This is a genomic window from Bradyrhizobium sp. Ce-3 (genome assembly GCF_022835695.1).
In the GTDB taxonomy this organism is placed as follows: Bacteria; Pseudomonadota; Alphaproteobacteria; order Rhizobiales; family Xanthobacteraceae; genus Bradyrhizobium.
On the sequence record NZ_BQUV01000003.1, the window covers coordinates 559,740 to 666,612 of the forward strand.

116 protein-coding genes, 1 tRNA gene and 1 other RNA gene (2 of these 118 only partly in view) are annotated in these 106,873 nt (G+C 65.7%); 75 read left to right on the plus strand and 43 right to left on the minus strand.

Going from position 1 to position 106,873, the window contains the following annotated elements:
• The 3 genes from BRSPCE3_RS13680 to BRSPCE3_RS13690 form a co-directional block, all read left to right on the plus strand.
• Positions 1-546: the 3' portion of a CaiB/BaiF CoA-transferase family protein gene (locus tag BRSPCE3_RS13680; protein WP_244066336.1), read on the plus strand. It extends 681 nt beyond the left edge of the window; only the last 546 of its 1,227 coding nucleotides appear in the window; the start codon falls outside the window, past its left edge; its stop codon occupies positions 544-546.
• 10 nt (positions 547-556) lie between these two features.
• Positions 557-1,807 (plus strand): fumarylacetoacetase, encoded by a 1,251-nt coding sequence (gene fahA, locus BRSPCE3_RS13685; protein WP_244066337.1) that lies wholly within the window; start codon positions 557-559, stop codon positions 1,805-1,807.
• Positions 1,808-1,951: 144 nt separating this feature from the next.
• Entirely contained in the window at positions 1,952-2,389 is a 438-nt protein-coding gene (locus tag BRSPCE3_RS13690; protein ID WP_244066338.1) for a helix-turn-helix domain-containing protein, read from the plus strand.
• A gap of 133 nt (positions 2,390-2,522) precedes the next feature.
• Here the strand turns inward: BRSPCE3_RS13690 and BRSPCE3_RS13695 are convergent.
• Positions 2,523-2,607 (minus strand) — tRNA-Leu (locus BRSPCE3_RS13695).
• A gap of 162 nt (positions 2,608-2,769) precedes the next feature.
• On the opposite strand from BRSPCE3_RS13695, the gene BRSPCE3_RS13700 reads away from it, so the two are divergent.
• Positions 2,770-3,342, plus strand: a complete 573-nt coding sequence (locus BRSPCE3_RS13700) for a disulfide bond formation protein B (RefSeq protein ID WP_244066339.1) — start codon at positions 2,770-2,772, stop codon at positions 3,340-3,342.
• 136 nt (positions 3,343-3,478) lie between these two features.
• Here the strand turns inward: BRSPCE3_RS13700 and BRSPCE3_RS13705 are convergent, their stop codons facing one another.
• Together BRSPCE3_RS13705 and BRSPCE3_RS13710 are read right to left on the minus strand one after the other, a co-directional pair.
• Positions 3,479-4,564 (minus strand): AbrB family transcriptional regulator, encoded by a 1,086-nt coding sequence (locus BRSPCE3_RS13705; protein ID WP_375709904.1) that lies wholly within the window; start codon positions 4,562-4,564, stop codon positions 3,479-3,481.
• 317 nt (positions 4,565-4,881) lie between these two features.
• The gene (locus BRSPCE3_RS13710; RefSeq protein ID WP_244066340.1) at positions 4,882-5,166 is read right to left on the minus strand and encodes a PsiF family protein; all 285 of its coding nucleotides are present in this window, start codon (positions 5,164-5,166) and stop codon (positions 4,882-4,884) included.
• 179 nt (positions 5,167-5,345) lie between these two features.
• On the opposite strand from BRSPCE3_RS13710, the gene BRSPCE3_RS13715 reads away from it, so the two are divergent.
• On the plus strand, positions 5,346-5,840 hold the full coding sequence (locus BRSPCE3_RS13715; RefSeq protein ID WP_244066341.1) for a hypothetical protein: 495 nt from the start codon (positions 5,346-5,348) through the stop codon (positions 5,838-5,840).
• A gap of 51 nt (positions 5,841-5,891) precedes the next feature.
• Here the strand turns inward: BRSPCE3_RS13715 and BRSPCE3_RS13720 are convergent, their stop codons facing one another.
• The gene (locus BRSPCE3_RS13720) at positions 5,892-6,449 is read right to left on the minus strand and encodes a TetR/AcrR family transcriptional regulator (protein ID WP_244066342.1); all 558 of its coding nucleotides are present in this window, start codon (positions 6,447-6,449) and stop codon (positions 5,892-5,894) included.
• Between the two features lie 94 nt (positions 6,450-6,543).
• On the opposite strand from BRSPCE3_RS13720, the gene BRSPCE3_RS13725 reads away from it, so the two are divergent.
• The 6 genes from BRSPCE3_RS13725 to BRSPCE3_RS13750 all read left to right on the plus strand — a co-directional run bounded on the left by BRSPCE3_RS13725 (position 6,544) and on the right by BRSPCE3_RS13750 (position 10,458).
• On the plus strand, positions 6,544-6,978 hold the full coding sequence (locus BRSPCE3_RS13725; RefSeq protein ID WP_244066343.1) for a thioesterase family protein: 435 nt from the start codon (positions 6,544-6,546) through the stop codon (positions 6,976-6,978).
• Positions 6,979-6,983: 5 nt separating this feature from the next.
• Positions 6,984-7,427 carry a PaaI family thioesterase gene (locus BRSPCE3_RS13730; RefSeq protein ID WP_244066344.1) on the plus strand — a complete coding sequence of 148 codons (444 nt, stop codon included), beginning with the start codon at positions 6,984-6,986 and terminating at the stop codon, positions 7,425-7,427.
• Positions 7,428-7,707: 280 nt separating this feature from the next.
• Positions 7,708-8,094, plus strand: a complete 387-nt coding sequence (locus BRSPCE3_RS13735; protein WP_244066345.1) for a CidA/LrgA family protein — start codon at positions 7,708-7,710, stop codon at positions 8,092-8,094.
• Positions 8,091-8,813: an LrgB family protein gene (locus BRSPCE3_RS13740; RefSeq protein ID WP_244066346.1), complete on the plus strand. Its 723-nt coding sequence runs from the start codon at positions 8,091-8,093 to the stop codon at positions 8,811-8,813. Before BRSPCE3_RS13735 ends, BRSPCE3_RS13740 begins: the two co-directional genes overlap by 4 nt.
• A gap of 193 nt (positions 8,814-9,006) precedes the next feature.
• The gene (locus tag BRSPCE3_RS13745) at positions 9,007-9,744 is read left to right on the plus strand and encodes a sulfite exporter TauE/SafE family protein (RefSeq protein WP_244066541.1); all 738 of its coding nucleotides are present in this window, start codon (positions 9,007-9,009) and stop codon (positions 9,742-9,744) included.
• Positions 9,745-9,780: 36 nt separating this feature from the next.
• Entirely contained in the window at positions 9,781-10,458 is a 678-nt protein-coding gene (locus BRSPCE3_RS13750) for a DsbA family protein (protein ID WP_244066347.1), read from the plus strand.
• Positions 10,459-10,465: 7 nt separating this feature from the next.
• On the opposite strand, the gene BRSPCE3_RS13755 is transcribed toward BRSPCE3_RS13750, so the two are convergent.
• A complete protein-coding gene (locus tag BRSPCE3_RS13755) occupies positions 10,466-11,068 on the minus strand; it encodes an ABATE domain-containing protein (protein WP_244066348.1) in 603 nt (200 codons plus the stop codon).
• 74 nt (positions 11,069-11,142) lie between these two features.
• Between BRSPCE3_RS13755 and BRSPCE3_RS13760 the strand changes: the two genes are divergently transcribed.
• Both BRSPCE3_RS13760 and BRSPCE3_RS13765 read left to right on the plus strand, forming a co-directional pair.
• Complete coding sequence (locus tag BRSPCE3_RS13760; RefSeq protein ID WP_244066349.1) at positions 11,143-11,820, plus strand: AzlC family ABC transporter permease; 678 nt, start codon at positions 11,143-11,145, stop codon at positions 11,818-11,820.
• Entirely contained in the window at positions 11,813-12,115 is a 303-nt protein-coding gene (locus BRSPCE3_RS13765; RefSeq protein ID WP_244066350.1) for an AzlD domain-containing protein, read from the plus strand. The genes BRSPCE3_RS13760 and BRSPCE3_RS13765 overlap by 8 nt, the downstream gene beginning before the upstream one ends.
• A gap of 9 nt (positions 12,116-12,124) precedes the next feature.
• Here the strand turns inward: BRSPCE3_RS13765 and BRSPCE3_RS13770 are convergent, their stop codons facing one another.
• A complete protein-coding gene (locus BRSPCE3_RS13770; protein ID WP_176533628.1) occupies positions 12,125-12,331 on the minus strand; it encodes a hypothetical protein in 207 nt (68 codons plus the stop codon).
• Positions 12,332-12,475: 144 nt separating this feature from the next.
• Here BRSPCE3_RS13770 and BRSPCE3_RS13775 point away from each other — a divergent pair, with 144 nt between their 5' ends.
• Together BRSPCE3_RS13775 and BRSPCE3_RS13780 are read left to right on the plus strand one after the other, a co-directional pair.
• Positions 12,476-12,790 carry a hypothetical protein gene (locus BRSPCE3_RS13775; protein ID WP_244066351.1) on the plus strand — a complete coding sequence of 105 codons (315 nt, stop codon included), beginning with the start codon at positions 12,476-12,478 and terminating at the stop codon, positions 12,788-12,790.
• Between the two features lie 54 nt (positions 12,791-12,844).
• Positions 12,845-13,783: a hypothetical protein gene (locus BRSPCE3_RS13780; protein WP_244066352.1), complete on the plus strand. Its 939-nt coding sequence runs from the start codon at positions 12,845-12,847 to the stop codon at positions 13,781-13,783.
• Positions 13,784-13,903: 120 nt separating this feature from the next.
• Here the strand turns inward: BRSPCE3_RS13780 and BRSPCE3_RS13785 are convergent, their stop codons facing one another.
• The gene (locus BRSPCE3_RS13785) at positions 13,904-14,791 is read right to left on the minus strand and encodes a LysR family transcriptional regulator (RefSeq protein WP_244066353.1); all 888 of its coding nucleotides are present in this window, start codon (positions 14,789-14,791) and stop codon (positions 13,904-13,906) included.
• Positions 14,792-14,910: 119 nt separating this feature from the next.
• Between BRSPCE3_RS13785 and BRSPCE3_RS13790 the strand changes: the two genes are divergently transcribed.
• The gene (locus BRSPCE3_RS13790; RefSeq protein ID WP_244066354.1) at positions 14,911-15,651 is read left to right on the plus strand and encodes an SDR family oxidoreductase; all 741 of its coding nucleotides are present in this window, start codon (positions 14,911-14,913) and stop codon (positions 15,649-15,651) included.
• Between the two features lie 55 nt (positions 15,652-15,706).
• Positions 15,707-16,606, plus strand: a complete 900-nt coding sequence (locus tag BRSPCE3_RS13795) for an SDR family oxidoreductase (RefSeq protein ID WP_244066355.1) — start codon at positions 15,707-15,709, stop codon at positions 16,604-16,606.
• Between the two features lie 139 nt (positions 16,607-16,745).
• Here the strand turns inward: BRSPCE3_RS13795 and BRSPCE3_RS13800 are convergent, their stop codons facing one another.
• The 3 genes from BRSPCE3_RS13800 to BRSPCE3_RS13810 all read right to left on the minus strand — a co-directional run bounded on the left by BRSPCE3_RS13800 (position 16,746) and on the right by BRSPCE3_RS13810 (position 20,485).
• The gene (locus tag BRSPCE3_RS13800) at positions 16,746-17,828 is read right to left on the minus strand and encodes a phospholipase (protein ID WP_244066356.1); all 1,083 of its coding nucleotides are present in this window, start codon (positions 17,826-17,828) and stop codon (positions 16,746-16,748) included.
• 24 nt (positions 17,829-17,852) lie between these two features.
• Positions 17,853-18,824 carry a S1C family serine protease gene (locus tag BRSPCE3_RS13805; protein WP_244066357.1) on the minus strand — a complete coding sequence of 324 codons (972 nt, stop codon included), beginning with the start codon at positions 18,822-18,824 and terminating at the stop codon, positions 17,853-17,855.
• Between the two features lie 143 nt (positions 18,825-18,967).
• Positions 18,968-20,485 carry an AMP-binding protein gene (locus tag BRSPCE3_RS13810; RefSeq protein ID WP_244066358.1) on the minus strand — a complete coding sequence of 506 codons (1,518 nt, stop codon included), beginning with the start codon at positions 20,483-20,485 and terminating at the stop codon, positions 18,968-18,970.
• Between the two features lie 336 nt (positions 20,486-20,821).
• Here BRSPCE3_RS13810 and BRSPCE3_RS13815 point away from each other — a divergent pair, with 336 nt between their 5' ends.
• Entirely contained in the window at positions 20,822-21,142 is a 321-nt protein-coding gene (locus BRSPCE3_RS13815) for a PilZ domain-containing protein (RefSeq protein ID WP_244066359.1), read from the plus strand.
• Between the two features lie 24 nt (positions 21,143-21,166).
• On the opposite strand, the gene BRSPCE3_RS13820 is transcribed toward BRSPCE3_RS13815, so the two are convergent.
• Together BRSPCE3_RS13820 and BRSPCE3_RS13825 are read right to left on the minus strand one after the other, a co-directional pair.
• Complete coding sequence (locus tag BRSPCE3_RS13820; RefSeq protein ID WP_244066360.1) at positions 21,167-22,648, minus strand: hypothetical protein; 1,482 nt, start codon at positions 22,646-22,648, stop codon at positions 21,167-21,169.
• A gap of 211 nt (positions 22,649-22,859) precedes the next feature.
• The gene (locus BRSPCE3_RS13825) at positions 22,860-23,753 is read right to left on the minus strand and encodes a LysR family transcriptional regulator (protein WP_244066361.1); all 894 of its coding nucleotides are present in this window, start codon (positions 23,751-23,753) and stop codon (positions 22,860-22,862) included.
• Between the two features lie 109 nt (positions 23,754-23,862).
• On the opposite strand from BRSPCE3_RS13825, the gene BRSPCE3_RS13830 reads away from it, so the two are divergent.
• A complete protein-coding gene (locus tag BRSPCE3_RS13830) occupies positions 23,863-24,855 on the plus strand; it encodes an aldo/keto reductase (RefSeq protein WP_244066362.1) in 993 nt (330 codons plus the stop codon).
• Positions 24,856-25,068: 213 nt separating this feature from the next.
• On the opposite strand, the gene BRSPCE3_RS13835 is transcribed toward BRSPCE3_RS13830, so the two are convergent.
• On the minus strand, positions 25,069-26,097 hold the full coding sequence (locus BRSPCE3_RS13835) for a peptidoglycan -binding protein (protein WP_244066363.1): 1,029 nt from the start codon (positions 26,095-26,097) through the stop codon (positions 25,069-25,071).
• 15 nt (positions 26,098-26,112) lie between these two features.
• The gene (locus BRSPCE3_RS13840) at positions 26,113-27,111 is read right to left on the minus strand and encodes a flagellar motor protein MotA (protein WP_244066364.1); all 999 of its coding nucleotides are present in this window, start codon (positions 27,109-27,111) and stop codon (positions 26,113-26,115) included.
• Positions 27,112-27,658: 547 nt separating this feature from the next.
• On the opposite strand from BRSPCE3_RS13840, the gene BRSPCE3_RS13845 reads away from it, so the two are divergent.
• The 3 genes from BRSPCE3_RS13845 to BRSPCE3_RS13855 all read left to right on the plus strand — a co-directional run bounded on the left by BRSPCE3_RS13845 (position 27,659) and on the right by BRSPCE3_RS13855 (position 33,296).
• Positions 27,659-28,861: an efflux RND transporter periplasmic adaptor subunit gene (locus BRSPCE3_RS13845; protein WP_244066365.1), complete on the plus strand. Its 1,203-nt coding sequence runs from the start codon at positions 27,659-27,661 to the stop codon at positions 28,859-28,861.
• Between the two features lie 6 nt (positions 28,862-28,867).
• A complete protein-coding gene (locus tag BRSPCE3_RS13850) occupies positions 28,868-32,023 on the plus strand; it encodes a multidrug efflux RND transporter permease subunit (RefSeq protein WP_244066366.1) in 3,156 nt (1,051 codons plus the stop codon).
• Positions 32,024-32,156: 133 nt separating this feature from the next.
• On the plus strand, positions 32,157-33,296 hold the full coding sequence (locus BRSPCE3_RS13855; RefSeq protein ID WP_244066367.1) for an AAA family ATPase: 1,140 nt from the start codon (positions 32,157-32,159) through the stop codon (positions 33,294-33,296).
• Positions 33,297-33,310: 14 nt separating this feature from the next.
• Here BRSPCE3_RS13855 and BRSPCE3_RS13860 read toward each other — a convergent pair whose 3' ends face one another.
• The 8 genes from BRSPCE3_RS13860 to tkt form a co-directional block, all read right to left on the minus strand.
• Positions 33,311-34,105, minus strand: a complete 795-nt coding sequence (locus tag BRSPCE3_RS13860; RefSeq protein WP_244066368.1) for an inositol monophosphatase family protein — start codon at positions 34,103-34,105, stop codon at positions 33,311-33,313.
• Positions 34,106-34,335: 230 nt separating this feature from the next.
• Complete coding sequence (locus tag BRSPCE3_RS13865; protein WP_244066369.1) at positions 34,336-35,403, minus strand: tetratricopeptide repeat protein; 1,068 nt, start codon at positions 35,401-35,403, stop codon at positions 34,336-34,338.
• Positions 35,404-35,410: 7 nt separating this feature from the next.
• Complete coding sequence (locus tag BRSPCE3_RS13870; RefSeq protein ID WP_244066370.1) at positions 35,411-36,073, minus strand: thiamine phosphate synthase; 663 nt, start codon at positions 36,071-36,073, stop codon at positions 35,411-35,413.
• Positions 36,074-37,114 (minus strand): class I fructose-bisphosphate aldolase, encoded by a 1,041-nt coding sequence (locus BRSPCE3_RS13875; protein WP_244066371.1) that lies wholly within the window; start codon positions 37,112-37,114, stop codon positions 36,074-36,076.
• A gap of 269 nt (positions 37,115-37,383) precedes the next feature.
• Positions 37,384-38,451 carry a class II fructose-bisphosphate aldolase gene (fba, locus tag BRSPCE3_RS13880; RefSeq protein ID WP_229183491.1) on the minus strand — a complete coding sequence of 356 codons (1,068 nt, stop codon included), beginning with the start codon at positions 38,449-38,451 and terminating at the stop codon, positions 37,384-37,386.
• A gap of 138 nt (positions 38,452-38,589) precedes the next feature.
• Positions 38,590-39,786: a phosphoglycerate kinase gene (locus BRSPCE3_RS13885; protein ID WP_244066372.1), complete on the minus strand. Its 1,197-nt coding sequence runs from the start codon at positions 39,784-39,786 to the stop codon at positions 38,590-38,592.
• A gap of 142 nt (positions 39,787-39,928) precedes the next feature.
• On the minus strand, positions 39,929-40,936 hold the full coding sequence (gene gap, locus BRSPCE3_RS13890; protein ID WP_244066373.1) for a type I glyceraldehyde-3-phosphate dehydrogenase: 1,008 nt from the start codon (positions 40,934-40,936) through the stop codon (positions 39,929-39,931).
• A 160-nt stretch (positions 40,937-41,096) separates the two neighbouring features.
• A complete protein-coding gene (gene tkt, locus BRSPCE3_RS13895) occupies positions 41,097-43,079 on the minus strand; it encodes a transketolase (RefSeq protein ID WP_244066374.1) in 1,983 nt (660 codons plus the stop codon).
• A 336-nt stretch (positions 43,080-43,415) separates the two neighbouring features.
• Between tkt and BRSPCE3_RS13900 the strand changes: the two genes are divergently transcribed.
• From BRSPCE3_RS13900 to BRSPCE3_RS13920, 5 genes are all read left to right on the plus strand, one after another.
• Complete coding sequence (locus BRSPCE3_RS13900; RefSeq protein ID WP_194458387.1) at positions 43,416-43,736, plus strand: DUF4164 domain-containing protein; 321 nt, start codon at positions 43,416-43,418, stop codon at positions 43,734-43,736.
• Entirely contained in the window at positions 43,733-44,116 is a 384-nt protein-coding gene (locus BRSPCE3_RS13905) for a cell division protein ZapA (protein WP_021076488.1), read from the plus strand. The genes BRSPCE3_RS13900 and BRSPCE3_RS13905 overlap by 4 nt, the downstream gene beginning before the upstream one ends.
• 267 nt (positions 44,117-44,383) lie before the next feature.
• A non-coding RNA gene (gene ssrS, locus BRSPCE3_RS13910) (6S RNA) lies at positions 44,384-44,544 on the plus strand.
• A gap of 168 nt (positions 44,545-44,712) precedes the next feature.
• Positions 44,713-45,291, plus strand: a complete 579-nt coding sequence (locus BRSPCE3_RS13915; RefSeq protein WP_244066375.1) for a 5-formyltetrahydrofolate cyclo-ligase — start codon at positions 44,713-44,715, stop codon at positions 45,289-45,291.
• Between the two features lie 2 nt (positions 45,292-45,293).
• Complete coding sequence (locus BRSPCE3_RS13920; RefSeq protein WP_244066376.1) at positions 45,294-46,121, plus strand: TIGR00282 family metallophosphoesterase; 828 nt, start codon at positions 45,294-45,296, stop codon at positions 46,119-46,121.
• 229 nt (positions 46,122-46,350) lie between these two features.
• On the opposite strand, the gene BRSPCE3_RS13925 is transcribed toward BRSPCE3_RS13920, so the two are convergent.
• Both BRSPCE3_RS13925 and BRSPCE3_RS13930 read right to left on the minus strand, forming a co-directional pair.
• Positions 46,351-47,775, minus strand: coding sequence for a methyl-accepting chemotaxis protein (locus tag BRSPCE3_RS13925; RefSeq protein ID WP_244066377.1), 1,425 nt, complete (start codon positions 47,773-47,775; stop codon positions 46,351-46,353).
• A gap of 198 nt (positions 47,776-47,973) precedes the next feature.
• Positions 47,974-49,740 carry a methyl-accepting chemotaxis protein gene (locus BRSPCE3_RS13930; RefSeq protein WP_244066378.1) on the minus strand — a complete coding sequence of 589 codons (1,767 nt, stop codon included), beginning with the start codon at positions 49,738-49,740 and terminating at the stop codon, positions 47,974-47,976.
• A 224-nt stretch (positions 49,741-49,964) separates the two neighbouring features.
• Between BRSPCE3_RS13930 and BRSPCE3_RS13935 the strand changes: the two genes are divergently transcribed.
• From BRSPCE3_RS13935 to BRSPCE3_RS13970, 8 genes are all read left to right on the plus strand, one after another.
• Positions 49,965-50,711: a YebC/PmpR family DNA-binding transcriptional regulator gene (locus BRSPCE3_RS13935; RefSeq protein ID WP_244066379.1), complete on the plus strand. Its 747-nt coding sequence runs from the start codon at positions 49,965-49,967 to the stop codon at positions 50,709-50,711.
• Positions 50,712-50,926: 215 nt separating this feature from the next.
• Complete coding sequence (gene ruvC, locus BRSPCE3_RS13940) at positions 50,927-51,454, plus strand: crossover junction endodeoxyribonuclease RuvC (protein ID WP_244066380.1); 528 nt, start codon at positions 50,927-50,929, stop codon at positions 51,452-51,454.
• A gap of 295 nt (positions 51,455-51,749) precedes the next feature.
• Entirely contained in the window at positions 51,750-52,367 is a 618-nt protein-coding gene (gene ruvA, locus BRSPCE3_RS13945) for a Holliday junction branch migration protein RuvA (RefSeq protein ID WP_244066381.1), read from the plus strand.
• Positions 52,364-53,413 carry a Holliday junction branch migration DNA helicase RuvB gene (gene ruvB / locus BRSPCE3_RS13950; RefSeq protein ID WP_283843119.1) on the plus strand — a complete coding sequence of 350 codons (1,050 nt, stop codon included), beginning with the start codon at positions 52,364-52,366 and terminating at the stop codon, positions 53,411-53,413. Before ruvA ends, ruvB begins: the two co-directional genes overlap by 4 nt.
• 170 nt (positions 53,414-53,583) lie before the next feature.
• On the plus strand, positions 53,584-54,501 hold the full coding sequence (locus BRSPCE3_RS13955) for a metallophosphoesterase (protein ID WP_244066382.1): 918 nt from the start codon (positions 53,584-53,586) through the stop codon (positions 54,499-54,501).
• Between the two features lie 122 nt (positions 54,502-54,623).
• On the plus strand, positions 54,624-55,073 hold the full coding sequence (gene ybgC / locus BRSPCE3_RS13960; protein WP_021076499.1) for a tol-pal system-associated acyl-CoA thioesterase: 450 nt from the start codon (positions 54,624-54,626) through the stop codon (positions 55,071-55,073).
• A gap of 80 nt (positions 55,074-55,153) precedes the next feature.
• The gene (locus tag BRSPCE3_RS13965; RefSeq protein WP_244066383.1) at positions 55,154-55,621 is read left to right on the plus strand and encodes a nuclear transport factor 2 family protein; all 468 of its coding nucleotides are present in this window, start codon (positions 55,154-55,156) and stop codon (positions 55,619-55,621) included.
• A gap of 401 nt (positions 55,622-56,022) precedes the next feature.
• A complete protein-coding gene (locus tag BRSPCE3_RS13970) occupies positions 56,023-56,307 on the plus strand; it encodes a hypothetical protein (protein WP_244066384.1) in 285 nt (94 codons plus the stop codon).
• A 53-nt stretch (positions 56,308-56,360) separates the two neighbouring features.
• On the opposite strand, the gene BRSPCE3_RS13975 is transcribed toward BRSPCE3_RS13970, so the two are convergent.
• A complete protein-coding gene (locus BRSPCE3_RS13975; RefSeq protein WP_244066385.1) occupies positions 56,361-57,005 on the minus strand; it encodes a glutathione binding-like protein in 645 nt (214 codons plus the stop codon).
• Between the two features lie 97 nt (positions 57,006-57,102).
• On the opposite strand from BRSPCE3_RS13975, the gene BRSPCE3_RS13980 reads away from it, so the two are divergent.
• From BRSPCE3_RS13980 to BRSPCE3_RS13995, 4 genes are all read left to right on the plus strand, one after another.
• Positions 57,103-57,762, plus strand: a complete 660-nt coding sequence (locus BRSPCE3_RS13980; protein WP_244066386.1) for a TetR/AcrR family transcriptional regulator — start codon at positions 57,103-57,105, stop codon at positions 57,760-57,762.
• A gap of 90 nt (positions 57,763-57,852) precedes the next feature.
• Positions 57,853-58,503, plus strand: coding sequence for a dihydrofolate reductase family protein (locus tag BRSPCE3_RS13985; protein ID WP_244066387.1), 651 nt, complete (start codon positions 57,853-57,855; stop codon positions 58,501-58,503).
• Positions 58,504-58,601: 98 nt separating this feature from the next.
• On the plus strand, positions 58,602-59,006 hold the full coding sequence (locus BRSPCE3_RS13990; protein WP_244066388.1) for a metalloregulator ArsR/SmtB family transcription factor: 405 nt from the start codon (positions 58,602-58,604) through the stop codon (positions 59,004-59,006).
• Positions 58,999-59,478 (plus strand): SRPBCC domain-containing protein, encoded by a 480-nt coding sequence (locus BRSPCE3_RS13995; protein ID WP_244066389.1) that lies wholly within the window; start codon positions 58,999-59,001, stop codon positions 59,476-59,478. Before BRSPCE3_RS13990 ends, BRSPCE3_RS13995 begins: the two co-directional genes overlap by 8 nt.
• A 248-nt stretch (positions 59,479-59,726) precedes the next feature.
• Here the strand turns inward: BRSPCE3_RS13995 and BRSPCE3_RS14000 are convergent, their stop codons facing one another.
• Positions 59,727-60,692, minus strand: a complete 966-nt coding sequence (locus tag BRSPCE3_RS14000) for a glyoxylate/hydroxypyruvate reductase A (RefSeq protein WP_244066390.1) — start codon at positions 60,690-60,692, stop codon at positions 59,727-59,729.
• Positions 60,693-60,781: 89 nt separating this feature from the next.
• On the opposite strand from BRSPCE3_RS14000, the gene BRSPCE3_RS14005 reads away from it, so the two are divergent.
• Entirely contained in the window at positions 60,782-61,069 is a 288-nt protein-coding gene (locus BRSPCE3_RS14005) for a hypothetical protein (protein WP_244066391.1), read from the plus strand.
• On the opposite strand, the gene BRSPCE3_RS14010 is transcribed toward BRSPCE3_RS14005, so the two are convergent.
• Positions 61,060-61,269 (minus strand): hypothetical protein, encoded by a 210-nt coding sequence (locus BRSPCE3_RS14010; RefSeq protein ID WP_244066392.1) that lies wholly within the window; start codon positions 61,267-61,269, stop codon positions 61,060-61,062. The two genes, BRSPCE3_RS14005 and BRSPCE3_RS14010, sit on opposite strands and share 10 nt — an antisense overlap.
• Between BRSPCE3_RS14010 and BRSPCE3_RS14015 the strand changes: the two genes are divergently transcribed.
• The 5 genes from BRSPCE3_RS14015 to BRSPCE3_RS14035 all read left to right on the plus strand — a co-directional run bounded on the left by BRSPCE3_RS14015 (position 61,256) and on the right by BRSPCE3_RS14035 (position 64,760).
• Positions 61,256-61,624 carry a YciI family protein gene (locus BRSPCE3_RS14015; protein ID WP_244066393.1) on the plus strand — a complete coding sequence of 123 codons (369 nt, stop codon included), beginning with the start codon at positions 61,256-61,258 and terminating at the stop codon, positions 61,622-61,624. The genes BRSPCE3_RS14010 and BRSPCE3_RS14015 overlap by 14 nt on opposite strands.
• Complete coding sequence (locus tag BRSPCE3_RS14020; RefSeq protein WP_244066394.1) at positions 61,621-62,895, plus strand: RNA polymerase sigma factor; 1,275 nt, start codon at positions 61,621-61,623, stop codon at positions 62,893-62,895. The genes BRSPCE3_RS14015 and BRSPCE3_RS14020 overlap by 4 nt, the downstream gene beginning before the upstream one ends.
• A gap of 374 nt (positions 62,896-63,269) precedes the next feature.
• Positions 63,270-63,680 carry a DoxX family protein gene (locus BRSPCE3_RS14025; protein ID WP_244066395.1) on the plus strand — a complete coding sequence of 137 codons (411 nt, stop codon included), beginning with the start codon at positions 63,270-63,272 and terminating at the stop codon, positions 63,678-63,680.
• A gap of 49 nt (positions 63,681-63,729) precedes the next feature.
• Positions 63,730-64,266 (plus strand): SRPBCC family protein, encoded by a 537-nt coding sequence (locus tag BRSPCE3_RS14030; protein WP_244066396.1) that lies wholly within the window; start codon positions 63,730-63,732, stop codon positions 64,264-64,266.
• An 83-nt stretch (positions 64,267-64,349) separates the two neighbouring features.
• Positions 64,350-64,760, plus strand: coding sequence for a VOC family protein (locus tag BRSPCE3_RS14035; protein ID WP_244066397.1), 411 nt, complete (start codon positions 64,350-64,352; stop codon positions 64,758-64,760).
• Between the two features lie 169 nt (positions 64,761-64,929).
• On the opposite strand, the gene BRSPCE3_RS14040 is transcribed toward BRSPCE3_RS14035, so the two are convergent.
• The 3 genes from BRSPCE3_RS14040 to cobT all read right to left on the minus strand — a co-directional run bounded on the left by BRSPCE3_RS14040 (position 64,930) and on the right by cobT (position 66,979).
• Complete coding sequence (locus tag BRSPCE3_RS14040) at positions 64,930-65,352, minus strand: hypothetical protein (protein WP_244066398.1); 423 nt, start codon at positions 65,350-65,352, stop codon at positions 64,930-64,932.
• 147 nt (positions 65,353-65,499) lie between these two features.
• A complete protein-coding gene (locus BRSPCE3_RS14045; protein WP_097676695.1) occupies positions 65,500-65,790 on the minus strand; it encodes a hypothetical protein in 291 nt (96 codons plus the stop codon).
• A gap of 175 nt (positions 65,791-65,965) precedes the next feature.
• Positions 65,966-66,979: a nicotinate-nucleotide--dimethylbenzimidazole phosphoribosyltransferase gene (cobT, locus tag BRSPCE3_RS14050; protein ID WP_244066399.1), complete on the minus strand. Its 1,014-nt coding sequence runs from the start codon at positions 66,977-66,979 to the stop codon at positions 65,966-65,968.
• Between the two features lie 53 nt (positions 66,980-67,032).
• Between cobT and cobS the strand changes: the two genes are divergently transcribed.
• Complete coding sequence (cobS, locus tag BRSPCE3_RS14055; protein ID WP_244066400.1) at positions 67,033-67,785, plus strand: adenosylcobinamide-GDP ribazoletransferase; 753 nt, start codon at positions 67,033-67,035, stop codon at positions 67,783-67,785.
• A gap of 3 nt (positions 67,786-67,788) precedes the next feature.
• Positions 67,789-68,358, plus strand: coding sequence for a histidine phosphatase family protein (locus BRSPCE3_RS14060; RefSeq protein ID WP_244066401.1), 570 nt, complete (start codon positions 67,789-67,791; stop codon positions 68,356-68,358).
• A 283-nt stretch (positions 68,359-68,641) separates the two neighbouring features.
• Here the strand turns inward: BRSPCE3_RS14060 and BRSPCE3_RS14065 are convergent, their stop codons facing one another.
• Both BRSPCE3_RS14065 and BRSPCE3_RS14070 read right to left on the minus strand, forming a co-directional pair.
• Entirely contained in the window at positions 68,642-69,430 is a 789-nt protein-coding gene (locus BRSPCE3_RS14065) for an SDR family NAD(P)-dependent oxidoreductase (RefSeq protein WP_244066402.1), read from the minus strand.
• Between the two features lie 207 nt (positions 69,431-69,637).
• Positions 69,638-71,308 (minus strand): PAS domain-containing methyl-accepting chemotaxis protein, encoded by a 1,671-nt coding sequence (locus tag BRSPCE3_RS14070; protein WP_244066403.1) that lies wholly within the window; start codon positions 71,306-71,308, stop codon positions 69,638-69,640.
• A 490-nt stretch (positions 71,309-71,798) separates the two neighbouring features.
• Here BRSPCE3_RS14070 and BRSPCE3_RS14075 point away from each other — a divergent pair, with 490 nt between their 5' ends.
• From BRSPCE3_RS14075 to BRSPCE3_RS14120, 10 genes are all read left to right on the plus strand, one after another.
• The gene (locus BRSPCE3_RS14075; protein ID WP_244066404.1) at positions 71,799-72,452 is read left to right on the plus strand and encodes a glutathione S-transferase family protein; all 654 of its coding nucleotides are present in this window, start codon (positions 71,799-71,801) and stop codon (positions 72,450-72,452) included.
• A gap of 143 nt (positions 72,453-72,595) precedes the next feature.
• On the plus strand, positions 72,596-72,967 hold the full coding sequence (locus BRSPCE3_RS14080) for a nuclear transport factor 2 family protein (RefSeq protein WP_244066405.1): 372 nt from the start codon (positions 72,596-72,598) through the stop codon (positions 72,965-72,967).
• Between the two features lie 65 nt (positions 72,968-73,032).
• Positions 73,033-74,241, plus strand: coding sequence for a serine hydrolase (locus BRSPCE3_RS14085; protein ID WP_244066406.1), 1,209 nt, complete (start codon positions 73,033-73,035; stop codon positions 74,239-74,241).
• A 227-nt stretch (positions 74,242-74,468) separates the two neighbouring features.
• A complete protein-coding gene (locus BRSPCE3_RS14090; protein ID WP_244066407.1) occupies positions 74,469-74,885 on the plus strand; it encodes a YciI family protein in 417 nt (138 codons plus the stop codon).
• Between the two features lie 155 nt (positions 74,886-75,040).
• Positions 75,041-75,466 carry a YciI family protein gene (locus BRSPCE3_RS14095; protein WP_244066408.1) on the plus strand — a complete coding sequence of 142 codons (426 nt, stop codon included), beginning with the start codon at positions 75,041-75,043 and terminating at the stop codon, positions 75,464-75,466.
• A 91-nt stretch (positions 75,467-75,557) separates the two neighbouring features.
• A complete protein-coding gene (locus BRSPCE3_RS14100) occupies positions 75,558-75,923 on the plus strand; it encodes a hypothetical protein (protein WP_244066409.1) in 366 nt (121 codons plus the stop codon).
• Positions 75,924-76,133: 210 nt separating this feature from the next.
• Positions 76,134-76,667, plus strand: coding sequence for a dihydrofolate reductase family protein (locus BRSPCE3_RS14105; protein WP_244066410.1), 534 nt, complete (start codon positions 76,134-76,136; stop codon positions 76,665-76,667).
• 104 nt (positions 76,668-76,771) lie between these two features.
• Positions 76,772-77,485, plus strand: coding sequence for a TetR/AcrR family transcriptional regulator (locus BRSPCE3_RS14110; RefSeq protein ID WP_244066411.1), 714 nt, complete (start codon positions 76,772-76,774; stop codon positions 77,483-77,485).
• A gap of 131 nt (positions 77,486-77,616) precedes the next feature.
• Positions 77,617-78,108 carry a DUF2852 domain-containing protein gene (locus tag BRSPCE3_RS14115; protein WP_244066412.1) on the plus strand — a complete coding sequence of 164 codons (492 nt, stop codon included), beginning with the start codon at positions 77,617-77,619 and terminating at the stop codon, positions 78,106-78,108.
• 167 nt (positions 78,109-78,275) lie between these two features.
• Complete coding sequence (locus tag BRSPCE3_RS14120) at positions 78,276-79,046, plus strand: serine acetyltransferase (RefSeq protein WP_244066413.1); 771 nt, start codon at positions 78,276-78,278, stop codon at positions 79,044-79,046.
• A 130-nt stretch (positions 79,047-79,176) separates the two neighbouring features.
• Here BRSPCE3_RS14120 and BRSPCE3_RS14125 read toward each other — a convergent pair whose 3' ends face one another.
• Positions 79,177-80,250: a tartrate dehydrogenase gene (locus tag BRSPCE3_RS14125; protein ID WP_244066414.1), complete on the minus strand. Its 1,074-nt coding sequence runs from the start codon at positions 80,248-80,250 to the stop codon at positions 79,177-79,179.
• Between the two features lie 20 nt (positions 80,251-80,270).
• On the minus strand, positions 80,271-81,584 hold the full coding sequence (locus BRSPCE3_RS14130) for an MFS transporter (protein WP_244066415.1): 1,314 nt from the start codon (positions 81,582-81,584) through the stop codon (positions 80,271-80,273).
• Between the two features lie 244 nt (positions 81,585-81,828).
• On the opposite strand from BRSPCE3_RS14130, the gene BRSPCE3_RS14135 reads away from it, so the two are divergent.
• The 10 genes from BRSPCE3_RS14135 (at position 81,829) to BRSPCE3_RS14180 (ending at position 90,497) form a co-directional block, all read left to right on the plus strand.
• A complete protein-coding gene (locus tag BRSPCE3_RS14135) occupies positions 81,829-82,746 on the plus strand; it encodes a LysR family transcriptional regulator (protein WP_244066416.1) in 918 nt (305 codons plus the stop codon).
• 782 nt (positions 82,747-83,528) lie between these two features.
• Positions 83,529-83,723: a hypothetical protein gene (locus BRSPCE3_RS14140; RefSeq protein WP_244066417.1), complete on the plus strand. Its 195-nt coding sequence runs from the start codon at positions 83,529-83,531 to the stop codon at positions 83,721-83,723.
• Between the two features lie 4 nt (positions 83,724-83,727).
• Complete coding sequence (locus BRSPCE3_RS14145; protein ID WP_244066418.1) at positions 83,728-84,483, plus strand: metal ABC transporter ATP-binding protein; 756 nt, start codon at positions 83,728-83,730, stop codon at positions 84,481-84,483.
• A gap of 5 nt (positions 84,484-84,488) precedes the next feature.
• On the plus strand, positions 84,489-85,358 hold the full coding sequence (locus tag BRSPCE3_RS14150) for a metal ABC transporter permease (RefSeq protein WP_244066419.1): 870 nt from the start codon (positions 84,489-84,491) through the stop codon (positions 85,356-85,358).
• 5 nt (positions 85,359-85,363) lie between these two features.
• Positions 85,364-86,236, plus strand: a complete 873-nt coding sequence (locus BRSPCE3_RS14155; RefSeq protein WP_244066420.1) for a metal ABC transporter substrate-binding protein — start codon at positions 85,364-85,366, stop codon at positions 86,234-86,236.
• Positions 86,237-86,347: 111 nt separating this feature from the next.
• A complete protein-coding gene (locus BRSPCE3_RS14160) occupies positions 86,348-87,391 on the plus strand; it encodes a GTP-binding protein (RefSeq protein WP_244066421.1) in 1,044 nt (347 codons plus the stop codon).
• The gene (locus tag BRSPCE3_RS14165; protein WP_244066422.1) at positions 87,391-88,410 is read left to right on the plus strand and encodes a WD40 repeat domain-containing protein; all 1,020 of its coding nucleotides are present in this window, start codon (positions 87,391-87,393) and stop codon (positions 88,408-88,410) included. The genes BRSPCE3_RS14160 and BRSPCE3_RS14165 overlap by 1 nt, the downstream gene beginning before the upstream one ends.
• An 86-nt stretch (positions 88,411-88,496) precedes the next feature.
• Positions 88,497-89,213, plus strand: coding sequence for an MgtC/SapB family protein (locus tag BRSPCE3_RS14170; protein WP_244066423.1), 717 nt, complete (start codon positions 88,497-88,499; stop codon positions 89,211-89,213).
• Positions 89,214-89,294: 81 nt separating this feature from the next.
• A complete protein-coding gene (locus tag BRSPCE3_RS14175; RefSeq protein WP_244066424.1) occupies positions 89,295-89,627 on the plus strand; it encodes a hypothetical protein in 333 nt (110 codons plus the stop codon).
• A 129-nt stretch (positions 89,628-89,756) separates the two neighbouring features.
• Complete coding sequence (locus BRSPCE3_RS14180) at positions 89,757-90,497, plus strand: acetoacetate decarboxylase (protein ID WP_244066425.1); 741 nt, start codon at positions 89,757-89,759, stop codon at positions 90,495-90,497.
• Between the two features lie 135 nt (positions 90,498-90,632).
• Here the strand turns inward: BRSPCE3_RS14180 and BRSPCE3_RS14185 are convergent, their stop codons facing one another.
• The 6 genes from BRSPCE3_RS14185 to BRSPCE3_RS14210 form a co-directional block, all read right to left on the minus strand.
• Positions 90,633-92,075 carry a homospermidine synthase gene (locus tag BRSPCE3_RS14185; RefSeq protein WP_244066426.1) on the minus strand — a complete coding sequence of 481 codons (1,443 nt, stop codon included), beginning with the start codon at positions 92,073-92,075 and terminating at the stop codon, positions 90,633-90,635.
• 39 nt (positions 92,076-92,114) lie between these two features.
• On the minus strand, positions 92,115-92,504 hold the full coding sequence (locus tag BRSPCE3_RS14190; RefSeq protein ID WP_244066427.1) for a RidA family protein: 390 nt from the start codon (positions 92,502-92,504) through the stop codon (positions 92,115-92,117).
• Positions 92,505-92,606: 102 nt separating this feature from the next.
• Complete coding sequence (locus tag BRSPCE3_RS14195) at positions 92,607-92,774, minus strand: hypothetical protein (RefSeq protein WP_244066428.1); 168 nt, start codon at positions 92,772-92,774, stop codon at positions 92,607-92,609.
• 10 nt (positions 92,775-92,784) lie between these two features.
• Positions 92,785-93,390, minus strand: a complete 606-nt coding sequence (locus BRSPCE3_RS14200) for a GNAT family N-acetyltransferase (RefSeq protein ID WP_244066429.1) — start codon at positions 93,388-93,390, stop codon at positions 92,785-92,787.
• Positions 93,391-93,518: 128 nt separating this feature from the next.
• Positions 93,519-94,661 (minus strand): type III PLP-dependent enzyme, encoded by a 1,143-nt coding sequence (locus BRSPCE3_RS14205; RefSeq protein ID WP_244066430.1) that lies wholly within the window; start codon positions 94,659-94,661, stop codon positions 93,519-93,521.
• A 660-nt stretch (positions 94,662-95,321) separates the two neighbouring features.
• Complete coding sequence (locus BRSPCE3_RS14210; RefSeq protein WP_375709905.1) at positions 95,322-95,582, minus strand: hypothetical protein; 261 nt, start codon at positions 95,580-95,582, stop codon at positions 95,322-95,324.
• 130 nt (positions 95,583-95,712) lie between these two features.
• Here BRSPCE3_RS14210 and BRSPCE3_RS14215 point away from each other — a divergent pair, with 130 nt between their 5' ends.
• Genes BRSPCE3_RS14215 through BRSPCE3_RS14225 form a run of 3 tightly spaced genes read left to right on the plus strand, consistent with a single transcriptional unit; the run spans position 95,713 to position 99,562 of the window.
• A complete protein-coding gene (locus BRSPCE3_RS14215; RefSeq protein ID WP_244066431.1) occupies positions 95,713-97,800 on the plus strand; it encodes a M3 family metallopeptidase in 2,088 nt (695 codons plus the stop codon).
• Positions 97,801-97,844: 44 nt separating this feature from the next.
• Entirely contained in the window at positions 97,845-98,453 is a 609-nt protein-coding gene (locus BRSPCE3_RS14220) for a DUF1007 family protein (protein WP_244066544.1), read from the plus strand.
• On the plus strand, positions 98,450-99,562 hold the full coding sequence (locus tag BRSPCE3_RS14225; RefSeq protein ID WP_244066432.1) for a nickel/cobalt transporter: 1,113 nt from the start codon (positions 98,450-98,452) through the stop codon (positions 99,560-99,562). Before BRSPCE3_RS14220 ends, BRSPCE3_RS14225 begins: the two co-directional genes overlap by 4 nt.
• 192 nt (positions 99,563-99,754) lie before the next feature.
• Here the strand turns inward: BRSPCE3_RS14225 and BRSPCE3_RS14230 are convergent, their stop codons facing one another.
• A complete protein-coding gene (locus BRSPCE3_RS14230; RefSeq protein WP_244066433.1) occupies positions 99,755-100,156 on the minus strand; it encodes an MAPEG family protein in 402 nt (133 codons plus the stop codon).
• Positions 100,157-100,270: 114 nt separating this feature from the next.
• On the opposite strand from BRSPCE3_RS14230, the gene hemH reads away from it, so the two are divergent.
• From hemH to BRSPCE3_RS14245, 3 genes are all read left to right on the plus strand, one after another.
• Positions 100,271-101,308 carry a ferrochelatase gene (gene hemH, locus BRSPCE3_RS14235; protein ID WP_244066434.1) on the plus strand — a complete coding sequence of 346 codons (1,038 nt, stop codon included), beginning with the start codon at positions 100,271-100,273 and terminating at the stop codon, positions 101,306-101,308.
• Between the two features lie 183 nt (positions 101,309-101,491).
• A complete protein-coding gene (locus BRSPCE3_RS14240) occupies positions 101,492-102,490 on the plus strand; it encodes an SPFH domain-containing protein (protein WP_244066435.1) in 999 nt (332 codons plus the stop codon).
• 37 nt (positions 102,491-102,527) lie between these two features.
• Entirely contained in the window at positions 102,528-102,974 is a 447-nt protein-coding gene (locus BRSPCE3_RS14245) for an NfeD family protein (RefSeq protein ID WP_244066436.1), read from the plus strand.
• Here BRSPCE3_RS14245 and BRSPCE3_RS14250 read toward each other — a convergent pair.
• Positions 102,971-103,306 carry a helix-turn-helix domain-containing protein gene (locus BRSPCE3_RS14250; protein ID WP_244066437.1) on the minus strand — a complete coding sequence of 112 codons (336 nt, stop codon included), beginning with the start codon at positions 103,304-103,306 and terminating at the stop codon, positions 102,971-102,973. The genes BRSPCE3_RS14245 and BRSPCE3_RS14250 overlap by 4 nt on opposite strands.
• A gap of 104 nt (positions 103,307-103,410) precedes the next feature.
• Here BRSPCE3_RS14250 and BRSPCE3_RS14255 point away from each other — a divergent pair, with 104 nt between their 5' ends.
• The gene (locus BRSPCE3_RS14255) at positions 103,411-103,950 is read left to right on the plus strand and encodes a carboxymuconolactone decarboxylase family protein (RefSeq protein WP_244066438.1); all 540 of its coding nucleotides are present in this window, start codon (positions 103,411-103,413) and stop codon (positions 103,948-103,950) included.
• 67 nt (positions 103,951-104,017) lie between these two features.
• On the opposite strand, the gene BRSPCE3_RS14260 is transcribed toward BRSPCE3_RS14255, so the two are convergent.
• On the minus strand, positions 104,018-105,028 hold the full coding sequence (locus BRSPCE3_RS14260) for an SIS domain-containing protein (protein ID WP_244066439.1): 1,011 nt from the start codon (positions 105,026-105,028) through the stop codon (positions 104,018-104,020).
• A 186-nt stretch (positions 105,029-105,214) separates the two neighbouring features.
• On the opposite strand from BRSPCE3_RS14260, the gene BRSPCE3_RS14265 reads away from it, so the two are divergent.
• Positions 105,215-106,873: the 5' portion of an outer membrane beta-barrel protein gene (locus tag BRSPCE3_RS14265; RefSeq protein WP_375709912.1), read on the plus strand. It continues 93 nt past the right edge of the window; only the first 1,659 of its 1,752 coding nucleotides appear in the window; it begins with the start codon at positions 105,215-105,217; its stop codon lies off the right edge, out of view.

Here is a 106,873-nt window from a genome sequence, read left to right on the forward strand (position 1 = left end):
ATCCTGGGCGCGACCGACTGTCCGTTCTTCACCGGACCGGGAGGCGAGCGCTTCACCGTCGCGACGAGCATGGTATGGTCGCTGACCTTCCCGAACTACCTGCGTGCGATGCGGCGGGCGGATCTCGCGGATGATCCCCGCTTTGCGACGGCGGCGCTCAGGAAGCAAAACCTGGACGCGCTGCATGCGATCATTCAGACATGGATGCTGACGTTCGCTGACATGGCTGCTCTGGATGCGCAGTTCGACGAGGCGAAGATCGCAATGGGCGAGATCCGCTCGATCGAACACCTGGCGACGACCGACTGGTCGTCTTACTGGGGCGCCGTACAGGAGGTGTCCGACCGCAATGGCGGCACCTATCGCTTGCCGGGACGGCCATGGCACTTCTCTCAAGATGACCTGACCCCGATCGGCGACCCGGCGCTCCGCGGCGAACACAATCGCGATGTTTGCACCGAACTCGGCTTCAGCGAGGAGGAAATCAGCGCAATGGTCGAAAGTGGAGCGCTCGTCGCGCCATCGGCGGCGACCCGCTGGAGCTGAGGGCAACTGAATGACCGCGGGATCCTGGGTTCCGGATGCGGACGGCTCCGGCTTCTCTTTGGCCAATTTGCCCTACGGGGTCGCCGAGCTCGCGACGAACGAATTCCATGTTTGCGTCGCAATCGGCAACCACGCCCTGGATCTTGCGGCCGCCGCCGCCAAAGGATTGTTCGATACCCTCGATATCCCTCTGACGGTATGGCGCCAGGCGGCGTTGAACGCTTTCCTCGGCCTTAGCGCTGAGAAACGTCGCGCGGTCCGGGAGCGGATACGCAGCCTGCTGTCAACTCCCGACCCGCGGAAACGAGCGGCCGTAGAGGCCTGCCTGCTCGACCGCAGTGCGTTGAGAATGACGAGCCCGATCGCGCCTGGGGACTTTGTGGACTTCTATTCAAGCTATCACCACGCGGTTCGGACGATGCAGCTCATGCGCGCCGAACTGAACGCCAATTGGACATCGATGCCCGTCGGGTATCACAGCCGGACGGGTACGATCGTCGGTACCGACCAGCCGATCTTCAGGCCGAAGGGACAAATACTCACGCCTGATGGTCCGATCTATGCGCCGACACGGGCGCTCGATATCGAGCTCGAGATCGGGTTCGTGATTTGCCGGGCCTCGAAGCGCGGACAGCCGATCAGCGTATCCGAGTTTGGAGACTACGTCTTCGGTCTCGTCTTGCTGAACGATTGGAGCGCGAGAGATTTGCAGCGCTTCGAAAGTGCCCCGCTTGGACCCTTCCTGGCAAAATCATTCTGTACGCAAGCGGGGAGCTGGGTGGTGCCCCTCGAGGCACTGACGGAATATCGAGTGGAGAAAAATCCCGAGCATCAACAGCCAACCCTGGGCTATCTCAGGCATGGCGAGAAGTGGTCGTTCGATATCTCGCTTGAAATCTCGATTTCATCGACGGCCATGCGGGAACGCGAGCTGCCGCCTCAGCGAGTTAGCCAGACGAACTTTCGCGACATGTACTGGGACGGCGCACAGCAGCTTGCGCATCTCACGGGCAATGGAGCTTCGGTGCGGGTCGGCGACCTCTACGGATCCGGGACGGTCTCCGGTCCGACCGAAGATAGCGCCGGGTGCCTCGTCGAGTTGACCCAAGGCGGGGTCAAGAAAATCGTGTTGAGTGACGGCTCGACGCGGGACTACCTCCAGGATGGAGACCGCGTCGAACTCAGGGGCGTTTGTGAAAAGGCCGGGCATCCTGCAATCGATTTCGGAAGCCTGGCAGGAACTGTTCATCCTGCGCTCTAGAAGCATTTTTTGAAAACCGTCCCGAGCCCAGGTTCACCGTCTCAGAGCCTCGGCCCCAGGGTTTTATTTCAAATCCTATTGACTATAGTTCTGCAAGTGAGCTTTGGCCCGGCGCCTGCTCTCCGCAAGCCAAGATGGATCGGTATGGCAAACAAGAAAAGTCTCGATGAGTCGTGTCCGGTCGCGCGAACGCTCGACATTGTGGGTCAGCGTTGGACGCTGCTGATCATCCGTGATCTTCTTCCAGGCACCATGCGGTTCCAGGATCTGCAGGAGCGTCTGCCTGGAATGGCGCCGAACGTGCTCTCGGATCGCTTGAAGACGCTCGAGGCCCATGGGCTCGTGCGTCGCGAATTCTATTCCGACCATCCTCCGCGCGCTGCTTATAGTCTCACCGACCGAGGTCAAGAACTTGGCGTGGTCGTCCTGGCCCTCGCACGATGGGGCGTACGAAACGTCGGCGGCAAACTGAACAGGGGACTTCGCCACGACGAATGTTTCAAGCACCTGCAGCAAGCGACTGACGCGCTGGTCCGTCGTCCGGTGGAACGGGTAAAGGCGGCCCGGGAAAGTCGCCGCTAGCTCATATCGCCGACTGCAGGGCGCGGACCTTCCCGGTCCCTCGTCGCTCCCGCGTTGCTCGAGCTTCGCCGGACACGCTTTGCCGTTTCGGCCGTCGCGTGGCTGCGCCACGCGTAGCGCGAAGGACGAAGCGTGGTGCCCCTGGCCGGAATCGAACCAGCACTCCTTGCGGAACTCGATTTTGAGTCGAGCGCGTCTACCAGTTCCGCCACAGGGGCATTCGCGATGGTCCAAGGACGAGAAAAGCCCCGGGGGTCGCGAAGCGCGGCGGACTATAGCGGGCCGCCCGTCACGGTCAACCCGCGCGGATGTGATTGTCCCGCGGCTCGACAGCGGTATTTTCGCGCGATACGACCCGGATCGAGCATGAAGCTGGGGCCATGACCCTTTCGGACGATGCTCGCAGGAGGACTGCCGTGACGCTCGCCACCGCCCATCCGTCAGATGCTTCCACGGCCGGCAATCCGGCGCTGACCTCGGCCCTGGCGATTGCCGTGATCGCGGCGGCGACCTTGGCCGGCGCCTGGTTCTTCCAGTTGGTGCTGGAGATCATGCCCTGTCCGCTCTGCCTCGAGCAGCGCTATGCCTATTACCTCGCGGTCCCGCTCGGCGCCGTGGTCGCACTCGCAGCCGCCCGCGGCGCGCCGCGCCCGCTGCTGCTCGCAGGCCTTGCGGTCCTCGGCCTCGCGGCGCTCGCCAACGCCGGTCTTGGCGGCTATCACGCCGGCGTCGAATGGGGGTTCTGGCCGGGGCCGACCGATTGCACCGGTCCGCTGGTGGATTTCGGCAAGGCCGGCTCGCTGCTGGATCAGCTCGACAAGGTCAAGGTGGTCCGCTGCGACGAGGTGCAGTGGCGCTTCCTCGGCATTTCGCTGGCCGGCTACAACGTGCTGATCTCGCTCTTGATGGCCGCGCTCGCCGGCTGGGGCGTGATGCGGGCCGCGCGGGCATAAGGTTGACACGCACGCTTTCTCGTTATCCCTCATGCTGAGGAGCGCGTAGCGCGCCTCGAAGCATGACGGCCCGGCCGGTGGCCGTTCATCCTTCGAGACGCCGCTTCGCGGCCCCTCAGGATGACGGTTGGTAGACCTAATCGTCGACGTCGTCCTGCGGCCGTCCGAACAGATGGATGATGCCCGGCGTCGAGATGGTGACGAACAAAAACCGCGACAGATGATGCGCGCCGACGAAGATCGGGTCGATGTGTAGTGTCAGCGCCAGCGCCAGCATCGCGTCCATCGCGCCGGGCGCGAAGGCGACCACGACGTCGGCGAGCCGGACATGGGTGGTGAAACCGATCACCGCGACGAACACCGCCGAGATCAGGATCGCAATCGCAAACGAGCCGAGCCCGGCATTGACGTGGCTCAGCAGGGTCGAGGTCTTCATCCGCGCGAAGCGGGTGCCGATAATGGCGCCGATGCCGACCAGCGCGATATTCCGCAGCCAGGGCGGCAGGCCGCCGTCGACCAGGCCCGAGCCGTGCAGCAGGCCGGAGGCGAGCATCGCGCCGAACATCCAGCTGGCGGGGAATTTGATCCAGCGCAGCAGCAGCGAGACCCCGATCGACAAGGCGACCAGGGCTGTGATGCCGAACGGCGAGGCGACCGTGGTCGGCAGCGGCGGGGGCGCCGCATGCGTCACGCCGGTCAGCGCCAGCACCAGTGGCAGCGCCGCGGTCAGGATGATGACCCGCATGGTCTGCACCACGGCGATCGCGGCGACGTCGGCGCCCTTCTCGGCGGCCAGGATCGTGATCTGGGACAGCGCGCCGGGGCTGCCGGCGAGGAAGGCCGAGGTCTGGTCCCAGCCGTGGACGCGCTGCAGATAGAGGCTGGAGCCGAAGGTCGAGCAGAACGTCGCCAGCGCTAGCAGGGCAATGGTCAGCGGATAGGAGCTCATGTGCTGCAGCAATTGCTGCGACATCAGCGAGCCCAGCGAGATGCCGAGCAGCACCAGCACCGACTGCGTCAGCACCGCCGGCACCGCAAGCGGCCGGCCGGCCAGTGCCGCGATCGCAACCGCGGTCATCGCACCCGAGATCAGCCCGCCCGGCAGTCCCGCCCATAAAAACAGCAGGCCGCCGCCGGCGCCGATGACGAGAGTCTCGAGCCCGTTCAGAACTTTGCTGCGGTCGGGAATGGCGGTCGCCATCGAAGCGCGGATCAGGGTCACGCCGCCTTATGGCAAATTCGCAACCACCGGACAATTGCATCTCGCGATTGCAGCATTGCGCCGGAAAACGCGGGCACGCCTTCCCTCACCCTCCCCTGGAGGGGTCGAGACGAGCAAAGCTCGCTCTTGGGTCGCTTCGCATGAAGCGAAGCGCAATGCGGAGCGGGGTGGGGTGGGGTGATCTCTCAACACGGGCAGCACCCGACGCGCGAGACCCGTCACCCCACCCCGCCGCTCATTTCATTCGCGCCGACCCAAGAGCGAGCTTTGCTCGTCTCGACCCCTCCAGGGGAGGGGGGCCGATCGCAAGTCCTACTTTACTTCGTCGCCGCGGGCGCCATGGCGCCGCCGCCCGACTTTTCCTTCTTGCACTCGGAGCGGAATTTCTTGCGCTCCTTGCCGTGCAGGCCCTTGGCATCGGCTTCCTTCGAGCATTCCATCGACTCGGCCGTGCGCGGCTTGGCTTCCTTCGGCGCCTTGGCTGCAGTGGCCGCCGGGGCGGCGTCCTTGGCGGCGGGCGCGGCAGTTTGCGCGAAAGCTCCGCCCATCAGCAGCAGGGAGGCAAGGGCGGTTGCGGTCGCGAGCGTGGAAATTGTCTTCATGGGGCACCTCGTGAGGAAAGGAGCCGAAACGTCGCGCGGCGATGCTGAACCGTGGATGAACATGCCGCGGTCCTGCCGCCACAATATTTTAGCGCCCGGGCGCGCCCGCACGTTGTCGCAAGTCGGGGTTGCGCTAGGATAATGGTCTTACGCCAATGCCCCCCAAAGGGAGACCAGGGATGACCATTCAGACCAGATTGTTGTGCGTGATTGCAGTGTCGGGCTTTGCAGCCTTTGCGGCGAGCGCGCCGGCGCAGGCCCTGACCGCGCAGGAATGCAGTGCCAAGTACCAGGCGGCCAAGTCGGCCGGCACCCTTGCCGGCCAGAAGTGGAATGATTTCCGCAAGGCGCAATGCGGTGCCGACGCGACCCCGGCCGCGGCGCCCGCCGCCGCTCCGCCGCCCGCTGCCGCCGCGCCCGCTCCGGCCGCGCCGAAGGAAGCCAAACGGGAGGCCGCCCCGGCCGCCGCACCGGCGATGCCGGCCGGACCCGCCGTGTTTCCGAACGCGGTCGATCCCAAATATGCCAAGGAAACCGAAGGCAAGCAGCGCATGCACAGCTGCCTCGACCAGTACAATGCCAACAAGACCACGGGCGGCAACGGCGGCATGAAGTGGATCCAGAAGGGCGGCGGCTATTACAGCGAGTGCAACAAGAAGCTCAAGGGCGCCTGAGCCGTTCGACGCTGATTGAAGAAGGCGGCCGGCACCGAGCCGGTCGCCTTTTTATTTGCCGTCGTCGAGCAGCTTGTCCGCCGATTGCGCCAGCAGCTGCGCGCGCTTGCGCGGGCCGCGCTCGAGGAACAAGAGGCTCTGGCCGAAGATGAAGCAGTAGAACAGGAAGGCCTGCGCATCGGCCTCCTCGGCCCCGAGCCCCGTGGCACGGTAGAGCTGCCCGACATTCTTCAGCCGCGCGGCGTCGACGCTCGCGGCGGCGGTGGCGGCGGCCTCGTCGGTGCGCGCCCATTGCCGGATCGCAAGCTCGACCGCCATCGCCTCGGTGTTCATGCGCTCCGAATAGAGCGTGATGATCGCCTTCAGCCGTTCGCGCGCGCTGGCACCGTCGAGCGCGGTCTGCTTCTCGATCGATGCGATGCGGCCGTCGCGCCACCGCGTCAGCATGGTCTCCAGCAGCGCGGCACGATCCCTGAAGCGGCGGTAGAAGCCGCCCTTGGTGACGCCGAGATTCTTCGCCAGCACCTCGACCCGCACGCCGTCGACGCCGCTATGCGCGAGTTCGGCAAAGCCGGCCGCGACCCAGACGTCGCCCTTGCTTTCAGTCATGTGATCTCCGCGGGCCGGGTCTGATACGGCACCGTATTGCTAGCCTGCTTCGCTCCTGATACGCTACCGTATCAAAAACCGGAGGAGGGGTACCATGGAGGGCGAGGCGACCTACCGCGGCACGGTCTATCCCTGGCACTGCGACCACATCGGCCACATGAACGTCATGTGGTATGTCGGCAAGTTCGACGAGGCGAGCTGGAACATGTTCGCGCGGCTCGGCCTGACCCCGAGCTATCTGCGCGAGTCCGGCCGCGGCATGGCCGCCGTGCAGCAGAACATCTCCTACAAGCGCGAGCTGCTTGCAGGCGACCTCGTCGAGGTCAAGAGCCGGCTGGTCGAGTTCCGCGACAAGTCGATCCGCATGCTGCACGAGATGCGCAACGCCGAAACCGGCGAGATCGCGGCGATCTGCGAGATCGCCGCCGTGCATATCGACCGCGCCGCGCGCAAGGCGGCGCCGTTCGCGCCGGCGATCCGCTACGCCGCGATGCCGCATCTCGTGCCGTCAGAACCGGTGAGCGCCTGACCACGATGCCCCGCTTCGAACCGAAGAATCCCGATTACCGTGCGGTCGCCGCTGATACGTTCGCGCGCCAGCGCGCGATGCAGACGCTTGGCATCTCGATCGCGCGGATGGAGCCGGGCGAAGTCGATCTCGCGATGCCCTATGCGCCGGAATTCTGCCAGCAGAACGGCTTCGTGCATGCCGGCATCATCACCGCGGGTCTCGACAATGCCTGCGGCATCGCCGCCTTCACGCTGATGCCCGCAGGCTCCGACATCCTCACCGTGGAGTTCAAGACCAATCTCTTGGCGCCGGCGCGCGGCGAGCGGTTCGTGTTCCGCGGCGTCGTGGTCAAGCCCGGCCGCACGCTGACCGTCTGCGACGGCCGCGCCTATGCGGTGCAGGACGGCATCGAGACGCTGGTCGCGACGATGAGCGGGACCTTGATGGCGTTACAGCGGCGGGCGTAAGCAGCAATCGGGACGAACAACCTTTCCCCGTCATGCTGAGGAGCCGCGTAGCGGCGTCTCGAAGCATGGGCGGCCCGGCTGGCGGCCGTCGACCCTTCGAGACGCGCTGCGCGCTCCTCCAGCGACAAAGGCGAAGCCTTTGCGCGGGGGTGACGGGACTCAGAGACGCGTGCTTGGGGCAGGCGTGCCCAACATCCGCGCAGGCGCTCAAGAGCAGGTGCATTGACAAGCCATCGCCACGCCGACCTGATAGGCACATGTTCCGCGTGAGCGCCTTGTCATGATCGCCAGCCTCAGCCTGATCCTGCTCTGCCAGCTGGTTGGCGAGGTTGCCGTGCGTGCGCTCGCCGTGCCGGTGCCGGGTCCGGTGGTCGGGTTGGTGCTGCTGCTGTTGCTGCTGCTGGCGCGCGACCGGTATCCTGCGCTGGCGCGCGGGCCGCTCGGCAATGACGGCGTCGAGAGCGCCAGCCGCGGCATGCTCGCCAATCTCTCGCTGCTGTTCATTCCGGCCGGCGTCGGCGTGGTGCAGAAGCTCGATTTGCTTGCCGAGCACGGCATCGCGATCCTGGTGATCCTCGCAGTGTCGGTCATCGTCACGCTGCTGGCGACGGTCGCGACCTTCGTCGCGGCGAGCAGTCTCTTCTCGCGCGAGGACGAGGCGCCGTGAGCGACAATCCGTTCTCGCTCTGGGTCTATCTCTCTCAGTCGCCGCTGCTCTGGCTGACGGTGACGCTGGTGACCTATGCCGCGACCGATGCCGTGTCGCTGAAGACGCGGCGCCACCCCCTCGCCAACCCGGTGCTGCATTCGCTGTGGATCATCGGCGCATTCCTGCTGCTGACCAACACCTCCTACACCACCTATTTTGCCGGCGCGCAGTTCGTGCACTTCCTGCTCGGGCCGGCGACGGTGGCGCTCGCGGTGCCGCTCTACGAGAACCGCAGGCGGGTTGCGGCCGCGGTGCTGCCGATGCTGGTTGCACTCACGGTCGGCTCGCTCACGGCGATCGTTTCGGTGGTGCTGCTGGCGCGGGCCTTCGGGCTGCCGCGCGAGATCATCCTGTCGCTGGCGCCGAAATCGGTGACCGCCGGCGTCGCGATGGGCATCAGCGAATCCCTGCATGCCGATCCCTCGCTGACGGCGGTCTCGGTGATCCTGACCGGCATCATGGGGGCGATCATCGTCACGCCGTTGATGAACTTCACCGGCATCACCGATTTTCGCGGCCGCGGCTTCGCCGCCGGGATCGCCGCCCATGGCATCGGCACGGCGCGCGCCTTCCAGGTCGACGAGGTCGCGGGCGTGTTTGCCGGCATCGCGATGAGCCTGAACGCGCTGGTCACCTCGCTGCTGGTGCCGCTGGCTGTGACCTATCTGCTGCGCTGAGCATGATCCGGAAAAGTGGGGACCGGTTTTCCGAAAGATCATGCTCAAATCGAGAGAAGCCCAGTTGCAGGGCAGTTTTGTGCTATTGGTATGGCGCTCGGCAGTAAATCCTTCTAGGGTTGCCGCCACAAACGCGAGTCTGTTCCCCTTGGTCTTCTCCGCAACTCAGAGCCTGCTCGGGCTGGCATCGGGCATGCTGGTCGGCTTTTCGCTCGGCCTGGTCGGCGGCGGCGGGTCGATCCTTGCCGTACCGCTGATGGTCTATCTGGTCGGCGTGCCCCAGCCGCATGTCGCGATCGGCACCTCGGCGATCGCGGTCGCCGCCAACGCCGCGATCAACCTCTCCAACCACGCCCGCGGCGGCACCGTGATCTGGTCCTGTGCGCTGGTGTTCGCGCTGGCAGGCATGTTCGGCGCGTTCGGGGGCTCGATCCTCGGCAAGATGCTGGATGGGCAGAAGCTGCTTGCCCTGTTCTCGATCGTGATGCTGGTCATCGCGGGTCTGATGCTGAAGACCCGCGCGCGGGTCGGGCTGACCGACGTCAAGATCTCAATGTCCAACATGCCCGCGATCATCGGCCTCGGGCTCGCGACCGGAACCATGTCGGGCTTCTTCGGCATCGGCGGCGGCTTTTTGATCGTGCCGGCGCTGATGCTGGCGACCGGGATGCCGATCATGAACGCGGTCAGTTCCTCGCTGGTGGCCGTCACCGCCTTCGGCATGACCACGGCGTTGAGCTATGCGTGGTCCGGGCTGGTTTCGTGGGGGCTGGCGGGGCTATTCGTCGCCGGCGGCATCGCAGGCGGCCTGTTGGGCACACGCAGCGCCCGGCACCTGTCGGAACGCCGCGGCGCGCTCAATATCGTGTTTGCGACCGTGATTATTGTCGTGGCGATCTATATGCTGCTGCGTAACATCAATGTGTCCTGAACGTAGAAGGGCGGGGAGCCCTTCCGAAAGCCAGCTATGAATCATCTGACGACATCGCCCCTGATCAACGCCGGCGCCACCCGGCGCAACGCGCTCGGCCTGATCGGTGCCGGCATCGCGCTCTTGGTCGCGGGGGGCGCGCGCGCCGAGGACGACAAGGTCCTGACCGAGCAGCAGGTGCTGCGCGATCCGGATATTCCAGTGATCGGCAATGCCAAGGGCGACATCACGATCGTCGAATGGTTCGACTACAACTGCCCGTATTGCCGCAAGCTGGCGCCGGAGCTGCGCCAGGTGGTGCAGGACGACGGCAAGGTCCGCCTCGTGCTGAAGGATTGGCCGATCCTCGGGCCGGTCTCCAAGGTCGCGGCGCGAATGGCGCTGGCGGCGAAGTACCAGGACAAGTTCGAAGCTGCGCACGAGGCGATGATCTCGGTCAATTCGCGCATCACCGAGCCGCGCATTGCCGAGTTGCTCTCGGGCGCCGGTCTCGACATGGATCGGCTGAAGAAGGATCTCGATGCCAACGCCAAGGCGATCGATGCGCTCCTCGCTCGCAACAATGAGCAGGCGATGGCGTTCGGCTTCAACGGCACGCCGTCTTTCATCGTCGGCAAGTATCGCGTGCCGGGCGTGCTCAGCATCGATCAGTTCGAGCAGGTGATCGCCGACGCGCGCAAGGCCAATATGGGCCGCAAGACCGAGCAGAACTAGCGGACGCTCAAGCCGAGCCCTTCCGCTTGGCATAGGCGCGCCGTGCGCGCTCGCGATTGCCGCACACTTCGCTCGAGCACCATCTGCGGGTCCGGTTCGGGCTCTCGTCGACGAAGAACCAGCCGCAGCCATCGGCCTCGCAGCATCCGACGCGGCCGGCGTCGTCGGACGCCAGCAGGGCCGTCAGCGACCAAAGCACCGGCCATAGCGGCTCCGTCACATCACTCCCCGCCAGCGCATGGCGATAGCCGCGATCCTGCCGCACCAGGTCGGGTTGCCTTGGAGCCGCTGCAAGCAACCGGTTGACGAGACCGAGGTCCGCGGCGCGGCCACCGCGCAGCGCGTCCGAGATGTTCCAGATGTCGCGGCGCAAGTCATATGCCTTCTGCATCGCGGCCACGGCAACGCTGCTCGCCGCATGCGCCTTCAGCTTCCTGATCGCGGCGAGCGGCAAGGTCCCGCGGCGTTCGCTCCAGGACAGCAGCGCCGCATAATCCGGGATCAGCTCCTGCGGATCGTTCGAGGTCCGCCAGTCGAGCGTGTTCGCGAAGTCGAGGCAGACCCGTCCACCGAAGAACTGTGTCGCTGCCCGCGCGGGATCCCTTGACATCACGGCCTCTCACAAAGTCTAATCTAATGGTCATGACCATTACAAGTACTCAGTCATCCCGACCTGTCGCAACGATGACAACCGCCGGCTTCCGGCGGGGCCTGGTTGCGGCGCTGCCTTTCCTGCTCAGCAATGGTGCCGCCGGCCTGGTGATGGGACTGACCTACAAAGGGCTTGGGTTGGGAGCTGCGCATGCAATCCTGTTCAGCCTGCTGGTCTACTCCGCCACGGCGCAAGCGATCACGCTGAGCATGTGGGCGAGCCCGCTGCCGGTTGCCGCCATGGTCGTTGCCTGCATCGCCACCAATTCACGATACTTACTGATGGGCGCCCATCTGCGCCAGCTGTTTGGCGGACTGGCGCCCCGCAAGATGCTGCCCACGTTGTTTCTGCTGGCTGACGCGTCGTGGCTGATGACGAATTCGGACGCTGACCGCAACGGGCCCGACGCCGGCTATCTGTTGGGATCGAGTATCCCGATGGCGATCGGTTGGGTCGGCGGCACCGGCCTTGCCTATGCCGCGCCGCTCGCCGCCAACGGATCGCTGAAGCTCGCCGCCGCACTGCTGCCGACGATGTTCATCGCGACCCTGCTACCCAGCCAGTGGAAGAACGCGAGATCGCCGTGGCCGTGGCTGACCTCGGCCGTCGCGGCGCTTCTCGTCGCCCGGTTCGTGGATCCCAGCTGGTCCATGCTGATCGGGGGCGGATGCGGCACGCTCGTGAGCATGATGGAGCGGAAGGATGGATGATCTGCAGGTGCTCGGTGTCGTCTGCATCCTCGGCGTCACCTGCTATGCGATGCGCGCCGGTGGATACGTGCTCGCCGCGTCGATGCGCGACGACGGCATCGCTGCGCGGTTTCTCAGACTCGCGCCCGGCAACCTGTTCATCGCATTCATTGTTGGCGGTTGCATGTCCGGCGGGCTGGCAGGTCTCGTCGGGACCGTGGTCGCGCTGGTCACGATGGCCGTCACGGCCAGGGAATGGGCCGCACTGAGCGCGGGGTTCGCTGCGGCCTTCGCGGCTTCAGCGATCGTGCCGTGACGTCGGCGGTTACTTCGAGGCGATCTTGTCCCACTGCTCGCGGGTGCGCGTCTTCAGCAGGTTCCAGTCATGTGCCGCGACGTCCCAATTGACGATGGTCCGCGTATCCTGCGCCACCTCGCCATTGGCGACGCTCGACGTCCGCATCGAATCATAGACATAGACGCCGCAAACCAGCAGCAGCGCGCCCAAAATCATGCCGAAAAACGTCCGCATCGCTCCATCCCTCCGGTGTCGGCAGGATAACGTTGCAGGGTTCGCTGTGGTTCCGGCGGCGGCACGACGGAGCATTTCCCGATGCTGTATGCCACAACGGGCGTTCCGCGTGGAAAACGCCGCCTGAATCGGCTACAATGAACCATGACGGCAACTGGCTTACCGAACGATCTGTTGGAGCAATTTCGCCGCAAATATTTGTGGTGGAAGCCGGGGGACGGACGGCCATTTTCCGAAGAGCGTGTCATCGCCCAAACGATGAATCTCGGGACATATGACGATATTCTCTTGCTTGAGGATGCAGTCGGGCAGGCCCGTCTGGTCGAGATCATGCGCCGCGCGGAGCCGGGCTGGATCAACGATCGGTCGTGGGAATTCTGGCGGGGTCGTCTGACATTTGCCACAGGCTCGACAATTCCCGAGAGGGCCCCCCGCAGGGAATTCCATGCCGCAGTTTGAGCCGCGATTGGATATCCTTCCGGTGGCGCCGCAGGAGAAATTTGGAGACTGCCTATGGCTCCGCTTGCCCGACTTGCTGACCAGCACTTACTAAAGACGATCGCGAGTTTTCCGACTGAGGTCAGGGACGATCCAACAAATCGGACTTTCTATTTGTCACTAGCGATAGTGAGACATTTTCTAGGTGCCGCATGGGCTGACGAACACGTTCAAGATAACGGCGAGCCGGGCTACGTTAGACTGAATTGGAGAGACCGCACTCAAACTCAAATACAATCATTTCGAATTGTTGATCTAGGCGAACTGCTCTTCAACCTTCAGCACATGGTTGGTTTCGACGAGTGCATAAGGCGGATGCGCGATGGAAATATAGAGGGTACTTACGCGGAATTGGACCTTGGTAGAATGCTCTATCAGAGCGGCATCGAGTTTCGGTTCGTGGTCGGATCGGGAAAAAGGGGCGACGACTTCGACATTGAGATGACGTTGAACGATGGTGTCACTGTTTGCGCTGACGCGAAGTGCAAGATCGAAGCGACACAGTTTAGTGAGAAGACATTACTTAATTCGTTGCAGAGCGCACGTAGCCAATTTCCGAAAGACAAACCTTCTATAATTTTCGTGAAAGTTCCGCCCCGGTGGTTGTCAGAACGCTCAGATCTCAAGGAGCAGTTGACGCGGATCGCGAACGACTTTCTGCGCGGAACGGGTAGAGTAGTTTCAGTAAAGTATTACGTGTCGCATATTCGTTGGGAGGACGGACACGTGTCGCATATTCAGGCATTTCAAGAAATCAACAATCACCATGCGATCAATCGCTTTGGCTCGTCTAGAAATTGGGACATGTTTGAGGAGTCGGACGAAACGTCGGGGCCTAATGGTTTTGAGAACTATAGCGACGTACCGATAAGGTGGCGAAGATTGATCTACTACCCTCAGGTGTCAGCAGCTGACAACCGAATGAGAGATGTGCAGTCGTCAAGGACATCATGACAGACGACCATGTCACGTCGTAGTTGGTGATGCCAAAGCGTGTTTTCACTCGGCTATCCGTCGAATATTTTGGCTTCCAACACAGCGGCGCGTCCCAAAGGTCGCCTAGTCAAACGGTAATCAACCCCGCGCGAACGCCCGCATCACATAATCGATGAACACCCGGACCCGCGGCGAGAGCTGGCGGTTGCGCGGATAGAGCAGGGAGACCGGCACCGACGGCGGCAGCCACTGTTGCAGCACCGGGATCAGCGTGCCGTTGGCGAGATCGGTTTCGGCGTGGAAGCGCGGCACCTGCACGAGGCCGAGGCCGAGCCTGGCGCTCGCCAGATAACTTTCGGGGCCGGTCACCGACATCGGCGCCGGCAGCGGAAATTGCTTAAGCGCGCCGTCGATCACAAACTCCATCGGGCGCAAGCGTCCCGTCGTCAGCGAGCGGATGCCGATCATGCGATGGCCGTCGAGCGCGAACGGATCGGTCGGGGTGCCGAAGCGAGCGAAGTAATGCGGCGTGGCGCAGGTCAGCCGCTCCAGCATCGTCACCTGCCGCGCGATCATGTCGCTGTCGGGCAATTGCCCGAAGCGAAGCACGCAGTCGACGCCTTCGCGGATCAGATCGATGAAGCGATCGCTCTCGCTCATGTTGATCTCGATGTCGGGATATTCGGTGAGGAAGCCCGGCAGGTTCGGCAGCAGGAAGTGCCGCGCCAGGGTGCCCTGCACCTCGAGCCGCAGCAGGCCCTTCGGCCGAGCGCCGCCGAACGCGCCCTCGGCGTCTTCGAGGTCTGCGATCAGCGCCAGGCAGCGGCGGTAGTGCGCCTCGCCGTCGAGCGTCGGACGCACCGTGCGCGTGGTGCGCTCGAGCAGCCGCACCCCGAGCCGCGCCTCCAGCCCCTTCACCGCGTCCGTCACCGTCGAGCGCGGCAGGCCGAGGTCGTCGGCGGCCAGCGAAAAGCTGCGCCGCTCCACCACCCGGGTGAACACGCGCATCGCGTCGAAGCGGTCCATCTATTGTCCGAAAATAGCGAATAGTAATGCCGCTTTATGCGTGATTATCCGGCCAATGCCAAGGCTTAGGGTCTCGCCATCGAACGCGGCTCCGCCGCACAATCTGATGGGAGACTAAAATGACCAATCAAACCAACAAGGTAGCTCTGGTGACGGGTGCCTCGCGCGGGATCGGCGCGGCGGTGGCCGAGCGCCTCGCCAGGGACGGCTTCACAGTCGTCATCAACTACTCCGGTGATGCCAAGGCCGCGCAGGCGGTGGCCGACAGGATCGAGGCCGCCGGTGGCCGGGCGCTGACCGCGAAGGCCGACGTCAGCGACGCCAGCGCGGTGCGCGGCATGTTCGACGCGGCGGAAGCGGCGTTCGGCGGCGTCGACGTGCTGGTCAACAATGCCGGCATCATGAAGCTCGGCAAGATCGCCGACAGCGACGATGCGGCCTTCGACCAGCAGGTCGCCGTCAACCTGAAGGGCAGCTTCAACACCATGCGCGAGGCGGCGCGCCGGCTGCGCAACGGCGGACGCATCGTCAACTTCTCGACCAGCGTCGTCGGCACCAGGCTCGAGACCTACGGCATCTATGTCGCGACCAAGGCCGCGATCGAGTCGTTGACCGCGATCCTGTCCAAGGAGTTGCGCGGCCGCGGCATCACCGTGAATGCGGTCGCGCCGGGCCCGACCGCGACCGATCTGTTCCTGCACGGCAAGTCGGATGAGTTGATCGATCGCTTCGCCAAGATGGTCCCGCTGGAGCGGCTCGGCACGCCCGACGACATCGCTAACGCGGTCTCGTTCCTCGCCGGTCCCGACGGCGCCTGGATCAACGGCCAGACCCTGCGCGCCAATGGCGGCCTGGTCTGACGTCATCACCTTCAACTCAACGCTCGTTCAACCCGACTTCACAAGGATATTTGTCATGAAACAGGTCATCGTCATCACCGGCGCTTCAAGCGGCTTCGGCCGCCTCACCGCCAACGCGCTCGCCAAGGCAGGCCACACCGTCTACGCCTCGATGCGCCATACCACGGGTCGCAACGCGGCCGCGGTCGCCGATATCGAGGAGTTCGCCCGCGACAACAAGGTCGACCTGCGCTCGCTCGAGCTCGATGTCGGCTCGCAGACGTCGGTCGATGCGGCGATTGCGCAGATCGTCGCCGAGGAGGGGCGCCTCGACGTCGTCATGCACAATGCCGGCCACATGGTGTTCGGCCCGGCGGAAGCGTTCACGCCCGAGCAGCTCGCCGAGCTCTACGACGTCAACGTGCTCTCGACCCAGCGCGTCAATCGCGCGGCGCTGCCGCAGCTGCGCAAGCAGGGCAGGGGACTGGTGGTCTGGGTGTCGAGCTCCAGCTCGGCCGGCGGCACGCCGCCCTATCTCGCGCCGTATTTCGCGGCAAAGGCCGGCATGGATGCGATGGCAGTGATCTATGCCCGCGAGCTGTCGCGCTGGGGCATCGAGACCTCGATCATCGTACCCGGCGCCTTCACCGGCGGCACCAACCATTTCGCACATTCCGGCCGTCCCGCCGACCAGGCGCGGGTCGCCGAATACGAAGCCGGTCCCTATGCCGGCTTCGGCGAAGAGATCATGAAAGCGTTCGCGGCGATCGTGCCGGAGGATGCCGACGCGTCGCTGGTTGCGGATGCGATCGTTGAGGTCGTCGACACGCCGTTCGGCAAGCGGCCATTCCGCGTCCACATCGATCCGACACAAGATGGTGCCGAGGTCGCATTCGGCGTGATCGACCGGGTCCGCAACGAGATGCTGCACCGGGTCGGGTTCTCAGACCTGCTGAAGCCGCGGGTGAATGAGTAACCGGGCACGCCCTGGCCGCGTCAACGATGAGGATAGTGCCACGCGCACTATCCATCCCCGTCACCCCCGCGCAACGGCTTCGCCGTTGTCGCTGGAGGTTCGCCCCGCTCGCGCCTCAGGGTGACGGGGATACAATCCTTCACGTATCGTCGGTTCGCTCATCATCCAGCCACTGCATGATCTCCGCGTTGATCTCGCGCGGATAGGTGTGGCTGAGATCGTCGATCTCGCGATAGGTGACGTTGGCGCCTGCGGCCGACAGCAAGCCCTGGGTCTGCCGCGCGGTCTGCACCGGGAACATCCAGTCGAGCTTGCCGTGGGTGATGAAGATCGGCAGGCCGCGCAGCCGCTCGGCATCGGCCATTTCGGCCATCAGCGGGTGGAAGGTCGCCGCGACCGGCGCCAGATGTGTGAAGCGCGAGGTGCCGTCGAGCCCGCTGACATAGCTGAAGGTGCCGCCGTCGCTCATGCCGGTCAGCAGCATGCGGGTCTCGTCGATCTTCCAGCGCGCCTGCACCTGGTCGAGGATGCGGTTGAGGTTCGGCGTGTCGGTGTCGTCGCCCATCAAGGCCCAGGTCTGGCCGGTGGCGGTCGGCGCCACCAGGATGGCGCCGCGGCTGCGCGCATCGCGCAGCCAGCTCCACAGAAAGCCGCGGCCGCTGCCGCTGCCGCCATGCAGCGCCATCACCAGCGGCCAGGCGCGGTCGGGCGTGTAATATTCCGGCACGTACATCGAGAAGCCGCCGCGGCTGCCCGGCTCGTTGCGCTCGTGGAAGATGCCGGTGTCGGCGTTCGGCGCGGCGGCGAGCTTCGCCTGCAGGGCGGCGTCCTCGCGCATGTCGGGCGCGATGAAGAAGCCACTGACCGGCGGCAGCTCGGTCAAGGGATAGAGCGCCTCCTGCGCGCGCGGCAGATAGCGCAGCGCGCGGAATACGCTGACCAGGTCGCCTTCGCCGTTCTGCACCGCGCGCAAGCCGGCATAGCCGGCGAGTGCGGGTTCGATCGCGGCTTCCAGCGCGGTCTTGATGTGCGCGAATTTCTCCGGCCAGTCTGCCAGCCGCGGCTGCACCGCCTGCAAGGCCTCCTCCGGCTCGCCCGCGATCTGCATCACCCGATCGAAGTCCGGCGGGTTGAGATTGCGCGCGACGAAGGACAGCGATTCCAGCGTCTGCAGCAGCGGCGGCAGCACGGCCACGATGTCGTCAACCACGGCCTCGCTCATCGCGTCTGCCTTTTCTGCTTTGTATCAGTGCAGCCGCGGCGCCTTCAGCAGCTTCATGCGGTCGATCGAGGTCAGCGTGACGTCGAAGGTGACGCCCTCGTGGTAGACGGTCAGCGGCACGTCGACGCCGGCTGAGCCGAGCGACCAGAGTTTTCGGTAGAAGCCGGTCTGGCTCGTCACCTTGTCGCCGTCGACCGCGAGGATCACGTCGCCGGTCTTCAGTTCGGCGCGCGCCGCCGGCCCCTTGCTGGCGACGCCGACCACCACGAGGCGGTTGTCGATCTCGGTCGTGTACATGCCGAGCCACGGCCGCGCCGGCTTGTTGACCCGGCCGAACCTGCGCAGGTCGCTCAGCACCGGATTGAGCAGATCGATCGGCACGATCATGTTGACATGCTCGGCGCGGCCCGAGCGCTCGCGTTCGAGCTGGAGCGAGCCGATGCCGATCAGCTCGCCGGCATTGTTGAGCAGTCCGGTGCCGCCCCAGTTCGGATGCGCCGGATGGGTGAAGATCGCCTCGTCGAGCAGGTACTCCCAATAGCCCGCGAATTCCTGCTTGGCCGCAACCTGGCTCGCGACCGAGCGGGTGCGGCCGCCGGCGCCACCGAGCACGACATTGTCGCCGACCTGGGTCGCCGCCGACGAGCCGATCGGCCGCGGATCGATGTCGAGCTTGCCGAGTGCCTGCACCAGGCCGAACCCGGATTCAAAATCGAAGCCGAGCGCATGGCCCTCGACCGCGCGGCCGTCGCCGAGATGCAGCCACACCGTGGCGGCCTCGGTGATCAGATAGCCGATCGTCAGCACCAGCCCGTCGTCGATCAGGACGCCGTTGCCGGTGCGCTCGGTGCCGAGCGTCTCGGCGCTGAAGGCGTCAGGCGGAATGATCGAATGCAGCCCGACCACACTCATCAGCGCACGATCGAGATCGTAGCGGTAATCTTCCGGGCGAGGCTGAAAGGCCGCTGGCACTTTCCATTCGGTCGTGGAGGGCATTTGGGATCTCCTGGCGTGCAGCGTGCTGGAACCTCATGGTAGTCCGAGGTTCTGCCGGCAGGGAAGGTGGAATGATATACCGTGCGCGGCAGCCTGCACAGCTCATGTGGCGTGCAGGGCAGCCCCTCGCAAGATAAATTGAACTATTCGCCCTTTGGTGCCGCGCGCGCCGGCATGATGCGGAAGGCGCGATCCTCCTTGATCCAGGCGGCGCGCTCGTCGCGCAGCATGGTACGGCGGACCTTTCCGGAATCGTCGCGCGGCGCGGTGCCGACGCGCTCGAAACTTTCCGGATGCTTGTAGCGGCTGAGCCGGTCCTTCAGGAAGTCGCCCATGCCGTCGGCGATCGCTTGCGCATCGGCGGTCTCGGCGAGCTCGAGGATCGCATGCACGCGCTGGCCGAATTCCGGATCGGGCAATCCGACTACGACGCAGGAGCGCACCTCGGGATGTTCGCTGACCGCGGCCTCGACTTCGGCCGGATAGATGTTGGCGCCGCCGCGCAGCACCATGTCGGCGAGCCGGTCGCCGAGATAGAGATAGCCTTCCTCGTCCAGACGTCCGATATCGCCGAGCGATTCCCAGCCGTCCGGCCGCCGCTTCGGTGACGCGCCGAGATAGTGATAGGTCGAGCCGGCGCCGTCATTGGGCAGGAAGTAGATCTCGCCGGTCTCGCCGGGCGCGACATCGTTGCCGTCCTCGCCGATGATGCGCAAGCGCGCGGTCTCGCCGATCCTGCCGACCGAGCCCTTGTGCGCCATCCATTCGACGCCGGAGATGACGCACGCGCCCTGCCGCTCGGTGCCGCCATAGAGCTCCCAGACCCGCTCAGGGCCGAGCCATTCGATCCACTTCTCCTTCAGCCAGGGCGGCATCGGAGCTGCCATGTGAAACACGATCTGCAGGCTGGAGACGTCGTAGCGCTTGCGCACCTCCTCGGGCAGCGCCCAGATCCGGTGCATCATGGTCGGCACGAAGTTGACCCATTGCACGCGCTCGCGCGCGATCAGCCGCAGCGTCTCCTCGGCGTCGAACTTCACCATGCCGGTCAGCCTCCCACCGCCGAACAGCGCGGCGTGCGACAGGATGAACGGCGCGTTGTGATACAGCGGACCCGGGTTGAGCAGCGATGCCTCGAACGGAATCCCGAGCAGCAGCGGCGTCGTGGTTTCGATCACCGCGGGGCTGTGATCGAGGATCACCTTCGGCCGTCCGGTCGAGCCGCCGCTGGTCATCGCCTTCCAGTAGCGCGCGACCGGCGCGTCGAGCGGCGCTTCGGAAAATCCCTCCGGCACGAAATTCACCGGCAGCGAATTCGGCGCGTTCCAGTCGGCCTCGCCGCCGACCACCAGCGACGGCTTCAGGATCTCGAGCACCGCCGCGGCCTCGCCGCGCGGCAGCCGCCACGACAGCGAGGTCGGCGTCGCGCCGCATTTCCACACCGCGAACGTGGTCTCGAAGAACGCGTTGCTGTTGGGCAGCCCGATCGCGACGAAGTCGCCGGGCTTGACGCCCTTGGCGGCGAAGGCGCGGGCCCGTGCATTGGCGCGGCGCTCGAGCTCGTGCCAGGTCAGCGTGTCCGTGCCATGGCTGACGGCGATCGCGTCAGCGGGCTTGCGTTCGGCATACCAGCGCGGCACGTCGGCGAGGGGGATCAGCATGGGTCGTTTCCGAAGGACTAAGGCGGCTTGAAGCGCTCTTGTTGCAGGGACGTGGCCAGGGCCACGGCCGCCACTTCACCAACGATGCGGTATCCATGTCAAGCCAATGGGGGGCGATGCGGCCGGTATCCCGCTGATGGAATTGTAGAATCCCTGTTCGCTAAAAGCCCCGTCAAGATTCCGGTAAAGTTCAAGCGATCACGCTAAGCCGGACTTTACGGGGCGGCGGCATTGTGGCCCGTGCGGTTTATGCCGGGCGCGTCGATCGACCTGCGCGGTCTCCAGTTTTCAATGACCAATGTGTTCAAGGACCAATGTCTTCAAGGACGAACGGCGATGGCGAGCAATGGAGCACGGATCAAGGTCAGTCGCGAGCCGCGGCGCCAGCTCAACAACCGCGCGGCATGGATCACGATCGATGACGGCGTGACCGAGAACGCCTGCGCGGTGATCGACATCTCGCCCGGCGGCGCCAAGATCAGCACCGAGGTCGAGCTCGACGTCAAGGACCGCCTCGCGCTGACGCTGCTCGCCGACCATGCCAAGCGCTACCCGTGCGAGGTGGTTTGGCGCCGCGGCAAGACCTACGGGCTCAAATTCGTGACTGGTGAAGTCGAGCCGGATGAACCGGCCGCGGAGCCGGCCGCCGCGGAGTAGCCGCGGCGAAGACGCGGAGCTGCGTCAGCGCTTCACGTAGATCACCTCATCCGTTCCGGTGTAGGCCTCGGTCCAGCCGCGCTTGTCCACCAGAAACCGCTTCAGAGGTTCGTGCGCCTTCACCCAGAGCACCGTGTCGATCTTGTATTTGTCGAGCACGGCGTCCCAGGCGGTCTCGTCGATTTCCCATTTGATCAGGCTGAAATAGTCGCGCAGCAGCTCGTCGGGATAGGCGGTGGCCGACCGGCCATCGATGAACACGGGCACCGTGCCACGCGTGTAGAAGATCAGGAGCCCGCCGACGTTCCAGTGGTTCAGCAGCCGCGCGTGCGGAAAATGGGTCTGGAGATAGCGCGCATCCTGCTCCGACAGCAGCTGAGGAAGTGCGAGCGCCGGCTTGACGTATACCAGCGTCAGCGGCAGCGCGCACAGTCCGACGATGCCGGCGGCGAGCAGCGAGCCCTGGACCTTGAGCTCGTTCAGTCTGGGCAGCACCCGATCGATGTGCAGCGCCAGCGGCACCGTCGAGAAGATGAAGAAGAACGACATGTACCTGTATTGATAGAATCCCAGCAGCAGGAACAGCCAGGACAGCAGCCGCGACTCCAGAGGCGCCGGCGAAGCAGCCGGGTGGCGGAGCTCGAACGCGGCGAACAGCGCAATATAGACGATGCCGGGAATGCTTCCGGGCATGCTGAAGTTCGCCGCATAAGACCACCACTCGGTGATGTGCTCCTGCGCGAAGTGGCCGAGCGTGGTCGCGACGCCCTCGTAGACGTGCCAGCCAAGCGGATTGATCAGGATCGCGACCAGGCAACCGGCGGCAGCGAAAGCGTAGGTCTTCAGACCCGCCCAATCCCGCCGGAGCATGGACGCGGCGCCGAAGATGCCAATGATGAAAAGTCCGAGCATGAAGCCGCCATGCAGGTTGGCCCAGAGGACCATCATCACCGGCAGCAGGAACCAGCGCTTTCGCTTCAGGCACTCAGCGTAGAAGATGACGCAGAACAGCATCGTCGGCGTGTTCGGCGAAGCGGACAGATAGGAATTCGGGGCGGTGACAAAGGCGGGATAGAGCAGGCACGCGGAGAGCACGGAAATCCCGACCGCAAGTGCCGAGGCGCCGCTGCGCAGCGTGATGGACGTCAGATATCCGGCGATGACGGCGCCGCACGCAACGACCGCCAGGGTGAGGCCGGTCCATCCGGTGTACTGGACCAGCACGCTGGCGATCACGTCCCAGAGCCAGGACAGATTGTACCATTGCCTGTCGCCGAGGGTGAACGACCATGGATCCTGGAAGGGGACGCTGCCGCGGTCACGTATCAGGTCGCCGGCGGCGAGGTGCCATCCCAGATCAAGATGGCCAAGCAGCAGCGGTCCGTTCGCCAGGTAGTACACGGACGCGAATGCGATCACGAAAATATGGATCCCGAACGTCGCAAGCTTGATCGTTCCTGGTCCGCGATCGAGCTTCGTGCCGTTCCAAGCCGCCAGCGCGTCCATCAATGAGCCCCGCGATCGAAGTGAGCCGCCTGCGGGCTCCGCATGCCTTGTATCTGCCGAACAAACACTCGCTTTAGGACGCGTCCGCTAAAGTCGCGTTAATGCCGGCGGCGCAATTCGATGGCTGTCCGGCCCCGGCCTGGAACTCGGGATCACCAGGCTGGCCGCGCGGCGCTGTTGGCTGGCCTTGGCGGTAGTGGGGTGGTCACGATCAGCGGCGATAGCGCAGCGCCTCGACCAGCAGCGCGAAGGCCGGCGAGGATTGCCGGCGGCTCGGGTAATAGAGGTGATAGCCGGGAAACGGCGCGCACCAGTCGTCGAGCACCTGGACCAGCTGGCCCTTGGCCAGATGCGCCTGCACCTGATCCTCGGCGATATAGGCAAGCCCGAGGCCGGCCAATGCCGCCTTGATCCGCAGCGGGGTGCTGTTGAACACCAATTGTCCGTCGACCCGGACCTTGAGCGGGCGGCCGCGCCGCTCGAATTCCCAGGCATAGATGCCGCCATGGGTCGGCAGGCGGATGTTGATGCAGGCGTGCTGCGTCAGGTCCTGCGGCCGTTTCGGGCGCTCCCGCCGCTTGAAATAGGACGGTGCGCCGACCACCACCATGCGGAAATCCGGCCCGACCCGCACCGCGATCATGTCCTTGGCGAGCTGTTCGCCGAGCCGAACGCCGGCGTCGAAACGCTCCGCGACGATGTTGGCGAGCCCGTTGTCGACGGTAATCTCCACCTTGATGTCGGGATAGCGCGGCAGGAATTTTTCCAGCGCCGGCCACAGGATCGTCTCGGCCGCGTGCTCGCCGGCGTTGATGCGGATGGTGCCGGCCGGTTTCTCGCGCAACGCGCTCAGCGCCGACAGCTCGGCCTCGATCTCCTCGAAGCGCGGGCCGATGCCGGCCAGCAGCCGTTCGCCGGCGGTGGTCGGCGCGACGCTGCGCGTGGTGCGGGTCAGCAGCCGGACGCCGAGCCGCTCCTCCAGCGCGCGCATGGTGTGGCTGAGCGCCGATTGCGACACGCCGAGCCGCGCCGCGGCGCGGGTGAAGCTGCGCTCGCGCGCCACCGCGAGGAAAGCGATCAGGTCGTTGACGTCGTGGCGCGGCATTGATGAATCCAGCTCATAAGTCCATCCCGATTTTTAGGTCTAATGGCGCGCCCGTGCACGCCCTAAATCCCGCGGCGGCAGGTTTCAGTCACGGATACGGAGAGACATCATGCAGACGCGCAAACTCGGTAACAGCAATCTTGAGGTATCGGCGATCGGCCTGGGCTGCATGGGCCTGAGCTTCGCCTACGGTCCCGCGGTCGAGAAGGCCGCAGGCATCGCGCTGCTGCGCGGTGCCGTCGAGCGCGGCATCACCTTGTTCGATACCGCGGAGGTCTACGGCCCCTTCGTCAACGAGGAACTGGTCGGCGAGGCGCTGGCGCCGGTCCGCGACCGGGTCGTGATCGCCACCAAGTTCGGCTTCGATATCGGCTCGATGGCCGAGCGGCACCGGTCGCTGAACAGCCGGCCCGAGCATATCAGGGCGGTGGCGGATGCCTCGCTGAAGCGGCTGAACATCGATGTGATCGACCTGTTCTATCAGCATCGGGTCGATCCGAACGTGCCGATCGAGGATGTCGCCGGCACCGTGAAGGACCTGATCGCCGCCGGCAAGGTCCGCCATTTCGGCCTGTCTGAGGCCGGCGTGCAGACCATCCGCCGCGCCCATGCGGTGCAGAAGGTCACGGCCTTGCAGAGCGAATATTCGCTGTGGGAACGCGGGGTGGAAGCGGAGATCCTGCCGCTGTTGCAAGAGCTCGGCATCGGCTTCGTGCCGTACAGCCCGCTCGGCCGCGGCTTCCTCACCGGTGCGATCAGCGCGTCCACGACATTCGCGAGCGACGACTTCCGCAATTTGGTGCCGCGCTTCACGCCGGAAGCCCGCCGCGCCAATCAGGCGCTGGTCGATCAACTCGGCCGGATCGCGGCCGGCAAGGGCGCGACGGCGGCCCAGATCGCGCTGGCCTGGCTGCTGGCGCAGAAACCGTGGATCGTGCCGATCCCGGGCACCACGAAGCTCAACCGGCTCGAGGAAAACATCGGCGCGGCGCGGATCGAACTGACCGCGGCCGATCTCGCCGACATCGGCAACGCCGTCGCCGCGATCGAGGTCCGGGGCGCGCGCTACCCGGAGCAATTGCTCGAGATGGTCGGGCGTTGAGTCGAGCCACATACGCAGTGTCGTCCCGGCGCAGGCCGGGACCCATAACCACCGATGGCTATTACTTCACGATGTTGGAACGACGGGTCCCGCTCCCGACTTCTGCTGCGGAGTATGGGTCCCGGCCTTCGCCGGGACGACGATTGTGGATGCAGGCCATGCCACACTCTCGCTGTCGTCTTGGCGAAAGCGACGCGCGAGGGCCTGCGCCACCTAACGTTCCGTCAGCTTCAGCTCGATGCGGCGGTTGCGCTTGTAGGCGTCTTCGGTCTGCGCGGTGTCGAGCGGCTGGAATTCGGCGAAGCCGGCGGCGACCAGGCGCTGCGCCGGCACGCCGAGCGAGACCAGATACTGCACCACCGAGATCGCGCGCGCCGAGGACAATTCCCAGTTCGACTTGAACAGCGGGCTGTTGATCGGCCGCACGTCGGTGTGGCCGTCAACGCGCAGCACCCAGGCGATCTCGGGTGGGATCTGCTTGTCCAGATCGATCAGCGCGCTCGCCACCGTGTCGAGCTCGGTCTTGCCCTCCTGCAGCAGCGTGGCCTGGCCGGTGTCGAAGAACACCTCGGACTGGAACACGAAGCGGTCGCCGACGATGCGGATATCGGGGCGGTTGCCGAGGATCGCGCGCAGCCGGCCGAAGAATTCCGAGCGATACTTCGACAGTTCCTGCACCCGCTGCGCCAGCGCGACGTTGAGGCGTTGGCCGAGATCGGCGATCCGGTTCTGCGAATCCTTGTCGCGCTTCTCGGAGGCGTCGAGCGCTTCCTCCAGCGCGGCGAGCTGGCGGCGCAGCGCGCTGATCTGCTGGTTCAGCACCTCGATCTGCGCCAGCGCGCGCGACGACACGCCCTTCTCGGAGTCCAGCGCCTTGTTGAGCTCGTTGGCGCGGCCCTGTGCGTCATTGCCGGAATTGGCGAGGCCCTCGTAGAGCCCCTTCATGCGATCGCGCTCGCCCTCCGCCGAGGCGAGGCCGGCGCGCAGCTGCGCGACCTGGTCGTCGAGCGTCAGCTTGGAGAGCTTCTCCAGCGACAACAGGTCGTTGAGCTGCGCGATCTTGGCGGTGAGCTGTTCCAGCGCCTTGTCCTTGCCGGTCACCTCCTGCGACAGGAAGAACTGCACGACCAGGAACACCGACAGCAGGAACACGATCGAGAGCACCAGCGTCGACAGCGCGTCGACAAAGCCGGGCCAGTAGTTGAAGCCGGATTCGCTGCGGCGCGAGCGGGCGAGGGCCATGGGCTGACTTTCTGGCTAGCTCTTCTCGGGCTGGCGGGCGAGGCGTTCGAGCAGCCGCTTGATCTCGCGGTTCTGCTCGCCCTGGCCATCGGCCCATTCGCGGATCATCTGCTGCTCGGTGCGCATATGCGCCACCAGCCCCTGGATCGCCTCGGCCAGATTGGCCATCGCCGCCGTGGTGCTGCGGCCACCCGCGCCGCCGCCACCTTCCTCGAGCGTTGCACGCAGCCGGTCGATCGCGCCCTGCATGTCGCCGCCGCCAGCGCCGGTCTCGTCGCCGGAGATGCCGCGCACGGTGGTGGCGAGCCAGTCCTCGAGGTCGGTGTAGAAGCGGTTCTGGGCCTGGCTCGACTGCAGATCGAGGAAGCCGAGGATCAGCGAGCCGGCGAGGCCGAACAGCGAGGACGAGAACGAGATGCCCATGCCGCCGAGCGGGGCGGCGAGGCCCTCCTTCAGCGTATCGAACAGCGCGCCGGCGTCGCCGCCGACCTTGAGCCCGTCGATCACCTTGCCGACCGACCCCACGGTCTCGATCAGGCCCCAGAAGGTGCCGAGCAGGCCGAGGAACACCAAAAGGCCGGTCATGTAACGCGAGATGTCGCGGGCTTCATCGAGGCGGGTTGCGATCGAATCGAGCAGGTGCCGCATGGTCTGCTGCGAGATCGACATCCGCCCGGTGCGTTCGCCGCCGAGGATCGCGGCCATCGGGGCAAGCAGCGTCGGGCGGCGGTCGATCGCAAGCCCGGGATCGGCGATGCGGAAATTATTGACCCAGGCGACCTCGGGATAGAGCCGGATCACCTGGCGGAACGCCAGGATGATGCCGATCAGGAGCACCGCGCCGATCAGGGCGTTCAGCCCGGGATTGGCGAAGAAGGCGGTCACGATCTGCTTGTACAGCACGACCCCGACGAGGCCGCAGAGCACCAGGAACACCAGCATCCGCACCAGGAAGATCCTGGGCGAGGACAGCTTGCTCAGTTCGATCTCCATGTCGGAGCGGGAAGGGGGCATTGCCGGATCATCCGTTCGCGAAGGCCGCATCTGCCAGCAATATGGCACAGCGGGGGAGTGAGGAAAGCCGAATCCAAAGGCTGTCAGCAGAACCTTGGGTTGAGACCGGGCAGGGTGTTGCCGCTTTGCGCAGCTTTCAGCTGCTTCGCCGCATCAGCCTGTTCAGAAGGTGCCAATCCCGCGCGCTGGTCGCGAGACGAACGCGGGTTGCCCTCATCGCGGGGCGAGGCGGGGCGGGGCGCGATCGGCGATTCGCGCGCCGCACATTACGACTCTGCAATCTGCGGCATTCTTGCGCAGGTAAACGGCATGTTCCCGCTCACGCAGTCGTTAATGCATTCCCACAGCCTGCGATGGAACCCGCTCACAATGCGGTGAGACGATAAAAGATGCCGCGAAATCAGGGCGATAGCGTTCTGTGACAATGAGCCGCCGAAAAACGCATTGCGTCGCAGCAACGAGATTTTATTTTCTCCGCAGCAACGCGAGCGCTGTCGCTGTGACACCGCCGTTCGTTTGTTCAAACCTTTCAGGGGCGATCATCTCAATGTCTGGACTTCGCGCGCAATCGGCATGCATTGCTCTGATGCTGGCCGTGACGGCGCCACTGCTTGCTGGCTGCGACGAGCCGACCACCGCAACCGCCGCCGTACAAGCACCTGAGCCGGACGTCAGTGTCGTCACCGTGAAGCCGCAGGCGCGCGCGATGGTGCGCGAGCTGCCGGGCCGCATCGCGCCGACCCGTGTCTCCGAGGTGCGCCCGCGCGTCTCCGGCATCGTCGTCAACCGCATGTTCCATCAGGGCAGCGAGGTGAAGACCGGCGATCCCCTGTATCAGATCGATCCGCGCCCGTTCGAAGTCGAGGTGCAGTCGACCGAGGCGGCGCTGTCACGCGCCAAGGCGGTGCTCGAGCAGACCTCGCTGCAGGCCCGCCGCATCGCAACCCTCACCAACCAGCGCGCGACCTCGGAGGCCGAGAACGAGAGGGCGATCGCCAACCTGAAGCAGGCCGAAGCCGACGTGCAGGGCCGCGAGGCCGACGTCGCGCGTGCCAAGCTCAATCTGGACTATGCCACCATCCGTGCGCCGATCGACGGCACCATCGGTGCTGCCGTCATCAGCGAGGGTGCGCTCGTCGTGCAGAACGACTCCGCGAGCCTTGCGACGATTCAGCAGCTCGATCCGATCTACGCCGACTTCCAGCAGTCGGTGACCGAGATGAACCAGCTGCGCCGCGCCTTCGAGAGCGGCGATCTCGACCGCATCGCGCCCGATGCGATGAAGGTGCGTCTCGTGCTCGACGACGGCTCGATCTATCCGCTGCCGGGCAAGTTGCTGTTCTCCGACGCCAAGGTCGACGCCTATACCGGGCAGGTGACCCTGCGCGGCGAGTTCCCGAATCCGCATCGCATCCTGCTGCCGGGCATGTATGTCCGCGTGCTGATCGAGCAGGGCATCGATTCGGATGCGATCGCCGTGCCGCAGCAGGCGATCCAGCGCAACGGCGGCGGCGGCAGCGAGGTGTTCGTCGTCAAGGACGACAATCACGTCGCGGTGCAGCCGGTGCGCACCGGCTCGTTGCAGGGCGGCCATTGGTTCGTGAGCGAGGGCCTCAAGGCCGGCGACAAGGTCGTGGTCGAGGGCTTCCAGAAATTCGCCGCCGGCGACAAGGTGCGGCCGCTGGCCTGGCGTGAGATCGACGCTGCTGCGGCCCCGGATTCGCAGCAGACCGCGCACGCGGTGCGGTGATCCGACATGCCCGCCTTTTTCATCGACAGGCCGATCTTCGCCTGGGTGGTCGCGCTGTTCATCTGTCTGGTCGGCGCGATCTCGATTCCGCTGCTCGCGGTCGCGCAATACCCGATCATCGCGCCGCCCTCGATCTCGATCTCGACCAGCTATCCCGGCGCGTCGCCTGAGAACCTCTACAACAGCGTAACGCGGCTGATCGAGGAGGAGCTCAACGGCGCTGCCAACATCCTGAACTTCGAATCGACTTCCGACTCGCTCGGCCAGGTCGAGATCATCGCCAACTTCAAGCCGGGCACCGACACCAGCCAGGCTTCGGTCGAGGTGCAGAACCGCCTCAAGCGCGTCGAGGCGCGGCTGCCGCGCGCCGTGATCCAGCAGGGCATCCTGGTCGAGGAAGCCTCCTCCGCCGTGCTGCAGATCATCACGCTGAACTCGACCGACGGCTCGCTGGATGAAGTGGGCCTCGGCGACTTCATGATCCGCAACGTGCTGGGCGAGGTGCGGCGCATCCCCGGCGTCGGCCGCGCCACGCTGTATTCGACCGAGCGCTCGCTGCGCATCTGGATCGATCCGGCCAAGCTGGTCGGCTTCGGCCTGTCGGCCGACGACGTCAACCGTGCGATCACCGCGCAGAACGCCCAGGTCGCCTCCGGCAGCATCGGCGCCGAGCCGAGCACGGATACGCAGAAGATTTCCGCGCAGGTGCTGGTCAAGGGCCAGCTCTCCTCGCCCGACGAGTTCGGCGCCATCATCCTGCGCGCCAATGCCGACGGCTCGACGGTCCGTCTGCGCGACGTCGCGCGGATCGAGATCGGCGGCCTCAGCTACCAGTTCAACACCCGCCTGAACGGCAAGCCGACCGCCGGCCTCTCGGTGCTGCTGTCGCCGAAGGGCAACGCGCTGGCGACCGCAAGCGCGGTCGAAGCCAAGATGAAGGAGCTGTCGCGCTTCTTCCCGGCCAATATCTCCTACGAGATTCCCTACAACATCACGCCCGTCGTCAAGGCCTCGATCGAGAAGGTCCTGATGACGCTGGTCGAGGCGGTGGTGCTGGTGTTCATCGTGATGTTCCTGTTCCTGCAGAACATCCGCTACACCATCATTCCGACCATCGTGGTGCCGGTGGCGCTGCTCGGCGCCTGTGCCACGCTGATGGTTGCGGGCTTCTCGATCAACATGCTGACCATGTTCGGCATGGTGCTGGCGGTCGGCATCCTGGTCGACGACGCCATCGTCGTGGTCGAGAACGTCGAGCGCATCATGGCCGAGGAGGGCCTGCCGCCGAAGGAAGCCACCAAGAAGGCGATGTCGCAGATCACCGGCGCGATCATCGGCATCACGCTGGTGCTGATGGCGGTGTTCGTGCCGATGGCGTTCTTCCCCGGCTCGGTCGGCATCATCTACCGACAGTTCTCGGTCACCATGGTGGCGGCGATCGCGTTCTCGGCGCTGCTCGCGCTGTCGCTGACGCCGGCGCTGTGCGCGACCCTGCTCAAGCCGGTCGAGAAGGGCCACGGCCACGCCCGCAGGGGCGTGTTCGGCTGGTTCAACCGCGTGCTCGACAATAGCCGTGCCGGCTATGTCCGCACGGTGCAGGGCGGGCTGAAGCGCACCGGCCGCCTGATGCTGATCTATCTCGTGCTGTTCGCGGGCGTCGCCTACGGCTTCGTGCGGCTGCCCGGCGGCTTCCTGCCGGTCGACGACCAGGGCTTCATCACGACCGACGTGCAGACGCCGTCGGAATCGTCCTATGCGCGCACCGAGGCTGCGGTCGAGCAGGTCGAGAAATACCTGAAGGATCGCGCCGGCATCGAGAACGTCACCTTCCTCACCGGCTTCAGCTTCCTCGGCCAGGGCATGAACACCGCGCAGGCGTTCATCACGCTGAAGGACTGGTCGGAGCGCGGCCCGAAGGATTCGGCTGCCGCCATCGTCGCCGACATCAACCGCGATCTGTCGTCGTCGATCCGCGACGCCAGGATCTCGGCGTTGCAGCCCCCGCCGATCGACAATCTCGGCAACTCGTCGGGCTTCTCGTTCCGCCTGCAGGACCGCGGCCAGAAGGGCTATGCGGCGCTGATCGCGGCAAGTGACCGCCTGATCGCCGAGGCCAATGCCAGTCCCGTGTTGCAGAAGGTCTATGTCGAAGGCCTGCCCCCGGCGCCGCAGGTCAATCTGATGATCGACCGCGAGAAGGCCGGCGCGTTCGGCCTCACCTTCGAGGACATCAACAACACGATCTCGACCAATCTCGGTTCGAACTACATCAACGACTTCCCGAACCGCGGGCGGATGCAGCGTGTCATCGTGCAGGCCGACAAGACCAGCCGCATGAACGCGGACGACATCCTCAATTACAACGTCAAGAACAGCCGCGGCCAGCTGGTGCCGTTCTCGGCCTTCGCCACCATCGAGTGGACGAAGGGCCCGACGCAGATCGCGGGCTTCAACTACTATCCGGCGGTGCGCATCTCCGGCGAGGCGAAGCCGGGCTTTACTTCGGGCGATGCGATCGCGGAGATGGAGCGGCTCGCCGACAAGCTGCCGCGCGGCTTCGGCTATGAGTGGACGGGACAGTCGCTGCAAGAAAAATTGTCGGGTTCGCAGGCGCCGTTCCTGCTCGCGCTGTCGGTGCTGGTGGTGTTCCTGTTGCTCGCCGCGCTCTACGAGAGCTGGACCATTCCGCTCGCGGTGCTGCTGACGATTCCGCTCGGCATTCTCGGCGCCGTGGTGGCGGCGACGATGCGCGGCCTGTCCAACGACGTCTACTTCACGGTCGGCCTGATCACCATCATCGGTCTCGCCGCCAAGGACGCGATCCTGATCATCGAGTTCGCCAAGGATCTGCGCGCCCAGGGCAAGCCGCTGGTCGAGGCGACCATCGAGGCGTGTAGTCTGCGCTTCCGCCCGATCCTGATGACCGGTCTCGCCTTCGTCTGCGGCGTGCTGCCGATGGCGATCGCCACCGGCGCCGGCGGCGCCAGCCAGCAGGCGCTCGGCACATCGGTGATGGGCGGCATGATCGCGGTGGTGATCCTGGCGCTGCTGCTGGTCCCGGTGTTCTTCGTCAGCGTGCAGCGCGTGCTGGGCGGGGATCGCGAGAAGGTCGAGAAGGCCGAAGCCTACGGTCCGCCGGCGTCGGCAAGCTCCGGTCATTGATCCGCAAGATCGGCGCGGGTCTGATCAAGGCCCGGCACCGCCTCTGGCTTGCTTTCGCAAACTGTTCAATCCAGATTGCCGCTCTGGATTGAACGGGGAGCGTTGCCGGCAACCCGAGGATTGAGGGCATGCGATGCGGCCGACCGATATTTCGATCTCGAATTATCGCTCGATTCGGCGGCTTTTCATGTCCATTCAGCCGCTGTCCGTCTTCGTCGGTGAAAACGGTGTCGGCAAGTCCAACCTCTACAAGTCCTTGTCGCTGTTGCGGGACGCTGCGACCGGCCGGATCACGCGCACGATCTCAGACGAAGGCGGGTTGAATTCCGTCTTCTGGTCTGGCGATCGCAGGCGCGGCAGCGATGCGCTTCTACGATTGGCCGTGAGATTCGATCACGTCAGATATTCCATCGAACTCGGATTTCCTAGCCCGGTCTCCGCAGCATTTCCCGGCGAGCCGATGATCAAGTCGGAAAAGATCGAGGCGACCCACGGCAAGCGAACAGTTGTGATGATGGAGCGGACCAATTCACTCGTCAGTGTCCGCGGTGAAAACGGTGCCTGGAGTCAGCACAAGGATGCGGTGCTGCCATCGGAAACGGCGCTCGCCGGATTATCGGATGGCAAGGGGAGCCCCGAGATCGACCTGATCAGAAACGCGATGCTGAGCTGGCGATTCTATCATGACTTCCGTACCGATCCGGCGTCGCCGATCCGAAAGCCCTGTCTTGCGATCACGACACCCTCGATGAGTGCCGATGGCCATGATCTGGCTGCCGTGTTGGCAACCCTGTTCACGATCAGGCAGGATGCCGGTGATCTACAGGATGCGATCGAGGATGCGTTCCCGGGTGCCGAACTGCGGGCTTGGGAGAAAAACGGGCTGTGTGAATTCCAATTGCAGCAGGCAGATATGCCGCGTCCGTTCAGGGCACACGAATTGTCCGACGGGACGCTGAAATATCTCTGCCTGCTCGCGGTGTTTATGGGCTACCGGCTGCCGCCGTTCATCGCGCTGAACGAACCGGAAACCAGTTTGCATCCATCGTTGCTGGCGCCGTTGGCTCGCCTGATCGTCAAGGCGTCGAGCCGTGCCGATATCTGGATCGTCACCCATTCGGAGCATCTGATGGAGGCGCTGCGCAACGAGGGCTCGGTCCCGCTTCGCCGGGTGATCAAGGCGAAGGGCGCCACGACCATCGAGGGTCTGACCCACAGCGGTGAATTTCGCGATGAGACATACCGCGAGAACGAGGACGACGACGAGGATTAGATCGCGCCGTCGCGTTACTGCCCGAGCGGCTTCAGGATCTTGATCAGCTCGCCGTGCACGAACTCGTTGCCGCAGACGACATGACCGGTCTGCAACGGGTCGTCGCTGCCCTGGACGCCGGAGACGGTGCCGCCGGCTTCGCGCACCATGATCTGGCCGGCTGCGATGTCCCAGGGCTGCAGATTGCGTTCCCAATAGCCGTCGAGGCGGCCCGCCGCGACGAAGGCGAGGTCGAGCGAGGCGGCGCCGAAGCGGCGGAAGCCCGCGACCTTGGTCTGCAGCGCGGCCATCTCCTGCAGCGCCACCTGGTGATTGCCGCGGCCGATATGCGGCAGGCCGCAGGCGACCACGCATTCGTTGAGCTGGCGGCGGCCGGCGACGCGCAGCCGCTGGTCGTTGAGGAACGCGCCCTTGCCGCGCTCGGCGATATAGAGCTCGTCATTGGCGGGATTGTAGATCACGCCGGCGATCACGGTGTCCTCGCGCTTGAGCCCGATCGAGATCGCGAATTGCGGGATGCCGTGCAGGAAGTTGGTGGTGCCGTCGAGCGGATCGACGATCCAGGTGTGGCTCTTGTCCGAGCCTTCGCGCTTGCCGCCCTCCTCGCCGAGGAAACCGTAGCCGGGACGGGCCTTCTCGAGGTCGGTGTAGAGCATCTCCTCGGCGCGCTTGTCGGCGAGCGAGACGAAGTTCGCCGGCCCCTTCAGCGACACCTGCAGATGTTCGATCTCGCCGAGGTCGCGCTTGAGGCTGCGGCCGGCGCGCCGCGCGGCCTTGACCATGACATTGATGAGGGCGGAGTAGAGCATGATGAGAACTTGTGATCCGAGAAATGTGAAAGTCGATCAGGCGGCGCGCGCAAATCTCAACCCGTCATCCTGAGGAGCGCGGAACGCGCGTCTCGAAGGATCGACGGCCCGACTGTGGCCGCTTCATCCTTCGAGGCTCGCTCCGCTCGCACCTCAGGATGACGGAGAACGGCCTGCGGCGCTGGAGATTTACCGACTGGGTGCCCTCTGGAAGTGGCGCCGTCAAGGCGTCATTTGACGTTGTTTCCGATCCATTTTCGCGCGGCAGCCTCGCCCTTGGCGCGGTCTTCCGGGCTCATATCGGCGAGGATGTCGTCGAGATCGGGGTCGCCCTTGCCGGCGGTCTTGGCCACGGTGTGCCATTTCAGGGCCTCGACCTTGTCCACCGGGGCGCCGGCGCCGGTCGCCAGCACGTGGGCGAGGCGGTTCTGCGCGATCGCGCTGTTCTGCCGGGCCGCCTTGCGCAGCATCGCCACCGCCGCCGGCACGTTCCGCGGCGTGCCGCTGCCGTTGTACAGCGCGATGGCATATTCGACCTCGGCATCGACATTGTCGGCCAGCGAGGCGGCCTGCAGCAGCCGCGCCGCCTTTTCCAGGTCCTTGGGCACGCCGGTGCCCTCCTTGTAGAAGGTCGCGAGCGCGTATTGCGCCTCCGGGCTGCCGGCGTCGGCGGCCATGCGCAACAGCTCGGCGGAGCGGCGGAGGTCCTGCGGCAGGGTCTGGCCGTCGAGATAGAGCAGCGCGAGATTGTAGGCTGCCTTGGGCTCGCCGAGCTTGGCCGACGAGGCCAGCAGCTTGACCGCGGCATCCTTGTCGACGGCGCCGCCGCGGCCGGCGATCTTCATCATGGCGAGCGCGAACATCGCCTCGCGGTCGCCGGCGTCGGCGGCGCGCTTGTACCACTCGTCGGCCTTGACGTAGTCGCGCTTGACGCCGAGCCCGTTGGCATAGAGCTCGCCCAGCATGGTCATGGCCTTGGCGTCGTTGCCGTTCTGCGCACGCACGGTCGCGAGGTCGAACGCGGTCTTGTACATGCCGCGCTGATAGGCGCCGTAGACGAGATCCACATTGGGATCGTCAGGCGTCGGGGTCGGCGAGGGCGTCGGGGTCGGCGTGGCGGAAGGCTTCGGCGACGGCTTCTTCGCGACCGGCGCATGCGGCTTCGGCTTCTCTTTCGGCGCCTCCTTCTTCGCGGGCGGCGGCGTCTGCGCCGGCGGCGTGATCGAGAGCTGCGCCATCGCGCCGCCCGCCAGCATCGTGCAGCCGAGCGCAACACCTATCGGACGCAGGCATTTCATTCCGCCGTCATCCCTCGGCCTTGACCTTGCCGGCATGGGCAATCGCTTCGCCGATCTCGGCGAGAGCCGCCTTGGCGCCGCGCGGATCGGACCAGATCAAGTCTCCGACCAGCACGAAATCCGCGCCGGCCGCCGCGAACGCCTCGGCCTCTTCGCGCGAGGTGGCAAAGCCGACGCAGGGCGGCTCGAACAATTCGTCCCACCATTCCAGCCGCTCGGCGATCGCCTCGAGCGAGGGCCGCGTTCCCCTGGCGTCGGGCTCGCCGAACAGCACATAGTCGGCACCGGCTTCGCCCGCGGCCATGGAATCATGGCGCGTCGCGAGCCCGCCGACGCCTGCGATGCGGTCGGGCTTCAGCGACGACATCGCCTCTTCCATCGCGGCGAGGCCGGTCAGATGCGCGCCATCGGCGCCGGCGCGGGCCACGATGTCGGGATGGCCGTCGATCAGGAGCGCGGCATCCGCGTTCTGGATCGCGGGCGCCAGCGCCTTGATGGTGGAGATCATGCTGCGCGGATCGCTCTCGCGCAGCCGCACCAGAACGGCCGCAACGTCGGCCGCGGCGAGCAGCTCGGCGAGCTCGGCGGCGAGCTGCGCGGGCTCATCGACCGGCGCGGTTGCCAGATAGAGGCGCGGCGCCGGCCGCGGCGGAACGGGCTTGGTCGCCAACTATGCCGCCTGTTTCTCGAGGCCGGCTTCCCAATGGCCGGTGCTCGCGAGCCCGTTCATCCGGGCGCGATGCGAGAAGGCGCGCTGGCCGGCGGGGACGTTGTCCGGCTTGCCGGACCACGCCTTTTGCGGCGCCGCCTGCAGCGCACGGCCGTAGGAGAAGGTCAGCCGCCAGGGCAGATGGCCGATCTTGTTCATCGCGTCGAGATGCGCGGTCGCCTCCTCGTCGCTCTGTCCGCCGGAGAGGAAGGCGATGCCGGGCACCGCGGCGGGCACGCAGCTCTTGAGCAGGCGGACGGTCTTCTCGGCGACTTCCTGCACCGAGGCCTGCTTCGGGCACTTCTTGCCCGAGATCGCCATGTTCGGCTTCAGGATCATGCCTTCGAGCGCGACGCGCTGCACCCGCAATTCCTGGAAGGTGCGGTTCAGCACGCGCTGCGTCACTTCATAGCAGCGGTCGATGTCGTGATCGCCGTCCATCAGCACCTCGGGCTCGACGATCGGCACGATCTGTGCGGCCTGGCACAGCGCGGCGTAGCGCGCCAGCGCATGGGCGTTGACGCGGATCGCGGTCATGGTGGGAATTCCGCGGCTGCCGGCACCCGAGCCGATATCGATCACGGCGCGCCACTTCGCAAAGCGCGCACCGCGCTCGTAATATTTCTTCAGGCGCTCGGCGAGCTTGTCGAGGCCGACGGTGACGAGTTCGCCCGGGCAGTTCGGCAATGCCTGGGTGCCTTCGTCGACCTTGATGCCGGGGATCGCGCCTGCCTGCTCGATCAGCTTGACCAGCGGCGTGCCGTCCTTGGCATTCTGCCAGATGGTCTCGTCGTAGAGGATGACGCCGGAAATGTACTTGCTCATCGCCTCCTGCGAGCGGAACAGCATCTCGCGATAGTCGCGGCGGCTGTCCTCGGTCGAATCGACCTTGATGGCGTCGAACCGCTTCTTGATGGTGCCGGAGGATTCGTCGGCGGCGAGCAGCCCCTTGCCCGGGGTGACCATGGCGAGGGCAATCTTGTTGAGGTCAGCGAGGTTCATGGAAACGTCCTCCGGAGCGCATTGCCTTTGCGAGCCAAAATAGGCGGTTCTCGGGCAATTGCCTAGAAAACGTTCGTCGCGGCTGGATCGCGAGCGGATTTGGCTTGTTCTGTTTACCTCGCCCCGCTTGCGGGGAGAGGTCGGAACGCATCGTGAGATGCGTTCCGGGTGAGAGGGACCCTCTACGAGTCCATCTGGCAGCGTGAATGTTGAGGCAGCCCCTCACCCCAACCCTATCCCCGCGAAGGGCGGGGAGAGGGAGGGATTGATTAGGCAACCTTGGGGTCGAGCTGGCCCGCGGCGTAGCGCTTGGCCATTTCCGCCGTGGTCAGCACCTTCTTGATCTTGCTGGCCTGGCCCGCGGTGTTGAACTCCTGCAGCCGCTGCTTGCACAGCTTGGTCATCGCCTCCATCGCCGGCTTCAGGTACTTGCGCGGATCGAACTCTTCCGGATTGTCCTTCAGAACTTTCCGGATCTGGCCGGTCATCGCCATCCGGTTGTCGGTGTCGATGTTGATCTTGCGCACGCCGTTCTTGATGCCGCGCTGGATCTCGGCGACCGGCACGCCCCAGGTCGGCTTCATCTTGCCGCCATTGGCGTTGATGATCTCCTGCAATTCCTGCGGCACCGACGATGAGCCGTGCATGACGAGATGCGTGTTCGGCAGCTTGCGGTGGATTTCCTCGATCACGTTCATGGCGAGGATGTCGCCGTCCGGCTTGCGGGTGAACTTGTAGGCACCGTGCGAGGTGCCCATCGCGATCGCCAGCGCGTCGACCTTGGTTTCCTGGACGAACTTCACGGCTTCATCCGGATTGGTCAGCAGCTGGTCATGCGACAGCTTGCCCTCGGCGCCATGGCCGTCTTCCTTGTCGCCCATGCCGGTCTCGAGCGAGCCGAGCACGCCGAGCTCGCCTTCCACCGAGATGCCGCCGAGATGGGCCATGCCGGTCACCGTCCGGGTGACGCCGACATTGTAGTCCCAGTCGCCCGGCGTCTTGCCGTCGGCCTTCAGCGAGCCGTCCATCATGACCGAGGTAAAGCCGGCCTGGATCGCGGTCATGCAGGTGGCGGGCTCGTTGCCGTGGTCGAGATGCACGCAAACCGGGATCTGCGGATAGATCTCGGTGACGGCGTCCATCATGTGCTTGAGCATGACGTCGTTGGCGTAGGACCGCGCGCCGCGCGAGGCCTGGATGATGACGGGCGCATCGACCTCGGAGGCCGCGGCCATGATCGCCAGCGCCTGCTCCATGTTGTTGATGTTGAAGGCGGGTACGCCGTAATCATGCTCGGCCGCGTGGTCGAGCAGTTGCCGCAACGTGATGCGAGCCATTCCATTTCTCCCTGGTGTGCGCGTTCGCGGATGTGACGCGCGATGAGCTCGGATTGAATTGTCATCGCGCTTCAGCTCATTTCTTGAGCATGATCTTTTCGGAAAACCGCGTCACACTTTTCCGGATCATGCTCTAAATCAACCTTTTTTCAGAACTTCGACGCCCGGCAGCGGCTTGCCTTCCATCCATTCAAGAAACGCGCCGCCCGCGGTCGAGACATAGGAAAAATCACCGGCCACGCCTGCCTGGTTGAGTGCCGCGACGGTATCGCCGCCGCCGGCCACCGAGATCAGCTTTTTGGCTTTGGTGCGCTCGGCGGCATGCTTGGCCGACACCACGGTGCCGCGGTCGAACGGCGTCAGCTCGAAGGCGCCGAGCGGTCCGTTCCAGACCAGGGTCGCGGCATCGTCGATTGCCGAATGGATCCGCGCGATCGATTGCGGGCCGACGTCGAGGATCATGCCGTCGGCCGGGATCGCGTCGAGGCCGTAGGCGTGCGACGGCGCGTTGGCCGCGAACTGGCTGGCGACGACGGCGTCAACGGGGAGGATGATCGCGCAATTGGCCGCATTGGCCTTCTCCATGATCCGCAGCGCGGTCGGCGCCAGATCCTTCTCGGCCAGCGACTTGCCGACGCCGATGCCCTGCGCGTGCAGGAAAGTGTTGGCCATGCCGCCGCCGATCACCAGCGCGTCGACCTTGCTGACGAGGTTTTCCAGCAGGTCGATCTTGGTCGACACCTTGGCGCCGCCGATGATCGCGATCACCGGCTTGGTCGGGGCTTCCAGCGCCTTGCCGAGCGCGTCGAGCTCGGCCTGCATGGTGCGGCCGGCATAGGCCGGCAGCTTGTGGCCGAGGCCTTCGGTCGAGGCGTGGGCACGATGCGCGGCCGAGAAGGCGTCGTTGACCCAGATGTCGCCGAGCTTTGCCAGTTCAGCGACGAAGCCGGCGTCGTTCTTTTCCTCTTCCTTGTGGAAGCGGGTGTTTTCCAGGCAGAGGATGTCGCCGTCCTTCAGCGCGGCGACCGCGTTGGCCGCGGGCTCGCCGATGCAATCCTCGGCGAACGCGACCGGGCGCTTGATCACCTTCGACAGCGCTTCGGCGACCGGCTTCAGCGAGTCCTTGGCGTCGCGGCCCTTGGGCCGGCCGAAATGAGCGAGCAGGATCACCCTGCCGCCCTTGTCGGAAATCTCGGTGATGGTCGGGGCAACGCGCTCCAGCCTTGTGGCGTCGGTGACGCGGCCGCCTTCCATGGGGACGTTGAGGTCGACGCGCAGCAGCACGCGCTTGCCCTTCACATTGACGTCGTCGAGGGTGCGGAACGATTTTGTCATGAGCGTTTCCTGTGCGGCCGGACACAGCCGTCCGGGGGACGGCGTCGCTTTCGCTTGCCGATGCCGCGGCCGTCGAGGCCGCGCAGGCGGGGGCAAACACGCAAATGCCCGGCCTTGGGCCGGGCATCGCGAACAGTCGAACTTAAACCAGCTTGCCGATCGCGACGGCGGTGTCCGCCATGCGGTTCGAGAAGCCCCACTCATTGTCGTACCAGGCCATCACGCGCACCAGCGTGCCGTTCTGCACCTTGGTCTGGTCCATGTGGAAGGTGGCCGAGTGCGGATCGTGGTTGAAGTCGATCGAGATGTTCGGCGCATTGGTGTAGCCGAGGATGCCCTTGAGCTGCTGCTCCGAGGCGCGCTTCATCGCCTCGTTGATCTCCTTGATATCGGTCGCGCGCTTGGCGACGATCTTGAGGTCGATCACCGACACGTTCGGGGTCGGCACGCGCACCGAGACGCCGTCGAGCTTGCCCTTCAGCTCCGGCAGCACCAGGCCGATCGCCTTGGCGGCGCCGGTCGAGGTCGGGATCATCGACATCGCCGCGGCGCGGCCGCGATAGAGATCCTTGTGCAGGGTGTCGAGGGTCGGCTGGTCGCCGGTATAGGCGTGGATCGTGGTCATGAAGCCGGTCTCGATGCCGACGGTGTCGTGCAGGACCTTGGCGACCGGCGCCAGGCAGTTGGTGGTGCAGGAGCCGTTCGAGACGACCAGCTGATCCTTGTTCAGCGTGTCGTGGTTGACGCCGTAGACGATGGTGGCGTCGGCACCATCGGCGGGCGCCGAGACCAGCACGCGCTTGGCGCCGGCGGTCAGGTGGGCGGAAGCCTTGTCCTTCGCGGTGAAGATGCCGGTGCACTCCAGCGCGACGTCGACGCCGAGGGCCTTCCACGGCAGCTTGGAGGGATCGCGCTCGGCTGAAACCTTGATCTTGTTGTCGCCGAGGCTGATCGAGTCGCCGTCGACGGTCACGGTGCCCGGAAAGCGGCCGTGCACAGAATCGAAGCGCAGCAGGTGTGCGTTGGTCTCGACCGGGCCGAGGTCGTTGATGCCGACCACCTCGATGTCCTTGCGGCCGGACTCGGCGATGGCGCGCAGAATGTTGCGGCCGATACGCCCAAACCCGTTGATCGCGACGCGGATTGCCATGCTCGTCTCCTCTAAAGCTGTTGTCAGCCCCGCGGGAGCGCTCCCACGAGGTTCTTACGGCGGAACGCCCGGTTCGGCCGGGCGCGTACGGAAAAGATGGAGCTTAGGTAATCCTTTTTCGCGACAAGCTCAACCTTGACCCGCGGGAGGCAGGCCAGCGTCAGACGCGCTTGGTGGCAGCGTTAACGACGGCTTCAGCGGTAATGCCGAAATGCGGGAAAAGGTCCTTCGCCGGGGCGCTGGCACCGAAACCGTGCATGCCGATGAATTCGCCATCATGGCCGATCACGGCATCCCAGCCCCAGCGCACCGCGGCCTCGATCGCGATCTTGACCGGCGCCTTGCCGATAACCGCATTTTGCCGCTCGGCGGGCTGCGCCAGCAGCAATTCCAGCGACGGGACCGAGACGACCCGCGTCGGGATGCCGCGGCCGGCGAGCTGCTTCTGCGCCTCGACCGCGATCTGGACCTCGGAACCGGATGCGAACAATGACACTTTTGCGTCACCCTGCGCCGCGACCAGCTCGTAGGCGCCGTGGCTGCATGGATTGTCTGATGGCACCGTGGTGCGGAGCTGCGGCAGGTTCTGGCGGGTCAGTGCCAGCACCGTCGGTCCGTCGATGCGGTTGAGCGCCAGTTCCCAGCACTCGGCGGTCTCGACCGCGTCGCAGGGACGGAACACGCGCATGTTGGGCATCGCGCGCAGTGCGGAGAGGTGCTCGACCGGCTGGTGGGTCGGACCATCCTCACCGAGGCCGATCGAGTCATGGGTCATGACATAGACCACGCCGGTGCCCATCAGCGCCGACAGCCGCATCGCGCCGCGCGCATAGTCGGTGAAGACCAGGAAGGTGGCGCCGTTCGGCGCGAAGCCGCCATGCAGGAAGATGCCGTTGAGGCACGCCGCCATGCCGTGCTCGCGGATTCCGTAATGGATGAAGCGGCCCTTCGGCGTCTTGGCGCCGAACGCGGTCGCCGACTTGGCCTTGTTGTTGTTGGAGCCGGTGAGGTCGGCGGAGCCCGCGACGAATTCCATCGGCATCGCGGCGGCGATCACCTCGATCGCGGCTTCGGACGATTTGCGGGTCGCGACGTTGAGCGGATTTTCGAGCAGGCCCTTCTTGAAGGCGCGCAGCCCCTTGGCGAGCGACTGCGGCCGCTCGTGACGGATCCGGCGCTCGAACTCGGCGCGCTTGCGGTTGCCGAGCTGCGCGAACTGCTCGTCCCAGGCCTTGTGCTCGGCGGCGCCGCGGGCACCCGCCTCACGCCAGGCCTTCAGCACGTCGTCGGGCACCGAGAACGGCTCGAGCGAGATGCCGAGCTTCTCCTTGGCGCCCTTGAGCTCGGCGGCGCCGAGCGCCTCGCCATGGGCTTTCGCGGTGCCGGCCCTGGTCGGCGCGCCGAAGCCGATCGTGGTCTTGCAGGCGATCATCGTCGGCTTGCTGGACTTCTGCGCGCGGGTGATCGCGGCGGCAATCGCCTGCTGATCGTGGCCGTCGATCAGTTCGGCGGCCCAGCCGGCGGACTTGAAGCGCTTCACCTGATCGACCGAGTCGGAGATCGAGGTCGGGCCGTCGATCGAGATGCCGTTGTCGTCGTACAGCACGATCATCTTGTTGAGCCGCCAGACACCGGCGAGCGCGATCGCTTCCTGCGAGATGCCTTCCATCAGGTCGCCGTCGGAGGCGAGCACATAGGTGTGGTGGTTGACGATCTTCTTGCCGAATTCGGCGGCCAGCATTTTCTCGGCAAGCGCCATGCCGACCGCGGTCGCGATGCCCTGGCCGAGCGGACCGGTGGTGGTCTCGATACCCTTGGTGTGGAAGTTTTCCGGGTGCCCCGGCGTCAGCGATCCGAGCTGGCGGAAATGCTTGAGCTGGTCGAGCGTCATGTCCTTGTTGCCGGTGAGGTACAGCAAGGCATAGAGCAGCATCGAGCCGTGGCCGGCCGACAGCACGAAGCGGTCGCGGTCGGGCCACGCCGTGTCGGCGGCGTCGAATTTCAGGAATTTCGTGAACAGCACGGTCGCGATGTCGGCGGCGCCCATCGGCAGGCCGGGATGGCCGGAATTCGCCTTCTCGACGGCGTCCATGGCAAGGCCACGGATCGCATTGGCCATACGGGTGTGATCGACCTGCGTCATATGAAAAGTCCGCCTGGAATGAGAGCTGATTGCTGGACGCATCGGGGCGGGCAGCCGCGATACGCGCGTGGAGTGGCCTTACGGGTTGGAGGGTGGATTAGCACCTCAATTCCGCAAGTCCAAGGCGATGAAACGCCCCAAAACGGGGAAAAGTTGCTCGAAATGGCCCAATTTCATTGAACGGTGCATAGTTTGGCGCCGCCGTTGCGCTGGGCTCGCTTGCCACGTAAATTTCGTCCCGTAAACGCTTGCCGAACCGCCGCTTTTGCCGTGCGGCAGGCCCGTCTCCAGCAGGCTACCGAGCCAACCGACCAGAAGGGGTCCACGCCGCGTGTCATGAGTGATCGTCTCGCCAACGGGTCTGGCAATACCGAGGCACCGCTCGCCGATATCGATGCTGCGACCAAGCGGCTGATGGCCGCGCTCGATGCGCTGGAAAGTTCGGTGGAGCGGCGCCGCGAGGCCGACCGCGACGAGAACGAACTGGCTGCCCGGATTCAGGCGCTCGGCGCCGATCGCTCGAGACTTGCCGACGAGCTCGACGGATCGCTGGTGAAGACGCGCAAGCTCGAGCGCGTCAATCGCGACATCGCGGAAAAACTCGACGCGGCGATCGGCACCATTCGCGCCGTGCTCGACGGCGGAGAAGGCAGATGAGCCACATCAACGTCACCATCAATGGCCGGCAATACCGGATGGCCTGCGAGGAGGGCCAGGAGGTGCGGCTCTTGAAGCTCGCGGAGAATCTCCAGCAGCGCGTCGAATCGCTGCGCGGCAAGTTCGGCGAGATCGGCGATGCCAGGCTCACCGTGATGGCGGCGCTGACCGCCTGCGACGAACTGGTCGATGCGAGCGCGCGCATCCGCAGCCTCGAGGAAGAGGTCGAGCAGTTGCGCAATGCCCGCACGGCTGCCACCGACCGCGCCCGCGCGACCCAGACCGCGGTCTCCAACGCGCTCAACGCCGCCGCCGAGCGGATCGAGCGCACCACCCAGGTGCTCAACCGCACCATCGGCGGCGGCATCGCGATCGGGTGATTCATATTTTCCGGCGGGTGATCTCATCCTCCCCTGGAGGGGGAGGATCGGTGCGCATGCAGCGCAGCGGAATGCGCACCGAGGTGGGGTGATCTCTCCACTCGGGCACTGCTGACGCGGAGAGACCTTCACCCCACCCCGTCTCGCATTCGCTTCGCTCATAGCGAGCCGACCCTCCCCCTCCAGGGGAGGGTGAAAGCTGAGCAAGATCTGACTGCGTCCTCCTTACCGCTGGCGAATTGCGACAACGATCGCTACATTGCCCCTGCGAAGCTGCGTTGCGCGTCAGGAGCCATATATCCCCGGGGCCTTATCGATCCTTTAGGGAACTGTCCCTGGCCGGGTCCGTGGACCCGGACATATGGTGCCCACCTACTTTCGTAGGGAACTCCGGGATCGAGCGCTCCAACGGCCTCTGCGGCTTCGCACTATTTTTGCTGTTGCCTTGTCGTCGCGCGGCGGCGGTTCGATTGTGGTGCAGCGCTGTCCCCTGCGAAGCGGGGCGTCCAGTGCGCCGCGGCGTGGCCTAACGAATGCTGGCGTCTCTGAATGATGGATCGTCCGTTGTCGCGGACGACGACAGCGGAAGATGGATCATGCACGCATCTCCATCGAAGGCCGAGCTTCGGGCGCTTGCCCTCGCCAAGCGCGATGCGCTGAGCGACGAGCAGCGCGCGACCGCTGCCGAAGCGCTCGCCAGGCGCGGCGCGCCGTTCGAGGTCACGCAGGGCATGATCGTCTCCGGCTATGCCCCGATCCGCAGCGAGTTCGATCCGGCCCCGTTGATGAAGAAGCTGGCGGACAAGGGTGCGCGGCTGGCGCTGCCCTGCATCAATGCGCGCGGCCAGTCGCTGACCTTCCGCAGCTGGTCGCCGCAGGACCGGCTGATGCTCGGGCCGCTCGGCATTCCCGAGCCGTCGCCGGCCGCGGCCGAGGTGCATCCCGACGTCATGCTGGTGCCGCTCGCGGCGTTCGACAAACTCGGCCACCGCATCGGCTACGGTGCCGGCTATTACGACTATACCTTTGCGCATCTGCGCAAGGCCAAGCATGTGATCGGGGTCGGGATCGCTTTTGCCGCACAGGAAACCAAGGCTATACCGGCGCTGTCGCACGACGTCCCGCTCGATTATGTGCTAACGGAGCGCAAGACGTTCGATTTCCGGAGTAGCTAGCCTTGCGTATTCTCTTCGTTGGTGACGTCGTCGGCAGGACCGGCCGCACCGCCATCGCCGACCACCTTCCCGGCATGATCAGGGACTGGTCGCTCGACCTCGTCGTCGTCAACGGCGAGAATTCCGCCGGCGGCTTCGGCATCACCGAGGCGATCTACCAGGAGCTGCTCGATGCCGGCGCCGACGCGATCACGCTCGGCAACCACGCCTGGAATCAGAAGGAGGCGCTGGTCTTCATCGAGCGCGCGCCGCGCCTGATCCGCCCGCTGAATTTTCCGCGCCATTCGCCGGGCCGCGGCGCCACGCTGGTCGACACCAAGACCGGCAAGCGCGCGCTGGTGCTCAACGCGATCGGCCGCGTCTTCATGGAGCCGTCCTCGAACGATCCGTTCAGCGCGATCGATCGCGAGCTCGAGGCCTGCCCGTTGCGCGAGGGCGCCGACGCCATCGTGCTCGATTTCCACGCCGAGGCCACCTCCGAGAAGCAGGGTGTCGGCTTCTTCTGCGACGGCCGCGTCAGCCTTGTGGTCGGCACCCATACCCATGTGCCGACCGCCGATCACCAGGTGCTGCCCGGCGGCACCGCCTATATGAGCGACGCCGGCATGACCGGCGATTATGATTCCGTGATCGGCATGCAGAAGGAGGAGCCGCTGCAGCGCTTCCTCACCGGCATTCCCTCCGGCCGTTTCGAGCCGGCCGGCGGCGTTGCGACGCTCAGCGGCATCGCGGTCGAGACCGACGATGCGACCGGTCTTGCGGTCAAGGTCGCGCCGGTCCGCGCCGGCGGGCGGCTCGAGCCCGCGGTGCCGCCGTTCTGGACAAAGTGAAGCAACCGTAGCCCGGATGAAGCGCAGCGAAATCCGGGGCCTCTCTCGAGTTGAGAGGCTGGTCCCGGATTGCGCTTCGCTGCATCCGGGCTACAAGTCATTTCGGAATAATAGAAGAATACATCTGAGTTGCCCGACGTGTCAAGCGCCATGCCGGGCGCTGGCAGCTGCCGGCTACTGTGCATGGGGTTGTTTTGCATTTTTTGGCAATGCCGGCCGGGGGGCTGGCCTAGCTTTGCCGGAATCCCATCCGGAACGCGCCCCAGTGGCGGCCGTTCACGACGATCGGCGACGACAGGTCCTTCATGAGCACGAAATTGCCGCCGCCCATGTCGCGGCGGTAGGTCTGCAGCAGGAATGGCTTGGTGTTGGCTGCGACCTTGCTCACCGCGCGGTCGTTGAACAGCCGGCGGTTGCGGCAATTGGCGTTGTTCCACACCGGGTCCGGCCCCTGCGGCAGCCGATAGTTCGGATTGTGGGTCGGCAGGTAGCCGCTGCGTGCCCAGGCGACGCAGAACACGATGCGCGGATCGCTCTTCTGGATCGGGTCCTGGATCGCGGGCAGCACGCGGTCGGTGAAGCTGACATAGTCGGTGAGGTACTGCTTCGGATTGGAGCCTGCGATCTCGCGATAATTCTCGTCCATCAATTGTGCGAGCGTGATCTCGCCGCTTGCTACGGCGTTCTCGAACAGCTCGGTGATCTGCTTCGCGGTCTCGATCACGATCCGGATCAGTGGCGTATCGGAAGTCTCGACCCCGCTGTCGGCGATCGTCACGATCAGGTTCTCGGATAGCTCGAGCAGCTTCGCGACGCGCCCGTCGGCATGCTTGAGGTCGCGCGAGGAGAGGTCGACGCCCTTGGCAAGTTCGTTGAGTTCCGCGATCACGCTGTCGCAATGCCCGAGATTGGAGGTCGCGGCGCGTGCCACGCTGCCGATCTCGGCGCCGACGGATGCGAAGCCTTCCTGCACGCGCGAGATGATGCCCGAGATCTGCCGGGCGCCTTCGCCGGCGCTCTTGGCGCGCAGCGAGGCGTCGCTGCTTTCGCCGATCAGGCTGCCGATCTGGCCGTCGAGATCGCGCACGGTGTCGGAGATCTGATGCGTCGCCTGGCGCGTTGCCTCGGCGAGGTTCTTCACCTCGCTTGCGACCACGGCAAAGCCGCGGCCGGCGTTGCCGGCGCGCGCCGCCTCGATGGTGGCGTTGAGCGCCAGCAGGTTGGTCTGCTTGGCGATCGCCTCGATCGAGCCCGAGACCTTGGCAACCTGGCTCAGTGCCGAACCGACCGCGGCGAGCCGCGCCTCGATTCGTCCGACCGCGGTGACAAGCTCGGCGATGTGGCTGACCGCGGTCTCCACCACATGGCGCGACTCCGCGATCTGGCCGACCGCGGCGGATGCGGTCGATTGCACCGCCTGCGATGCGTTGGCGATGTCGTGATTGGCCGAGACCATCGTCTCGGCCGTCTCCTGCAAATGATGGAACCGGTCCGACTGGCTGCTGACCCGGTTGGCGACCTCCTGGACGTTGCCGGCGATGTCGGCGAGCTCGACCCCGAGGCCGCCGATGCGGTCGGCGAGCTGGTCGACCAGCCGTTCGGCCAGCGTCCGGTTCGATGATGTATCCAGCACTGCAAGCTGCGCAGCCGACATGTCAGCACGTCCTCCCGTCACTGCGGCCCGTCGAACCGCCGCAGCATTCCCCATTCCGATCTAGAGCGTGATTCGCGAAGGCCGTCTTGCCTGAGCGCGCAGTGCGTAGCCCGGATGCAGCGCAGCGAAATCCGGGATCCCTTCCCGTGGAATTACGTGTCCCGGATTGCGCTGCGCTTCATCCGGGCTGCGAAGCGTTCAAAGCTTGTAGGCGGTGCGGAAGGCGCCCCAGTGCCGGCCGCGGACGCGGATCGGCACGTCGATCTCGCGCATCATCACGGTGCTGCCGTTGCCCATGTCGCGCGCATAGCTCTGCACCAGATAGGCGCGCTCATTGTGCGCGGCGGCGAGGCCCGCGGCATCGTTGAAGATGCGGCGGTTGCGGCAATTGGCGGTGTTGTAGGCCACGTCGCCGGGCCGTTGCGGATGCGAGTAGATCTTGTTGTGAACCGGCAAATAGCCGTTGCGGTCGACGGTTGCGCAGAACGCCAGGCGCTGGTCCCTGGCGAGGAACGCCTCGAGCGGCGCGGGCAGCGTGCGATCCGCCCAATCCAGCATTTTGGTGCGGTACTGCACCGGATTGGTGCCTGCGATCTCGACATAGTCGGTATCGAACATGTCGGCGAGGGAGAGCGCGCCACTTGCCAGTCCGTTCTCGAAAATCTTGCTCAGCTCGCGGCCGGCTTCCATCGCGCGGGTGATGAGCTCGGCGTTCTCCTCGTGGATCGCCCACATCCGGTCTTCGATCTGCTCGCGCAGCTCTGATGTCGGCGCCTCGAAGCGGGCCTGGCTGCCGGCCTTGGCGCGCTCGCCGATCCTGATCCGGCACGCGCCGACGTCCTGCAAGGTGGCGCTCAGCGTCTCATGGGCCGGCAGCTTCTCGGTCTCCGGCCCACCGATCAGGATGCCGTCCATCGCAAGCTCGTAGACCGGGGCGGTGACGATGCCGCGCGCGGTCGTGATCTCGATTTTGAGGCTGCAGGGCAGCCGCTCGTTCTTGCGCGGATCGCCGCGCTCGTCCTGGCGCAGCAGCACCGCGCAGCGCGCCTTCAGCTTCTGGGCGAACGCGGTCACCGCCTTGCCGGCCCTGGCGACATTGTCGCCATGCGCGGCGGCTTCGCGCGTCGCACTGTCGATCTCGCCGGCGCTGGTGCCGACCGAGACGATGAAGTGGGAGGCGGATGCGGCGTTCTGGCCCATCTCGCCGGTGATCTGGTTCTGCTCGGCGACCGCGCCGTTGACGTTCTCGAACACCGGGCGGATCTTGTCGATCGCCTGCGAGATGCGGTGGACGGCGTCCGCGGATCCGGTAGCGTCCTTCTGCAGCGCCTCGATCTTGCGGGTGATCTCCTCGGTCGCGCTCTGGGTCTGCACCGCGAGCGCCTTGACCTCGGTCGCGACCACCGCAAAGCCCTTGCCGGCGGCGCCGGCGCGCGCCGCTTCGATGGTCGAGTTGAGCGCGAGCAGTGTGGTCTGCCGCGCAATCTGCGCGATCAGGTTGACGACGTTGCCGATCGCGGCTGAAGACTCGCGCAGGCGGTCGACATTGGCGGTGGCCTCGCGCGCGGCGGCGGCGGCATCGTCGGCGAGCTGGCTCGCGCTGCGCACCTGCGCGCCGATGCCCTCGGCGGAATAGGTGAAGCGGTCGGCGGCTTCCGAGAACGTCGTCGCGGTGCTCTGCGCATCGCTGCTGCGCCCGCTCAGCGCATCGGTCCGGGCGCGGATGGTGGTGAGCTTGGCAGCCGTCGCCTCGGCGCCGTCGGCGACCGAGCCCGCGGCGCGCTCGAGCTGGCGGATCATCGCGCCGAGCTCGAGTTCCAGCAGCTCGAGGATCTCCTTGGCCGAATCCTTGGCCGAATCAGTCTCGGTCGAGACGACAGGCGCGGCAGCCGCGTCTGGAACCTGCGGCGCGGTCGCAGGCGCAGCCGGCTCCGGCACTTGCTTTCGAAACAAACCGAACGCCATGGGGGCTCTGTGGGGCTGTTGGACGTTGCCTTGGAAAATTGCGGCGGGACGGCGCGATCCTCGCATCCGGGCATGAAGTCATGGTTAACAAGTGCCTCATATTCCGGCTTGCGGTAGTATTGCCGGGCCGGACGGCCCCCGCCGACCTTTGATTTTGACCGTGAGGGGCCTATAAGGCCGCGTTTTCCACCCCTGTTCAGACCCTAGGCTCGAAGAGACGTCGCATGGCCGGCCATTCCCAATTCAAGAACATCATGCACCGCAAGGGCCGGCAGGATGCCCAGAAGTCGAAGCTTTTCGGCAAGCTGGCCCGCGAAATCACCGTCGCGGCCAAGCTCGGCACCCCCGACCCGGCGATGAACCCGCGGCTGCGCGCCGCCGTGGTCGCGGCCCGCGCCGAGAACATGCCCAAGGACAATATCGACCGCGCCATCAAGAAGGCCGCCGGCAATGAGGGCGAGAACTACGACGAGATCCGCTACGAGGGCTATGGCCCGGGCGGCGTCGCCGTCATCGTCGAGGCGCTGACCGACAACCGCAACCGCGCTGCCTCCGACATCCGCTCCTTCTTCACCAAATCGGGCGGCAATCTCGGCGAAACCGGCTCGGTCGCCTTCATGTTCGATCGCACCGGCATCATCGAGTACGACGCCAAGGTCGCCTCCGACGACGCCATGCTGGACGCCGCGATCGAGGCTGGCGCCGACGATGTGGCTTCCAGCGAAGGCGGTCACGAGGTCTACGCCTCGCAGGACACCTTCCGCGAAGTGGCCAAGGCGCTGGAAGCGAAGTTCGGCGAGCCGCGCAAGGCGGCGCTGACCTGGAAGCCGCAAAACACCGTCGCGGTCGACGACGAGACCGGCGAAAAGCTCTTGAAGCTGATGGACCTGCTCAACGAGCACGACGACGTGCAGAACGTGTTCGCCAATTTCGAGGTGTCCGACGCGCTGATCGCGAAGATGGGCGGCTGATCCACTTGCTCCGCCGTTGTCGCCCGACTTGATCGGGCGATCCAGTATTCCAGAGACCGTCATTTGATCCGAGAAGCCGCGGCGTACTGGATCCCCCGCTTTCGCGCGGGATGACGAGCGAAGGCGGGATGACGAGCGGGGCCGCCGGCGACCACGGCAGGGGATGGGCCTCCGTTTGTGTTTCGTTCTCGCAGGCTAGGCGGTATCACTACCGCATGACAGTCCAGCCGATTCGCACTCCCGTCCGCATCATCGGTATCGATCCGGGTCTCCGCCGCACCGGCTGGGGCGTGATCGAGACCGAAGGCAACCGTCTGGTCTATATCGGCTGCGGCTCGGTCGAGCCGCCAGACAATCTGCCGCTGGCGAGCCGGCTGCTCGCGATCCATGAGGGGCTGGCCGCCGTGCTCGGCGACTTCAGGCCGGCAGAGGCCGCGGTCGAGCAGACCTTCGTCAACAAGGACGGCGTGGCCACGCTGAAACTCGGTCAGGCCCGCGGTGTCGCCATGCTGGCGCCCGCAATGTTCGGTATCTCGGTCGCCGAATACGCGCCGAACCAGGTCAAGAAGACCGTGGTCGGCGCCGGCCATGCCGAGAAGAACCAGATCCAGGTGATGCTCAAGATCCTGCTGCCGAAAGCCGAGCCGCCATCCGCCGACGCCGCCGACGCGCTCGCGATCGCGATTACCCACGCCCATCACCGCCAGAGCGCCGCGCTGCGGCTTCGGGTGGCGAACCTATGAGGATCGCAAGTAAGGAGAGCACGCTGGTCGGGCTCCCTCCCCCCTTGCGGGGGAGGGTTGGGGAGAGGGGTACCGCTTGCTCGACAGCGCGACGCAGTGCGCGAACAACGCTCGCACCGCGCTCGGTCATCTCGCGCGCTTCGTTGCTGGGTCGTCGTCGCATCTCTGAGGTTAGCGCCCGGGGCTTACCCCTCTCCCTAATCCTCCCCCGCAACGGGGGAGGGAACCCTTCCGCCGCTGCGCCCCTCACTGAAGGATTCGAACGCAGCGTGACCACCGAGCCCGGGGGCGCGCGATGATCGGCAAGCTGAAGGGGCTGATCGATTCCTATGGCGAGGATTACGTGATCCTCGACGTCGGCGGCGTCGGTTATCAGGTGCATTGCGCCAGCCGTACGTTGCAGGCGCTGCCACAGCCGGGCGGGGCGGCCGTGCTGTCGATCGAGACCTATGTCCGCGAGGACGCGATCAAGCTGTTCGGCTTCCGCTCGGATCTCGAACGCGAATGGTTTCGCCTGCTGCAGACCGTGCAGGGCGTCGGCGCCAAGGTCGCGCTCGCGGTGCTCGGCACCTTGCCGCCGACCGATCTCGCCAACGCCATCGCGCTGCGCGACAAGGCCGCGGTGGCGCGCACGCCAGGGGTCGGGCCGAAGGTCGCCGAGCGCATCGTCAGCGAATTGAAGGACAAGGCGCCGGGCTTTGCCGATGTCGATCCCGCGGTGGTGCAACTGTCGGGCGCGATCGACAACAACCGCGCGCCGCGGCCGGTGACGGACGCGATCTCCGCGCTGGTCAATCTCGGCTACGGCCAGCCGCAGGCCGCCGCCGCGATTGCCGCCGCCTCGCGCAGCGCCGGGGAGAAGGCCGAGACCGCGCAGCTGATCCGGCTGGGGCTTAAGGAATTGTCGAAGTGAATACGCCGCCCCGCATGGTGACGCCCGAGCGCCGCTCCGACGATGTCGGCGACACCGCGCTGCGGCCGCAGTCGCTGACGGAGTTCGTCGGCCAGGCCCAGGCGCGCAAGAATCTCTCGATCTTCATCGAGGCGGCGAAGAAGCGCGGCGAGGCGCTCGATCACGTGCTGTTCGTCGGTCCCCCCGGCCTCGGCAAGACCACGCTGGCGCAGATCGTCGCGCGCGAGCTTGGTGTCGGCTTCCGCGCCACCTCCGGCCCGGTGATCGCGAAGGCCGGCGATCTCGCGGCGCTGCTCACCAATCTCGAAGAGCGCGATGTGCTGTTCATCGACGAGATTCATCGCCTCAGCCCGGCGGTCGAGGAGGTGCTCTATCCCGCGATGGAGGATTTCCAGCTCGATCTGATCATCGGCGAAGGTCCGGCGGCGCGCTCGGTGAAGATCGAGCTGTCGAAATTCACCCTGGTCGGCGCCACCACGCGCGCGGGCCTGCTCACCAATCCGCTGCGCGACCGCTTCGGCATTCCGATCCGGCTCAATTTCTACACCGTGGAAGAGCTGGAGAAGATCGTCACCCGCGGCGCCCGCGTGCTCAACATCGGGATGAGCGCCGATGGCGCCAACGAGATCGCGCGCCGCGCCCGCGGCACGCCGCGCATCGCCGGCCGCCTGCTGCGCCGGGTGCGCGACTTCGCCTCCGCAGCGGACGCCGATTCCATCGACCGCGGCATCGCCGACCGTGCGCTCAGCGCGCTCGAGGTCGACAGCGCCGGGCTGGATGCGATGGACCGGCGTTATCTCACCACCATCGCCTTGAACTATGGCGGCGGGCCGGTCGGTGTCGAGACCATGGCGGCGGCGCTGTCGGAGCCGCGTGATGCGATCGAGGACATCATCGAGCCCTATCTGATCCAGTGCGGCTATCTGCAGCGCACCCCGCGCGGCCGACTGTTGACCTCGCATGCCTTCCGCCATCTCGGCCTTGCCGAGCCGAACCGCGATCCCTCGCAGTTCGGCCTGTTCGGCGGCAATGGCGACGAGGACTGAGCCTCCGCTCTCGAAGACGTGAAAACACGTGTTGGTGCGACGTGTCACGCTTGACGGTAACCTTGTTGGCTAACCATTGCGAAGCGTCTGCAGGCCGTCTGCACAAACGCGGCCCAATTTCGCTTCAATAGAGGGCCTATGATCGCTCAGGCATCACCGATCACACGTCCATGATTTCACGTCGTCATTTTCTTCGCGGCTTCGGCGGATTGACCGCCGCCGGCGCCTCGACCGCGGCCTACGGTATCAGCGAGCCGGTCGTCCGCCTCACGCTGACGCGCTACGATCTGTCGCCGCGGCAATGGCCGTCGGACTTTCCGCTCAAGATCGTCGCGCTCGCCGACATTCACGCCTGCGATCCATGGATGTCGCTCGATCGAATCGCCGAGATCGTCGAACGGACCAATGCGCTGAACCCCGACATCATCGTGCTGCTCGGTGACTATGTCGCGGGGCTGCGCCATGTCACCCGGTTCATTCCGGCCTCGGAATGGGCCGCTGTGCTGAAGGGCCTGAAGGCGCCGCTCGGTGTCCATGCCGTGCTCGGCAATCATGATTACTGGGAAGACAAGGCGGTGCAGCGGCTGGGGCAGGGCACACCCGTCGCGCGCCGTGCGCTGGAGCGTGCGGGCATTCCGGTCTACGAGAACGATGCGGTGCGGCTCGTCAAAGATAATCGTCCGTTCTGGCTCGCCGGTCTCGGCGACCAGCTCGCCTTCATGGCGGCGCGGCGCTATCGCGAGATCAGGCGCATCGGCGTCGACGACCTCAACGGGACGCTCGCAAAGGTCACCGACGACGCGCCGGTGATCCTGCTCGCGCACGAGCCCGACGTCGCGCTCCGCGTGCCGTCGCGTGTCGCGCTGCAACTCTCCGGTCACACCCATGGCGGCCAGATCCGGCTGCTCGGCTGGTCGCCCGCGGTGCCGGTGAAGCACGGCATGCGGCTCGCTTACGGTCACATTAAGCTGAAATGCGACGTCGTCGTCTCCGGCGGCCTCGGCTGCAGCATCATGCCGTTCCGCCTCGGCGTGCCGCCCGAGATCGTGCAGGTGACACTCGGTGCAAAGGGCCCGGTGGTGTCCTGATCGCGCTTGCGTGATCGCGCGATTTGCGCAACACGATTGGTGTTCCAAAGCATGATCCGGAAAAGTGCGAAGCGGTTTTCCGAAAAGATCATGCTCAAACGACCTCAATCGAGGGGCCGCAATTGACTCTACCCCATATCGACGGCGCGATCCGCGATGGCCGACATCATATGCAGGTCCGCGTCTATTACGAAGACACCGACTTTTCCGGCATCGTCTACCACGCCAACTATTTGCGGTTCATGGAGCGCGGGCGCACCAATCATCTCCGCCTGATGGGCGCCGAACAGAACGCGCTGTTCGAGGAGGCGCAGGAGGAGACCGGCGGCTTCGCCTTTGTCGTGCGCTCGATGACGCTGGACTTCCTCAAGCCCGCGCGGATGGACGACATGCTCGACGTCGTGACCTGGCCGATCGCGGTGAAGGGCGCCTCCATCATGCTGGCGCAGGAGGTCAGGCGCGGCGATGACGTGCTTGTGAAGGCGCAGGTGCGCGTCGCCTTCGTCAGTCAGGGCAGGGCACAGCCGATTCCGAAGTCCATCCGCGCCCTCATGAAGGCCGATCTGGCCTGACTATCGGCCGATAGGGAACGGCCCATCGACTCTGCGCGGCGCGGCGCTAGATTTGCGCTTTAAACAATGAGGGATCGCCGATGTCACGCCCACCGCTGCCGCCGTTCACCCGCGAGACCGCCGCGCAGAAGGCGCGCATGGCGGAGGATGCCTGGAATTCGCGCGACCCGGTTCGGGTTGCCGGCGCCTATACCGAGGACAGCCGCTGGCGCAACCGCTCCGAGGTGTTTCAAGGGCGCGAGGCGATCGTGGCCTTCCTGACCCGCAAATGGGAAAAGGAGCACGAGTATCGCCTGATCAAGGATCTCTGGGCGTTCGACGGCAACCGCATCGCGGTCCGCTTCCAGTATGAATGGCACGATGCCGCCGGCAACTGGTTTCGTTCCTACGGCAACGAGCAGTGGGAGTTCGACGAGCACGGCCTGATGCGCCGCCGCGAAGCCTCAATCAACGACATCGCGATCGCGGAGAAGGATCGCCGCTTCCACTGGCCCGCGCCGGGCCCGCGTCCGGCCGATGTGCCCGGGCTGGGGCAGGAGCCGTTCTGATCGGGGCTCCGTAGCTTCGTAGCCCGGATGGAGCGAAGCGAAATCCGGGGCGGTCTTTCCTGTTGCGCGGTCGATCCCGGATTGCGCTGCGCTCCATCCGGGCTACGGGGCGCTTGTGTGGACTCATCGAAAACGTTTGCGCGTCTCGAAGAGGGCTGATTTATGCTGGTCGGCGGTTGCAACCTCACCGCGTCCGCCGGGTCCATTACATGCCAATTGAACGTTCCACTGCCGTAGTGCTCGCAGGGCTCTTGCTCCCGACCGCCGTCATCCTTGCCCAGCCCGCGGCTGCGCAGAGCAGCGCAGACCATTCCGCAACATGGGGGGCGCTGTTTCGCTCTCAGGTCACCAAGTGTTGGCGTAAACCTGCCCCCGTTGGGGACGAGGCAGCGAGCATAAAGTTGGTTATCGAGGTCAAGCTGACACGGGAAGGCTCGCTGGCGGAGCCGCCGTCGGTGTCGTCGCAGAACAGTCCGGCCGTGTCAGACTACTCTCAGGCCTATCGCAAGAGCGCGCTGCAAGCGATCTCGCTATGCCAGCCATATTCCTTGCCGGCTGAATACTACGATGAATGGAAGTACTTCATCCCGGTGTTTTTTGAGATGCCATCCCCTCCCGGCGGGAAGGGGAAACCCGCGACCGGGGAGCTCGATAAGCGCAAGCTTTCGATTTGCCGAGGCTGCTGACCGCAAGAAGGGTCGACGGCCCCGCGCTTGGGACCGTCGCCTCGCGACGTATCTTACGCCACTGCCTTGTGCCGCGCGATCTCGGCCTTGTAGAGCTCGAACTCTTCCGCGATCGCCTTCGCGACCGACGGCCTCGTGCGCAGGCGCTCGTAATAGGCCTTCAGCGCCGGCCATTTCGAAAGCTCGATCGGCGGCGTTGCCATGGTCCAGTTGATCACCGTGACGAGATAGGCGTCGGCGACGCTGAAGTGATCGAGCAGATAGTCGCGGCCCTTCAGGTGGTTCTCGACATAGTCGAGCCGCGAGACGTACTTCTCCAGCGCGTAGCTCTTGGCCTCCGGCGGCGCCTTTTTGTCGAGCAGCGGCAGGAACAGGCCCTTGTGCAGCTCGGTGCCGATGAAGCACAGCCATTGATGCAGCTTTGAACGCTCGGCGTTCGACGCGGTGCCGAGGCCGGCGCGCGGGAACTGGTCGGCGACATATTGCAGGATCGCGGCGTTCTCGGTCAGCACCACGCCGTCGTCGGTGCGCAAGGTCGGCACCAGCCCGAGCGGGTTGACCTTGTTGAAGTCGGTGCCGTCGTTGCGCACTTGCTTGGTCTTCGGATCGACCTCGAGATAGTTGGCCGGCTGGCCGGCTTCATAGAGCGCGACGCGGGTCGCCATCGAGCAGGCGAGCGGGGAGAAATACAGGTCCATGGTGCCTCCTTGGGGCGTCTGGCGCGGATGTCCCGGCCATTGTTGATTTTTGTACTGTCTTGGATAGTATTGGTCGCGTCAAGGAATTAAATTCGAAATGGTACAAAAAAGTAAGAAGCCGCCATCTGCTGCCAAAATCGACGCGCCGGTCGCGCCGAAGCGGCGCGGGCGGCCGCGCGCCTATGAACCCGACGTCGCGCTCGGCAAGGCGCTCGATCTGTTCCGTCGCGACGGCTTTGCCGCGACCTCGCTCGATGATCTCAGTGCGGCGACCGGCATGAACCGGCCGAGCCTCTATGGCGCGTTCGGCGACAAGCGCGAGCTCTACATCAAGAGTTACCAGCGCTACCGCGACGACGCGCGCGCCGCGATGGTCGATATCTTCCGCGCGGAAGCGCCGCTGCGCGAGCGGCTCGAGCGCATCTATCGGATCGCGCTCGACATCTACCTCTCCGGCGAGTCCGGTCCGCGCGGCTGCTTCACGGTGATGACGGCGGCGTCCGAGGCGGTGTCCGATCCCGAGATCCGCACCATGGTGCTGGCGGGACTGACCGAGCTCGACAAGGCATTCGGCATCTGCTTCCGCGAGGCCAGGGAGCGCGGCGAACTGCCGGAGGGGGCCGATCCGGCGGCGCTGGCGCACCTTGCCTCCGCCACCATCCACACCATCGCGATCCGCGCTCGCGCCCGCGTGCCGCGCAAGGAACTCGAGGCGATCGTGAAGGGCGCCCTCGACGTGATGTGCGGGGCCAAATAACAGCCTCGAATTTTCTCCACATTAAATGTCGGGCGCTGGTTTTCCCGCCCGTCTTCCGTAAGCTCCCTCAACTCACGGAAGTGGAATCTCATGGGAAAAGTCAGGACTTCAGTCTTCACGGTCTCGATCGACGGATTTGGCGCGGCGCCGCGGCAAAGCCTCGAACATCCATTCGGCGAGGGCGGCCTGGCGCTGCCCGCCGCCTGGTTCTTCGAGACGCGGGCGTTCCGCGCGATGGTCGGAAAGGACGGCGGCACCACCGGGCTCGACGACGAGATCGCCCGCAAGGCGATGGAGAACATCGGTGCGTGGATCCTCGGGCGAAACATGTTCGGCCCGATCCGCGGGCCATGGCTGGATGATTCCTGGAAGGGCTGGTGGGGCCCCAATCCGCCGTATCACACGCCGACCTACGTGCTGACCCATCACGCACGGCCTGACATCGAAATGGAAGGCGGCACCACGTTCCATTTCGTGACCGACGGCATTCACGCCGCGCTCGAGCGGGCGCGCGCCGTTGCGGGGGACAAGGACATCCGGGTCGGCGGCGGCGTGTCGGTGGTGCGGCAATTCCTGCAGGCGCGTTTGCTCGACGAGCTGCAATTGGTGCTGCCGCCGGTCGTGCTCGGCGCCGGCGAGAGCCTTTTCGCGGGTATCGATCTGCCGGCGCTCGGCTATGCCGTCGTCTCGCACGTCGCGAGCCCGCACGCCACCCACGTCACCTTCGCGCGCAAATCGTAGATCGTTCACGCTCGCGTCAGCGGCCAAAATCGGCCGTTGACGCGAACGCCGTTCGAGCGTATTTAACCCATAGGTTATTTAACCGATGAGCTAAATAAATGCCGCTCGATCCCCTCAGTTCGACCTTCGCGGCGCTGGCCGATCCGACCCGGCGCGCGATCCTGGCGCGGCTCGCGCTGGGCGAGACCTCGGTGATGGAGCTGGCAGAGCCGTTCGACATGAGCCTGCCGGCGATCTCGAAACATCTGAAGGTGCTGGAGCATGCTGGCCTGATCTCGCGCGGGCGCGAGGCGCAGTGGCGGCCGTGCCGGATCGCGCCCGCCTCGTTCAAGGAGGTCGACGGTTGGCTCGGGAATTTCCGCCGCTTTTGGGACGAGAGCTTCAACCGCCTCGACGGCCTGCTCGAGGAGATGAAGGCGGAGGAGGCCGCGAAGGCCCCGCCGCGCAGCAACCGTAAAGTCAGAGTAAAAAAGGAGAAGCAACGTGGACGCACGCGTGGATAAGACGCTGAGGATCACGACCCCGTCGGATTTCGAATTTGCCATGACGCGCCAGTTCGACGCGCCGCGGCGCTTCGTGTTCGATGCGATGACCAAGCCGGAATATCTGGTGCGCTGGCTCGGCTGCGAGACGATGGCGATGCCGGTGTGCGAGGTCGATTTGCGCGTCGGTGGCCGCTACCGCTTTGTCTTCCGTTCGTCCGAGGGCATCGAGCATGAACTCACCGGCACCTACCGCGAGGTGGTGCGCCCCGAGCGGCTGGCGTTCGGCGAAACCTTTGCGATGCCGGGCTTCACCAGCGACGAATATCTGGTCATCTCGACCTTCGTCGAGGACGGCGGCACCACCACGCTGACCACCACGATCCGCCATCCCACCAAGGAAGCGCGCGACGGCCATCTCAACTCCGGCATCGACAAGGGCGTCGAGCCCGCCTACGACCGGCTCGCGGAGGTGGTTGCCGGGATGGGGTGATGTTGCACGTCGTCATTGCGAGGAGCAACGCGACGAAGCAATCCATCGTGCCGCACATGCGGAGGTATGGATTGCTTCGCTTCGCTCGCAATGACGATTTTGAGACGGGCGCCAGCTTCGTAGCCCGGATGTAGCCAACGGGTCGCGCGAACGCGTGCCCGATGACAGGCTCCGCGCAATCCGGGAGCAGTCTTTCCGCTGCAAGGACCCCGGATTTCGCTTCGCTGCATCCGGGCTACGCGCCGACCTCAATACCCCCGTCCGCGATCGACGACGTTCTCCAGCTCCCCGCCTTGTTCGAAGCGCGCGATCTGTTGCGCGACGTATTTCGAGATCTCGTCGGCGTCGGTGTCTGCGGCGTTGTGCGGCGTCAGCACGACCTTCGGGTGGCTCCAGAACGGACTGTCCTGCGGCAGCGGCTCGGTCTCGTAGACGTCGAGCGAGGCGGCGCCCAGCGTGCCGTCGTCGAGCGCGCGCAGGATGTCGGCCTCGTTCTGCAAGCCGCCGCGGCCGGCATTGATGATGACGGGCGCACCGAGCGGGCTCTCGCGATTGAGCTTGGCGAACGCATCGCGGTTCAGCACATGCCGCGTGTCCGGCGTCAGCGGCAGCAGGCAGACCAGGATGTTGGTCGCGCGCAGGAAGGCATCGAGCCCCTCAGTGCCGTGGTAGCAGGCGATGCCCTCGATCCGCTTCTCGCTACGGCTCCAGCCGACGACGCGGAAGCCGAGCGCGCGCAGCGCCTTTGCCGAGGCCGCGCCGAGGGTGCCGAGCCCCATCACGCCGACGGTGATCGCGCTTGCCGCCCATTGATAGTCCGGCGCCCAGCGCTTCTTGCGCTGCGACTCGCGCAGGTAAAGCTCCTGGCGGTGATGCATCAGCACATGCAGCACGACATATTCGGTCATGCGATCGGTGAGATCGCCGACCGCGACCCGCACCAGCGGCACGTCGGGCAGCGAGCGGTCGGCCATCAGCGCATCGACGCCAGCGCCGAGATTGAAGATGACGCGCAGGTTCTTGAACGAAGCGAGCTCGCCCGGCTTCGGCTTCCACACCGCCGCATAGTGCACCTCGGCGGGATCGAGCGCACCGTCCGGCAGCAGCACCACGCGGCGGTCGGAGCAGACCGTGCCGAACCGCGCCTTCCAGCGCGCCGACGACCAGTTTTCCGAGCCGCCATTGATCAGCAGCGCGAGTGCGCCCTTACCCATCCAGATACCTCCAACTTCAATGTGATGTAGATCACATAACGAGATCCGCCCGCTCCCTAGTCTCCTGCCACCAACAGGGGAGAACTTCCATGCGCAAACTGATGCTGATCGCGGCTTTCATCGCGGCCTCCGCCGCCGCCGCGCATGCCGGCCAGAGCCGTGGCCTCGTGCTCGCAAACGCCGATACGCCCGCCCAGGCGCAACCGGCCGTTGCTCCGGCGCCGGCCGCGGCCCAGCCGGCCTCGTCGCAGGCCCAGCCGGCGGAATCCGCGCGGCCGCAGCCGTCCGGTCCGGCGCAGCGGAGCCACGCTCGCCGCCGCGAGAGCGATGAAGCCAAGGCGCGCCGGATCGCCGCCCGCTACGGCGTCTATTGGTGAATCGCAATCTTGATCGCCGTGGCGATGGCCTGACGCGCCGTCGTCGCGTTGGACAGTCTGCCGAGGCGTGCGACGAAGCCCAGGTCAAATCCACCGCCGGCATCTGGAACCTGAATTTTCTTTCGCGCCCCTTGTCGGCAGCGGGCATAATCGTTCGTTCTTGCAATGAACGGAGATGCCTTTTCGATGCTGTACGCCATCCTCTGCTATCATGACGAAGACATGGTCGGTTCCTGGAGCAAGGAACACGACGCCTCGGTCATGCAGAAATTGTCCGTCGTGCAGGACAAGCTCGCCAAGCAGGGCAAGCTCGGCCCGGTGGCGCGGCTGCTGCCGACCACCGCGGCGACCACGCTGCGCAAGGAAAACCCGCCGCTGGTGCTCGACGGCCCGTTCGCCGAAACCAAGGAGCAACTGCTCGGCTTCTATCTGGTCGAGGGCAAGAACCTCGACGAGGTGCTCGACATCGCGCGCGACCTCGGCGAGGCCAATCCCGGCGGCACCTATGAGATCCGCCCGGTCGGCTACTTCACCCAGGGAGGTACGAAGGCGTGAGCGTGACCGACACCGCCTGGATCGATGCTGCACTGACATCCGCGCGTCCCCAGGCGGTCGGCGCCCTGCTGCGCTACTTCCGCAATCTCGATACCGCCGAGGAGGCGTTCCAGAACGCCTGCCTGCGGGCGCTGAAGAGCTGGCCACAGAACGGCCCGCCGCGCGATCCGGCGGCGTGGCTGATCATGGTCGGTCGCAACGTCGCGATCGACGACATCCGGCGCGGCAGGAAGCAGGAGGCGTTGCCCGACGACGACCAGGCGATCTCCGACCTCGGCGATGCCGAGGAAGAGCTCGCCGAGCGGCTCGACGGCTCGCACTACCGCGACGACATCCTGCGGTTGCTGTTCATCTGCTGTCACAAGGACCTGCCGGCGACGCAGCAGATCGCGCTGGCGCTGCGCATCGTCTCCGGCCTGTCGGTGAAGCAGATCGCGCGCGCCTTCCTGGTCTCGGAAGCCGCGATGGAGCAGCGCATCACGCGGGCCAAGACGCGCGTCGCCGACGCCAATGTGCCGTTCGAGACGCCGGGCGCGGTCGAGCGCAGCGAGCGGCTCGTCTCGGTCGCTGCGATGATCTATCTGATCTTCAACGAGGGCTATTCGGCGAGCGGCGACACCGCTGAAATCCGCTCGCCGCTGTGCGAGGAGGCGATCAGGCTCGCACGCCTGCTGCTGCGGCTGTTCCAGAGCGAGCCCGAGATCATGGGGCTGACCGCGCTCTTGCTGTTGCAGCACGCCCGCGCCGCGGCGCGCTTCGATACCGATGGCCAGGTGATCCTGCTCGACGACCAGGATCGCGGTATGTGGAATCAGAAGCTGATCGCCGAAGGTCTCGCGCTGATCGACAAGGCGATGCGCCATCGCCGCAGCGGGCCGTATCAGGTGCAGGCCGCGATCGCCGCCCTGCACGCCCGCGCGGAAAAGCCCGAGGATACCGACTGGACCCAGATCGACCTGCTCTACGGCGCGCTCGAGGTGATGCAGCCGTCGCCGGTGATCACGCTCAACCGCGCAGTGGCGGTCTCCAAGGTGAAGGGGCCGGAAGCCGCGCTCGAGATGATCGAGCCGCTGGCGCCGCGGCTTGCCAACTACTTCCATTATTTCGGCGTGCGCGGCGCCTTCCTGATGCAACTCGGCCGCAACGAGGAAGCGCGCGTCGCCTTCGACCGCGCCATCGCGCTCGCCAACACCACCGCCGAAGCGGCCCACATCCGCATGCATATCGACCGCCTGATGCGCGACAGCCAGCGCAGTGCGAAGGCGAAGTAGCGGCCGTACTGCTCAAAAGGCCTGCGTTGCTCAAGTCTGGTCCGAGACACTTCCCGTGCGATACCCCTCTCCCTAACCCTCGAGAGCGAGCTTCGCTCGCCTCGGACCCCGCAAGGGGGGAGGGAACCCCTCCGCCGATGCGTCCCTCATATGAGAACAAGAACATCACCAGCCGATCGCGTGAGGTGAGCACGCCAGTCAGGCTCCCTCCCCCCTTGCGGGGGAGGGTGGGGAGAGGGGTAAGCCCCGGGCGCGCTGATCGACGTGCGCATCGCTCGTGCAACTCCTAAAAATTCTTCGCCGTCCCTGTCGGCCCCGCGGGCCTCCGTTCGTCATGAAGGCAGAGAGCATCACCAAGCGTTACGGAGCCCGCCATGCCGACGATCGTCGACACCGAAATCTCAAAGCCCGCCCGCATCACCGGCAGCGTGATGAGCGGTGTGGTCGTCCTGTTCCTGCTGTTCGACGGCGCGATCAAGCTGGTGCCGTTGCAAGTCGTCACCGAGACCATGGACAAGATGGGCTGGGGCGCGAGCGATACGCTGGCGCGCAGCCTCGGCATCATCACCATCGTCTGCACGTTGTTGTACTCGGTGCCGCCGACCTCGATCCTTGGCGCCATCCTGCTCACCGGCTATCTCGGCGGCGCGATCGCTTCCCATGTGCGGATCGGCAGCCCGCTGTTCACCCACACGCTGTTCGGGCTCTATCTCGGCCTGATATTGTGGGGCGGGCTCTATCTGCGCGACGGCAATCTGCGCGCGCTGCTGCCGTTCCGCCGCTGAGCAACATGTTCTGACGCATTTTCCTCAATTCATCCATCCGGAGACTGTCATGTTCGAGACCATTGCCATCATCGCGATCATCCTTGCCGTCGCGATCGCCGTCATCCTGGTCCTCGCGGCGACCAAGCCGAGCACATTGCGCGTCACGCGTGCGATCAGCATCAACGCGCCGGCCGAGCGGATCTTTCCGTTGATCGACGATTTCCGGCAGTGGACGGTCTGGTCGCCCTACGAGAACCGGGATCCGGCCATGAAGCGCATCTACAGCGGCGCCGGGCGCGGGCAGGGCGCGGCCTATGCCTGGGAGGGCGACAAGAATGTCGGCGCCGGCCGCATGGAGATCCTGCAATCCGCCGCGCCGTCGAAGGTCGTGATCAAGCTCGACTTCCTCAAGCCGTTCGAGGGCCACAACACCGCGGAGTTCACAATGCTGCCGCAGGGAGATGCGACCAGCGTCACATGGACCATGTACGGTCCGGCCGTCTTCATGTCGAAGGTGATGCAGGTGTTCATGAACCTGGATCACATGATCGGCAGGGATTTCGAGGCCGGTCTCGCCAATCTGAAGAAGCTGACGGAAAAATAGCGCGTTTTCGAGCGAAGTGGTTTAACGGTTCGCGCGAAGAAAACGCGTTAGAACAAGAATCCAGTTACTCAAGGGAGCATGTGATGCAGGTCAACCCCTATCTCTCCTACGACGGCAATTGCGGCGCCGCGCTGAACTTCTACCAGAAGGTTTTGGGCGCGCGGATCGAAGAAACCTTCCCCTATGGCGAGGGCAACGCGGAGATGCAGACGCCGCCCGGCTGGAAGGACAAGATCATGCACGCCCGGCTGACGATCGACGGCGAGATCATCATGGCCTCCGACGCCCCGCCCGGCCACTTCCAGAAGCCGCAGGGCTTTCACGTCGCGCTGCAGGTCGAGGATCCCGCCGAGGGCGAACGCCGCTTCAAGGCGCTGTCGGAAGGTGGCACGGTCACCATGCCGTTCGGCAAGACCTTCTTCTCCAACGGCTTCGGCATGTGCGTCGATCAGTTCGGCATCCCCTGGATGGTGAACTGCCCGCAGCAGATGTAGGGCGGGAAGTGCGCCCTCTACCACCGTCACCCCCGCGCAACGGCCTTGCCGTTGTCGCTGGAGGAGCGCGCAGCGCGCGCGTCTCGAAGGGTCGACGGCCACGATCCGGGCCGTGCATCCTTCGAGGCTCGCTCCGCTCGCGCCTCAGGATGACGGGATGGAGGGAGCCCTACCTGCACCGCGGATAGATTGCGGCGAGCTCGCGGCCGCGCAAGAGCAGCAGGCGCGAGGTCAGGCCGCCGCGGCGCACGATCCAGCCGCGCACCGGCGCCGGGTAGGCTTCCAGCACCGCTTCGGAGGCTTCCGGCTCCGCATAGGTGCGGCCGCGCCGGTCGATCGAGCGCGCGGCGTGGAAGCCGAGCACGGCGCGCCGCGTCACGCAGATGCGATCGCCCGGCACCATCGAGAGCACCAGCGTGCAGGCCGACAGGCACGGCCCGTCGATCACCACGCGCTCGCCGGACTCGCGCACCTTGTCGAACAGCTCGATGAACGGGCCGACCTGCCCGCCGGGGCTGGCGAGGATGCGAACGTCGCCATGCGCGCAGCCAATTGTTGCGCAGAGGGCTGCCGCCGCGACAAGCATTTTCATCAGCGCAATCCATGCTCGTAATGCGCGCGAGGTCCCGCCGCATCTGAAGTCGCAAGATCTGAAGTCGCAAGATCTGAAGTCGCAAGGCTCGCGCGGGAATGGGGCATCGTCAAGACCGATGCCCCCCATAGGCGATGACAGTCGGGTTCAGGCTGCCCGGTTCTTGAGCGCGCCCACGATCGCGGTGAGCACCGCGCCGGCAACGCCGCCGCCGGCGACCTGTCCGATGATGCTGCCGATGTCAGGCGTCGCGCCGGAATTGGCGAGCAGCGGGATCAGCATGCCCAGAAGCTGTCCGCCGGCGCCGCCGCCGATGGCACCTGCGATGGTGTTTCCGAGCGTGCCGAGATCGATGTTCTTGGCCGCCCCCGCGGCGACATTGCCGCCGACGGCTCCGCTGATGATTTGAATGATCAGATTGATGAGGACTCCCGACATGACGCGATTTCTCCCCGGTATCTGGTTCAGCTTGGCCGAGACGCCGGCGGCGCCCCACCGGGGCAAAGGTTAGGCCTCCAGCGCGTAGAGGTCATGCTGCGCACGCGAAGATTGTCGGCCTGGATCGACGATATGCACCGCCTTCTTCGGCGTGGTTCGGCCGATCCCGCGGGCCTCAGCCCGCGCCGGAAACGCCGGCCTCGGCAAAGGTCGCCATTCCGGAGTGACAGGCGAGTGCGGCGCGCAGCAGCAGGATCGCAATTGCCGCGCCGGAGGCTTCGCCGAGCCGCATTTCGAGATCGAGCAGGGGGGCGAGCGCGAGTTCGCGCAGCAGTTCGCGGTGGCCGAGTTCGGCCGAGACATGCCCGGCGCGGCAATGCGCGAGGGCATTGGGGGCAAGCCGCGCCAGCGGCAGCACCGCCGACGTCGCCACAAAGCCGTCGAGCAGCACCGGGATCGATCTCGCACGCGCTGCCAGCACGGCGCCTGCGATCGCCGCAAGCTCGCGCCCGCCGAGCGCGACTGCGACCGCCAAGGGATCGTCGAGCAGGCTGCGATGCAGCTTCAGCGCGGTATCGATCACCGTGCGCTTGCGCAGCAAGCCGGCATCGTCGACGCCGGTGCCGCGTCCGGCCCAGCGCGCGCCGCGTCCGCCCATCAGGGCCGCGCACAGCGTTGCGGCCACAGTGGTGTTGGCGATACCCATCTCGCCGACCACCAGCAGATCGCATTGCTCGGGCACCGCGCGCCATCCGGTGTCGAACGCGACCAGGAAATCGGCGCCATCCATCGCGGTAGCCATCGTGAAATCGCGGGTCGGCCGCGCGAGCTCGAGCGGCTCGACACGCAATTCGGCGCCGGCAAGCTTTGCGATCTGGTTGATCGCGGCACCGCCCGCGGCGAAGTTCGCGACCATCTGCGCCGTGACCTCGGACGGATAGGCGGAGACGCCGCGCTCGGCGATGCCGTGATTGCCGGCGAACACGGCAATGGTGACCTGGTCGAGCCGGGGGATCTCGCGGCCCTGCCAGCGCGCCAGCCAGATCGCAGCCTCCTCCAGCCGGCCGAGGCTGCCCGGCGGCTTGGTCAGGTTCTGCTGGCGAAGCGCGGCGGCCTTGGCGCTCGCCCCGTCGCCCTCGGGCAGGTCGCGACAAAAGCTGCGGATGTCGTCTAGAGTACTGAACTGCATGCGATTCCCTCGTCGAGCGGGGCGCAAACTAGTTCAATTTTCAGGCCTTCACCATGAATCAGTGGCTCGACGATCTCAGGACCGCGACCGCCTTTCTGACCCGCCTGCCGATGCCGCATCCGGACGGCGCGCGGCCGGAGAGTTTTGCGCGGGCGCAGCGGCTGTTTCCGCTGGTCGGGGCGGCCATCGGGGCGGCGATCGGCCTGTTCTGCCTGCTGCTGCGGGCGGTCGGCGTGCCGGACCTTGCCGCGGCGGCGCTCGCGCTCGGCGGGGGCGCGCTGCTGACCGGCGCGCTGCATGAGGACGGGCTGGCCGATGTCGCCGACGGCTTCGGCGGCGGCCGCGATCGAGCGGCCAAGCTCGAGATCATGCGCGACAGCCGGCTCGGCACCTATGGCGCCCTGGCGCTGCTGGTGAGCTTTGCCACCAAGCTCGCGGCGCTGGCAGCGCTTCCCAACGGCATGGTGGTGCAGGGCCTGATCGCGGCGCATGCGCTCGGCCGCGGCGTGCTGCCGTGGATCGCGATCAGCCTGCCTTACGCGCGCACCGATGGGCTCGCGGCCAATGCCGGCCGGCCCGATGGCACGATTGCCGCGGTCGCCGCGGGTCTCGCGCTGCTGATCGCAATCCTCGCGCTGCCGTTCGCGAGCGCGCTGCTGGCGGCGATCGCAGCCGGCGCGAGCGCGCTGGGCATGGCGCAGCTGGCGAGGTCGCAGATCGGCGGCCAGACCGGCGATGTGCTCGGCGGCGCCGAGCAGGTCGCGGAGACCGCGATTCTGGTGCTGCTCGCGGCGCGGTTCGGGTAAGCGATGGTTGACGAAACGCATCTCTGGCTGATCCGCCACGCGCCGGTCGACGGGCCGCGCGGTGTGATCCACGCGCTGGATGCACCGGCGGACCTCGGCGATGCCGCCGCGTTCGCGACGCTGCAGGCGCGGCTGCCGCTTCACGCCATCGCGGTTTGCAGTCCGGCGCGGCGCACCAGCGAGACCGCGGCAAGGCTCGGCCTGACGGCAACGGAAGACGACGCCTTTCGCGAGCAGGATTTCGGCGAGTGGACCGGCCGACGCCACAGCGAGATCGAAGCCGAACTCGGCGAAGCGGCTTATCGCGCCTTCTGGCAATCGCCGGGCACCAACCGCCCGCCCGGCGGCGAAAGTTTTGCCGACCAGATCGGCCGCGCACGGGTTGGGCTTGCGCGCCTGCCCGCAGGTGATGTCGTGCTGGTCGTGCATTCCGGCACCGTCCGCGCGATCCTCGCGATCGCGCTCGAGCTGGCGCCGGAGCTCGCGCTGCGCTTCGTCATCGACCCGCTGTCACTGACGCGGATCGACCGGCTTGAGAATGCCTGGCGCGTGGTCGCGGTGAATGGGCGCTGATACGTGCGCTGCCTTCGATCCGTCATTCCCGCGCAAAGGCTTCGCCTTTGTCGCTGGAGGTGCGAGCGGAGCGAGCCTCGAAGAATGAATCGGGCACCAGCGGGCCGTCGACCCTTCGAGACGGCTGTTGCGCAGCCTCCTCAGGGTGACGGTGATAGATTGAGCGCGCAGCTCTACCCCGTCATTGCGAGGAGCGTCAGCGACGAAGCAATCCATTTTCTCCATTTGCGGTGCGATGGATTGCTTCGCTTCGCTCGCAATGACGGGGAGGGGACCTGCGCTTCTACCCGTTCCGCCGCTGGCCGCGCAGGGTCGGCAGGCCGATGCCGGCAGCGTCGAAGCCGCCGTCGACGGCGAGGATCTGTCCGGTGATGTAGCTTGAGCGATCCGAGCACAGGAAGAAGATCGCTTCCGCCAGCTCCTCCTCCAGCCCGTAACGATTCAGCGGGATCGCGTCGTGATAGTCGGCGCGGATCTCCGGCGTGTGCACGGCCTTGGCCATCGCGGTCTCGACCGGTCCCGGCGCCACGCCGTTGACGCGGATGCCGAGCGAGGCGAGCTCGACCGCGAGCTGCTTGGTGAGATGCGCAAGCCCGGCCTTGCTGGTGCCGTAGGCCGAGCGCAATGTCGAAGCGCGCACCGCAGAGATCGAGGTGATGTTGACGATCGCGCCGCCGCCATGCTCGCGCATCACAGGCGCCGCCGCCTTGGTGCACAGGAACGGGCCGGTGAGGTTGACCGCCATGATCCGGCTCCAGTCGGCGTCCGAGGTCTCCAGCACCGGCGCGAACACGGCAACGCCGGCGTTGTTGACCAGCGCGTCGAGCCGGCCGAAGCGATCCACGATCGCGGTAATCGCCTGGGCCACGCCGGCGGCATCCGCTACGTCGCAGGTCAGCGCCAGCGTGGTGTCGGGCTGCTTCAGCGCCGCCACCGCGCTCTCCAGCAGCGTGCCCTCGATGTCGAGCAGCGCAACGCGCCAGCCGTCGGCGAGAAAACGCTTCGCAGCCGCAAGCCCGATACCGCGCGCGGCGCCGGTCACGAGTGCGACTTTTTGTGGGGAGGGAGTCATCGGGCGGTCCATCGGTTCGGGCAGGCGGCATGCTTTTGCTGAAAGCAGCGTCTGCGACCTTTGGTTCGCTCTGTCAACCGGGTCCCGTTATCCGTCACCCTGAGGTGCGAGCCTTGCGGCGCAATTGACGGGGAGGGATTAAGGCGCGTCTCGAAGGATGAACGGCCCCCAGCCCGGGCCGTCCATCCTTCGAGGATCGCACCGTGCCTACGCTGCGAGCTCGGCGGAGGCGCGCTGCATGTTGGTCGACATATCCTGCGTCACGATGCTCTGCTCCTCGACCGCGGCGGCGGTGGAGGTGATGTACTCGTTGACGCCGGCGATCGCCGCCTTGATCTCGGACAGCGAGGTGACCACTTCGGCGGCGATCGAGTTCAGCGCATCGATCTCCGAGGAGATCGTGTCGGTCGCCTGCTTGGCCTGGTTGGCGAGGCTCTTCACCTCGGAGGCCACCACCGCAAAGCCGCGGCCGGCTTCGCCGGCGCGCGCCGATTCGATCGTGGCGTTGAGCGCGAGCAGGTTGATCTGGCCGGTGATGCTCGAGATCATCTCGACGATGCCGCTCATCGCCTGCGCTGCGGCATTGAGCTTCTGCGCCTGGCCGTCGGCGGCCTCGACGCGACCGGTGGCGACCGCGGCGTTCTGCTTCGACTTGGTCATGGTCTCCGAGATCTCGCGGATCGAGGCGCTCATCTCCTCGCTGCCGGCGGCGACCGCCTCGATCAGGCCGCGTGCGCTGTCGGCCTTCTTGCGGCCGATCGCCTGTGCGGTGATGTCGGTGGCGTACTTCACCACCTTGTAGGGCTTGCCGTTGAGATCGAGGATCGGGTTGTAGGAGGCCTGGATCCAGATCTCGCGGCCGCCCTTGGCGATACGCTTGTACTCCGCGGCCTGGAACTCGCCCCGGTTCAGCGCGCCCCAGAACTCGCGATAGCCGTTCGAGCTCGCCTCGGTGGGCTCGACGAACATGCTGTGATGCTTGCCCTGGATCTCTGCAAGCGAATATCCCATCGCTCCGAGGAAGTTCGGGTTTGCGGTGCGGATCGTGCCGTCCATGTTGAATTCGATCACGGCCTGCGACTTGCCGATCGCATCGATCTGGCCGTCATTGTCGGCGGCCTTCAGCTTCTGCTGGGTGACGTCGGTCGCGAACTTGACGACCTTGAACGGCTTGCCGCGGTCGTCGAGGATCGGGTTGTAGCTGGCGAGGATCCAGATCTCCTTGCCGCCCTTGGCGAGCCGCTTGAACTCGCCGCCCTCGAATTCGCCGCGGTTCAGCCGCGCCCAGAAATCGCGATAGGCCGCGCTGTCGCGGTCGGCCGGCGGCATGAAGATGCTGTGATGCTTGCCCTGGATCTCGGCCAGCGAATAGCCCATCGCGCCGAGGAAGTTCTCGTTGGCATTGACGATGGTGCCATCCATGTTGAACTCGATCACCGCCTGGGCACGTCCGATCGCGGCGATCTTGCCGGCATCTTCCATGCCGTGGATCTTCTGCGCGGTGATGTCGGTGGCGAATTTGACGACGCCGACCGGCTTGCCGTTCTTGTCCAGGATCGGGTTGTAGGAGGCCTGGATCCAGATCTCGCGGCCGCCCTTGGCGACGCGCTTGTATTGCGCAGCCTGGTACTCGCCGCGATTCAGGCTCGCCCAGAACTCGCGATACTCGCGGCTGTCGCGCGTGGCTGGTTCGACGAACATGCTGTGGTGCTTGCCCCTGATCTCGTCGAGCGTGTAGCCCATCGCATTCAGGAAGTTCTCGTTGGCGTCGACGATGGTGCCATCGAGCTTGAACTCGATCACCGCCTGCGATTTGCCGATCGCTGCGGCCTGCGCCAGTGCGTTGTCGATCTTTGCCTTGTTGCTGAAGCTGAACATCAGGGCTCCGTGAAGGGTCAAACTATGAAACGGGATGGGAAAAGCGGATCGTGGCAACTCACGGAAAGGTTGCAGCGAGCCGTTTAGCATCGGTAAAGCCTGCGGCGTGGCACCAACTGCATAATGTACGGATGCACGCGCGCATCTAATTCAAGTTGCGAGGTATTTCTTCAATATGCACGTTAGCATCCATAGTTCGCATGCGATGTTCACCGTAATCTTACGGACCAAAATCGACGACAACTTTCGTCTGATGCGGATGATCGCAACGCGCCCACTTCAGCAACGCTGATAGGCCTATTACGAAGTCTGATATTGTCCGCTGTTTCGTGGGCTGATCGTGCAAGTTGATTCGCGTTCGCGACAACGGCGCGTCGCGTCGATTCTGATGGGCGCCACGCCCGGCGGCCGCAAAAAAATCGTCGCACGAGATGTCGGCGGGGCGATCTCCGCTTCGTCCTCGTGACACTGGTTCCATGATGGAGTTCTGATGTCGCTCACCCTGCATTACCACCCGCTGTCCTCGTTCTGCTGGAAGGCGCTGGTCGCGCTCTACGAGAACGGCGCGCCGTTCACCCCGAATCTGGTCAATCTCGGCGATCCCGCCGAGCGCGCGGCATTGCTCGCGCTGTGGCCGATAGGGCGCTTTCCCGTGCTCCGCGACGAGACGCGCGGCGAGACGGTGCCTGAATCGAGCATCGTCATCGAATATCTCGACCGGCACTACCCCGGTGCCACACGGCTGATCGCCGAAGACCCGGAGCTCGCATTGCAGACCCGGCTGCGCGACCGCTTTCTCGATCTCTACGTTCATCTGCCGATGCAGAAGATCGTCGGTGACCGGTTGCGGCCCGCCGACGCCAAGGATCCGCATGGCGTCGCCGAGGCGCGGGCGCAGCTCCGCACCTCCTATGCGATTCTCGACCAGCAGCTCGCCCATGGCGGCTGGATGATGGGTGAGGGTTTTGGCCTCGCCGATTGCGCCGCCGCGCCGGCGCTGTTCTACGGCAACAAGGTCGAGCCGATCGGGGAGGGCCACCGGCATCTGGCAGCCTATCTCGAGCGGCTGCAGGCGCGACCGTCTTTCGCGCGTGTCCTGAACCAGGCCGAGCCTTATTTCGGCATGTTCCCCAAGGAGACTTGAGGGGAACCCTTGGGTTCGACGGGCTGCGAAAATAAATCGCGGCCCGCTGTCGCTTTCGGGCCGTTCCATTCGTCTTGCATTTGAGGCCCGGGTTCTGGAGCACTTCGCGCTCCGGAGGCCCGGGCGAATAATGTGGAGACGACATGGCTGCAGCTGGCAACAGGGCGGAGATCATCCGCGGGCTCTTTGCCGCCTATCTCGCCAATGACCGCGCGAGCGTCGAGGCGGCGTTTGCGGAGAATTTCCGCTTCTCGACGCCCTACGGCGAGAACATCGACAAGCCGCGCTATTTCGCCGAGTGCTGGCGCGACTCCGGCTGGATCGGCCGTCACGAGATCGAGCGCATCATGGTCGACGGCACTGAGGCCTTCGTCACCTATCGCTGCGTCGGCCGCGACGGCAAGAGCTTCCGCAACACCGAGTTTGTCGTGTTCGATGGCGACAAGGTGTCGCGCATCGACGTCTATTTCGGTCCGTCACATCAGGACGGCGAACTCGTCAGGCAGGATCGATAAGGCACCCCCGGTGATGGCGCTCGCTCGTCGCCGGCGGGGCGCAAATTCTGAAGGAAACCTGGAAGATGTCCATTGCGCGTGAGAACAGCGGCCTGTCGCAGGCACGGCTCGGACGCATGCACGAGGTGCTGGCACGCCATGTCGATGGTGGCGATGTTCCTGGCCTCGTGGCCTTGGTCAGCTGTCGCGGCGAGATCCATGCCGATGTGCTTGGACGTATGGCGGTGGGCGGAGCGCCGATGCAGCGTGACACCATCTTCCGCATCGCCTCGATGACCAAGCCGGTGACGGCGGCCGCCGCGATGATCCTTGTCGAGGAGTGCCGGCTCAGGCTCGACGATCCCCTCGACCGCTGGCTGCCCGAGCTCGCCGATCGCCGCGTGTTGCGTACCATCGAGTCCGAGATCCATGACACGGTGCCGGCGAGGCGCGCGATCACGCTGCGCGATCTTCTGACCTTCCGTCTCGGGCTCGGCATGATCCCGGTGTATCCGGCACGCTACCCGATCCAGATGGCGCTCGCGGATGCCGGCTTCGCGCCGGGGCCGGTCTTTCCGTCGTTTCCGCCGGACGAACTGCTGCGCCGCTACGGCGCGCTGCCGCTGGCCTATCAGCCCGGCGAACGCTGGCTCTACAACACCGGGAGCCTGATCCTCGGCGTCCTGATCGCGCGTGTTGCCGGAACCTCGTTCGCGGACTTCCTGCAGCAGCGGATCTTCGGACCGCTCGGCATGAACGATACGGCGTTCCACGTGCCGCAGCACAAGCTGTCGCGGTTCGCGACGTGCTATGGCGGCGATCCTGCGACCGGCACGCTGAAAGTGTTCGACGAACCCGCGACCGGCAGATACGCGGCGCCGCCAGCGTTCGAGAATGGCGGTGCCGGGCTGGTGTCGACTGCGGATGATTTCAACGCCTTCGCGCAGATGCTGCTCAATGGCGGCCGGCTCGGCACCGAGCGCATCCTGTCGCGTCCCTCGGTCGAGTTGATGACCTCGAACCAGATCACGCCGGAGCAAAAGCAGGGATCCGAATTCCTCCTCGGCGCCGGGCGCGGCTGGGGTTTCGGGCTGTCGGTGCTCACCGCGCGCGACGATCTCGCTCATGTGCCGGGTCGTTACGGCTGGGAAGGCGGTTATGGTACCTCCTGGTTTTCCGACCCGCGCGAGGCGCTGACTGGAATCCTGCTGACCCAGCGCATGATGGATTCGCCGCAGCCGCCCGCGGTGTTCGCCGATTTCTGGACGCTCGCCTATCAGGCGATCGATGACTAGCGCCTGTTACGTTCCGATTGAAATCGGAACGGGGCGCCAGATTCTTGTTCTGACGCGTTTTCTTTGCGCGAACCGGTATCCACTTCGCTCGAAAACGCTTTAGCGCGGAGCGCACGTCAATGACCTCGGAAATAATTTCAAGCGCCGTGTCGGGATCGCAAACTCTGCACCGTCTTTTCAATCGAGCGCCGATGCTGAGATCGGCTGAGAGACAACGGAGCAAGACGATGAAGTTCATGGTGATCGTGAAGGCGAACAAGGATACCGAAGCCGGCGTGATGCCGAGCACCGAGATGCTTGCTTCGATGGGCAAGTTCAACGAGGAGATGGTCAAGGCCGGCGTGATGCAGGCCGGCGAGGGGCTGCATCCGACCAGCAAGGGTGCGCGCGTCAAATATGCCGGCGGGCAGGGCACCGTGAGCCATGGACCGTTCAGCGTGACCTCCGATCTCGCCTGCGGCTTCTGGATGATCGAGACCAAATCGCTCGATGACGCGATCGACTGGATGAAGCGCGCGCCGTTCGACGCCGGCTCCGAGATCGAGATCCGCCAGGTGTTCGCCGCGGAGGATTTCGGCGAGGCGCTGACGCCCGAGTTGCGCGAGCAGGAAGAGCGCATGCGTGCGCAGGCTGGCAAGAAGTGAAACCGAACGTCATTCCGGGAAATCGCCGGGGCGATGCTCCCGGAATACCAGACCGCCGCCGCGGGTCCTTGATTGCGGGCCGGCGCCGTGTGGGACTTCCAGGGATGACCAAAGTGAAGATTGCGCGTGCTTCAACAGACAAGGAAATCCGACCAATGCGTTTCATGATGCTGATGATCCCGCAGGGCTATGAGTCCGCGCCGGCCAAGCTCGAGCTCGACCCCGAGCGGGTCGCCGCGATGATGCGATACAATCAGGCGCTGAAGGACGCCGGCGTGCTGATCACGCTGGAAGGCCTGCACCCGCCGGCGACAGGTGCGCGCGTCAGGTTCGACACCGGCACGCCCATCGTGACCGACGGTCCGTTCACCGAGGCCAAGGAAGTGATCGGCGGCTTCTGGATGATCGAGGTCGCCTCGCGGGCGGAGGCGGTCGAATGGGCCAAGAAGTGCCCGGCCACTGCCAACGAGATGATCGAGATCCGCCAGGTGCAGGAGATGGCGGATTTCTCCGAGGAGGTGCAGCAGGCGGCCGCCAGCTTCGAACATCCGCAGGGCGGCTGGGGCAAGGCGTTGCGCTGAACCAACATGATCCAAGTCGCGACGCCGCGGCAAAGCGGCTTCGCATCACCGAACCATCGTCAATCAGCAACCACCACAACGGAGACGTACAATGAGCACCAACACCTTCCTTGCCGTCTATCTCGGCGGCGGTAAAACCGGCTCGCGGATCGAAGCCTGGAACGCGCTGCCCGAGGCCGAACGGCGCGCCAAGGAGCAGCAGGGCATGGCCGCGTGGGGTGCGTGGGTCGAGAAACACCACGACGTGATCGTCGAGATGGGCGGACCGCTCGGCAAGACCAAGCTGGTCGGCGCCGGCGGCACCACCGACATCGCCAATCTGATGACCGGCTTCACCGTGGTGCGCGCGGCCTCGCATGAGGCGGCGGCAAAGCTGTTCGAGAACCACCCGCATTTCTCGATCTTCCCGGGCGAAGCCGTGGAGATCATGCCGGTGCTGCCGATCCCGGGCCGGTAGTCCTGGCCGCAGGCTCCCTGAACCTCCCCCGTGTGCGGGGGAGGTCGTCGCGCGCGGCGCGGCGGATGGCGGCCCTCTCCACGGTGTGACCCCCGGGGAGAGGGCCGCTGCTCGCCAGTTGCGGACGTCGCGTCCAGGTCACGCTGGGCAGGTCACGCTGGGCAGCAATCAGAAAACCCAAACCTGAAAATTGCGTGGAGGTCTTGCGCCATGGCGAAGCTCGTCTTCGGACTGAACCAGTCGCTCGACGGCTATGTCGATCACGATCAGCCGATGCCGCCCGAGCCCGGGCTGTTTCGCCATTTCATCGAGCAGCTGCGCAGCCAGACCGGCATGCTGTATGGCCGCCGCATGTACGAGGTGATGCGCTATTGGGACGGCGACCTTGCCGAGTGGGATACGGACGAGCGCGAGTATGCGGCGGTGTGGCGGAGCCGGCCGAAATGGGTCGTGTCGCGCACGCTGACGTCGGTCGGACCCAACGCGCATCTCGTCGATGGTGACCTCGAGGCGGCGGTGCGAGGGCTGAAGGCGCGGCTCGACGGCGAGATGGAAGTCGCCGGACCGGAACTCGCCGGGAGGCTGACCGAGCTCGGCCTGATCGACGAGTATCAGATCTACCTCCGGCCCGTCGTGCTGGGTCGCGGTAAGCCGTTCTTCACCGGGCCCCGCGGCCCGCTCCGCCTCGTGGCGAGCGATCGGCTGGGCCAGAACACGATCAGGTTGACCTACGTCCCGGCCTGACAGCGCTGCGCGGAAGCCCTCGACAGGCTGATCCGTTAATCTTGATTAACGCGTCGTCGCCCCGCTAGTGACCTTTACCGCCGGCTCATGTAAAAGCCGTTCACATGAGCTGGCGCAAGGACCAAGGCCGCGCCGAGCGCGGCTATCATCACGGCAATCTCAAAGAGGCGTTGCTGCAGGCCGCCCTCGACCTGATCTCGAAGAAGGGGCCGGCCGGCTTCACCTTCGCCGATGCCGCGCGGATGGCCGGCGTCAGCCCCGCCGCGCCGTACCGCCATTTCCGTGACCGTGACGAACTGATCGCCAGCATTGCGCAGCGCGGCTTCGAGCAGTTCGAGTCGCTGCTGACGCAGGCCTGGGACGACGGCCGTCCTGACACCGTCTCGGCGTTCGAGCGGGTCGGCAAGGCCTATCTCGCCTTCGCGCGCGAGGAGCCCGCGTTCTACTCCGCGATGTTCGAATCGGGCCTGCCGGTCGATTCCAATCCGACCTTGATGGCGGCAAGCGAACGCGCTTTCGCGATCATCCGTGCCGCCGCCGAGCGGCTCGCGGCGCTGGCGCCGCCCGGCACACCGCGCCCGCCGGCGATGATGATGGCGCTGCATATCTGGTCGATGTCGCACGGCGTCGCCTCGCTGTTCGGCCGCGGCGATGCCGCGCGGCGCAAGCTGCCGATGTCGCCGGAGGATCTGCTCGAGGCCGAAGTGCTGATCTATCTGCGCGGCCTTGGCTTCCTCACCGATCGCAGGCCGGGCACCGACGCAGCCGACGACAAGCCGGCCGGCGAGAAGGCCGGTCCGTGGGGCAAGCCGAAATAAGGTTCAACGGCTGGCCTAAAAATAATCCGAGGGGTGCGTCATCTGCTCTGCTTGACTTTCCCAAGGGCTCGGCTATCTATGTAAATGTTATTTACATTCACAACGGCGTGATTGCCGTCATGGAGAAGGAAATGGCCTACACCGCTGATGTCAATCGCTGGCGCGGCCCCGTCGAAGAGCCCTACCGTCCCTACTTCTACGCGACGCCGTGGCATCCCCTGAAGATCGCCGGGATCATCCTCGGCTTCATGATCTGGTGGCCGATCGGCCTCGCCCTTCTCTTTTTCACACTCGGGAGCAGAAAAATGGCCTGTTGGAGTCACTACGATCAGGATCGCTGGGCGAACAAGATGGAGCGCATGCAGGACAAGATGGAGCGGATGAAGAGCCGCATGGAGCGCCGCGGCTTCCCGTTCGGCGGCTTCGGCCCGCCCTCCAGCGGCAACCGCGCCTTCGACGAGTACCGCCAGGACACGCTGCGCCGGCTCGAGGAAGAGCAGGTCGAGTTCAAGAACTTCCTCGATCGCCTGCGCCACGCCAAGGACAAGGAAGAGTTCGACGCCTTCATGGCGCAGCACAAGACCCGGCCGACCCCGCCGAACGACCAGCCGCCCCAAGGCTGACTTTGAAGGCTGGCTGATCCCGCGAGGCAAGCGCTGAGCCTTCAGGCGATGTGCCCCCATAGAACCTGATGGCCTGAGCCGCCCGTTTGCGATGAGCAAGCGGGCGGTTTGCATTTCGGGATGATGACGCCCACTCTATCGTTCGGACGGACGACGAGGGCAAGACGATGACGGGATCAGCGACGGCTCATTCTGACGATCTCTGGCGCGCGATCCGGCGCGAAGCGGAAGCGGCTGTCGTCGCCGATCCGTTTCTCGAGGCCGCGGCCGCCTTCATCCTCGATCAGGGCGAGTTCGGCGGTGCGCTCGCCTTTCTGATCGGTCGCGCTATCTGCCGCGCCGAGCCCGATCGCGCGCCGTTCATGCGCGTGGCGCGCGAAGCCTATGCGGCCGAGCCCGCGCTGATCGATGCCGCGGCCATTGATCTCGCCGCGATCGTGCGGCGCGATCCGGCGATCACGGGCTTTCTGCCGCCGTTCCTGAACTTCAAGGGCTACGTCGCGCTGCAGGCCTGGCGGGTGTCGAACTGGCTGTGGCGCGAAGATCGTCCCGACCTGGCGCTCATGATGCACAGTGCGGCGGCGGACCAGCTGCAGATCAGCATTCACCCGTCGGCCCGGATCGGGACGGCGGTCTTCCTCGATCACGGCACCGGCATCATCATCGGCGCGCGGGCCTCTGTCGGCGACGAGGTCACGATCCTGCAGAACGTCACCATCGCGCGGCATCAGGACGACCCGTGTCACGCGCCGACCATCGGCCATGGCGTGCTGCTCAGCGCCGGCGCCACCGTGATCGGACATCTCAAGATCGGCGATTTCGCCAGGATCGGCGCCGGCGCGTTGGTCACCTCCGACGTACCCGCCGGCTGCACCGCCGTCGGCGTGCCGGCGCGGCTGACCAATTGCGCAGAGGCGGGGGCGTCAACGCTCTCGTGAGGTGAGCACGCCGCCAAGGCTCCCTCCCCCGCATCCGCCTTCGCCAAGAGGCTTCGGCGGACAAGAGGGGGGAGGGAGCCTTGGCGGCGTGCTCACCTTACTTCAATGATGCAGCGACGCGATCACACCCTCACACATTTGAGCCATGGATCGCGTCGATCACCGCATCGGTCACTTCCTTCGTCGTCGCCTTGCCGCCGACGTCGGGCGTCAGCACGCCGGCCGCGCACACCTTCTCGACCGCGGCCATCAAGCGCGCCGCGGCATCCTTCTCGCCGAGATGCTCCAGCATCTGCGCGCCGGTCCAGAAGGTCGCGACCGGGTTGGCGATGCCCTTGCCGGTGATGTCGAAGGCCGAGCCGTGGATCGGCTCGAACATCGACGGGAAGCGGCGCTGCGGGTCGATGTTGCCGGTCGGCGCCACGCCGAGGCTGCCGGCCAGCGCGCCGGCGAGATCGGACAGGATGTCGGCGTGCAGATTAGTGGCGACGATGGTGTCGAGGCTCTTCGGATGCAGCGTCATCCGCACCGTCATGGCGTCGACCAGCATCTTGTCCCAGGTCACATCGGGGAATTCCTTCGCCACTTCGGCGGCGATCTCGTCCCACATCACCATGCCGTGGCGTTGCGCGTTCGACTTGGTCACCACGGTGAGGAACTTGCGCGGCCGCGACTGCGCGAGCTGGAACGCGTAGCGCATGATCCGCGTCACGCCGACGCGGGTGAACACCGCGACTTCGGTGCCGACCTCTTCCGGCAGTCCCTTGTGCGCGCGGCCGCCCATCCCGGCATATTCGCCTTCGGAATTCTCGCGCACGATCACCCAGTCGAGATCGCCGACGCCGACATTGCGCAGCGGCGAGGCGACGCCGGGCAGGATCTTTGTCGGCCGCACATTGGCGTACTGGTCAAATCCCTGGCAGATCGGCAGCCGCAGGCCCCACAGCGTGATGTGGTCGGGCACGTCGGGCGCGCCGACTGCGCCGAAATAGATCGCGTCGAACTTCTTCAGCTCGGCGAGGCCGTCGGCGGCCATCATCACGCCGTGCTTCTTGTAATAGTCCGAGCCCCAGTCGAAGGTCTTGACGTTGAAGCTGATGTCGCCGCTGCGTTTTGCGAGTGCCTCGAGCACGCGGACGCCCGCGGAGATCACTTCGGGGCCGATGCCGTCGGCGGGAATGGCGGCGATGGAATGGGTACGCATGGGGTCTCTCCGATCTGTTGTTAGCGGGTTCGCACGGGATTGGGTTGGGGTTCGGCAGCAGCAGGTGCGTTCTGCGCACGCGACAGCAGCAAGGTGAGCACGGCCGACAGCACCAGCAGGCCGGCGACGAAGTAGAGGCCGCCGTCGAAGCTGCCGGTGCGTTCCTTGATCCAGCCGATCATCGCCGGCCCGACGAAGCCGCCGAGATTGCCGATCGAGTTGATGGTGGCGATCCCGGCTGCTGCGGCCGAGCCGGACAGGAACATGGTCGGCATGCTCCACAGCGGCGGCTTCGAGGAGGAGATGCCGATATTGACCAGGGTCAGCGCCGCGATGACGGCGGCGAGGCCGGTCCATAGTCCCGCCAGCGCCAGTCCCGCCGCCGCCACCAGGCAGGCCAGCACCACGTGCCAGGTGCGTTCGCCGGTGCGGTCGGAATGCCGCGCCCACAACACCATCGCGATCACGGCGACGGTCGCCGGCACCGCATTGAGGAAGCCGACCTGGATCGACGACAGGCCGAATGCCTTGATGATCTGTGGTGCCCACACACCAAGCGTGTAGAGCCGGGCCGAGGTGCCGAAATAGACCAGCGCCAGCGCCAGCACGCGCGGGTCGGCAAGCCCGCGCCAGATGCTGTGGCTCGCGGTGGCGGCCTTGCCGTCGTTCTCCGCCTTCATGGTCTTGACCAGCCAGGCGCGCTCGTCATCGGCGAGCCATCGGGCCTGTTCCGGCCGGTCGGTCAGGAAACCGAGCACGACGAAGCCGAGCAGCACGGCGGGTATGGCCTCCAGCACGAACAGCCATTGCCAGCCCTTGAAGCCGAGCAGTCCGTCCATCTCCAGCAGCGCGCCCGACACCGGCGAGCCGAGCACGGTCGAGAGCGGTGCCGCGGCCATGAACAGCGCGGTGACGGCGGCGCGCTGCCGTGCCGGGAACCAGTAGGAGAGGTAGAGGATGATGCCGGGGAAGAAGCCGGCTTCGGCGGCTCCGAGCAGGAAGCGGAGCACGTAGAAAGAGGTCGCGCCCTGCACCAGCGCCATCGCCGCCGAGACCAGGCCCCAGGTGATCATCACCCGCGCGATCCAGATCCGCGCGCCGATCTTGTGCAGGATGATGTTGGATGGCACCTCGAACAGGAAATAGCCCCAGAAGAAGATACCGGCGCCGAAGCCGTAGACGGTCGGCGACAGGCCGATGTCCTTGTTCATGGTCAGCGAGGCGAAGCCGATATTGACGCGGTCGATGAAGGCCACGAAGTACAGCAGCATGATGAACGGCACGATGCGCAGGGAGATCTTGCGCAACACGCGCGTGCCAAGCTCGCTTTCCATGGGCTTCCTCAGGGGTTCGTGTTGTTCGTTGGGACGGCGCATGTCGCGCGCCATCGGGAAGCCTAGAAGGCTGTGCCCTTCCGCTTCAACCCGCGCCGGTTTATACAAAAAAATGATATAATCGCCGTAGTCGCCCGTCGTTGCGAGGAGCGAAGCGACGAAGCAATCCACCGCTCCGCGTATGCGGTCCAATGGATTGCTTCGCTTGCGCTCGCAATGACGCCGGCCAGCACTGGAGTATGTCGTGGAACTGCACCAGCTTCGCTGCTTCGTGGCGGCTGCCGAGGAGTTGCATTTCGGCCGTGCCGCGCAGCGCCTGCAGATGATGCCGTCGGCGCTCGGCCGCCACATCAAGCTGCTGGAGGAGGATCTCGGGGTCCGGCTGTTCGCGCGCACCACGCGCGCGGTGTCGCTGACCGAGGACGGCGCCGTGCTGCTGCGCGAGGGGCGCGCGCTGCTCGGCCGCGCCGAGGCGATCGAGGACGGCTTTCGCCGCCGGCTGCGCAAGCCGCAGGCGCGGCGCTTCCGGATCGGCGCGATCGACAGTGCCGCCGCCGGCCTGCTGCCGCTGCTGCTGCGCGATCTCCGCGCCGCCCATCCGGACGTGGCCGTGCAGCTGCTCGAGGAGAAGACCATCCGGCTGCTGCCGAAGCTGTTGTCCGGCGCGCTCGATCTCGCCTTCGTGCGCCCGCCGGAGCGGCCCGACCGCCGCATCGAATTCGTCCCGCTGCTGCAGGAGACCGCCGTGGTGGCGCTGTCGCACACGCATGCGCTGGCGCGGCGCAAGCAGATCGTGCTGCCCGACATCGCCGATCAGCCCCTGATCGTGCCGGAGCGCCGCTCGCGGCCGCACAGCCACGATCTCACGACAAAACTGTTCGACGAGGCCGGACTGACGCCGCGCATCCAGGAGATCGCCGACGAGAAGCAGACCATCGTCAACATGGTCGCGGCCCGGCTCGGCGTCGCCATCGTGCCGCGCTGGACCGCGCGGATGGCGATCCCCGGCGTCCGCTTTGTACCGCTCCGTCTGAAGCGCGGCAGCGCCGCCGGCCGCCTGCCGCTCGCCGCCGCCTGGCTGAAAGGCTCCCGCGACCCGGTTCGCGACCAGGTGATCGCGGTGCTGGAGGCGAGATTGAAGAGTTACGCAAGGGAGGCGTAGGTGCCGTCATTCCGGGGCGTGCGAAGCACGAGCCCGGAATCCATTTCACGGCGCGTTCTGCGGCCTGATGGATTCCGCGCTCGCGCCAAGTGGCGCGCCCTCAGGTGCGCGATTTGCGCACCGGGGAATGACGAGGGGATGGAGGCGTGATCTGGCGAGCGAAAAAAGTGTCGGCTATGTCCCCGAACACGTCGGTCATGTCCCCGGACCAAACATCAGGCCGGGCGATGACACTGAGATGGGGTGTGCGATAGCAGTGCGTTGGATGGCGCGAGAACCATCCTCATTGTCGTCCTGGCGAAAGCCAGGACCCATTACTCCAAATCTCGATTGTTGCGTGACGCTGGGGCCGCGATCCCGTTCATCACTGAATGCGGTGGCTATGGGTCCTGGCTTTCGCCAGGACGACGTTGGAGAGCCCGCGTCCGCCTAGCTCACATACACCAGTCCATACACATACGACTTCGGCCCCTTGCTGCTCACCCAGTCGCCTTCCGGCGGATGGTCGCCCTGGTCGGCCGGCAGCACATTCCAGGGGCGGCCGGCGCAGGACTGGGTCGCCGGATCCCAGCCACCCAGCCCCAGCCAGGCCGGTGCTCGATCCAGTAATCCTGGTCCTGACGCTGGTAGCCGGTGGTTCCATCCGGGCGGGTTTTCCTGACAAAGCGATAGACGAGGTCGTCGCTCTGCCCGAGGCAGCTCAAATCTCTCCCGGTTCTGCGGATCGGGCATGAGTTCCTCGTTTGTAGACTCCCGTTATGTTATAATATAACAACCAATCCATGGCGCACACGCACTCCCACGACCACCACCATCACGGCCACGGCCATCCCCACGGGCACAGCCACGGGCCCTCGGCGCATCCGGCCCAGGCGGCGCACTGGTCGATCCTGCGCATGCCGGTGCCGGCCCGGCTGCTCGCCGCGCTCGCGGTCAGTGCCTGCCTGTGGGCCGTCATCTGGCTGGCGATGAGGTAGACCAATGGGCGCGCTAGTCACTTTCCGCGACGTGACGCTCGGCTATGACCGCCACCCGGCGGTGCATCATCTCAATGGCGCGGTCGAGGCCGGCGCGCTGCTCGCCGTGATCGGCCCGAACGGCGCCGGCAAGTCGACGCTGCTGCGTGGCATCGCCGGCGTGCTGAAGCCGCTGTCGGGCGTGATCGATCTCGACGGGCTCGAGCACCGCGACATCGCCTATCTGCCGCAATCCGCCGACATCGACCGTACGTTCCCGATCTCGGTGTTCGATTTCGTCGGCACCGGCCTGTGGCGCGCGACCGGCTTCTTCGGCGGCATCGGCAGGGCAGCGCGCGGCAAGATCCTGGCGGCACTCGCCGCGGTCGGCCTCAACGGCTTCGAGAACCGTCCGATCGGCACGCTGTCCGGCGGCCAGACCCAGCGCATGCTGTTCGCGCGCGTGCTGCTGCAGGACGCCCGCCTGATCGTGCTCGACGAACCCTTCAACGCCATCGATGCCAAGACCACGGCCGACCTGCTGGCGCTGGTGAAGCGCTGGAACGGCGAGGGCCGCACCGTGCTGGCGGCGCTGCACGACCTCGACATGGTGCGCAACAATTTCCCGGAAACGCTGCTGCTGGCGCGGGGCCCGGTGGAATGGGGGCCGACCGCAGAGACGCTGACGGCGGACAATCTGATGGTCGCGATGCGGATGTGCGAGGCGTTCGACGACTCGGCCGGCGCCTGCGTCGTCGATCCGCGCTCACGGGCCGCCTGACGCCGATGCTGACCGACGCGCTGATCACGCCCTTCACCGAATTCGAGTTCATGCGCCGCGCGCTCGCGGCTGTCATCGCGCTGTCGCTCGGCGGTGCGCCGATCGGCGTGTTCCTGATGCTGCGGCGGATGAGCCTGGTCGGCGATGCCATGGCGCATGCGATCCTGCCGGGCGCTGCGATCGGCTTCCTGCTGTCCGGACTCAATCTGTTCGCGATGACGACCGGCGGCCTGATCGCGGGCTTTACCGTCGCGCTGCTTGCCGGCCTCGTCGCGCGCACCACCGAATTGAAGGAGGACGCCTCGCTTGCGACCTTCTACCTGGTCTCGCTCGCGCTCGGCGTGACCATCGTGTCCATCAAGGGCACCAATATCGACCTGCTGCACGTGCTGTTCGGCAACATCCTCGCGATGGACGATCAGACCCTGCTGGTGATCGCCTTCAACGCCACGCTCACGCTGCTGGTGCTGGCGGTGATCTATCGCCCGCTGGTGATCGAATGCGTCGACCCGGTGTTCCTGCGCACGGTGAGCCGGGCCGGCGCGCCGGCGCATCTCGCCTTCCTGGCGCTGGTCGTGGTCAATCTGGTCAACGGCTTCCACGCGCTCGGCACGCTGCTCGGCGTCGGGCTGATGATCCTGCCGGCCGGCATTGCGCGGTTCTGGTCGCGCGACATCACCACCATGATCTGCATCGCGGTCGCGAGCGCGATGCTGTCGGGCTATGCCGGGCTGGTGCTGTCGTACCAGACCCGGATTCCCTCCGGCCCCGCGATCATCCTGGTCGCGGCGGGGCTCTATATTGTGTCGCTGCTGTTCGGCAATGTCAGCGGCCTGGTGCGGCAGCTGTTCCCCGGCCGCCATCTCGAGGCATGACGACGATGCGGCGGTTGTTCGGTTTGATCTGTCTGGCGCTGATGCTGGCGAGCGGCACGGCGCGCGCCACTGATCGCATCAATGTCGTCGCGAGCTTCTCGATCCTCGCCGACATGGTGCGCAATGTCGGCGGCAATGCCGTCGACGTGACGGCGCTGGTCGGGCCCGACGGCGACGCGCATGTCTACGCGCCGACGCCGGCGGACGCCAGGAAGGTCGCCGACGCCAGGCTGCTGGTCATCAACGGCCTCGGCTTCGAGGGCTGGCTGCCGCGCCTGCTGCAGGCCTCCGGCAGCAAGGCGCCGGTCGTGGTCGCGACCAAGGGGATCATGCCGCGGAAGATGGGCGGCCATGACGATCCGCATGCCTGGCAATCCGTCGCCAATGCCAAGATCTATGTCGTCAATATTCGCGACGGGCTGATCGCCGCGGCCCCTGACCAGGCGGCCGTCTTCAAGACCAATGCCGACGCCTATCTGGCCAGGCTCGAGGCGCTCGACCGCGAGGTGCATGAGGCGGTGGGACGCGTGCCGGAAGCGCGCCGCAAGGTGATCTCGACCCACGGCGCGTTCGGCTATTTCGCCGATGCCTACGGGGTCACGTTCTTCTCGCCGCAGAGCGTATCGACCGATTCCGAGCCCAGCGCGCGCGATATCGCCGCCATCATCGCCCAGATCAAGGTCGCGAAAATTCCGGCAGTTTTTCTCGAAAATATCAGCGATCCGCGCCTGATCGAGCGGATCGCGGCCGAGACCGGCGCCAAGGTCGGCGGCACCCTGTATTCGGACAGTCTGACGGGCGAAAAGGGTCAGGCACCCACTTACATTGATATGGTCAGGCACAATATAAAGGCCCTGACCAGCGCGCTCGCCAACTAGGGCAGGGGCCTCCCTGCCGGGTCGAGCGCCGCGACCAGCATGATCCGGAAAAGTGGGGTCCGGCTTTCCGATAAGATCATGCTCAAACAAAGAGTTCCTTTCGGAGTTGTTATGGCTGAAGCTTCGCAAAAAATTCCAGTGACCGTGCTGACGGGCTATCTCGGCGCCGGCAAGACCACGCTGTTGAACCGCATCCTGTCGGAAAACCACGGCAAGAAATACGCCGTCATCGTCAACGAATTCGGCGAGATCGGCATCGACAACGACCTCATTATCGGCGCCGATGAGGAAGTGTTCGAGATGAACAATGGCTGCGTCTGCTGCACGGTGCGCGGCGATCTCGTCCGCATCATGGACGGGTTGATGAAGCGCAAGGGCAAGTTCGACGCCATCATCGTCGAGACCACCGGCCTCGCCGATCCGGCGCCGGTGGCGCAGACCTTCTTCGTCGACGAGGACGTGCAGAAGAACGCCCGGCTCGACGCGGTCGTGACGGTTGCCGACGCCAAATGGCTGAGCGACCGCCTCAAGGATGCGCCGGAAGCCAAGAACCAGATCGCGTTCGCCGACGTCATCGTGCTGAACAAGACCGACCTGGTCTCCAAGCCCGAGCTCGCCGAGGTCGAGGCCCGAATCCGCGGCATCAACCCCTACGCCAAGCTGCACCGCACCGAGCGTTGCCAGGTCGGGATCACCGATGTGCTGGAGCGCGGCGCGTTCGATCTCGACAGGATTCTCGAAATCGAGCCCGATTTCCTCGAGGCCGGCGACGGTCATGATCATGACCACGACCATCATCATGATCACCACCACCATGATCACGGCCACGGCCACGGTCTGAAGCACTATCACGACGAGGACATGCAATCGCTGTCGCTGCGTTCGGAGAAGCCGCTCGATCCGACCAAGTTTATGCCCTGGCTGCAGAACCTCGTCGCCACCGAGGGTCAGAAGATCCTTCGCTCCAAGGGCATCCTCGCCTTCACCGGCGATGACGATCGCTACGTGTTCCAAGGCGTCCACATGATGCTGGAGGGCGACCACCAGCGCAAATGGAAGGACGGCGAGAAGCGCGAGAGCCGCGTCGTGTTCATCGGTCGTGAGCTGCCGGAGCAGGCGATCCGCGACGGCTTCGAGCAGTGCATCACCACGTGATGAAAGAGTTCGACCCGGGCGAGGCCCCCGCTTCCATCGTTTCGATCACCGACCGCGTCAAGCCGCTGCCGCTTGGCGCTGCCGTCGGTTCGGTGCATTTTCTTGGCGACCGCGCCTTCTTCGTCGGTACCGAAGAGAGCGTTGCGATCGCGACCCTTGATGGCGAGATCACGCGGACCGAGACGCATTTCGGCGCCATCCTGTGCGCGGCCTCCGACGGCAAGCGGCTCGTCACCGGCGGTGACGACGGCAAGCTGATCGCGATCGATGCCAAGGGCGAGACCTCTGTCATTGCAACCGACGCCAAGCGGCGCTGGATCGACAACGTTGCCTTGCATGGCGACGGCACCGTGGCGTGGTCGGCGGGCAAGACTGCGTTCGTGCGCAATCCCAAGGGTGAAGAGAAGACCTTCGAGGTGCCGTCGACCGTCGGCGGGCTGGCGTTCGCGCCGAAGGGCCTGCGGCTGGCGATCGCGCATTACAACGGCGTGACGCTGTGGTTTCCCAACATGGCCGCCAATCCGGAATTCCTGGAATGGGCCGGCTCGCATCTCGCCGTCATGTTCAGCCCGGACAACAAGTTTCTGGTCACGGCGATGCACGAGGCCGCGATGCATGGCTGGCGGCTCGCCGACAACCGGCACATGCGGATGAGCGGCTACCCCGGCCGTGTCCGCTCGATGTCGTGGAGCGTCGGCGGCAAGGGGCTTGCGACCTCCGGCGCCGATACCGTGATCGTCTGGCCGTTCACCAGCAAGGACGGGCCGATGGGCAAGGAGCCGGCGATGCTGGCGCCGATGCCGGCGCGGGTCGCGGTGGTCGCCTGCCATCCGAAGAACGACATCATGGCGGTCGGCTATGCCGACGGCACCGTGTTGATGGTCCGGCTCGAGGACGGCGCCGAGATCCTGGTGCGCCGGAACACCGGTGCGGCGGTGTCGGCGCTGGGCTGGAATGCCAAGGGCACGCTGCTTGCCTTCGGCACGGAAGATGGTGACGCGGGCATCCTGGAAATGTAAGAGATCGCGGCATCCGAAGCGTTTTCGAGCGAAGTGGGACCGGTTCGCGTGAAGAAAACGCGCCAAATGAAGAGCCGGCAGGTGCCATGCGATTTCTCACCACATTCCAGCTCGCCGACTTCCTCGACACGCTGGTCAGCCTGACATCAGCCTTCGTGCTGGGCACGCTGATCGGGGCCGAGCGGCAGTACCGGCAGCGCACTGCGGGGCTGCGCACCAATGTGCTGGTCGCGGTCGGTGCGGCCGCCTTCGTCGACCTCGCGATGCATCTGGCCGGCGCCGACGGCGCGGTGCGGGTGATCGCCTATGTTGTGTCCGGGATCGGCTTCCTCGGCGCCGGCGTCATCATGAAGCAGGGCATGGATGTGCGCGGCCTCAACACCGCGGCGACGCTGTGGGCCTCGGCCGCGGTCGGCTCCTGCGCCGGCGCCGACCTGGTGGCGCAGGCGGCCGTGCTCACCGTGTTCGTGATCGCCGGCAACACGCTGCTGCGTCCGCTGGTCAACGCCATCAACCGCATCCCGCTGAACGAGAAGGCCTCGGAAGCGACCTACTACTTCAAGCTCGCGGTTACCCCCGAGGCATTGCCCGACATGCGCGATCAGCTGGTCGAGAAGCTGGAAGCCGCGAATTATCCGGTCGCCGATGTCGATGTGGTCGAGGCCGGCGACGACTTCCTCGAGATCGTGGCGACGCTGGTCTCGACCGCGGTCGAGCCCAACGAGCTGAACGCGGTGGTGGTCGACCTGCAGCATCAGCCGGGCGTGCGGCACGCCACCTGGGAAATCAGCACCACGGATTGACGCCGGGTTCCCGCGCGGCTGTGCTCAGGAACCATGCGCCGGCCGGATCGTTGACCTCGCTGACAATCGCGGGTGAACGAGATGGCTGCGGATCGGACCAGGCTGCGGAACGACATGCTGATCGCCTCCACGCTGGTGGTCGCGGGCGTTGCGATCGCCGTGCTGTCGCTGCACGCCATCAACGCCGCCCCGCCGCAGGAGATCGCGCAGGCGACCCAGCCGTTGCAGGGGACGCCTATGCCGGAGCCGCAGAAGACGACTGCACCGGCCGAGTCGAAGCCCGGCGGCGAGCGCCCGACCACGCCGGCGCCGCAGCCCGCACGTCCCGACGACGAGGCACAGAAGGCCGGCGCCAAGCCGGCGCTGCCGCCGGCGCCCGCCGAGAAGACCGCGCCGCCGCTCGAGAAGAAGTAGCCGCGCCCGGTCCGCCGAGGGCCTGCAATGTGACGCGCATTTGACTGAGGCTGCCGATTATACGGTCTCGCTTCCGCCGTCCGCCCCCGCCATAATCCGTCGTCTCGCCAACGACAGATGGGGCATTTCATGAAGATCGAGGACGTCCGGCGCACCGCCTATTCGATGCCGCTCACCAACCCGTCGTTTCCGCCGGGGCCGTACCGGTTCTTCGACCGCGAATATTTCATCATCACCTACAAGACCGACCCGGAGGCGCTCGCCGCCGTGGTGCCGGAGCCGCTCGAGGTCGCCGAGCCCGTGGTGAAGTATGAGTTCATCCGCATGCCCGACTCGACCGGCTTCGGCGACTACACCGAGACCGGGCAGGTGATCCCGGTCCGCTTCAAGGGCGAACTCGGGGCCTATACCCACGCGATGTATCTCGACGACGAGGCGCCGATCGCCGGCGGCCGCGAGCTGTGGGGATTTCCGAAGAAGCTGGCGCGGCCCAAGATCGCGGTCGAGAGCGACGTCCTGGTCGGCTCGCTGCATTACGGCTCGGTGCTCTGCGCCTCCGCCACGATGGGCTACAAGTACCGCAAGGTCGATCACGACGCGGTGCTGAATTCGATGAAGGCGCCGAACTTCATCCTGAAGATCATCCCGCATGTCGACGGCAGCCCGCGGATCTGCGAGCTGGTGCGCTTTCATCTCGACGACATCACCTTGAAGGAGGCCTGGACCGGCCCCGCCGCGCTCGGCCTGTTTCCGCACGCGCTGTGCGACGTCGCCCGCCTGCCGGTGCGCGAGGTGGTGTCGGCGCTGCACTACAAGGCCGACCTGACGCTCGGCCTCGGCACGGTGGCGTTCGACTACATGGCGAGGTAAGCGGCTGTCATGGCCCCGGTGCGCAATTGCGCACCTGAGGGACTGGCCCTTCGGACCAGCCCGGAATGACGAGAGCCGGCCCGTCGCCGGCTACTGTGCATGGGGTTGTTTTCGAGATTTTGCCCGGAAGGCCTCTCAGCGCACCAGGATATTCTTGAACTGCCAGGGATCCGAGGTGTCGATGTCTTCCGGGAACAGTCCCGGCCGATCCGTCAGCGGGGTCCAGTCGGTGTAGAAACCCTTGACCGGGCCGAGATAGGGCAGCTGGATCTCGAGCAGGCGATCGAAATCCATCTCGTCGGCCTCGACGATGCCCTCGTTCGGGTTCTCCAGCGCCCACACCATGCCGCCGAGCACCGCCGAGGTCACCTGCAGGCCGGTGGCGTTCTGATAGGGCGCGAGCGCGCGGGTCTCCTCGATCGAAAGCTGCGAGCCGTACCAGTAGGCATTGTTGTCGTGGCCGAACAGCAGCACGCCGAGCTCGTCGATGCCGTCGACGATCTCGTTCTCATCGAGGATGTGGTGCTTCTCCTGCATCTTCGCGGCGCGGCCGAACATCTCGTGCAGCGACAGCACGGCATCGTCGGCCGGGTGATAGGCATAGTGGCAGGTCGGCCGGTAGACCGCCTTGCCCGATGCGTCATGCACCGTGAAGTAATCGGCGATCGAGATCGATTCGTTGTGGGTGACCAGGAAGCCGTACTGCGCGCCGCGGGTCGGGCACCAGGTGCGCACGCGGGTGTTGGCACCGGGCTGCATCAGATAGATCGCAGCGCCGCAGCCCGCTTCGTGGGTGTGTGCATTCTCGGGCATCCATTTTTCATGGGTGCCCCAGCCGAGTTCGGACGGCTGCACGCCTTCCGACAGGAAGCCTTCCACCGACCAGGTGTTGACGAACACATCCGGCTCCTTCGGCGTCTTGGAGCGCTGGGTGTCGCGTTCGGCGATGTGGATGCCCTTGATGCCGGCCTGCCGCATCAGGTCCGCCCATTCGCCCTTGGTCTTCGGCTTGGGGGCGTTGAGCTTCAGATCGGCGGCGACGTTGAGCAGCGCCTGCTTGACGAAGAACGAGACCATGCCGGGATTGGCGCCGCAGCAGGAGACGGCCGTGGTCGAGCCCTTAGGCCGCGCCCTCTTGGCGGCCAGCGTCACTTCGCGCAGCGCGTAGTTGGAGCGCGCTTCCGGGCCCTTCGAGGAATCGAAATAGAAGCCGAGCCAGGGCTCGTTGACGGTGTCGATGTAGAGCGCGCCCAGTTCGTTGCACAGCTCCATGATGTCGGTCGAGCCGGTGTCGACCGAGAGATTGACGCAGAAGCCCTGGCCGCCGCCTTCGGTGAGCAGCGGGGTCAGCAGCTCGCGGTAATTGTCCTTAGTCACGGCCTTCTGGATGAACCTGACATTCTGCTTCTCGCAGTGCGCCTTGCGGCCCTCATCCTTGGGATCGATCACGGTGACGCGCGACTTGTCGTAATCGAGATGCCGCTCGATCATCGGCAACGTGCCTTTGCCGATCGAACCGAAGCCGACCATGACAATGGGACCGGTGATTTTCGCGTAGATCTGCGACGAGGGGCTCATCATGTTCTCCAGGAGCGTGCCTAGCGGCGGTAGAATGGATCAGGGGGTACGGCGTTTCGCGGTGACTTCGATCTCGACCTTCATCTCGGGCCGGTAGAGCCCCACGACGATCAGCAGCGTCGCGGCCGGACGGATCTCGCCGAGCACCTCGCCGCAGACCGCGAAATGGGCATCCGCGTCGTTGACGTCAGTGAGATAGTAGGTCGCGCGGACAATGTCGGCCATCGCGAAGCCACCGTCGTTGAGGGCAGCCTCGATGGTCTTGAAGCAGTTCCGTGACTGGCTCGTGACATCATCGGGCATGGTCATCGTGGTGTAGTCGTAGCCGGTGGTTCCGGCGACGAAGGCGAAGTCGCCGTCGATCACGGCGCGGCTGTAGCCGGCGGTCTTCTCGAACGGCGAGCCGGTGGAAATCAGGCGGCGGGGCATGTTGGACCTCGACGGAAAAGGCGTTGCGCGGGGTTTACGGGCATTTTTGGCGCCCGCGCAACCCCCGGATAGCGACTTGGGATTTTAGCCTGAGAGCTGGCGCTAGTGGGACTGCTGCGTGGTGTCCGGCGGCGACGGCGGCGAGCCGGTCCAGCGCCGGATCAGGATGTCCCTGACGATCATGACCGAGATCAGGACCAGCATCACGGTGGTGACGAGGCCGCGCCAACGCGGGCGCGCGCCATCGGTTGCGGGAAGGTGCTCCGACATGGCCATCGCCCTACGCCGCGTGCGGCACGGCGAGCGGTGCCTTCCGGGTCCGGGATGCCTTGCTCTTGGGCAGCGGCGCGCCGGTCGGCGTGATCATGCCCCAGGCGCCGTCCAGCGCGCCCTCGACCAGTTCGAGGCCGAGCAGCCGCTCGCGCTCGAACGCGCCCGGCAGCGACAGTTCGCCGGTCTTGGCGGCCGTGAAGCCATAACGAGCGTAGTAGGGCGCATCGCCGAGCAGGATCACGGCGCCATGGCCGCGGGCCTTGGCGACATCAAGCGCGCGCCGCATCAGCGCGGCGCCGACGCTGAGGCCGCGGCAGTCGTGATCGACGGCCAGCGGCCCCAGCATCAGCGCGCTGCGGCCCCCCGCGCTGACGTGCCACAGCCGCACGGTTCCAACCAGCCGGCCATCCTGGCGCACGGCCGCAAGGCTCAGGCCTTGGGCGGGCGCGCGTCCGTCGCGCAGGCGCTGGCAGGTGCGCGTATGGCGGTTGTCGCCAAAGCAGGCATCCAGCAGCGCTTCGCGCGCGACGACGTCCGAAGCCCGCTCCGCACGGATCGCGAACGGAGCGGCATTTCGGATGAGGGCAACGGGGGTGTTCCGTTTTGCAGTCATGGCACGTCAGTCCTCGCTCGCAACGGCTGGTCGTACGCCGCAGCAAGCGTCGTTCGAAAATGCAAAAATAGTTCGGAGAGGAGCCGGCGGAGCCGGCTCCCGGTTCAGGCCTCGAATGGGAGGCTAGGTCAGATGTGGTAGGTTCTCAGCGGCGGAATGCCGTTGAACGCCACCGACGAGTAGGTCGACGTATAGGCGCCGGTGCCTTCGATCAGCAGCTTGTCGCCGATCTCGAGCGTCACCGGCAGCGGATACGGCAGCTTCTCGTAAAGCACGTCGGCGCTATCGCAGGTCGGGCCCGCGAGCACGCACGGCGTCATGTCCGCCCCGTCATGCGGGGTGCGGATGGCGTAGCGGATCGACTCGTCCATGGTCTCGGCGAGACCGCCGAACTTGCCGATGTCGAGATAGACCCAGCGCACCTCGTCCTCGTCGCTCTTCTTCGAGATCAGAACGACTTCGGTCTCGATGATGCCGGCATTACCGACCATGCCGCGGCCCGGCTCGATGATCGTCTCCGGGATCTGGTTGCCGAAATGCTTGCGCAGCGCGCGGAAGATCGACCGGCCATATTGCAGCACCGGCGGAACGTCCTTGAGATACTTGGTCGGGAAGCCACCACCCATGTTGACCATGGTGAGGTTGATGCCGCGCTCGGCGCAGTCACGGAACACGGTCGACGCCATCGCCAGCGCACGGTCCCACGCCTTCACCTTGCGCTGCTGCGAGCCGACATGGAACGAGATGCCGCACGGCTCGAGACCGAGGCGCTTGGCCAGGTCGAGCACGTCGACCGCCATCTCCGGGTCGCAGCCGAACTTGCGCGACAGCGGCCACTCGGCGCCGGCGCAGTCATAGAGGATGCGGCAGAACACCTTGGCGCCGGGAGCGGCGCGGGCGACCTTCTCGACCTCGGCGGCGCAATCGACTGCGAACAGCCGAATGCCGAGCGCGAAGGCACGCGCGATGTCACGCTCCTTCTTGATCGTGTTGCCATAGGAGATGCGGTCCGGCGTCGCACCCGCGGCCAGAGCCATCTCGATTTCCGCAACGGTCGCGGTGTCGAAGCAGGAGCCGAGCGAAGCGAGCAGCGACAGCACTTCGGGCGCAGGATTGGCCTTCACCGCGTAGAACACACGGCTGTCCGGCAGCACCTTCGCGAAGGTCTGGTAGTTGTCGCGCACGACTTCGAGGTCGACGACGAGGCACGGCTCGGTGTCGAGACCATCCTGGCGGCGGTTGCGCAGGAATTCCTGAATACGTTCAGTCATGGCACTCTCCAACGGCCCCAGCGACGGGATCCGCATCAACGTGACGTCGGATAAGAGTGCTCTGGCCGCATTGCGCGATGGAGGCGCAACGAAAGCCACAAGACTCAAACCAGACTGTGCTGCCGTGGATTGGTTGGGAGAGTTTCCCGCCCGCACACCTGGCAATGAAGGACAAGCCTTTTCAGTAGCCCGCGCCGGCGTTGGACTGCCGGTAGAGACCAAAAAAGCCCGATCCGTCGTTGCTTTAAGTCGCGTCCCCCGTTGAGAGCGGGGTGCGCCGGTTCGCCTCCGGCTGCCAGTCACGGTTGCAAAGAGTGGTGAGACCTTCAACGGCATCCCTGGAGAGGGAGGCTGGCCGCCTCGTGTCCTGATGGACGTAAGCGACCCTCGGTTCTTCCACCCCTTGGCGGCTGTCCGGCCTCTTGTCCGGATACCTACCGACTGACACACGACCACAGGCACGTGCGAAATTGGGCAAGGCAGGAAATAAGTCTTTTGAATTCCCTTCGCAAGAATTTTTTTGCGATAGCGACAAATTTCCCTAACGCGTGCTTGCCGTCGCGCGCGCGGGAGGTGCTGAAGATGAACGGCTGTTAAGAATGACTAACGAAGCGTGTGCGTTTTAGCCCTGTGCCGCAGCGCTTTCTTGAATCGCGCGGCTTACGCGCGACGCGTGAACGGCTCGACGCGCTGAGCTGCGCGGATGAAGGCGATCATGATCAGGACGCCGATGCCGAACAGCACGGCCTGCAGGATGTGCGCGCCGACATCGTCGAGCCCGAACAGGATCGCGAGCGCCCAGCCGCCGGCGAACGCCGCGCCGAACACTTCCGCGCCGATCAGGATGGCCGCCGAGATCACCGTGATGACGCTCGGCCAGGCGATGGTGCGGTTGGTCGAGCTGGAGGGCTGCATGGTCATGGAATAGGTCCTGTTCAGGGGGCGCAATCTCTCCGAAAAGTGCCCATCTATCAAGCGCAAAAGGCCCAAAAATGCCGTATCGCGTGATATAGATTGGGCCGCATTTTCAAGGCGAAAAACGGGACATTCGATGTCAGAAACCAGCGCAGAGGCCGAGATTCAGCTTTCGGCCAACCCCCTCCTGAAGGCGTGGCAGACGCCGCTCGAGACGCCGCCCTTCGCCGAGATCAAGCCGGAGCATTTCCTGCCCGCCTTCGAACAGGCCTTCGCCGACCATTCGGCGGAAGTGGCTGCGATCACCCATGATCCGGCGCTGCCCGATTTCGACAACACCGTCACGGCGCTGGAGCGCTCCGGCAAGCTGCTGTCGAAGGTCTCGGCGGTGTTCTACGATCTGGTCTCGGCCCATTCGAGCCCGGCGATCCTGGAGATCGACAAGGAAGTGTCGCCGCGGATGGCGCGGCACTGGAATCCGATCATGATGAACGCTGTGCTGTTTGGCCGCATCGCCATGCTGCACGAGAAGCGCGCCTCGCTCGGCCTGACCGGCGAGCAGATGCGGCTCCTGGAGCGCACCTACACCCGCTTCCACCGCTCCGGCGCCGGGCTCGACGACGCCGCCAAGGCCCGCATGGCCGAGATCAACGAGCGGCTCGCCCATCTCGGCACCTCGTTCAGCCACCATCTGCTCGGCGACGAGCAGGAGTGGTCCATGGAGCTCGGCGAGGGCGACCGTGCCGGCCTTTCCGACACATTTGTGGCGGCGGCCAAGGCTGCGGCGGACGAGCGCGGCATGGGAGGCAAGGCGATCGTGACGCTGTCGCGCTCCTCGGTCGAGCCGTTCCTGCAGAGCTCGTCGCGGCGCGACCTGCGCGAGAAGGTCTACAAGGCCTTCACCGCCCGCGGCGACAATGGCAACGCCAACGACAACAACGCGACCATCGTCGAGATCCTCAGGCTGCGCGAGGAGACCGCGAAGATCCTGGGCTTCCCGACCTACGCCGCCTACCGCCTCGAGGATTCCATGGCCAAGACGCCGGAGGCCGTGCGTGGCCTCTTGGAGCGGGTCTGGAAGCCGGCGCGGGCGCGGGCGCTCGCCGACCGCGACGCGTTGCAGGCGCTGATCACCGAGGAGGGCGGCAATTTCACTTTGGCGGCCTGGGACTGGCGCTACTACGCCGAGAAGCTGCGCCAGGCCAAAGCCAATTTCGACGATTCCGCGATCAAGCCCTATCTGGTGCTCGACCACATGATCGAGGCGGCGTTCGACTGCGCCACCCGCCTGTTCGGCGTCACCTTCGAGGAGCGCAAGGACGTCCCGGTCTGGCACCCGGACGTGCGGGTCTGGGAGGTCAAGGGCCGCGACGGCCAGCACAAGGCGCTGTTCTACGGCGACTACTTCGCGCGGCCCTCGAAGCGCTCCGGCGCCTGGATGACCTCGCTGCGCGACCAGCAGAAGCTCGACGGCGACGTCGCGCCGCTGGTCATCAATGTCTGCAACTTCGCCAAGGGCGCCGACGGCGCGCCGGCGCTGCTGTCGCCCGACGACGCGCGGACCCTGTTCCACGAGTTCGGCCACGGCCTGCACGGCATGCTCTCGGACGTGACCTATCCGTCGCTGTCGGGGACATCTGTTTTCACCGACTTCGTCGAGCTGCCCTCGCAGCTCTACGAGCACTGGCAGGAGCGGCCCGAGGTGCTGCAGCGCTTCGCCCGCCACTACCAGACCGGGGAGGCGCTGCCGGACGATTTGCTCAAGCGCTTCCTCGCGGCGCGCAAGTTCAACCAGGGCTTTGCCACTGTGGAGTTCGTCTCCTCGGCGCTGGTCGACCTCGAATTCCACACCCAGCCGGCGGCGGCGAGCTGGGACGTCCGCGCCTTCGAACAAAAGGAGCTGGAGAAGATCGGCATGCCCGCCGAGATCTCGCTGCGGCACCGGCCCACCCAGTTCGGCCATATCTTCTCCGGCGACCACTATGCCTCCGGCTATTACAGCTACATGTGGTCGGAGGTGATGGACGCCGATGCATTCGGCGCCTTCGAGGAGGCCGGCGACATCTTCGATCCGGCCACCGCCAAACGGCTGCATGACGACATCTACTCGTCGGGCGGCTCGCGCGACCCGGAGGAGGCCTATGTCGCCTTCCGCGGCCGCGAGCCCGAGCCGGACGCGCTGCTGCGCCGTCGCGGCCTGCTCGAGACGCCTGAGGCGGCCTGACGGTGCGGCCGTCGCTCAACCGGCTGATCGCCGGGCTCGTGCTTATGGTGTCCGCCGTGCTCGGCACAGCGGCCGCCGAGGCCCATCCGCATGTCTGGATCGTGGCCAAGAGCGAGTTGATCTATGCGCCCGACGGCACCATCACCGGCGTCCGCCACGCCTGGACCTTCGACGACATGTTCTCGACCTACGCGCTGCAGGGCATCGAGACCAAGGTGAAGGGCACCTACAGCCGCGAGGAGCTGGCGCCGCTGGCGCAGACCAATGTCGAATCGCTGAAGGAATACGCCTACTTCACCTTCGCCAACGGCGACGGCAAGAAGCAGAAGTTCACCGAGCCGGTCGACTACTTCCTCGAATACAAGGATTCGGCGCTGACGCTGCACTTCACCCTGCCGGTGAAGACGCCGTTCAAGGCCAAACAGCTGTCGCTCGAAGTGTTCGACCCGACCTACTTCATCGACTTCCAGTTCGCCGAGAAGGACCCGGTCAAGCTGGTCGGCGCGGCTGCCGACTGCAAGCTGCAGTTCGAACGGCCGAACAGCGACGGCACCGCCGCCGCGCAGAAGCTTGGCGAGCAGAATTTTCTCGACGGCGGCAACGGCAATTTCGGCATGATGTTCGCCAACAAGATCACGGTGGATTGCCCATGACGCCGATCGCCTCCCGCATGATGCGCGGCCTCGCCGTCTCCGCGGCCGTGTTGGCGGCGGTCGCGGTGCTCGACGGTGCGGTCCATGCGCTGCTGGCGCAAAATCCGTTCGGGGCGCCGCGTGCGGCGGAGCCGCAGGGCGGCATCGTCGGCTGGCTGTTGGCAAAACAGTCGGAGTTCTATCGCGAGATCTCGCAGGCGATCCGCGCCGCGAAATCCGACGGCTCGGCGGTCTGGACGCTGCTTGCGATCTCCTTTGCCTACGGGATATTCCATGCCGCCGGCCCCGGCCACGGCAAGGCGGTGATCTCGTCCTACATGGTTGCCAATCGCGAGACCGCGCGGCGCGGCATCGTGCTGTCGTTCGCCTCGGCGCTGATGCAGTCGCTGGTCGCGGTTCTGATCGTCGGGATCTGCGCCTGGCTGCTCAACGCGACGGCCAAGACCATGTGCGGGGCCGAGAAGGCGATCGAGATCGCGAGCTACGCGCTGATCGCGGCGTTCGGCGCCCGGCTGGTCTGGCTCAAGGGCGGCGGTTTTTTCCGCGCGCTGCAGGCGCCGCGTTCCGCACTGGCGCTGGCCGGCGCGCAGCATCACGATCACCATGATCACGATCACCACGACCATGGCCATGATCACCATCATCGCCACGCGCATGACGATCATGGCCATCATCATCACGGCCACGATCACGGCGATGACGCGGGGCACGTCCATGACGAGCATTGCGGCCATTCGCACGGGCCGACGCCGGCCGAACTCGCCGGTCCCGGCGGCTGGCGGCGCGGACTGGGTGCGATCCTCACGGTCGGGATCCGGCCGTGCTCGGGCGCGATCCTGGTGCTGGTGTTCGCGCTGGCGCAGGGCCTGTTCTGGGCCGGCATTGCCGCGACCTTCGTGATGGGGCTCGGCACCGCCATCACGGTGGCGGCGATCGCGCTGGTCGCGGTCTCGGCGCGCGGCGTGGCCGAGCGGCTGAGCGCGGCGCGCGACGGCGGCGGCATGCTGATCATGCGCGGCCTGGAATTCGCCGCCGCGGGCCTGGTGCTGCTGTTCGGGCTCGGGCTGCTGCTCGGCTATGTCGCGGCCGAGCGGGCGACGTGTCTTTGAGGTGACTTGTCTTACCCTCCCCTGGAGGGGGAGGGTCGCTACGCATGAAGCGTAGCGAAATGCGTAGCGGGACGGGGTGACGGTCTTCCCGCGCCCGACAGCGCTCGAGTTGAGAGATCACCCCACCCCGGATCGCTCCTCGCTTCGCTCGTTTCGATCCGACCCTCCCCCTCCACGGGAGGGTGAGCGCGCTCAGCTCGTCGTCAAATATCCCCTGATTGCCGGAAGGAAGAAGATCGCGATGTTGATCGCGAAACCGATGCTCCAGAGGATCGAGCGCAGCGTCGGGCGGTTGCCGATATAGGTGAAGACGTAGGCGATCCGCACGATCAGGAACAGCACGGCAAGCTCGTCGATCAGCCGCAGCGGGCCGACGCGGAATTCGGCGAGCAGCACGGCGAAGGCGAAGAACGGGAACGCCTCGATGCCGTTCTGGTGGGCGCCGAGCGCCCGCGAGCGGATCGGGTCGTCGTAGAAATCGGGATCGCGGGGGTTCGAATTGTCGAAGCCGCGGATGCCGGCCCATTTCACCGAGACGATCGTCAGCAGCGAGAGCATCAGCGTCCCGAAGACGCACCATTCGGCGATCGTCATGGTTCCTCCCCACATTCCGGACGGGAACGTAGCCAACCCGCACTCGGCTTGACAAGGTTGGAGCAACGCGCGAAGCCCAAAGCACCCAGGCGAAGGACCAAACGCAAGGCCATCATGAGCACGGTGATCCCGTTCGAGAGCGCGAAGCCCGCCGCGGCGCCGAAGCCGGAACGCGTCGGCGTGCTGCTGGTCAATCTCGGCACGCCGGACACGGCGGATGCCGCCGGCGTGCGGGTCTATCTCAGGGAATTCCTGTCCGATCCGCGGGTGATCGAGGACCAGGGCCTGCTCTGGAAGCTGATCCTCAACGGCATCATCCTGCGCGTCCGCCCGGCCCGCAAAGCGCGCGACTATCTGAAGATCTGGAACACCGCGAAGAACGAGTCGCCGCTGAAGACCATCACGCGCTCGCAGGCCGACAAGCTGGCGGAGGCGATTTCCGATCACGATCACGTCGTGGTCGACTGGGCGATGCGCTACGGCAATCCCTCGATCAAGCAGCGCATCGAGGCACTGGCGGCGCAGGGCTGCGGCCGGCTGTTGGTGGTGCCGCTCTATCCGCAGTATTCCGCAGCGACATCGGCGACGGTCTGCGACGAGGCGTTTCGCGTGCTGGCGGCGATGCGCGCGCAGCCGATCCTGCGGGTGACGCCGCCCTATTACGACGACCCCGAATACATCGACGCGCTCGCGGTCTCGATCAATGACCATCTCGCGACATTGCCGTTCCAGCCCGAGATGATCCTCGCCTCGTTTCACGGCATGCCGCAGGCCTATGTCGACAAGGGCGATCCCTATCAGGCGCAATGCATCGCCACGACCAACGCGCTGCGCAAGCGGCTCGGGCTCGATGCCGACCGGCTGATCCTCACCTTCCAGTCGCGCTTCGGCAATGCCGAGTGGCTGCAGCCCTACACCGACAAGACGGTCGAAAAGCTGGCCAGGGACGGCGTGCGGCGAATCGCCGTGGTGACGCCCGGCTTCTCGGCCGACTGCCTGGAGACGCTGGAGGAGATCGCGCAGGAGAACGCCGAGATCTTCCGGCACAATGGCGGCGAGCAGTTCGCGGCCATCCCCTGCCTCAACGACAGCGACGCCGGCATGGACGTGATCCGCCAGCTCGTGCTGCGCGAGCTGCAAGGATGGATCTAAGAAGGCTGGATCTGATTGTTAACGATCGGTGACACCGGATGCGGCTATTCGATCGCATCTTGTAGTCTCACAGCAGCTTCCGATGTGCTAGGGAGAACAACAGCCGGCTGAACCGGCGGAGCGGTCGTGCCGACCAATGCACGACCGTGCCTGGCGACGGTCTCGCCAGCCTTGGAGGACCTTATGACTGGCTTCGACATTTTCGCGATCGCGTTTGTTCTTCTCGTCATCGTCACGCTGTTCGCCGGCATCAAGACCGTTCCGCAGGGCTATGACTGGACCATCGAGCGGTTCGGCAAATACACCCGCACGCTGTCGCCCGGCCTCAATCTGATCGTGCCGTATTTCGATCGCATCGGTCGCAAGATGAACATGATGGAGCAGGTGATCAACATCCCCGAGCAGGAGGTGATCACCAAGGACAACGCCACCGTGACGGTGGACGGCGTCGCGTTCTTCCAGGTGTTCGATGCCGCGAAGGCGAGCTACGAGGTCGCCAATCTCAACCAGGCGATTATCGTGCTGACCATGACCAACATCCGCTCGGTGATGGGCTCGATGGACCTCGACCAGGTGCTGTCGCATCGCGACGAGATCAACGAGCGGCTGCTGCGCGTGGTCGACGCCGCGGTGTCGCCCTGGGGTCTCAAGGTCAACCGCATCGAGATCAAGGACATCGTGCCGCCGGCCGACCTCGTCGAGGCGATGGGCCGGCAGATGAAGGCCGAGCGCGTCAAGCGCGCCGACATCCTGCAGGCCGAAGGCCAGCGGCAGTCCGAGATCCTGCGCGCCGAGGGCGCCAAGCAGGGCCAGATCCTGCAGGCCGAAGGCCGCCGGGAGGCCGCCTTCCGCGACGCCGAGGCGCGCGAGCGTCTCGCCGAGGCCGAAGCCAAGGCGACCCAGATGGTGTCGGAGTCGATCGCCAAGGGCGACGTCGCCGCGTTGAACTATTTCATTGCCGACAAGTATATCAAGGCGTTCGGGCAACTGGCGGAGTCGCCGAACCAGAAGATCCTGATGCTGCCGATCGAAGCCACGAGCGTGCTGGGCTCGCTGGCCGGCATCGGCGAGATCGCCCGCGCCACCTTCGGCGAGAGCGCGGCATCCGCCACCGCCGCGGCGCGCCGCGGCGGCTCGGTGCCGCCGGCTGGCCCGACACCGCCGGTGCCGCCGCAGCGGTAAGTGACGGCGTCGCGCCCGCAATGTGAGAGGTCACGTCATGGCCGAGATGTTTTCGACATTGGGTACCTGGAACTGGCTGATCTTCGGCTTCATCCTGATGGCGCTGGAGCTCGCGGCGCCCGGGGTGTTCCTGTTCTGGCTCGGGCTCGCGGCGCTCCTGGTCGGGCTGCTGTCGTTCGTCTTCACGCCGTCCTGGCAGACGCAGCTTTTGATGTTCGCGGTGTTCGCCGCGCTGGCGATACCGGCGTGGCGGCATTTCGCCCGCGGCGCGACCGAGGCGAGCAAGACCAATCCGTTCCTCAACCGCCGCAACGAGGCCCTGATCGGCCGCGAGTTCACCTTGGAGAAGCCGATCATCGACGGCTCGGGCACGGTGCGGATCGACGACACGGTCTGGCGCGTCGCCGGCCCCGATGCGCCGGCCGGCAGCCGGGTGAAAGTGGTCCGCGCCGACGGCGCGAGCCTGACGGTGGCGGCAATCTAGCCGTTGCTCTGTTTACTCCAGCGCTCGGCGAAGCGGTTGAGCGGCGTGAAGGTCGCAAACAGCTCTCTCCCGAGCGTGGTGAGGCTGTAGCCCTCATCCGTCAGCTCGACAAACCCCGCCTCGCGCAGCTCGGTCAATCGCGTCTGCAGGATGGTCGGTGAGGCCTCGTCGCAGGCGGTGCGCAGCGCGCGCGAGGTCAGCGCGCCCTCGCGCAGCTCCCAGACGATGCGCAAGGTCCAGCGCCGTCCCAACAGATCGAGCAAGGCCATGATCGGGCGGCCGGTCCGCGAGCCGCGGACACCGGGTTTTGCGGTCGGAACCTGCTTCGCCATGTCGCGAATCCCTCTCGAATCTCGCTTGCGCGAATCTCGCTTGCGTCATCCGCTACAGATATTGTAGCTTCACGCTACATTAAATGTAGCAATGGGATCAGCCCATGTCACGCATCGCGCCGCTCGATCCGCCCTATGCGGCGGACGTTCAACAGCATTTCGACCGCATCATGCGCGGCAAGCCGCCGCTGGTGCTGTTCCGCATGATGGCCGGCCATCCGCGCGCCTGGGAGAAGTTTCGCGGCGGCGGCCTGCTGGACCGCGGGCCGCTGCCCCTGCGGGAGCGGGAGATCGTGATCGACCGCACCTGCGCGCTCAACGCTTGCGAATATGAATGGGGCGTCCACGTCACGGCGTTCGGCGCCGCCGCCAGGCTGTCTGACGAGCAGGTCCGCGCCACCGTGCGCGGTGCGGCCGATGCCGATTGCTGGTCACCGGCCGAACGGGCGATGCTCGCGGCGGTCGACGCGCTGCATGCCCGGGCGACGCTGAGCGAGGAAGAATTCGCCGCGCTGTCGTCGCATTATGATGAGGATCAGATCCTGGAGATCATCCTGCTGTGCGGCTTCTACCGCACCGTCTCCTACCTCGCCAACGCGCTGGCCCTGCCGCTGGAGGAAACCGCGGCGCGGTTTCCAAGGTAGTCGTCATTCCGGGGCTCGCCGCTTCGCGTCGCCCTCAGATGCGCAATTGCGCATCGGGGAATGACAATTACGCCACGCCGGCGCGCAGCAGATCGTGCAGATGGATGATGCCGACCGGCTTCTTCGCGTCGGTCACGATCAGCGTCGTGATCTTCGAGGCGTTGAGCAGCTCCAGCGCTTCGCCGGCCAGCGTGTCGCGGCCGATCGTCTTCGGGGTTTTGGTCATGACCTCGTCGACCGACAGCGTCAGCAGGTCGGCGCGCGTCAGCTGCCGGCGCAAATCGCCGTCGGTGACGATGCCGGCGAGATGGCCGTGGCGATCGACGATGCCGACGCAGCCGAAGCCCTTCGAGGTCATCTCGACCAGCGCGTCCGACATCTTGGTGCCGAGCGGCTTCAGCGGCAGCGCGTCGCCGCTGTGCATCAGGTCGCGGGCATATTTCAGCAGCGCGCCGAGCTTGCCGCCTGGATGCAGCACGCTGAAATCGGTCGAGGTGAAGCCGCGGCCTTCGAGCAGCGCGATCGCCAGCGCATCGCCGAGCGCCAGCATCATCAGCGAGGAGGTGGTCGGCGCCAGATTGTGCGGGCAGGCCTCGCGGGCCTTCGGCAGCGTCAGCTGCACGTCGGCGGCCTTGCTCAGCGTCGAATCCTTGTCGGCGGTCATCGCGATCAGCGGGATGCTGAAGCGCGCCGCATAGGCGATCAGGTTGCGCATCTCCGGCTGCTCGCCGGACCAGGACAGCGCCAGGATCGCGTCGTCGGCGGTGATCATGCCGAGATCGCCGTGGCTCGCTTCGGCGGTGTGCACGAAGAACGCCGGCGTGCCGGTCGAGGCGAAGGTCGCGGCGATCTTGCGGCCGATATGGCCGGACTTGCCGAGCCCGGTGACGATCAGCCGTCCCTTGGCGTTGCGGATCAGCGCGGCCGCCGCCGTGAACGACGCGCCGAGGTCGGACTTCAATGCCGCGGACAGCGCAGCGACGCCGCTGGCTTCGGCATCGAGAGTGCGGAGCGCCGATTGAACGGCGCCGTCATCGGGGCCGGATGATTTGGTCATCAGCGGTTTCGATTTGGCCATTTCGGATTCCAGGGGAGGGGTTTTGCACCCGGGCGTCTCCCTTAGCACGTTCGATTCCGCGATGCGACGCGCGGCGGCGGATCCTCAACGGCTCATTAACCATAATTGTTTTAACTCCATTAAGGACGTTTTCCGCCACCCGGTGGAATGCGTACGTCAAGTGCATGAATTCGTTGGAGTATTTCCATCGTGTGGCGGCGGCCAGTAAGCGGCCCAAATCGGCGCGGATGCTTCATTCGCGTGGTTTTGCCATGCCCTTTGCTGACTTACCTTGCGCTGATTGCGACTTCCGGGCTCGCGAGCGCCCAGACCGTGACCCCCGACCTGTTCAGCCCGAACCGGCAGAGCCAGGTGATCACGCAGGACTCGCCGCTGCGCCGGACGACGGCCGACGCGATGGATCCGCTCAACGGCCTGAAGCTGCCCGACGTCGACCGGGACCGGCGCTCATCGTCATCGACATCGACGACACAGCGCATCGGACAGGTCCCGACTTACGGTCTGCCGGCTGCGAACGGCGCCGCGACCTCGGGCTATGACTCGCTCAACCGCAAGCGCCTGAAGCCGAAATATTATCCCGGCCAGGCCAAGCCGAAGCCGCCGCCGGGACCGGGCTCGCCGGTGCCGACACCGCCGCCGCTGACCGCAGCCGGGCAGTTGCGGCTGTCGATCCCGCCGTCGACGACCGCGAACAAGCCGCCATTGCCGCCGGCGATGGCCGGCACCATCGTCGGCCAGCCGCCGCGCAAGCAGCTCAAGATCGACGACGATCCGTTCGGTGCGGTCGGCGATTACGCCGGCTCGTTCATGGTCAAGACCGCGGTCGAGGTGATGGCGGGCTACGACACCAATCCGGGCCGCCTGAATTCGCCGCAGGGCAAGGCATTCTACATGGTCGCGCCGGAATTCGTCGCGATGTCGGACTGGGAGCGCCACGCCGTCGTCGCCGATCTGCGCGGCTCGTTCACCGGCTACGGCTCCCAGCTCACGCCGATTGACGGCACGCCGCTGTCGGCGCCGCTCGATGTCGACCGCCCGAATTTCACCGGCCATATCGACGGCCGTCTCGACGTCAGCAGGGACACGCATCTCACGGCGCAGGCCCGCCTGCTGGTCTCGACCGACAATCCCGGCAGCCCGAACGTGCAGGCCGGCCTCGCCAAATATCCGCTGTACTCCACGGTCGGCGGCACCTTCGGCATCGATCAGCATTTCAACCGCATGCAGGTCTCGCTCGGCGCCACCGTCGACCGCACCGATTATCAGTGGTCCAAGCTGACCGACGGCACCTCGTCCTCGAACGACGACCGCAACTTCACCGCGTATGGCGGCATCGGCCGGGTCAGCTACGAGCTCAATCCGGCGGTGAAGCCGTTCATCGAGGTGCAGGGCGACAGCCGCGTCCACGATCTCTTTCTCGACCGCGCCGGTTACGCGCGCGATTCTTCGGGCGGCTACGCCAAGGCCGGCACGTCGTTCGAATTCACGCGGCTGTTGTTCGGCGAGGTCTCGATCGGCTATGCGATGCGCGACTACGCCGACACCCGGCTCAACCGGCTCGAGGGCCTGCTCACCACGGCCTCGCTGACCTGGACCGCGACGCCGCTGACCACGGCCAAATTCTATTCCGACACCCAGCTCGGCGAGACCACGCTGCCCGGCACCTCCGGCGTGCTGTCGCGCAGCTACACCATCGAGGTCGACCACGACTTCCGCCGCTGGCTGACCGCGATCGGCAAGTTCACCTACGGCACGCTCGAGTACAAGGGCGACAACCGCAACGACACGGTCTACTCGGTGTCCACCGACATCATCTACAAGATGACGCGCAGCCTCTGGATCAAG

What these genes read in the sequence shown, in the direction of transcription:
- BRSPCE3_RS14215 (WP_244066431.1), top strand. Translation starts at nt 95,713, where the DNA reads ATGTCAGAAACCAGCGCAGAGGCCGAGATTCAGCTTTCGGCCAACCCC.
- BRSPCE3_RS13765 (WP_244066350.1), top strand. Translation starts at nt 11,813, where the DNA reads ATGGATGATCTGCAGGTGCTCGGTGTCGTCTGCATCCTCGGCGTCACC.
- BRSPCE3_RS13775 (WP_244066351.1), top strand. Translation starts at nt 12,476, where the DNA reads ATGACGGCAACTGGCTTACCGAACGATCTGTTGGAGCAATTTCGCCGC.
- BRSPCE3_RS14230 (WP_244066433.1), bottom strand. Translation starts at nt 100,156, where the DNA reads ATGACGATCGCCGAATGGTGCGTCTTCGGGACGCTGATGCTCTCGCTG.
- BRSPCE3_RS14255 (WP_244066438.1), top strand. Translation starts at nt 103,411, where the DNA reads ATGTCACGCATCGCGCCGCTCGATCCGCCCTATGCGGCGGACGTTCAA.
- BRSPCE3_RS13885 (WP_244066372.1), bottom strand. Translation starts at nt 39,786, where the DNA reads ATGACAAAATCGTTCCGCACCCTCGACGACGTCAATGTGAAGGGCAAG.
- BRSPCE3_RS14005 (WP_244066391.1), top strand. Translation starts at nt 60,782, where the DNA reads ATGCGCAAACTGATGCTGATCGCGGCTTTCATCGCGGCCTCCGCCGCC.
- BRSPCE3_RS13985 (WP_244066387.1), top strand. Translation starts at nt 57,853, where the DNA reads ATGGGAAAAGTCAGGACTTCAGTCTTCACGGTCTCGATCGACGGATTT.
- BRSPCE3_RS13905 (WP_021076488.1), top strand. Translation starts at nt 43,733, where the DNA reads ATGAGCCACATCAACGTCACCATCAATGGCCGGCAATACCGGATGGCC.
- BRSPCE3_RS13815 (WP_244066359.1), top strand. Translation starts at nt 20,822, where the DNA reads ATGGCGAGCAATGGAGCACGGATCAAGGTCAGTCGCGAGCCGCGGCGC.
- BRSPCE3_RS13780 (WP_244066352.1), top strand. Translation starts at nt 12,845, where the DNA reads ATGGCTCCGCTTGCCCGACTTGCTGACCAGCACTTACTAAAGACGATC.
- ruvC (WP_244066380.1), top strand. Translation starts at nt 50,927, where the DNA reads ATGACAGTCCAGCCGATTCGCACTCCCGTCCGCATCATCGGTATCGAT.
- BRSPCE3_RS14195 (WP_244066428.1), bottom strand. Translation starts at nt 92,774, where the DNA reads ATGTCGGAGCACCTTCCCGCAACCGATGGCGCGCGCCCGCGTTGGCGC.
- BRSPCE3_RS13720 (WP_244066342.1), bottom strand. Translation starts at nt 6,449, where the DNA reads ATGACTGAAAGCAAGGGCGACGTCTGGGTCGCGGCCGGCTTTGCCGAA.
- BRSPCE3_RS14145 (WP_244066418.1), top strand. Translation starts at nt 83,728, where the DNA reads ATGGGCGCGCTAGTCACTTTCCGCGACGTGACGCTCGGCTATGACCGC.
- BRSPCE3_RS13770 (WP_176533628.1), bottom strand. Translation starts at nt 12,331, where the DNA reads ATGCGGACGTTTTTCGGCATGATTTTGGGCGCGCTGCTGCTGGTTTGC.
- BRSPCE3_RS14065 (WP_244066402.1), bottom strand. Translation starts at nt 69,430, where the DNA reads ATGACTCCCTCCCCACAAAAAGTCGCACTCGTGACCGGCGCCGCGCGC.
- BRSPCE3_RS14025 (WP_244066395.1), top strand. Translation starts at nt 63,270, where the DNA reads ATGCCGACGATCGTCGACACCGAAATCTCAAAGCCCGCCCGCATCACC.
- BRSPCE3_RS13750 (WP_244066347.1), top strand. Translation starts at nt 9,781, where the DNA reads ATGAATCATCTGACGACATCGCCCCTGATCAACGCCGGCGCCACCCGG.
- BRSPCE3_RS14045 (WP_097676695.1), bottom strand. Translation starts at nt 65,790, where the DNA reads ATGTCGGGAGTCCTCATCAATCTGATCATTCAAATCATCAGCGGAGCC.
- BRSPCE3_RS13860 (WP_244066368.1), bottom strand. Translation starts at nt 34,105, where the DNA reads ATGCTCTACTCCGCCCTCATCAATGTCATGGTCAAGGCCGCGCGGCGC.
- BRSPCE3_RS13980 (WP_244066386.1), top strand. Translation starts at nt 57,103, where the DNA reads ATGGTACAAAAAAGTAAGAAGCCGCCATCTGCTGCCAAAATCGACGCG.
- BRSPCE3_RS13785 (WP_244066353.1), bottom strand. Translation starts at nt 14,791, where the DNA reads ATGGACCGCTTCGACGCGATGCGCGTGTTCACCCGGGTGGTGGAGCGG.
- BRSPCE3_RS14125 (WP_244066414.1), bottom strand. Translation starts at nt 80,250, where the DNA reads ATGCGTACCCATTCCATCGCCGCCATTCCCGCCGACGGCATCGGCCCC.
- BRSPCE3_RS13710 (WP_244066340.1), bottom strand. Translation starts at nt 5,166, where the DNA reads ATGAAGACAATTTCCACGCTCGCGACCGCAACCGCCCTTGCCTCCCTG.
- BRSPCE3_RS14000 (WP_244066390.1), bottom strand. Translation starts at nt 60,692, where the DNA reads ATGGGTAAGGGCGCACTCGCGCTGCTGATCAATGGCGGCTCGGAAAAC.
- BRSPCE3_RS13755 (WP_244066348.1), bottom strand. Translation starts at nt 11,068, where the DNA reads ATGTCAAGGGATCCCGCGCGGGCAGCGACACAGTTCTTCGGTGGACGG.
- BRSPCE3_RS13725 (WP_244066343.1), top strand. Translation starts at nt 6,544, where the DNA reads ATGGAGGGCGAGGCGACCTACCGCGGCACGGTCTATCCCTGGCACTGC.
- BRSPCE3_RS13840 (WP_244066364.1), bottom strand. Translation starts at nt 27,111, where the DNA reads ATGCCCCCTTCCCGCTCCGACATGGAGATCGAACTGAGCAAGCTGTCC.
- BRSPCE3_RS14260 (WP_244066439.1), bottom strand. Translation starts at nt 105,028, where the DNA reads ATGGCCAAATCGAAACCGCTGATGACCAAATCATCCGGCCCCGATGAC.
- BRSPCE3_RS13865 (WP_244066369.1), bottom strand. Translation starts at nt 35,403, where the DNA reads ATGAAATGCCTGCGTCCGATAGGTGTTGCGCTCGGCTGCACGATGCTG.
- BRSPCE3_RS14150 (WP_244066419.1), top strand. Translation starts at nt 84,489, where the DNA reads ATGCTGACCGACGCGCTGATCACGCCCTTCACCGAATTCGAGTTCATG.
- BRSPCE3_RS14115 (WP_244066412.1), top strand. Translation starts at nt 77,617, where the DNA reads ATGGCCTACACCGCTGATGTCAATCGCTGGCGCGGCCCCGTCGAAGAG.
- BRSPCE3_RS14035 (WP_244066397.1), top strand. Translation starts at nt 64,350, where the DNA reads ATGCAGGTCAACCCCTATCTCTCCTACGACGGCAATTGCGGCGCCGCG.
- fahA (WP_244066337.1), top strand. Translation starts at nt 557, where the DNA reads ATGACCGCGGGATCCTGGGTTCCGGATGCGGACGGCTCCGGCTTCTCT.
- BRSPCE3_RS14040 (WP_244066398.1), bottom strand. Translation starts at nt 65,352, where the DNA reads ATGAAAATGCTTGTCGCGGCGGCAGCCCTCTGCGCAACAATTGGCTGC.
- BRSPCE3_RS14075 (WP_244066404.1), top strand. Translation starts at nt 71,799, where the DNA reads ATGTCGCTCACCCTGCATTACCACCCGCTGTCCTCGTTCTGCTGGAAG.
- BRSPCE3_RS13800 (WP_244066356.1), bottom strand. Translation starts at nt 17,828, where the DNA reads ATGAGCGAGGCCGTGGTTGACGACATCGTGGCCGTGCTGCCGCCGCTG.
- BRSPCE3_RS13955 (WP_244066382.1), top strand. Translation starts at nt 53,584, where the DNA reads ATGATTTCACGTCGTCATTTTCTTCGCGGCTTCGGCGGATTGACCGCC.
- BRSPCE3_RS13935 (WP_244066379.1), top strand. Translation starts at nt 49,965, where the DNA reads ATGGCCGGCCATTCCCAATTCAAGAACATCATGCACCGCAAGGGCCGG.
- BRSPCE3_RS14095 (WP_244066408.1), top strand. Translation starts at nt 75,041, where the DNA reads ATGCGTTTCATGATGCTGATGATCCCGCAGGGCTATGAGTCCGCGCCG.
- BRSPCE3_RS14015 (WP_244066393.1), top strand. Translation starts at nt 61,256, where the DNA reads ATGCTGTACGCCATCCTCTGCTATCATGACGAAGACATGGTCGGTTCC.
- BRSPCE3_RS13715 (WP_244066341.1), top strand. Translation starts at nt 5,346, where the DNA reads ATGACCATTCAGACCAGATTGTTGTGCGTGATTGCAGTGTCGGGCTTT.
- BRSPCE3_RS14105 (WP_244066410.1), top strand. Translation starts at nt 76,134, where the DNA reads ATGGCGAAGCTCGTCTTCGGACTGAACCAGTCGCTCGACGGCTATGTC.
- BRSPCE3_RS14165 (WP_244066422.1), top strand. Translation starts at nt 87,391, where the DNA reads ATGAAAGAGTTCGACCCGGGCGAGGCCCCCGCTTCCATCGTTTCGATC.
- BRSPCE3_RS13805 (WP_244066357.1), bottom strand. Translation starts at nt 18,824, where the DNA reads ATGCCCTCCACGACCGAATGGAAAGTGCCAGCGGCCTTTCAGCCTCGC.
- BRSPCE3_RS13735 (WP_244066345.1), top strand. Translation starts at nt 7,708, where the DNA reads ATGATCGCCAGCCTCAGCCTGATCCTGCTCTGCCAGCTGGTTGGCGAG.
- BRSPCE3_RS13965 (WP_244066383.1), top strand. Translation starts at nt 55,154, where the DNA reads ATGTCACGCCCACCGCTGCCGCCGTTCACCCGCGAGACCGCCGCGCAG.
- BRSPCE3_RS14155 (WP_244066420.1), top strand. Translation starts at nt 85,364, where the DNA reads ATGCGGCGGTTGTTCGGTTTGATCTGTCTGGCGCTGATGCTGGCGAGC.
- BRSPCE3_RS14060 (WP_244066401.1), top strand. Translation starts at nt 67,789, where the DNA reads ATGGTTGACGAAACGCATCTCTGGCTGATCCGCCACGCGCCGGTCGAC.
- BRSPCE3_RS14160 (WP_244066421.1), top strand. Translation starts at nt 86,348, where the DNA reads ATGGCTGAAGCTTCGCAAAAAATTCCAGTGACCGTGCTGACGGGCTAT.
- BRSPCE3_RS13810 (WP_244066358.1), bottom strand. Translation starts at nt 20,485, where the DNA reads ATGCTGATCCCCCTCGCCGACGTGCCGCGCTGGTATGCCGAACGCAAG.
- BRSPCE3_RS13820 (WP_244066360.1), bottom strand. Translation starts at nt 22,648, where the DNA reads ATGGACGCGCTGGCGGCTTGGAACGGCACGAAGCTCGATCGCGGACCA.
- BRSPCE3_RS14090 (WP_244066407.1), top strand. Translation starts at nt 74,469, where the DNA reads ATGAAGTTCATGGTGATCGTGAAGGCGAACAAGGATACCGAAGCCGGC.
- BRSPCE3_RS14010 (WP_244066392.1), bottom strand. Translation starts at nt 61,269, where the DNA reads ATGGCGTACAGCATCGAAAAGGCATCTCCGTTCATTGCAAGAACGAAC.
- BRSPCE3_RS13875 (WP_244066371.1), bottom strand. Translation starts at nt 37,114, where the DNA reads ATGAACCTCGCTGACCTCAACAAGATTGCCCTCGCCATGGTCACCCCG.
- BRSPCE3_RS14220 (WP_244066544.1), top strand. Translation starts at nt 97,845, where the DNA reads ATGGTGTCCGCCGTGCTCGGCACAGCGGCCGCCGAGGCCCATCCGCAT.
- BRSPCE3_RS14120 (WP_244066413.1), top strand. Translation starts at nt 78,276, where the DNA reads ATGACGGGATCAGCGACGGCTCATTCTGACGATCTCTGGCGCGCGATC.
- BRSPCE3_RS13925 (WP_244066377.1), bottom strand. Translation starts at nt 47,775, where the DNA reads ATGTCGGCTGCGCAGCTTGCAGTGCTGGATACATCATCGAACCGGACG.
- BRSPCE3_RS13730 (WP_244066344.1), top strand. Translation starts at nt 6,984, where the DNA reads ATGCCCCGCTTCGAACCGAAGAATCCCGATTACCGTGCGGTCGCCGCT.
- BRSPCE3_RS14030 (WP_244066396.1), top strand. Translation starts at nt 63,730, where the DNA reads ATGTTCGAGACCATTGCCATCATCGCGATCATCCTTGCCGTCGCGATC.
- BRSPCE3_RS14245 (WP_244066436.1), top strand. Translation starts at nt 102,528, where the DNA reads ATGGCCGAGATGTTTTCGACATTGGGTACCTGGAACTGGCTGATCTTC.
- BRSPCE3_RS13830 (WP_244066362.1), top strand. Translation starts at nt 23,863, where the DNA reads ATGCAGACGCGCAAACTCGGTAACAGCAATCTTGAGGTATCGGCGATC.
- BRSPCE3_RS13855 (WP_244066367.1), top strand. Translation starts at nt 32,157, where the DNA reads ATGCGGCCGACCGATATTTCGATCTCGAATTATCGCTCGATTCGGCGG.
- BRSPCE3_RS14140 (WP_244066417.1), top strand. Translation starts at nt 83,529, where the DNA reads ATGGCGCACACGCACTCCCACGACCACCACCATCACGGCCACGGCCAT.
- BRSPCE3_RS13850 (WP_244066366.1), top strand. Translation starts at nt 28,868, where the DNA reads ATGCCCGCCTTTTTCATCGACAGGCCGATCTTCGCCTGGGTGGTCGCG.
- BRSPCE3_RS13745 (WP_244066541.1), top strand. Translation starts at nt 9,007, where the DNA reads ATGCTGGTCGGCTTTTCGCTCGGCCTGGTCGGCGGCGGCGGGTCGATC.
- BRSPCE3_RS13990 (WP_244066388.1), top strand. Translation starts at nt 58,602, where the DNA reads ATGCCGCTCGATCCCCTCAGTTCGACCTTCGCGGCGCTGGCCGATCCG.
- BRSPCE3_RS14170 (WP_244066423.1), top strand. Translation starts at nt 88,497, where the DNA reads ATGCGATTTCTCACCACATTCCAGCTCGCCGACTTCCTCGACACGCTG.
- BRSPCE3_RS13825 (WP_244066361.1), bottom strand. Translation starts at nt 23,753, where the DNA reads ATGCCGCGCCACGACGTCAACGACCTGATCGCTTTCCTCGCGGTGGCG.
- cobT (WP_244066399.1), bottom strand. Translation starts at nt 66,979, where the DNA reads ATGCAGTTCAGTACTCTAGACGACATCCGCAGCTTTTGTCGCGACCTG.
- BRSPCE3_RS13690 (WP_244066338.1), top strand. Translation starts at nt 1,952, where the DNA reads ATGGCAAACAAGAAAAGTCTCGATGAGTCGTGTCCGGTCGCGCGAACG.
- BRSPCE3_RS14085 (WP_244066406.1), top strand. Translation starts at nt 73,033, where the DNA reads ATGTCCATTGCGCGTGAGAACAGCGGCCTGTCGCAGGCACGGCTCGGA.
- BRSPCE3_RS13760 (WP_244066349.1), top strand. Translation starts at nt 11,143, where the DNA reads ATGACAACCGCCGGCTTCCGGCGGGGCCTGGTTGCGGCGCTGCCTTTC.
- BRSPCE3_RS13930 (WP_244066378.1), bottom strand. Translation starts at nt 49,740, where the DNA reads ATGGCGTTCGGTTTGTTTCGAAAGCAAGTGCCGGAGCCGGCTGCGCCT.
- BRSPCE3_RS14180 (WP_244066425.1), top strand. Translation starts at nt 89,757, where the DNA reads ATGAAGATCGAGGACGTCCGGCGCACCGCCTATTCGATGCCGCTCACC.
- BRSPCE3_RS13795 (WP_244066355.1), top strand. Translation starts at nt 15,707, where the DNA reads ATGAAACAGGTCATCGTCATCACCGGCGCTTCAAGCGGCTTCGGCCGC.
- hemH (WP_244066434.1), top strand. Translation starts at nt 100,271, where the DNA reads ATGAGCACGGTGATCCCGTTCGAGAGCGCGAAGCCCGCCGCGGCGCCG.
- BRSPCE3_RS14080 (WP_244066405.1), top strand. Translation starts at nt 72,596, where the DNA reads ATGGCTGCAGCTGGCAACAGGGCGGAGATCATCCGCGGGCTCTTTGCC.
- BRSPCE3_RS13700 (WP_244066339.1), top strand. Translation starts at nt 2,770, where the DNA reads ATGACCCTTTCGGACGATGCTCGCAGGAGGACTGCCGTGACGCTCGCC.
- BRSPCE3_RS13790 (WP_244066354.1), top strand. Translation starts at nt 14,911, where the DNA reads ATGACCAATCAAACCAACAAGGTAGCTCTGGTGACGGGTGCCTCGCGC.
- BRSPCE3_RS14130 (WP_244066415.1), bottom strand. Translation starts at nt 81,584, where the DNA reads ATGGAAAGCGAGCTTGGCACGCGCGTGTTGCGCAAGATCTCCCTGCGC.
- fba (WP_229183491.1), bottom strand. Translation starts at nt 38,451, where the DNA reads ATGGCTCGCATCACGTTGCGGCAACTGCTCGACCACGCGGCCGAGCAT.
- BRSPCE3_RS13845 (WP_244066365.1), top strand. Translation starts at nt 27,659, where the DNA reads ATGTCTGGACTTCGCGCGCAATCGGCATGCATTGCTCTGATGCTGGCC.
- BRSPCE3_RS13900 (WP_194458387.1), top strand. Translation starts at nt 43,416, where the DNA reads ATGAGTGATCGTCTCGCCAACGGGTCTGGCAATACCGAGGCACCGCTC.
- BRSPCE3_RS14110 (WP_244066411.1), top strand. Translation starts at nt 76,772, where the DNA reads ATGAGCTGGCGCAAGGACCAAGGCCGCGCCGAGCGCGGCTATCATCAC.
- BRSPCE3_RS14190 (WP_244066427.1), bottom strand. Translation starts at nt 92,504, where the DNA reads ATGCCCCGCCGCCTGATTTCCACCGGCTCGCCGTTCGAGAAGACCGCC.
- BRSPCE3_RS14205 (WP_244066430.1), bottom strand. Translation starts at nt 94,661, where the DNA reads ATGACTGAACGTATTCAGGAATTCCTGCGCAACCGCCGCCAGGATGGT.
- BRSPCE3_RS14225 (WP_244066432.1), top strand. Translation starts at nt 98,450, where the DNA reads ATGACGCCGATCGCCTCCCGCATGATGCGCGGCCTCGCCGTCTCCGCG.
- BRSPCE3_RS14240 (WP_244066435.1), top strand. Translation starts at nt 101,492, where the DNA reads ATGACTGGCTTCGACATTTTCGCGATCGCGTTTGTTCTTCTCGTCATC.
- BRSPCE3_RS14175 (WP_244066424.1), top strand. Translation starts at nt 89,295, where the DNA reads ATGGCTGCGGATCGGACCAGGCTGCGGAACGACATGCTGATCGCCTCC.
- BRSPCE3_RS14250 (WP_244066437.1), bottom strand. Translation starts at nt 103,306, where the DNA reads ATGGCGAAGCAGGTTCCGACCGCAAAACCCGGTGTCCGCGGCTCGCGG.
- BRSPCE3_RS13835 (WP_244066363.1), bottom strand. Translation starts at nt 26,097, where the DNA reads ATGGCCCTCGCCCGCTCGCGCCGCAGCGAATCCGGCTTCAACTACTGG.
- cobS (WP_244066400.1), top strand. Translation starts at nt 67,033, where the DNA reads ATGAATCAGTGGCTCGACGATCTCAGGACCGCGACCGCCTTTCTGACC.
- tkt (WP_244066374.1), bottom strand. Translation starts at nt 43,079, where the DNA reads ATGACGCAGGTCGATCACACCCGTATGGCCAATGCGATCCGTGGCCTT.
- BRSPCE3_RS14210 (WP_375709905.1), bottom strand. Translation starts at nt 95,582, where the DNA reads ATGACCATGCAGCCCTCCAGCTCGACCAACCGCACCATCGCCTGGCCG.
- ruvA (WP_244066381.1), top strand. Translation starts at nt 51,750, where the DNA reads ATGATCGGCAAGCTGAAGGGGCTGATCGATTCCTATGGCGAGGATTAC.
- BRSPCE3_RS14185 (WP_244066426.1), bottom strand. Translation starts at nt 92,075, where the DNA reads ATGAGCCCCTCGTCGCAGATCTACGCGAAAATCACCGGTCCCATTGTC.
- BRSPCE3_RS14070 (WP_244066403.1), bottom strand. Translation starts at nt 71,308, where the DNA reads ATGTTCAGCTTCAGCAACAAGGCAAAGATCGACAACGCACTGGCGCAG.
- BRSPCE3_RS13975 (WP_244066385.1), bottom strand. Translation starts at nt 57,005, where the DNA reads ATGGACCTGTATTTCTCCCCGCTCGCCTGCTCGATGGCGACCCGCGTC.
- BRSPCE3_RS13915 (WP_244066375.1), top strand. Translation starts at nt 44,713, where the DNA reads ATGCACGCATCTCCATCGAAGGCCGAGCTTCGGGCGCTTGCCCTCGCC.
- gap (WP_244066373.1), bottom strand. Translation starts at nt 40,936, where the DNA reads ATGGCAATCCGCGTCGCGATCAACGGGTTTGGGCGTATCGGCCGCAAC.
- BRSPCE3_RS14100 (WP_244066409.1), top strand. Translation starts at nt 75,558, where the DNA reads ATGAGCACCAACACCTTCCTTGCCGTCTATCTCGGCGGCGGTAAAACC.
- BRSPCE3_RS14200 (WP_244066429.1), bottom strand. Translation starts at nt 93,390, where the DNA reads ATGACTGCAAAACGGAACACCCCCGTTGCCCTCATCCGAAATGCCGCT.